Origin of the sequence: Enterococcus sp. FZMF, assembly GCF_030263915.1 — a bacterium.
Taxonomy (GTDB): Bacteria; Bacillota; Bacilli; order Lactobacillales; family Enterococcaceae; genus Enterococcus_D; species Enterococcus_D casseliflavus.
Genome location: NZ_CP127160.1, coordinates 2,659,770 through 2,775,112, shown reverse-complemented (window position 1 = coordinate 2,775,112; position 115,343 = coordinate 2,659,770). Strand labels below are relative to the sequence as shown.

Annotated in this window: 108 protein-coding genes and 1 pseudogene (2 of these 109 cut by a window edge); 83 read left to right on the top strand and 26 right to left on the bottom strand. The window is 42.8% G+C overall.

What is annotated here, in order from left to right; genetic code table 11:
* The 7 genes from QN079_RS13505 to QN079_RS13475 all read left to right on the top strand — a co-directional run.
* A protein-coding gene (locus QN079_RS13505; protein WP_074535429.1) for a response regulator crosses the window boundary here: on the top strand, positions 1–1,153 show its 3' portion. Its footprint begins 254 nt before the window's first position; 1,153 of the gene's 1,407 nt are visible here — the last part of the coding sequence; the start codon falls outside the window, past its left edge; its stop codon occupies positions 1,151–1,153.
* A gap of 362 nt (positions 1,154–1,515) precedes the next feature.
* On the top strand, positions 1,516–2,346 hold the full coding sequence (gene licT, locus QN079_RS13500) for a BglG family transcription antiterminator LicT (protein ID WP_010749938.1): 831 nt from the start codon (positions 1,516–1,518) through the stop codon (positions 2,344–2,346).
* Positions 2,347–2,457: 111 nt separating this feature from the next.
* The gene (locus QN079_RS13495) at positions 2,458–4,308 is read left to right on the top strand and encodes a beta-glucoside-specific PTS transporter subunit IIABC (protein WP_289229938.1); all 1,851 of its coding nucleotides are present in this window, start codon (positions 2,458–2,460) and stop codon (positions 4,306–4,308) included.
* A 10-nt stretch (positions 4,309–4,318) separates the two neighbouring features.
* Complete coding sequence (locus QN079_RS13490) at positions 4,319–5,746, top strand: 6-phospho-beta-glucosidase (protein ID WP_010749936.1); 1,428 nt, start codon at positions 4,319–4,321, stop codon at positions 5,744–5,746.
* 144 nt (positions 5,747–5,890) lie between these two features.
* On the top strand, positions 5,891–6,790 hold the full coding sequence (locus QN079_RS13485; RefSeq protein WP_005228453.1) for an ROK family protein: 900 nt from the start codon (positions 5,891–5,893) through the stop codon (positions 6,788–6,790).
* A complete protein-coding gene (yicI, locus tag QN079_RS13480; protein ID WP_289229937.1) occupies positions 6,787–9,057 on the top strand; it encodes an alpha-xylosidase in 2,271 nt (756 codons plus the stop codon). Before QN079_RS13485 ends, yicI begins: the two co-directional genes overlap by 4 nt.
* Entirely contained in the window at positions 9,058–10,521 is a 1,464-nt protein-coding gene (locus tag QN079_RS13475) for a glycoside hydrolase family 43 protein (protein ID WP_301994687.1), read from the top strand.
* Between the two features lie 58 nt (positions 10,522–10,579).
* Here QN079_RS13475 and QN079_RS13470 read toward each other — a convergent pair whose 3' ends face one another.
* Together QN079_RS13470 and QN079_RS13465 are read right to left on the bottom strand one after the other, a co-directional pair.
* Positions 10,580–12,376, bottom strand: coding sequence for a sensor histidine kinase (locus QN079_RS13470; protein WP_289229935.1), 1,797 nt, complete (start codon positions 12,374–12,376; stop codon positions 10,580–10,582).
* A complete protein-coding gene (locus tag QN079_RS13465) occupies positions 12,373–12,978 on the bottom strand; it encodes a YesL family protein (RefSeq protein WP_005234068.1) in 606 nt (201 codons plus the stop codon). Before QN079_RS13465 ends, QN079_RS13470 begins: the two co-directional genes overlap by 4 nt.
* Before the next feature lie 235 nt (positions 12,979–13,213).
* On the opposite strand from QN079_RS13465, the gene QN079_RS13460 reads away from it, so the two are divergent.
* The 6 genes from QN079_RS13460 (at position 13,214) to QN079_RS13435 (ending at position 19,955) form a co-directional block, all read left to right on the top strand.
* Positions 13,214–14,155 (top strand): ABC transporter permease, encoded by a 942-nt coding sequence (locus QN079_RS13460; protein ID WP_005228459.1) that lies wholly within the window; start codon positions 13,214–13,216, stop codon positions 14,153–14,155.
* Positions 14,156–14,170: 15 nt separating this feature from the next.
* On the top strand, positions 14,171–15,103 hold the full coding sequence (locus QN079_RS13455; protein WP_005228460.1) for a carbohydrate ABC transporter permease: 933 nt from the start codon (positions 14,171–14,173) through the stop codon (positions 15,101–15,103).
* Between the two features lie 21 nt (positions 15,104–15,124).
* Positions 15,125–16,873 (top strand): type 2 periplasmic-binding domain-containing protein, encoded by a 1,749-nt coding sequence (locus QN079_RS13450; protein ID WP_289229934.1) that lies wholly within the window; start codon positions 15,125–15,127, stop codon positions 16,871–16,873.
* A 142-nt stretch (positions 16,874–17,015) separates the two neighbouring features.
* Positions 17,016–17,672 carry an SGNH/GDSL hydrolase family protein gene (locus QN079_RS13445; protein ID WP_010749930.1) on the top strand — a complete coding sequence of 219 codons (657 nt, stop codon included), beginning with the start codon at positions 17,016–17,018 and terminating at the stop codon, positions 17,670–17,672.
* Entirely contained in the window at positions 17,669–19,135 is a 1,467-nt protein-coding gene (locus QN079_RS13440; RefSeq protein ID WP_005228463.1) for an alpha-L-fucosidase, read from the top strand. The genes QN079_RS13445 and QN079_RS13440 overlap by 4 nt, the downstream gene beginning before the upstream one ends.
* A gap of 10 nt (positions 19,136–19,145) precedes the next feature.
* Complete coding sequence (locus tag QN079_RS13435; protein ID WP_289229933.1) at positions 19,146–19,955, top strand: alpha/beta hydrolase; 810 nt, start codon at positions 19,146–19,148, stop codon at positions 19,953–19,955.
* Between the two features lie 82 nt (positions 19,956–20,037).
* On the opposite strand, the gene QN079_RS13430 is transcribed toward QN079_RS13435, so the two are convergent.
* Positions 20,038–21,255, bottom strand: coding sequence for an amidohydrolase family protein (locus QN079_RS13430; RefSeq protein ID WP_289229932.1), 1,218 nt, complete (start codon positions 21,253–21,255; stop codon positions 20,038–20,040).
* 175 nt (positions 21,256–21,430) lie between these two features.
* On the opposite strand from QN079_RS13430, the gene QN079_RS13425 reads away from it, so the two are divergent.
* The 8 genes from QN079_RS13425 to QN079_RS13390 all read left to right on the top strand — a co-directional run bounded on the left by QN079_RS13425 (position 21,431) and on the right by QN079_RS13390 (position 33,212).
* Entirely contained in the window at positions 21,431–23,542 is a 2,112-nt protein-coding gene (locus tag QN079_RS13425) for a glycoside hydrolase family 65 protein (RefSeq protein ID WP_289229931.1), read from the top strand.
* A 78-nt stretch (positions 23,543–23,620) separates the two neighbouring features.
* Entirely contained in the window at positions 23,621–24,961 is a 1,341-nt protein-coding gene (locus QN079_RS13420; protein ID WP_289229930.1) for a hypothetical protein, read from the top strand.
* 217 nt (positions 24,962–25,178) lie between these two features.
* A complete protein-coding gene (guaD, locus tag QN079_RS13415) occupies positions 25,179–26,534 on the top strand; it encodes a guanine deaminase (RefSeq protein ID WP_115232733.1) in 1,356 nt (451 codons plus the stop codon).
* A 49-nt stretch (positions 26,535–26,583) separates the two neighbouring features.
* The gene (locus tag QN079_RS13410; protein ID WP_060791579.1) at positions 26,584–27,867 is read left to right on the top strand and encodes a uracil-xanthine permease family protein; all 1,284 of its coding nucleotides are present in this window, start codon (positions 26,584–26,586) and stop codon (positions 27,865–27,867) included.
* 328 nt (positions 27,868–28,195) lie between these two features.
* On the top strand, positions 28,196–28,810 hold the full coding sequence (gene apf, locus QN079_RS13405; protein ID WP_005228480.1) for an aggregation-promoting factor: 615 nt from the start codon (positions 28,196–28,198) through the stop codon (positions 28,808–28,810).
* Positions 28,811–29,099: 289 nt separating this feature from the next.
* The gene (locus QN079_RS13400; RefSeq protein WP_010749917.1) at positions 29,100–29,501 is read left to right on the top strand and encodes an MmcQ/YjbR family DNA-binding protein; all 402 of its coding nucleotides are present in this window, start codon (positions 29,100–29,102) and stop codon (positions 29,499–29,501) included.
* Positions 29,502–29,730: 229 nt separating this feature from the next.
* Positions 29,731–31,440, top strand: a complete 1,710-nt coding sequence (locus QN079_RS13395) for an ABC transporter ATP-binding protein (protein ID WP_060791424.1) — start codon at positions 29,731–29,733, stop codon at positions 31,438–31,440.
* A gap of 2 nt (positions 31,441–31,442) precedes the next feature.
* Positions 31,443–33,212 (top strand): ABC transporter ATP-binding protein, encoded by a 1,770-nt coding sequence (locus QN079_RS13390; protein WP_289229929.1) that lies wholly within the window; start codon positions 31,443–31,445, stop codon positions 33,210–33,212.
* A 208-nt stretch (positions 33,213–33,420) separates the two neighbouring features.
* On the opposite strand, the gene QN079_RS13385 is transcribed toward QN079_RS13390, so the two are convergent.
* Positions 33,421–33,738 carry an RNHCP domain-containing protein gene (locus QN079_RS13385; protein WP_170927546.1) on the bottom strand — a complete coding sequence of 106 codons (318 nt, stop codon included), beginning with the start codon at positions 33,736–33,738 and terminating at the stop codon, positions 33,421–33,423.
* Positions 33,739–34,254: 516 nt separating this feature from the next.
* Between QN079_RS13385 and QN079_RS13380 the strand changes: the two genes are divergently transcribed.
* Positions 34,255–34,572, top strand: a complete 318-nt coding sequence (locus QN079_RS13380) for a hypothetical protein (protein ID WP_144771324.1) — start codon at positions 34,255–34,257, stop codon at positions 34,570–34,572.
* An 84-nt stretch (positions 34,573–34,656) separates the two neighbouring features.
* On the opposite strand, the gene QN079_RS13375 is transcribed toward QN079_RS13380, so the two are convergent.
* Positions 34,657–35,448 (bottom strand): L-threonylcarbamoyladenylate synthase, encoded by a 792-nt coding sequence (locus QN079_RS13375; protein WP_186366373.1) that lies wholly within the window; start codon positions 35,446–35,448, stop codon positions 34,657–34,659.
* Between the two features lie 322 nt (positions 35,449–35,770).
* On the opposite strand from QN079_RS13375, the gene QN079_RS13370 reads away from it, so the two are divergent.
* Together QN079_RS13370 and QN079_RS13365 are read left to right on the top strand one after the other, a co-directional pair.
* The gene (locus QN079_RS13370) at positions 35,771–36,691 is read left to right on the top strand and encodes a cation efflux transmembrane domain-containing protein (protein WP_015510258.1); all 921 of its coding nucleotides are present in this window, start codon (positions 35,771–35,773) and stop codon (positions 36,689–36,691) included.
* Between the two features lie 58 nt (positions 36,692–36,749).
* Positions 36,750–37,586: a YitT family protein gene (locus QN079_RS13365; RefSeq protein ID WP_005234105.1), complete on the top strand. Its 837-nt coding sequence runs from the start codon at positions 36,750–36,752 to the stop codon at positions 37,584–37,586.
* 96 nt (positions 37,587–37,682) lie between these two features.
* Here QN079_RS13365 and QN079_RS13360 read toward each other — a convergent pair whose 3' ends face one another.
* Positions 37,683–38,351 carry a GntR family transcriptional regulator gene (locus tag QN079_RS13360; RefSeq protein WP_151195146.1) on the bottom strand — a complete coding sequence of 223 codons (669 nt, stop codon included), beginning with the start codon at positions 38,349–38,351 and terminating at the stop codon, positions 37,683–37,685.
* 188 nt (positions 38,352–38,539) lie between these two features.
* Here QN079_RS13360 and QN079_RS13355 point away from each other — a divergent pair, with 188 nt between their 5' ends.
* The 5 genes from QN079_RS13355 (at position 38,540) to QN079_RS13335 (ending at position 43,790) form a co-directional block, all read left to right on the top strand.
* Entirely contained in the window at positions 38,540–40,135 is a 1,596-nt protein-coding gene (locus QN079_RS13355) for a mannitol dehydrogenase family protein (protein WP_289229928.1), read from the top strand.
* A gap of 3 nt (positions 40,136–40,138) precedes the next feature.
* Positions 40,139–41,215 carry a mannonate dehydratase gene (gene uxuA / locus QN079_RS13350; RefSeq protein ID WP_289229927.1) on the top strand — a complete coding sequence of 359 codons (1,077 nt, stop codon included), beginning with the start codon at positions 40,139–40,141 and terminating at the stop codon, positions 41,213–41,215.
* 16 nt (positions 41,216–41,231) lie between these two features.
* Positions 41,232–42,620, top strand: coding sequence for a glucuronate isomerase (gene uxaC, locus QN079_RS13345; RefSeq protein WP_289229926.1), 1,389 nt, complete (start codon positions 41,232–41,234; stop codon positions 42,618–42,620).
* Between the two features lie 139 nt (positions 42,621–42,759).
* Positions 42,760–43,086: an MGMT family protein gene (locus QN079_RS13340; RefSeq protein WP_005228493.1), complete on the top strand. Its 327-nt coding sequence runs from the start codon at positions 42,760–42,762 to the stop codon at positions 43,084–43,086.
* Positions 43,083–43,790 (top strand): GntR family transcriptional regulator, encoded by a 708-nt coding sequence (locus QN079_RS13335; RefSeq protein ID WP_289229925.1) that lies wholly within the window; start codon positions 43,083–43,085, stop codon positions 43,788–43,790. Before QN079_RS13340 ends, QN079_RS13335 begins: the two co-directional genes overlap by 4 nt.
* Positions 43,791–43,885: 95 nt before the next feature.
* Here QN079_RS13335 and QN079_RS13330 read toward each other — a convergent pair whose 3' ends face one another.
* Positions 43,886–45,085 carry an enolase C-terminal domain-like protein gene (locus QN079_RS13330; protein ID WP_010749903.1) on the bottom strand — a complete coding sequence of 400 codons (1,200 nt, stop codon included), beginning with the start codon at positions 45,083–45,085 and terminating at the stop codon, positions 43,886–43,888.
* Between the two features lie 290 nt (positions 45,086–45,375).
* Between QN079_RS13330 and QN079_RS13325 the strand changes: the two genes are divergently transcribed.
* Positions 45,376–47,205: a glucose PTS transporter subunit IIA gene (locus QN079_RS13325; protein WP_289229924.1), complete on the top strand. Its 1,830-nt coding sequence runs from the start codon at positions 45,376–45,378 to the stop codon at positions 47,203–47,205.
* A 53-nt stretch (positions 47,206–47,258) separates the two neighbouring features.
* Here QN079_RS13325 and QN079_RS13320 read toward each other — a convergent pair whose 3' ends face one another.
* From QN079_RS13320 to QN079_RS13310, 3 genes are all read right to left on the bottom strand, one after another.
* Entirely contained in the window at positions 47,259–48,029 is a 771-nt protein-coding gene (locus QN079_RS13320) for an ABC transporter permease (protein ID WP_005228499.1), read from the bottom strand.
* Positions 48,022–48,957: an ABC transporter ATP-binding protein gene (locus QN079_RS13315; RefSeq protein WP_005228500.1), complete on the bottom strand. Its 936-nt coding sequence runs from the start codon at positions 48,955–48,957 to the stop codon at positions 48,022–48,024. The genes QN079_RS13320 and QN079_RS13315 overlap by 8 nt, the downstream gene beginning before the upstream one ends.
* Positions 48,958–49,133: 176 nt before the next feature.
* Positions 49,134–49,382, bottom strand: coding sequence for a helix-turn-helix domain-containing protein (locus QN079_RS13310; protein ID WP_005234115.1), 249 nt, complete (start codon positions 49,380–49,382; stop codon positions 49,134–49,136).
* Positions 49,383–49,575: 193 nt separating this feature from the next.
* Between QN079_RS13310 and QN079_RS13305 the strand changes: the two genes are divergently transcribed.
* Together QN079_RS13305 and QN079_RS13300 are read left to right on the top strand one after the other, a co-directional pair.
* The gene (locus QN079_RS13305) at positions 49,576–49,839 is read left to right on the top strand and encodes a hypothetical protein (RefSeq protein ID WP_289229923.1); all 264 of its coding nucleotides are present in this window, start codon (positions 49,576–49,578) and stop codon (positions 49,837–49,839) included.
* A gap of 13 nt (positions 49,840–49,852) precedes the next feature.
* On the top strand, positions 49,853–50,770 hold the full coding sequence (locus QN079_RS13300) for a LacI family DNA-binding transcriptional regulator (RefSeq protein WP_289229922.1): 918 nt from the start codon (positions 49,853–49,855) through the stop codon (positions 50,768–50,770).
* Positions 50,771–50,831: 61 nt separating this feature from the next.
* Here QN079_RS13300 and QN079_RS13295 read toward each other — a convergent pair whose 3' ends face one another.
* Positions 50,832–51,605 (bottom strand): MerR family transcriptional regulator, encoded by a 774-nt coding sequence (locus tag QN079_RS13295; protein WP_289229921.1) that lies wholly within the window; start codon positions 51,603–51,605, stop codon positions 50,832–50,834.
* A 114-nt stretch (positions 51,606–51,719) separates the two neighbouring features.
* On the opposite strand from QN079_RS13295, the gene QN079_RS13290 reads away from it, so the two are divergent.
* From QN079_RS13290 to QN079_RS13270, 5 genes are all read left to right on the top strand, one after another.
* Positions 51,720–52,601 (top strand): HAD-IIB family hydrolase, encoded by an 882-nt coding sequence (locus QN079_RS13290; RefSeq protein ID WP_289229920.1) that lies wholly within the window; start codon positions 51,720–51,722, stop codon positions 52,599–52,601.
* Positions 52,588–52,941 (top strand): DUF1827 family protein, encoded by a 354-nt coding sequence (locus QN079_RS13285; protein WP_010749898.1) that lies wholly within the window; start codon positions 52,588–52,590, stop codon positions 52,939–52,941. The genes QN079_RS13290 and QN079_RS13285 overlap by 14 nt, the downstream gene beginning before the upstream one ends.
* Positions 52,942–53,189: 248 nt before the next feature.
* The gene (locus tag QN079_RS13280) at positions 53,190–54,656 is read left to right on the top strand and encodes a nicotinate phosphoribosyltransferase (protein WP_005228507.1); all 1,467 of its coding nucleotides are present in this window, start codon (positions 53,190–53,192) and stop codon (positions 54,654–54,656) included.
* A gap of 62 nt (positions 54,657–54,718) precedes the next feature.
* The gene (gene nadE / locus QN079_RS13275; RefSeq protein WP_010749896.1) at positions 54,719–55,543 is read left to right on the top strand and encodes an NAD(+) synthase; all 825 of its coding nucleotides are present in this window, start codon (positions 54,719–54,721) and stop codon (positions 55,541–55,543) included.
* Between the two features lie 192 nt (positions 55,544–55,735).
* Positions 55,736–57,556, top strand: coding sequence for an LTA synthase family protein (locus QN079_RS13270; RefSeq protein ID WP_289229919.1), 1,821 nt, complete (start codon positions 55,736–55,738; stop codon positions 57,554–57,556).
* A 67-nt stretch (positions 57,557–57,623) separates the two neighbouring features.
* On the opposite strand, the gene QN079_RS13265 is transcribed toward QN079_RS13270, so the two are convergent.
* Positions 57,624–59,273, bottom strand: a complete 1,650-nt coding sequence (locus tag QN079_RS13265; protein WP_034869126.1) for a MutS-related protein — start codon at positions 59,271–59,273, stop codon at positions 57,624–57,626.
* A gap of 41 nt (positions 59,274–59,314) precedes the next feature.
* Positions 59,315–59,764 (bottom strand): class Ib ribonucleoside-diphosphate reductase assembly flavoprotein NrdI, encoded by a 450-nt coding sequence (gene nrdI, locus QN079_RS13260; RefSeq protein ID WP_005228511.1) that lies wholly within the window; start codon positions 59,762–59,764, stop codon positions 59,315–59,317.
* 136 nt (positions 59,765–59,900) lie between these two features.
* Between nrdI and gloA2 the strand changes: the two genes are divergently transcribed.
* On the top strand, positions 59,901–60,278 hold the full coding sequence (gloA2, locus tag QN079_RS13255) for an SMU1112c/YaeR family gloxylase I-like metalloprotein (protein ID WP_005228512.1): 378 nt from the start codon (positions 59,901–59,903) through the stop codon (positions 60,276–60,278).
* 93 nt (positions 60,279–60,371) lie between these two features.
* Entirely contained in the window at positions 60,372–60,938 is a 567-nt protein-coding gene (locus QN079_RS13250; RefSeq protein ID WP_005228513.1) for a GNAT family N-acetyltransferase, read from the top strand.
* A 4-nt stretch (positions 60,939–60,942) separates the two neighbouring features.
* Here the strand turns inward: QN079_RS13250 and QN079_RS13245 are convergent, their stop codons facing one another.
* A complete protein-coding gene (locus QN079_RS13245) occupies positions 60,943–61,464 on the bottom strand; it encodes an LURP-one-related/scramblase family protein (protein ID WP_005228514.1) in 522 nt (173 codons plus the stop codon).
* Positions 61,465–61,503: 39 nt separating this feature from the next.
* The gene (locus tag QN079_RS13240) at positions 61,504–62,373 is read right to left on the bottom strand and encodes a Cof-type HAD-IIB family hydrolase (protein WP_015510246.1); all 870 of its coding nucleotides are present in this window, start codon (positions 62,371–62,373) and stop codon (positions 61,504–61,506) included.
* Between the two features lie 132 nt (positions 62,374–62,505).
* Here QN079_RS13240 and QN079_RS13235 point away from each other — a divergent pair, with 132 nt between their 5' ends.
* The 5 genes from QN079_RS13235 to QN079_RS13215 all read left to right on the top strand — a co-directional run bounded on the left by QN079_RS13235 (position 62,506) and on the right by QN079_RS13215 (position 66,056).
* Positions 62,506–63,195 carry a uracil-DNA glycosylase gene (locus tag QN079_RS13235; protein WP_289229918.1) on the top strand — a complete coding sequence of 230 codons (690 nt, stop codon included), beginning with the start codon at positions 62,506–62,508 and terminating at the stop codon, positions 63,193–63,195.
* Between the two features lie 141 nt (positions 63,196–63,336).
* Positions 63,337–64,320, top strand: coding sequence for a phosphate acetyltransferase (pta, locus tag QN079_RS13230; protein ID WP_005228517.1), 984 nt, complete (start codon positions 63,337–63,339; stop codon positions 64,318–64,320).
* A 214-nt stretch (positions 64,321–64,534) separates the two neighbouring features.
* Positions 64,535–65,008 (top strand): tRNA (adenosine(37)-N6)-threonylcarbamoyltransferase complex ATPase subunit type 1 TsaE, encoded by a 474-nt coding sequence (gene tsaE / locus QN079_RS13225; protein WP_060791406.1) that lies wholly within the window; start codon positions 64,535–64,537, stop codon positions 65,006–65,008.
* Positions 65,001–65,525 carry a GNAT family N-acetyltransferase gene (locus tag QN079_RS13220; RefSeq protein ID WP_010749888.1) on the top strand — a complete coding sequence of 175 codons (525 nt, stop codon included), beginning with the start codon at positions 65,001–65,003 and terminating at the stop codon, positions 65,523–65,525. Before tsaE ends, QN079_RS13220 begins: the two co-directional genes overlap by 8 nt.
* A gap of 15 nt (positions 65,526–65,540) precedes the next feature.
* Positions 65,541–66,056 carry a GNAT family N-acetyltransferase gene (locus tag QN079_RS13215; protein WP_289229917.1) on the top strand — a complete coding sequence of 172 codons (516 nt, stop codon included), beginning with the start codon at positions 65,541–65,543 and terminating at the stop codon, positions 66,054–66,056.
* Positions 66,057–66,131: 75 nt separating this feature from the next.
* Here QN079_RS13215 and QN079_RS13210 read toward each other — a convergent pair whose 3' ends face one another.
* Positions 66,132–66,665 carry a 3'-5' exonuclease gene (locus tag QN079_RS13210; RefSeq protein WP_289229916.1) on the bottom strand — a complete coding sequence of 178 codons (534 nt, stop codon included), beginning with the start codon at positions 66,663–66,665 and terminating at the stop codon, positions 66,132–66,134.
* 84 nt (positions 66,666–66,749) lie between these two features.
* Positions 66,750–67,502, bottom strand: a complete 753-nt coding sequence (locus tag QN079_RS13205) for an exodeoxyribonuclease III (RefSeq protein ID WP_005234144.1) — start codon at positions 67,500–67,502, stop codon at positions 66,750–66,752.
* A 213-nt stretch (positions 67,503–67,715) separates the two neighbouring features.
* Here QN079_RS13205 and QN079_RS13200 point away from each other — a divergent pair, with 213 nt between their 5' ends.
* From QN079_RS13200 to QN079_RS13185, 4 genes are all read left to right on the top strand, one after another.
* Complete coding sequence (locus QN079_RS13200) at positions 67,716–67,958, top strand: AbrB/MazE/SpoVT family DNA-binding domain-containing protein (RefSeq protein WP_271808789.1); 243 nt, start codon at positions 67,716–67,718, stop codon at positions 67,956–67,958.
* Between the two features lie 83 nt (positions 67,959–68,041).
* The gene (locus QN079_RS13195) at positions 68,042–68,143 is read left to right on the top strand and encodes a type II toxin-antitoxin system PemK/MazF family toxin (protein ID WP_230319099.1); all 102 of its coding nucleotides are present in this window, start codon (positions 68,042–68,044) and stop codon (positions 68,141–68,143) included.
* A 329-nt stretch (positions 68,144–68,472) separates the two neighbouring features.
* On the top strand, positions 68,473–69,357 hold the full coding sequence (murB, locus tag QN079_RS13190) for a UDP-N-acetylmuramate dehydrogenase (RefSeq protein WP_371875350.1): 885 nt from the start codon (positions 68,473–68,475) through the stop codon (positions 69,355–69,357).
* Positions 69,358–69,473: 116 nt separating this feature from the next.
* Positions 69,474–70,694, top strand: coding sequence for a hypothetical protein (locus QN079_RS13185; protein ID WP_034869132.1), 1,221 nt, complete (start codon positions 69,474–69,476; stop codon positions 70,692–70,694).
* A 66-nt stretch (positions 70,695–70,760) separates the two neighbouring features.
* Here QN079_RS13185 and QN079_RS13180 read toward each other — a convergent pair whose 3' ends face one another.
* The 4 genes from QN079_RS13180 to QN079_RS13165 are packed head-to-tail and all read right to left on the bottom strand — an operon-like array spanning position 70,761 to position 73,733.
* Positions 70,761–71,405: an ECF transporter S component gene (locus tag QN079_RS13180; protein ID WP_005228527.1), complete on the bottom strand. Its 645-nt coding sequence runs from the start codon at positions 71,403–71,405 to the stop codon at positions 70,761–70,763.
* Positions 71,406–71,407: 2 nt separating this feature from the next.
* Positions 71,408–71,965, bottom strand: a complete 558-nt coding sequence (coaC, locus tag QN079_RS13175; RefSeq protein ID WP_005228528.1) for a phosphopantothenoylcysteine decarboxylase — start codon at positions 71,963–71,965, stop codon at positions 71,408–71,410.
* A 32-nt stretch (positions 71,966–71,997) separates the two neighbouring features.
* Complete coding sequence (gene coaB, locus QN079_RS13170) at positions 71,998–72,747, bottom strand: phosphopantothenate--cysteine ligase (protein WP_289229915.1); 750 nt, start codon at positions 72,745–72,747, stop codon at positions 71,998–72,000.
* Entirely contained in the window at positions 72,744–73,733 is a 990-nt protein-coding gene (locus QN079_RS13165) for an acrylyl-CoA reductase family protein (RefSeq protein WP_159160769.1), read from the bottom strand. The genes coaB and QN079_RS13165 overlap by 4 nt, the downstream gene beginning before the upstream one ends.
* Positions 73,734–74,119: 386 nt before the next feature.
* Between QN079_RS13165 and QN079_RS13160 the strand changes: the two genes are divergently transcribed.
* The 23 genes and pseudogenes from QN079_RS13160 to QN079_RS13045 all read left to right on the top strand — a co-directional run bounded on the left by QN079_RS13160 (position 74,120) and on the right by QN079_RS13045 (position 99,896).
* A complete protein-coding gene (locus QN079_RS13160) occupies positions 74,120–74,662 on the top strand; it encodes a helix-turn-helix domain-containing protein (RefSeq protein WP_015510239.1) in 543 nt (180 codons plus the stop codon).
* 16 nt (positions 74,663–74,678) lie between these two features.
* Positions 74,679–75,767 carry an ABC transporter ATP-binding protein gene (locus QN079_RS13155; protein WP_005228533.1) on the top strand — a complete coding sequence of 363 codons (1,089 nt, stop codon included), beginning with the start codon at positions 74,679–74,681 and terminating at the stop codon, positions 75,765–75,767.
* Between the two features lie 12 nt (positions 75,768–75,779).
* A complete protein-coding gene (locus QN079_RS13150; protein ID WP_010749878.1) occupies positions 75,780–76,589 on the top strand; it encodes an ABC transporter permease in 810 nt (269 codons plus the stop codon).
* Complete coding sequence (locus QN079_RS13145) at positions 76,586–77,422, top strand: ABC transporter permease (protein WP_005228535.1); 837 nt, start codon at positions 76,586–76,588, stop codon at positions 77,420–77,422. Before QN079_RS13150 ends, QN079_RS13145 begins: the two co-directional genes overlap by 4 nt.
* On the top strand, positions 77,419–78,492 hold the full coding sequence (locus tag QN079_RS13140) for an ABC transporter substrate-binding protein (protein ID WP_010749877.1): 1,074 nt from the start codon (positions 77,419–77,421) through the stop codon (positions 78,490–78,492). Before QN079_RS13145 ends, QN079_RS13140 begins: the two co-directional genes overlap by 4 nt.
* A 475-nt stretch (positions 78,493–78,967) precedes the next feature.
* Positions 78,968–80,896 (top strand): BglG family transcription antiterminator, encoded by a 1,929-nt coding sequence (locus QN079_RS13135; protein WP_289229914.1) that lies wholly within the window; start codon positions 78,968–78,970, stop codon positions 80,894–80,896.
* Positions 80,862–81,371 (top strand): PTS sugar transporter subunit IIA, encoded by a 510-nt coding sequence (locus QN079_RS13130; protein ID WP_289229913.1) that lies wholly within the window; start codon positions 80,862–80,864, stop codon positions 81,369–81,371. The genes QN079_RS13135 and QN079_RS13130 overlap by 35 nt, the downstream gene beginning before the upstream one ends.
* 13 nt (positions 81,372–81,384) lie before the next feature.
* Entirely contained in the window at positions 81,385–81,699 is a 315-nt protein-coding gene (locus QN079_RS13125; RefSeq protein ID WP_142968583.1) for a PTS fructose transporter subunit IIB, read from the top strand.
* Between the two features lie 18 nt (positions 81,700–81,717).
* Positions 81,718–82,809, top strand: coding sequence for a PTS fructose transporter subunit IIC (locus tag QN079_RS13120; RefSeq protein ID WP_142968582.1), 1,092 nt, complete (start codon positions 81,718–81,720; stop codon positions 82,807–82,809).
* 594 nt (positions 82,810–83,403) lie between these two features.
* On the top strand, positions 83,404–84,681 hold the full coding sequence (locus QN079_RS13115) for a class II D-tagatose-bisphosphate aldolase non-catalytic subunit (RefSeq protein WP_289229912.1): 1,278 nt from the start codon (positions 83,404–83,406) through the stop codon (positions 84,679–84,681).
* Between the two features lie 21 nt (positions 84,682–84,702).
* Complete coding sequence (fsa, locus tag QN079_RS13110) at positions 84,703–85,347, top strand: fructose-6-phosphate aldolase (RefSeq protein ID WP_289229911.1); 645 nt, start codon at positions 84,703–84,705, stop codon at positions 85,345–85,347.
* A gap of 59 nt (positions 85,348–85,406) precedes the next feature.
* Positions 85,407–87,407: a transketolase gene (gene tkt, locus QN079_RS13105; protein WP_289229910.1), complete on the top strand. Its 2,001-nt coding sequence runs from the start codon at positions 85,407–85,409 to the stop codon at positions 87,405–87,407.
* Positions 87,408–87,479: 72 nt separating this feature from the next.
* Positions 87,480–88,199 (top strand): HAD family hydrolase, encoded by a 720-nt coding sequence (locus QN079_RS13100; RefSeq protein WP_002334615.1) that lies wholly within the window; start codon positions 87,480–87,482, stop codon positions 88,197–88,199.
* Between the two features lie 235 nt (positions 88,200–88,434).
* Positions 88,435–89,109, top strand: a complete 675-nt coding sequence (locus QN079_RS13095; protein WP_289229909.1) for a zeta toxin family protein — start codon at positions 88,435–88,437, stop codon at positions 89,107–89,109.
* Positions 89,102–89,269, top strand: coding sequence for a hypothetical protein (locus QN079_RS13090; protein WP_005234163.1), 168 nt, complete (start codon positions 89,102–89,104; stop codon positions 89,267–89,269). Before QN079_RS13095 ends, QN079_RS13090 begins: the two co-directional genes overlap by 8 nt.
* 408 nt (positions 89,270–89,677) lie before the next feature.
* Positions 89,678–91,435, top strand: coding sequence for a 1-deoxy-D-xylulose-5-phosphate synthase (locus QN079_RS13085; protein ID WP_289229908.1), 1,758 nt, complete (start codon positions 89,678–89,680; stop codon positions 91,433–91,435).
* 290 nt (positions 91,436–91,725) lie between these two features.
* Positions 91,726–92,904, top strand: a complete 1,179-nt coding sequence (locus QN079_RS13080; protein ID WP_289229907.1) for an MFS transporter — start codon at positions 91,726–91,728, stop codon at positions 92,902–92,904.
* A gap of 128 nt (positions 92,905–93,032) precedes the next feature.
* A complete protein-coding gene (locus QN079_RS13075) occupies positions 93,033–93,158 on the top strand; it encodes a hypothetical protein (RefSeq protein ID WP_289229906.1) in 126 nt (41 codons plus the stop codon).
* 435 nt (positions 93,159–93,593) lie between these two features.
* The gene (locus QN079_RS13070; RefSeq protein WP_289229905.1) at positions 93,594–95,243 is read left to right on the top strand and encodes a sensor histidine kinase; all 1,650 of its coding nucleotides are present in this window, start codon (positions 93,594–93,596) and stop codon (positions 95,241–95,243) included.
* Positions 95,236–95,994: pseudogene (locus tag QN079_RS13065) on the top strand (response regulator transcription factor). Before QN079_RS13070 ends, QN079_RS13065 begins: the two are co-directional and overlap by 8 nt.
* Positions 95,995–96,092: 98 nt before the next feature.
* Complete coding sequence (locus QN079_RS13055) at positions 96,093–97,136, top strand: ABC transporter substrate-binding protein (RefSeq protein WP_289229903.1); 1,044 nt, start codon at positions 96,093–96,095, stop codon at positions 97,134–97,136.
* Positions 97,137–97,151: 15 nt separating this feature from the next.
* A complete protein-coding gene (locus QN079_RS13050) occupies positions 97,152–98,231 on the top strand; it encodes an ABC transporter ATP-binding protein (protein WP_015510231.1) in 1,080 nt (359 codons plus the stop codon).
* Complete coding sequence (locus tag QN079_RS13045) at positions 98,232–99,896, top strand: ABC transporter permease (protein ID WP_289229902.1); 1,665 nt, start codon at positions 98,232–98,234, stop codon at positions 99,894–99,896.
* 194 nt (positions 99,897–100,090) lie between these two features.
* Here the strand turns inward: QN079_RS13045 and add are convergent, their stop codons facing one another.
* From add to QN079_RS13025, 4 genes are all read right to left on the bottom strand, one after another.
* Positions 100,091–101,113 (bottom strand): adenosine deaminase, encoded by a 1,023-nt coding sequence (gene add, locus QN079_RS13040; RefSeq protein ID WP_289229901.1) that lies wholly within the window; start codon positions 101,111–101,113, stop codon positions 100,091–100,093.
* Positions 101,114–101,264: 151 nt separating this feature from the next.
* Positions 101,265–102,371 (bottom strand): alanine dehydrogenase, encoded by a 1,107-nt coding sequence (gene ald, locus QN079_RS13035; RefSeq protein WP_081116086.1) that lies wholly within the window; start codon positions 102,369–102,371, stop codon positions 101,265–101,267.
* Positions 102,372–102,519: 148 nt separating this feature from the next.
* Complete coding sequence (locus tag QN079_RS13030; protein ID WP_289229900.1) at positions 102,520–103,242, bottom strand: C39 family peptidase; 723 nt, start codon at positions 103,240–103,242, stop codon at positions 102,520–102,522.
* A 100-nt stretch (positions 103,243–103,342) separates the two neighbouring features.
* Positions 103,343–105,274: an ABC-F family ATP-binding cassette domain-containing protein gene (locus tag QN079_RS13025; protein ID WP_270289821.1), complete on the bottom strand. Its 1,932-nt coding sequence runs from the start codon at positions 105,272–105,274 to the stop codon at positions 103,343–103,345.
* Between the two features lie 217 nt (positions 105,275–105,491).
* Between QN079_RS13025 and QN079_RS13020 the strand changes: the two genes are divergently transcribed.
* Positions 105,492–106,166 carry a redox-sensing transcriptional repressor Rex gene (locus QN079_RS13020; protein WP_005228549.1) on the top strand — a complete coding sequence of 225 codons (675 nt, stop codon included), beginning with the start codon at positions 105,492–105,494 and terminating at the stop codon, positions 106,164–106,166.
* A 93-nt stretch (positions 106,167–106,259) separates the two neighbouring features.
* On the opposite strand, the gene QN079_RS13015 is transcribed toward QN079_RS13020, so the two are convergent.
* Positions 106,260–106,622 (bottom strand): thioredoxin family protein, encoded by a 363-nt coding sequence (locus tag QN079_RS13015; RefSeq protein ID WP_015510225.1) that lies wholly within the window; start codon positions 106,620–106,622, stop codon positions 106,260–106,262.
* Positions 106,623–106,842: 220 nt separating this feature from the next.
* On the opposite strand from QN079_RS13015, the gene QN079_RS13010 reads away from it, so the two are divergent.
* The 11 genes from QN079_RS13010 to QN079_RS12960 all read left to right on the top strand — a co-directional run.
* A complete protein-coding gene (locus QN079_RS13010; RefSeq protein ID WP_086295667.1) occupies positions 106,843–107,790 on the top strand; it encodes a permease in 948 nt (315 codons plus the stop codon).
* 3 nt (positions 107,791–107,793) lie between these two features.
* Complete coding sequence (locus tag QN079_RS13005; protein WP_005228555.1) at positions 107,794–108,624, top strand: TIGR03943 family putative permease subunit; 831 nt, start codon at positions 107,794–107,796, stop codon at positions 108,622–108,624.
* A 145-nt stretch (positions 108,625–108,769) separates the two neighbouring features.
* Entirely contained in the window at positions 108,770–109,036 is a 267-nt protein-coding gene (locus QN079_RS13000) for an IreB family regulatory phosphoprotein (RefSeq protein ID WP_005228556.1), read from the top strand.
* Entirely contained in the window at positions 109,036–109,467 is a 432-nt protein-coding gene (gene ruvX, locus QN079_RS12995) for a Holliday junction resolvase RuvX (protein ID WP_005234242.1), read from the top strand. Before QN079_RS13000 ends, ruvX begins: the two co-directional genes overlap by 1 nt.
* A 22-nt stretch (positions 109,468–109,489) precedes the next feature.
* A complete protein-coding gene (locus QN079_RS12990) occupies positions 109,490–109,807 on the top strand; it encodes a DUF1292 domain-containing protein (RefSeq protein ID WP_005228559.1) in 318 nt (105 codons plus the stop codon).
* Between the two features lie 104 nt (positions 109,808–109,911).
* Positions 109,912–110,328, top strand: coding sequence for an NUDIX hydrolase (locus QN079_RS12985; protein ID WP_289229899.1), 417 nt, complete (start codon positions 109,912–109,914; stop codon positions 110,326–110,328).
* 151 nt (positions 110,329–110,479) lie between these two features.
* Entirely contained in the window at positions 110,480–111,583 is a 1,104-nt protein-coding gene (locus QN079_RS12980; RefSeq protein WP_010749842.1) for an alpha-hydroxy-acid oxidizing protein, read from the top strand.
* A gap of 177 nt (positions 111,584–111,760) precedes the next feature.
* On the top strand, positions 111,761–112,387 hold the full coding sequence (locus QN079_RS12975) for a glycosyltransferase family 32 protein (RefSeq protein ID WP_289229898.1): 627 nt from the start codon (positions 111,761–111,763) through the stop codon (positions 112,385–112,387).
* A 113-nt stretch (positions 112,388–112,500) separates the two neighbouring features.
* Positions 112,501–113,010: a GNAT family N-acetyltransferase gene (locus tag QN079_RS12970; RefSeq protein WP_015510214.1), complete on the top strand. Its 510-nt coding sequence runs from the start codon at positions 112,501–112,503 to the stop codon at positions 113,008–113,010.
* A gap of 122 nt (positions 113,011–113,132) precedes the next feature.
* Complete coding sequence (locus tag QN079_RS12965) at positions 113,133–113,975, top strand: DUF368 domain-containing protein (RefSeq protein ID WP_015510213.1); 843 nt, start codon at positions 113,133–113,135, stop codon at positions 113,973–113,975.
* Positions 113,976–114,233: 258 nt separating this feature from the next.
* On the top strand, positions 114,234–115,343 hold the 5' portion of the coding sequence (locus QN079_RS12960; RefSeq protein ID WP_289229897.1) for an amidase. 342 nt of this gene lie beyond the right edge of the window; the window shows 1,110 of its 1,452 coding nt (coding positions 1–1,110); it begins with the start codon at positions 114,234–114,236; its stop codon lies beyond the right edge, outside the window.

Below are 115,343 nucleotides of genomic sequence, written 5' to 3'. Positions count from 1 at the left end.
CTCAGATTTTGACTATGCCAAACAAGCGTTGCAACTGGGCGCTGTGACCTATTTGCTGAAACCAGTTGACGAAGAAGAGCTGATCGGTATTTTGACGAAAATCGATCAAAAAGCTAAGACTGATCAGCAGAAAAATCAGAAGAGTCAGTTGATGGAGAAATTGTTTGGCGGGGATCAAACGGGAATCAAAGACGCACAAGCCATCAAGCTATTGCGTCTTTCCGAGGAGGCAGATGCCCAAAAGCTGGTTGAGAAATTGCAGGAGCAAGTGGCGCAAGTCGTCACCTTGATCCATCGACATCATCGGTATTTGGTTTTATTAAACGAGGAGCGCTTTCCCGACGAGGCGATCGATGCGTGGTGCCGTAAAAAAATGGCTCACCAAGAAATCTTGATCTCCCGCTGGTTTGCGGCGCAAGATAACTTGAAGCCATTGATGATCGACATCCAGACATTAAGTAAATTGATTTTCTTATTTCCCAATCAAGTCATTTCTCACCATGTTTTGGATACGACGCAAGAAGCAGAAGAACGAAGTGATTTGCGTGAAGAATTAGTCAAGGCGATTTTGGCAAACGATCCGTTAGAACAGCCGTTATCCCGCTATTATCAAACCTTTTATCATTCATTGGCATTGGAAGAAGAGATCAAATGGCAAATCAATGGTGACATCGAATGGCTGCAGCATCAAATCAGTGAAAAAGTAGCCTTAGCAATCGAATGGTCGACAGACGAAGTGCATCAGCAGATTTTTCTCGCCCAGACGTTTCCAATGCTGCAAGAGGTGATCACCGCAAAACTAGCAGACTTGCAAGCAACAGTCGCCAGCAGTTTGAACCAAATCGATATCATTGCAGAATTGATCCAATACACGAAAAAGCATTATCAAGAAGATTTGACCTTGAAAAAAATCGGGGAACGTTTCAATTACAATAGTGCCTATCTAGGCAAGAAGTTTCGCAAAGAAACTGGGAAAAATTATTTGGCGTTCTTGGATGAAGTTCGAATGGAAAAAGCGGTGGAAATCTTGCGTCATTCCAATCTAATGGTCTACGAAGTTGCTGAATTGGTGGGCTACAGCAATGTTGATTATTTCTACAAAAAGTTCAAACAATACCATCAGGTTTCACCGAATGAGTTTCGGAAAACATAAGAAAATTCGCTGATACATGAGCAGCTATTTTTCAGGAAAACAGTCCATCGCATAGGCAATGAAAAGAGAAATTTGTGAAAAGAAAAAGCGGCATTACAGGTTCGCATGGCGGCAGCAAGAGACAACACGTCTTTTCTTGTCGCCATTTTTTTGAATAATCTCGTCAGAAGCTCACACAAGAAAATGCTTTAAAAAAGCTATTGACGTCGTTTTCATTTTGAAGTATAGTAAGTGCATCGGATCGTTACTGATAATGCAGGCGTGACCACAGGTATGAGATTTTCTCCATTCGTTTGTTTTGGAAAAAGATCATAGCTAGTTGGTGACGTTATTTTTTTGTTTTATTTTAGGAGGTGTTGACCATGGAAATCGTCAAAGTATTTAATAATAATGCTTCATTAGTCCTGAACGACAATCACCAAGAAGAAGTTGTGATGGGGAGTGGCATCGGCTTTGGTTTGAAGCCAGGCGACACTGTCGATCAAAAGAAAATAGAAAAGCGATTCATCATTAACGACCAAAAAAGCATTGCAGATTTGGAACAGCTGCTTAAACGGATTGAATATCGTGATCTGCAACTGGCCAGCGATATTTTAAAATTGTTTGAGGAAGCGTTTCAATGCGAAAGCAATCCTGCACTGCTAGTGGCACTTGCAGACCATATCGGTTTTGCTCTGACGAGGGCAAGAGAAGGGATGAAAATTCAAACACCCCTAGAATGGGAATTAAAGCAGGTGTACCCGAAAGAATATGAAATTGGTCTTCAAGCGGTTGAGCTGATGCAAAAGCGAACACATCTGAATATTCCGCAAGATGAGGCTGCTTTTATTACACTGCATTTCGTGAATTTTTTAGGCGATAACAACGGAATGGAAGAAACAATGCTGATTTCCAAAGTCATGAAAGATATTTTGACGATCATCAATTATCATTATGGCAAAGAATTCAGACAAGACTCTATTTATTTTTCCCGATTCATCACTCACATTCGCTACTTTGTTAAACGACAGATGAGCAATGAGCTACCAGCTCAACCAGCGTCTAGTTTATTAGATGTGATTCAACTGAAATATCCGTTGGATTATGAGTGTGCTATGAAAATCAAGCAATTTCTGGAAAATAGGTATCAGTGGGAAATCACTGAAGATGAAGTGTTGTATTTAACCTTACATTTAAATCGATTGGCATCTTAATGGATCGTTACTGGTAAAGCAGGCGTGACCTAGAGTGAGCACTCAAACGAGTCTTTTGTTTGAGGTGTCTTCTAGATCACGCTTTTTATTATACGCAAAAGGAGAGTAACTATGAAATTTGAAAACGAAAGTGCCGCGATCATTCGCTTGATCGGTGGTGAAAAAAATATCGACAGCTTGGTTCATTGTGCAACGAGATTGCGTTTTGGCTTGAAGGATGACACCAAGGCCAATAAAGGGGAACTTCAAAAACTGCCCTATGTGATGTCTGTTGTACAAAGCGGAGGACAATATCAAGTCGTAATCGGCAGCAATGTATCAGATTATTATGCGACAATCTCAGCTATGGCTGGGTTATCAGATCAAGAAACAGGTTCTTCGAAAAAAACAGGTTTTAATTTGAACGCCGTATTTGAAATTATCTCAGGTGCTTTTTCTCCTTTAATTCCTGCTCTAGCAGGTTCGGGGATGCTAAAAGCACTGCTGACGGTTTTGACCCAATTTAATTGGTTATCAGCAGAATCTTCTACTTATGTCATTTTGAGTGCCGCGAGTAATGCAATATTTTATTTTTTACCGATTTTCTTAGGGATCACGTTGTCGAAAAGATTAGGTGCCAACATGTACGTTGGTGGTGTGATTGGTGCAGCATTGTTGGAACCTCAGTTTACTGGGTTGATTGGCGTGGAAAATACAAATTTCTTAGGGATACCAGTTCAAGCCGTGGACTATGCCACAACCCTATTTCCGATTTTTGCGGCTATTTTTATTTATCAATTTGTAGATAAATTTTTGAAAAAGATTATTTATAAAGACATTCAATTGTTTGCCGTACCAATGCTTAGTTTGATGATCATGATTCCATTGACCGTTATCCTTTTTGGTCCATTCGGCACCTTTTTCGGGGATCTTTTATCAGGAAGTGTAATGTGGTTATTTGAAAAAAGCCGGATCCTTTCAGGCATCGTTTTAGGCGGCGGGATGACCTTCATGGTTATGTTTGGTTTGCACTGGGGCTTTACACCTGTAACGTTAGATAATCTGACAAGATTAGGTGGAGACCCTATTGAAGGAATGGCATTGGCCGCTGTTTTTGCTCAAATCGGGATTGCAGTTGGCTTCTTCTTACGAGCGAAAAAACATTCGAAAATGCGGGCTTTGGCAGGCCCCGTTGCATTGACTGGCTTCTTTGCCGGCGTGACAGAGCCCATCGTCTATGGGATTATTCTTCGTTACAAAAGACTTTTGCCGATCGTAGCTATTTCCGGTGGTTTAGGCGGAGCAGTGTTAGGCGCTTTTGGTGTGACGATGAATGCGTATGTTTTCCATAATATTTTTTCCTTGCCTGTTTACAGTCCTTTGGTGGGTTATCTGATCGGAATCACCGTTTCATTGTTGTCAGGAGCTTTACTGGCTTATTTCTTCGGCGTGAAGGAAAGTGAACTAACAGAATTTGAAGCAGAGCCTGAATCAGAGGTAGAAAGTATCTTAACCAATGCAGCAACTCCGATTTATTCACCGGTAAAAGGACAAGTGATGCCTTTAGCAGAAGTGGAAGACGATGTCTTCGCCAGCGGGATCGCTGGACAAGGAATTGCGGTCATCCCCGATGAAGGAATCATTCGGGCACCTTTTGCAGGTACTGTTGTTGCTGTTTTCCCTTCTAAGCATGCGATTGGTATTAAATCTGATCAAGGGGTTGAATTATTGATCCACGTCGGATTGAATACCGTGAATCTAAATGGTGAGTTTTTTGATGTTAACGTCGAAAATGGTGCGACAATTACACGAGGAGATCGTTTGTTGACCTTTGACCGGCAGGCGATTCTGGATAAAGGCTATCAATTATCGACACCCGTGATCGTTACAAATTGTGGACCAGATACAGTAATCGAGTACGAAACAACGGCCGGAACAATTGAAGTAGAAGGGATTCTGTTTACCGTAAACAACGAAGGATAGGAGTTTGAAAATGAAAGAAAACTTTTTATGGGGCGGTGCGATCTCCGCTCATCAAGTGGAAGGTGCTTGGCAAGAAGGCGGGAAAGGGATCAGTATTGCCGATGTGATGACAGCAGGCACGAAAGATCGGCCTCGGAAAATTACCAACACAATCTTGCCTGAGGAATATTACCCGAATCATGAAGGCATTGATTTTTACCATCGTTACCCGGAAGATATCAAACTTTTTGCGGAAATGGGTTTCAAAGCTTTGCGAATCAGTATCGCATGGACACGAATTTTTCCTTTAGGAGATGAACAACTACCGAACGAAGAAGGGCTGTATTTTTACGATCAGGTCTTTGACGAGATGCAAAAATATGGAATAGAACCTGTTGTGACGTTGTCTCATTTCGAGATGCCCTATCATTTAGTTGAAACCTATGGGGCTTGGCGCAACAGAAAGATGATCGGATTTTTTGAACGTTTTGCGCAAACTGTAATGGAACGCTACAAAGAAAAAGTGCGGTATTGGCTAACATTTAACGAGATCAACAATCAGCGGATCATCGATAATCCAATTTACAGTTTTACCAATTCTGGTGTGATCTTTGACGAGGATGAGGAGAAACTAGCAGGCATGTACCAAGCCGCTCACTATCAGTTTGTTGCTTCAGCTCGTGTCGTCACAGCTGCGAAAAAAATCAATCCTGAGTTTCAAATTGGCTGCTGTTTAGCTGCCACGCCTAATTACCCCCTGACTTCTGATCCTCGTGATCAATTGTTAGCACAACAAGAAGATAATAATCAACTCTATTTCACAGATGTACATGTCCGTGGACACTACCCAAAAAGAATTCTCAATGAATGGCAGAAAAAAGGGTACACGATCGATGTGACAGAAGCCGATCTTGATGATTTGGCAAACGGCACCGTTGATTATATCGGGATTACTTATTATTTAAGCAATACAGTATCTACCCGCTCAGATGCAAACTATCTACATGATCCTTTGTTGGGCAGCAGTGTGCTAACAACGAATCCTTATGCAACGATGACGGAATGGGGCTGGACGATTGACCACATGGGATTGCGCTATATGCTGAATCTCTTGCAGGACCGTTATGAACTGCCGATTTTCATTGTGGAAAATGGCTTTGGTTTTAATGACCAAATGACAGAAACCGGCATTCATGATCCCGAACGGATTGACTATCTAGCTGAACACATCAAACAAATGATGCTTGCCATCGAGGAAGACGGCATTGATGTGATTGGGTATACAGCATGGGGCTGTATTGATCTCATCTCATTTACTACAGGTGAAATGCGAAAAAGATATGGGTTCATCTATGTAGACCGTGACAATGAAGGGAATGGTTCGCTTGATCGAATCAAGAAAGATTCTTTTGATTGGTATAAGGAAGTCATTGCTTCAAATGGAGCAATGCTGAAATAAAAAAGAAGTATCCTATTGCCTATCGGAGACAGAAAAAAGCTAATTTTTATAGTAAGAAAGTCTATTCTAAGAAGTAGGCTTTCTTTTTTTTCTTTTATATAATTTAAATGAAACTGTAAGCGCTTTTCGAACGGAGGAGGAGAAATGACAGATGTACGCCTGTGCTTTGATGTAGGGGGGACCTATATCAAATTCGGGGTTTTTACCGAGAAGAATCAATGGCTGGACCGAGGCAAAATCAAAACCCCGAGTAATACGCGGGATGAATTTTTTGCTGCCTTAGCTGCCAAAATAAAAGAAGTCGAGCAAGTGCATGTCATCGAAGGGATCGGGCTGAGTTTTCCTGGTTTCATTGATTCAGTCAATGGCCGAGCGATCATGGCGGGGGCGTTGGCTCCTTTGCACGGCTGTGCTGTTGTACAAGAGCTGCAGCAGCGTTTAAACAAGTCCTATCCGATCTGGATCGAAAATGATGCGAAATGTGCTGCTTTAGCAGAACTTTCTACCGGCAATGCTGCTGACGTACAAGATTTTGTCATGATCACATTAGGCACCGGTATTGGTGGCGCGCTCGTTCATCAGCGCCAGTTGATTCACGGACATGGGTTTCGGGCAGGAGAATTCGGAATGATGATCACTGATTTTCAAGCATCTTCTTTTGCGACCCTCCATGATCTAGCTTCAACGAGAGGACTGATTGCTGCCTATCGGCGGGCAAAAGCGATTCCTGAATCAGAGGAGATTTTAGGCGAAACCATCATGCAACAGCGGTCGAGTGATCCTGAAACGCAGGAGATCCTGAAACAGTGGGCACGTTATGTCGCACTTGCGATTTACAACCTAGCTGTCACGATGAATCCCGAAAAAATACTGATCGGCGGCGGCATCAGCCAACACCCTGATCTATTAGCTATAATCAAACAAGCAATCAATGAGAACCCCCATTGGCCAGATTTCCAAGTGCCGATCGAGACTTGTCGTTACTATAATGATTCTGGTCTGTTAGGGGCGTTGACATTGATCCAACAAGGAGGAAAAAAATGAAATTTTCAGATGGCGGTTGGTTATTTCGTGAAGGATTTGATGTGAAATTTGCGGTGCATGTCTACGATGCCCGTAAAGAAGAAAACAAATTGGTTTTATATCTGCCTTATAGCTATGTTGGACATAAAGGGGCAACGCTGGATGGCGGATTGTTAACGATGGAAGTCACTACCCCTAGAAGCAATATCATTGGGATCACCCTCTATAACTATAAAGGGATCCAAGCCAAAGCCCCCGATTTTGAATTGATGACAGAAGCGATCACTCCTGATATTTCAGAAGACGAGCAATCATATGTTTTTCGCTCGGGAGACTTGCAAGTCGTAATCACCAAAGAGGAAAATGTGACAGCTTCGTTTTATTACAAAGAACAGCTGATTACCCAAAGCAAGCCTCGCAGCAAAGCCTTAGTGATCGATCCGCAAGCAAATACCCATATCAGCGAACAGTTGACCCTGGATGTGGGAGAAACGATCTATGGTTTAGGGGAACGCTTTACAAATTTCGTGAAGAACGGCCAGAGTGTTGATATCTGGAATGCCGACGGGGGCACTGGTACAGAGCAAGCTTATAAAAATATTCCTTTTTATGTAAGTAATAAAGGGTATGGCGTCTTTGTCAATTCACCAGATCGGGTGCAATTCGAAGTGGGGAGTGAAAAAGTTTCGCGTGTTCAATTCAGCAATCCAGGACAATCGCTACAATACTTTGTGATTGCCGGCGATGAGCTGAAACAAGTGATCCAGCGCTACACTGATTTGACGGGAAAACCGTCGCTGCCGCCTGCATGGTCCTTTGGGTTATGGCTAAGTACCTCGTTCTTGACGGATTATGATGAACAAACCGTGACGTCTTTTGTAGACGGTATGGCAGAACGTGATATCCCTCTTGAGGTCTTTCATTTTGACTGCTTATGGATGAAAGAATACGAGTGGTGCAACTTCACGTGGGACGAACGAACTTTCCCAGAACCTGAAAAAATGCTGCAGCGCTTGAAAGCCAAAGGATTGAAAATCTGTGTCTGGATCAATCCTTACATTGGGCAAAAATCACCCTTGTTTGATGAAGGGATGGCCAATGGCTATTTTTTGAAACGCGCCAATGGAGATGTCTGGCAATGGGACAAATGGCAAGCTGGTTTGGCGGTCGTCGACTTCACCAACCCTGAAGCGATCGCTTGGTACAACAGCAAGCTGCGTGCCTTATTAGACATGGGGGTGGATTGCTTCAAAACGGATTTTGGTGAACGGATTCCCACCGATGCGGTGTACTATGATGGCTCTGATCCAGAAAAAATGCACAATTATTACGCCTATCTATACAATAAGGTCGTCTTTGACTTGCTGAAAGAAGTCAAGGGAGCAGAAGAAGCCATCGTTTTTGCGCGGGCAGCTTCGGTTGGTTCACAACGCTTGCCTGTACACTGGGGCGGCGACAGTACCTCAGATTATCCATCGATGGCAGAGTCGCTGCGGGCAGGTCTGTCCTTTGGGTTAGGCGGCTTTGGGTATTGGAGCCACGATATCTCAGGGTTTGAAGCTGGCTCAACTCCAGACCTCTACAAGCGCTGGACACAATTTGGTCTGCTGTCTTCCCATAGCCGTTACCATGGCAGCTGGGAATACAAAGTGCCATGGGTCTATGACGACGAAGCCGTGGCGGTAGCTAAAGCCTTTACCAAGTTAAAACTGTCCTTGATGCCTTACTTGCAAGCCCAATCGGTGCTAACCGCTCAAACGGGGATTCCGATGATGCGAGCAATGGTCTTAGAGTTTCCTGAAGACGAGATGACCCATCATTTGGATCGCCAATACATGCTGGGAGAACACCTTTTAGTGGCGCCCATTTTTAATGATCAAGGAACAGTCTCCTTTTACTTACCGAAAACGAAGGGGCATTGGATCGACTATTTATCTGGCAAAGCATACGAGGGCGGACGCTGGTACCAAGAAACCTATGACTATTTCCACTTGCCACTGTTAGTCCGACCAAATCAAGTCATTATCGAAGGCCATGAACAAACCAAAGCAGTCTATGACTATGCCCAACATCCAACGATCCATCTTTTTGATCCGCAAGACAAGACCGCTGCCGCTATCTATGATCACCACGGTGAGTGGCTTGGCGAGGTGGCTGTCGAAAGAGTCGATCAAGAACTGATCGTCAAGCTGACTGGCATCCAGCAAGCATCCTTGCAGATACACACGACTGCTGGAAAAACGAGCCATGAGCTGACGGCTGACCAAACCACGATAAAGGAGTTTTAGATGCCCATGCGAACCATCACGAATCCAATTTTACCTGGATTTCATCCAGATCCCAGTATTTGCCGTGTCGGTGAAGACTTTTATCTGGTGACGAGTACCTTTGAATATTTTCCTGGATTACCAATCTATCACAGTAAAAACTTGGCAGACTGGCAGCTGATTGGCCATGGACTTTCGCGACCTGAGCAGTTGCAGCTACCGACGAAAAATCCCAATGCTTTTGGTCTGTATGCCCCAACCTTGCGTTTCATCAAGGACCGCTTTTACCTCGTTTGTACTAACGTTGGCGCAAACGAAGGAGGAGAAGGCAACTTTCTGATTTGGACGGATGACATCGCTGGTGAATGGTCTGACCCGATTTGGCTGGACACCCCTGGGATCGACCCAACAATTTTCGTAGATGACGATGGGCAGACCTATTACTTAGGCACCCATAAGGAGATCTATCTGCGGACGATCGATTTGGCTTCTGGAGAACTAGGCCCGCGGCAAAATATTTGGACGGGCAGCGGAGCGGCTGATCCAGAAGGCCCCCACTTGTATAAAAAAGACGGCTATTACTACCTGTTGATCTCCGAAGGCGGAACGTCCTATGGGCATATGCTGACCATGGCCCGCAGCCGTTCATTGACGGGACCCTATGAAGCATGCCCCAACAATCCAGTGATGACCAATCGCAGTACGAATCTGCCACTGCAAGCCGCAGGGCATGCGGATCTCGTGCAAGATACTAAAGGCAACTGGTGGGCAGTCTGTCTAGCAGTACGCCCCATCAGCTATCCTTTAAGGCATTTGTTAGGGCGGGAAACATGTCTACTGCCAGTAGACTGGTCAAACCCATGGCCGGTGTTTGGCGAGGAAGGTCATTTGCCAGAAACCATTCAGGTAGACACAGCGGCGGCACCAAAGGAAACACAAAAGAAGAGCAGCAAGCCTGATTACGTGACTTTATTCGAATGGGACCCGACGTTGATTGAAGAAGAGCCGCATGGCTTCTTGCTGCATCCTAATCAGACGGGTCTGTCTGATCAAGGCAAACTCGCGGCTGTGTTCCAACGGCAAACCGCCTTTGATCAACAATTTCAAGCAACCTTTGATTGTCGGCAACTAACGGATGGACAAGCGGGATTGACGGTTTTCTTAAATGCCACCCATCACTATGAGGGCTACTTGGAAAAAACGGCGTCCAGTCAGCAGCTAGTTTTCCGTCGACAAATCGGCTCCCTATGGAAAGTGGAAAAGAAACTGCCTTATGCAGCAGATACAGTCACCTTGCAGCTGAGCGCAGATAAAGAAACTTATCGTTTTTCTGTTGTTGATGAGCAAGGACAAGCACAGCCTTTAGGCAGTGGAGAAACAAAATATCTGACTACTGAAGTTGGTGGTGTCTTTACTGGGATTATGGTAGGCTGCTATGCCAACGCCTCTTCATCCCAACAAACCCTTCGTGTGCAGGATTTCTAATCAATCAAAAGCCCCCCTTCGATTTCTGAAACAGGAATCGAAGGGGGGCTTTGCTGTTTTAGTGAGGAGAAGATGAATCTTGGCTTAGATCGTGGATCCGCAAGGTGACTTGTGTGCCGCTGCCCAACACACTCTCGATCGTCAAGCCGTATTCAGGTCCATAAAACATTTTGACCCGATGATTGACGTTGGCTAGCCCAATGTTCTTTTTGGCATGGGTGGAGGGCGTCTTGATTTTTTGCTGCAAGCGTTCGAGTTTTTCTGGCGGTATCCCGCTGCCGTTGTCTTGTACCACGATCACCAGATCATGGCCGTCTTTGGTAATCGTCAAACGGACAAACCCTGGATAGGTGATGCCTTCCAAGCCATGGGAGATGGCGTTTTCCACCAATGGTTGAATCAGGAGGGGCAATATTTGGACTTCTTTTTGGTCGATCTCATTGGAGACTGAATAGGAAAAGTTGACTCGATCGCCAAAGCGCATCCGCTGGATCTTGACATACACGTGAACCGCGTCTAAGGACTCTTCTAAGCTCGTTCGCTTGGTTCCGTGGGCTTCTAGCGTATAGCGCATCGATTTTGCCAGTAACTTGATGGCATAAACGACGTCAGAATTGCCAGAAGTCAGCGCCATCATACGAATCGTTTCTAATGTATTGAACAAGAAGTGGGGGTTGATCTGCCCCGCTAAGATATTAAATTCCATTTGCTGCTGCTGAGTCAACAGCTCTTGCTGTGCCAAACGTGAACGGTAGATCTCTTCTTCTTTTTTCTTGATTCGTTGAATGATCTTGTGGAAATCAAGAGAGATCTGTGAAATCTCGTCTTCGCCGCTGATATTTTGAAAGAAATCATAATCCTCGATCGAGGCAAAGTAGACCGCCTGCTGCAGTTGAGAGATTCGTTTGGTAAAGAATCGAGCAAAGAGAAAGACGATGATGAAAGTAGTGATCAAAATCACCAAAACGATCGTGCTCCACCGGATCAGATTGGTGCGTAGATTGCGATAGGCATTTGTATCCGCACTATAAATCGTGATGATATCTTCTTTGTTACTCATGGGTAAGGTGCTTTTGGTGAGCATCACCTTGGTACCATCATTTTTTAAAAAGGCAGCACTCGTTTGCGGCTCAGAAAGAGCTGTCAGCTGTCCCGGTTCCCCAACTTGATTGATTTTGTCGCTATAAAAGATGACATCATCATTTAACTGTAATTCCAATTCATAGGATGAATTACGAAGTCGGTTACTGAGATAATTGTAATCGACTTGGATCTCCAAAACGGCTGTTTCTTTTGATAAAGGCAAAGGCAACGTTTTATAAAGACTCAAACGATTTGCTTTGTAATCCTCTGGCATCGTCATCAAAAAAGCATCGGGTTGCTTGAGCGCTCGTTGGTACCAGGCGGTCGCTTGAATCGTGTCATCTGCCTGTTGAAAATATTTATAGTTCGGAATGGTTTGATTCGTTGTATAGATGGTTAATTTCGCAATCGAGGTTTGAAGATTTCTGATCTCATCTAGCTGATCATAGCTATTGATGTCCACAATCGCTTCTTGGTCGTCAAGGTAATTGGCAGTTAAAAGCTGACGTAGATGGGTATCGTTTGATAAGGAACTCGCCGTGTTTGTCAGCGTGTTTGTTGTATCAAAAAGAACAGATTTGACACGCTGAGCATTCAACTCTGCCAAGTGCTGGTAATTGCCTGTCAGCTGTTTGGTTGAATCGTAGACCAATAAGAGACCTATAGTTACTGTGGATAAAAAAACAACAGGTAGATAAAGAATGAACAATTGTCGCCGAATGGAAAACTGACTCAGACGACGAAAAAGTGAGAGATGACTAATTCTTTTCATGCTTGTTGATTACGAAAGATAGAAAGCAACAGGAACGAACTACAATAAATAACAAAAGAAAAACCAAAAATCAACAAGAGAAATTTAAACAACGGAAATAAAACAACAAAACAAAACGCAGCGATAGGAATAAGTGCGAGGGCTAACGAACGGATAGGGTCCGCGATCGGTAACAGAAACGCATTTTTTAGTGTTTGCCTAAAGCTGTTTTCATAACGTCCAATTAAGGCAAGGCAATAGACTAACACAATAAACAGATAAATAGCTGTAACAATTAGAACGAAAGCAAAAATACTGGCAAGAATGGTTTTTGAGGAAAACCAAAACAAGCTACTATACAGTAGTGCTACCATGGGGAGCCCAAGAAGGAGAAAACTACCGGTGGCTTTCATAAAGTTTGCTCGTAGCGCTCGCACATAGCCTACAATCAATTCACCACGCTCCTCATCCGCATAACGAATCGTCACTTCATAAAGGGCAGCTGTCGCAGCACCAATTGTAATAATTGGCAAACAGCTAATGATATATAGTAAATTTAACAATGTGAATTGTGAAAAAACGGTGGTTATTTTGTACAGTTGACCATCAGGATTGTACTTCATTTTTATCCCTCCAAAATTGATATATTCCTATAGTACTCGCAAAAAACAAATTTTGAAAGCCTTGCCATTTGAGCGGTTTCTAGCGAAAACATTGATAGATCAACGTTCTTTATAAATAAAAGAAAAATGAAGTCTAAAATGTACGGATTGACCTCTATTTTTCACAGGTGGCAAATAAGCATTCAGGTGCTAGTATTAAAAATGTAAAAGCGGTTACAAAAAAAGGGGGAGGAAAATGGAAAGTAAACTAAGCAGTGTCCCAAGAAAAAATAAGCGGGTGACACGAGAAGGGAAGATTTTGTTTTTATGCATCGTTCCCTTTCTGATTCTCGTGTTTTTGTTCTCTTATTTTCCTTTGCACGGATGGATTTATTCACTTTATGATTACAAACCAGCATTAGGTTTAGCGCGCAGCGAGTTCGTAGGCTTCAAATGGTTTCGACTTCTTGTCTCTAGTCCAACACAAGTGGATCAGATCGTACAAGTAATGAAAAACACCTTTGCCATGAGTTTTTTAGGGATCGCCACTTCGATCCTACCAGTAGGCTTCGCCATTTTACTGAACGAAATCAAGTGCAAATGGTTTAAAAATTTGGTCCAAACGCTGACCACGCTGCCGAATTTTATCAGTTGGGTTTTGGTGTATACGATTGCCTTTAGCTTGTTTTCTTCAACAGGGCTGGTAAACACGTTGCTGCAAGAATGGGGCTTCGTTACCGATCCAGTCAAATTTTTGGATAGCGGCAATCATACGTGGCTGATGATGTGTCTTTGGAATATTTGGAAAGGCTTGGGCTGGGGTGCCATCATGTATCTTGCAGGCATTTCAGGAATTGACCCCGAATTGTATGAATCGGCACGAATCGATGGGGCGAATCGTTTCCACCTGATGCGTCATATCACACTACCTGCCTTGATGCCGACGTTCCTTGTGATGTTGATGCTGTCTATCGCCAACTTGCTGAACAACGGAATGGATCAGTACTTTGTCTTCCAAAATGCATTCAATCGAAACACGATCCAAGTCCTCGATTTGTATGTCTACAATTTAGGGATGGGCGGAAATAGTCTATCGCTAGCGACCGCGATCAGTATGCTAAAAAGTGTCATTTCTGTTGCCTTGTTAGCCATCGTCAATATTGCTTCGAAAAAAATTCGGGGGACATCCATTATTTAGAAGAGGAGGATATCAATGGAACTATCGATTAGTGAAAAGAAAAAGGCGAAAAAAGTACGCAAACGTGAAAACCTGACGTTTAGTATCCTCAACTATACCTTTTTCTTTTTGATTACGTTGATTTGCGCGTATCCCTTTTATTACTTGATCATTAATTCAATCAGTAATAATGAGTTGAGTGCGTTAGGCCAAATTCGCTTTTTTCCACAAGAGATCCATTTTGAAAACTATAGTCAAGTGTTACAGCTAAAAGGATTGCCTCTAGCCGCAACGGTTTCGGTGGCTAGAACGGTGATTGGTACCGCCGCGACTGTCTTAGCTTCAGCCTTCTTAGGCTTCATGTTTACCCAAGAAAAAATGTGGAAACGAAAATTTTGGTATCGCTTTGTCGTGATTACAATGTATTTCAATGCAGGGTTGATTCCATTATTCATCACGATGAAGACATTAGGTTTAACGAATAACTTTTGGGTCTATATTTTGCCGGCTGTCGTTCAGCCCTTTAATATCATCTTGGTGAAAACCTATATTGAGTCGATCCCCAAATCATTGCAAGAAGCAGCTGAAATGGATGGAGCTGGCATCATTCAAGTATTCTTTCGGGTAATTTTACCCAACTGTACGCCGATTTTAGCAACAGTAGCGATTTTCTCGGCAGTGGGTCAATGGAATTCCTTCCAGGATACACTGATTTACATTACGGATCAAAGTCTCTACTCCTTGCAATACCTTCTTTACACGTATATCAATCAAGCCAATTCGTTGGCACAAATGGTCAAAAATACCTCGGGATCACTTTCTAGCATCGCTTCAGCAGCAACAACGCAGACGCCGACGTCGATCCGCATGACCGTTTCAGTCATTGTTGTTTTACCAATCATGTTCATTTATCCGCTATTCCAGAAGTATTTTGTTAAAGGAATTATGTTGGGTGCGGTGAAAGGCTAATAAAAAGAAAGAGGGAAGAAAATGAAAAAAATGTCCAAATATGTAGCAACAGGTTTGTTAGGCATGACATTGCTAGGTAGTTTAGCCGGCTGTGGAGGAGCAGCTGAATCTGAGACAGATGCTGCTTCCAGTGAAAGTGGCTACGATGAAACGATCACGATCGATGTCTATAATGGGCTAGCCAACTATATGGGGATGCAAGAAGGGTGGTTTGCCAAAATCGTGCGGGATAAATTCAATATGGAATTGAACATCATCGCACCAAACGTTGCTGGAAACGGTGATACCCTTTATCAAACGAGAACGGCAGCAGGCGATTTGGGTGATTTGATCATTGTTGATAATGGCCAACAATACAACGAATTGGTTGAAGCAGGTTTGTTGACCGATGCGAGCGAGTATTATGAAACTATGGAAAACGTTCAGCGCTTCGATGCGGCTGTTCAAAATCTAAACAAAGATGCCGATGGGCTGTATGGCTTTCCAACTTCTGTTTCTACCTTAAAGGCCACCGATCCTTCAGAAGGATTAGACCCTACATTTGGTGCTTACGTGCGTTGGGATCTTTATGGGGAGCAAGGATACCCAGAAATCGGGACATTGGAAGACCTGCTTCCTGTGATTCAAAAAATGCAAGAAGACAATCCAACAACAGATTCTGGCAAAAAAGTGTATGGTTTTTCTCTATTCAGCGATTGGGACGGCAACATGATGAATGCAGGCAAACAGCTTGTCACCTACTATGGGTACGATGAATCAGGATTTGTCTTGGCAAAAGCCGATGGATCTGATTATCAAAGCATTCTCGATAGTGACTCTGAATATATTCGTGCACTTAAGTTTTACTTCGAAGCCAATCAAATGGGCTTAGTTGACCCAGAATCAACAACACAAAATTACGATACACTTTTTGCAAAATTCCAAGAAGGACAAGTGTTATTCTCATGGTGGCCTTGGTTAGGTCAAGCGGCATTTAATACGACCACGAACTTGACTGAAGGAAAAGGCTTTATGTTGGCACCGATCCAAGATCAAAAAATCTTCTCTTATGGTGCGGAAGTATACGGTGGCAAACAATTTATCGGGATCGGTTCTAATGCCGAAGACCCAGAGCGAATCGCAGCCTTCATTGACTGGCTCTACTCATCAGAAGGTGTGTTAGCAAATTCTTCTCAAACAAGCGGCAGTAGTGGTCCAGAAGGGTTGACTTGGGAAATGAAAGACGGCGAGCCTGTCTTAACTGAGTTCGGAAAACAAGCATTGCTAGATGGTGATGGGGATGTGCCAGAAGAATACGGTGGCGGAAGTTACAAAGATGGCGTATCTGCACTCAACGTCAATACGGTATTACCGATCGATATCAATCCTGATACAGGCTTCCCTTATGCTTATACGATGTGGGAAAGCTACCAAAATGAAACAACCGATCCTGTAAAAGAAGATTGGTCAAAAAATATGGGTGGTGTAGAATCCACCATTGGCTATTTAGAGGAGAACGACCAATTGTTAGTTGCCCCTGGTGCCAGCTATGTAGCGCCAGAAGATAGTTCAGAGATCTCTACGTTGCGTAACCAAGCCAAAGCGACGATCATCGAGTACTCTTGGCGAATGGTTTTTGCCAAAGATGAAGCAGAATTTGATCAATTGCTAAAAGAAATGCAAGAAACAGCAGATGGTCTTGGCTATCAAACCGTTTTGGAATTTGACATGAACAATGCAAAAGATCAAAACGAAAAACGGATAGAAGTAGCGAAAGAATTTGGGGACTAATCAAAAACAAACAAAGAATCGCTCGAGTGATTTGCCAACGGTTCCTTGGCAAAAGTGAGTATACAGCCTTTGGATAAGCAATCACTTAAGAAGATTGATCCAGCACCAGCGGATCAGTCTTCTTTCTTTAAGGAGGAAAACAATGATAGTGGATAAAAAAGATCGCTTGCTTTTTATGGGGGATTCGATCACAGATAGCAATCGAAATTATCAAGCGATACCCGCAGGTTGGTCTTCATGGGGGGACGGCTATGTTCATCTGATCAACGCCTATACCACAGCATTACTCCCGCAAATGGAATTAATGATCGTCAACCGGGGTGTCAGTGGGGATACGGTTGTCGATTTGAAGAAGCGCTGGAAGGATGATGTGTTGGCATTTCATCCAGATTGGGTAACGATCATGATCGGTGTGAATGATGTGTGGCGGCATTTTGATGGAACCTTTGCTCAAACGGAACTAGTGGGGATCGAGAGATTTGAATCAGAGCTGCGTGATTTGATCGAGCAGACCTTGCCAAATGTCAAAGGGATGATTCTTTTGAGCCCGTTTATGGTTGAAGCCAACAAAGAAGATCCATTAAGAAAAATGCTTGCCAATTACCAACAAGTGCTTGCCAAAGTAGCGCAAGAGTATGGTATCCTTTTAGGGGATACGCAGGAAAAGTTTGATGATTTTTTGCTTTATCAATCATCCTATGTCTTAAGCAGTGATCGCGTGCACCCCTCGACTGCAGGACATGTGTTGATTGCAAAAACATGGCTGGAAACAGTCGGTATTTTGGAGGAAAAACAATGATCACAGTAGAAACGATCCAGCAAGTCGCACATCAAGGCCCCTTTTTTCCAAATTGGCAGTCATTGGGCGCTTTTGTTCTACCGGAATGGTTCCGCAAAGCAAAATTTGGGGTCTTCATTCATTGGGGACTGTACAGTGTTCCAGCCTTTCACAATGAATGGTATTCAAGAAATATGTACATCAAAGGCCATCCAGAATATGATCACCATATTGAAACCTATGGTCCACAAAAAAACTTTGGCTACAAAGACTTTATTCCGATGTTTACCGCAGATAAATTTGATGCAAATGAATGGATTCGCTTGATCAAACAAGCCGGTGCCAATTATCTTTTTCCCGTTGCAGAACATCACGACGGGTTTCAGATGTATAAAAGCGAACTGTCTGAATGGAATGCGTCAGTTATGGGGCCGAAAAAAGATATTCTTGGGGAACTAAAAGAAGCAGCAGAGGAGCAAGGCCTGCATTTTTGTACCTCCTCTCATCGTGCCGAACATTGGTTTTTTATGGGACACGGTAAGGATTTTGACAGTGATATCAAGGAGCCGTTGGCAAAAGGCGACTTTTACTGGCCAGCGATGCCAGAGCCAGACCATGAAAGTCTCTTTAGCGAGCCATACCCGTCAAAAGAATTTTTAGATGATTGGCTGCTTAGAACCTGTGAACTCGTCGACAACTATCAACCAGAGCTGCTGTATTTTGATTGGTGGATCCAACATGAAGCCTTCAAGGAGCATTTGCAACTTTTCGCTGCTTACTATTACAATCGTGGGGCTGAATGGGGCAAACAAGTTGGTATTTGCTACAAGCACGATGCCATGATGTTTGGTAGCGGTATCGTGGAGATTGAACGGGGGAAATTTGCCGAACCACAACCTTTTTACTGGCAAACAGACACAGCAATCGCTCGTAATTCATGGTGCTATACCACGACATTGGATTATAAAACAACACGTGAGATTTTACAGGATTTGATCGAAGTCGTCAGTAAAAACGGCAATCTCCTTTTGAATATCGGGCCGAAAGGGGATGGTTCGATCCCAGAAAAAGATCAAGCGATCTTAAAAGAAATCGGTGCGTGGCTGGATGTAAATGGTGAAGCCATTTATGAAGCGAAACCATGGCGCAAAGCAGGGGAAGGGCCCACGACCGTAGTTTCGGGCCAATTTCAAGAAGCACAGGCGACGACATACACGAGCCAGGATTTCCGCTTTACGGTTCAGGGGGATTCGTTGTATGCGATTGGCATGGCAAGTCCTGAGAATGGACACGCAAGGATCCAAGCACTGGCACAATCCAAAGACCAAAATTTGCCAGAATTTCACGGCATCATCAAAACCGTCACGATTCTAGGATACGAAGAACAGCCTGTTGATTGGCAAGTGACCGATGAAGGCTTGCAACTAACTTTTGAACCAATTGAAACCGACCAACCAATTGTCTATAAAATTACAATGAAATGAGGCGCAACCCGTGATACATGAAAAAAGATCTGCACTTTTACCAGAAAGCCAAGCAAGTTTAACTACCTATGTCATCGAAAATTCTCCTGAAATGGAACCAGATCGTGTCCGACCAGCGGTCATCATCTGTCCTGGCGGCGGCTATGAAATGTTGTCGGATCGTGAAGCGGAACCTATCGCCATCAAAATGATGAGCTTTGGGTTCCAAGCCTTTGTGTTGCATTATAGTATCAAACCGGCTGTCTATCCGTTAGCCTTAAAGGAATTGGCTGCTGTCGTTCGTCTTGTCCGCACCAATCATGACACCTGGCATGTCGATCCTGAAAAAATCATCGTTGCTGGTTTTTCAGCTGGTGGCCATTTAGCTGCTAACTTGGGTGTGTCTTGGCAGCAACCTTTTCTAGCAGAGGCTTTACAAGGAGCCAATGAAGAATGGCGGCCTAACGGGTTACTATTGAGCTACCCAGTATTATCTAGTGGAGAACTTGGGCACCAAGATTCCTTCCGTTCATTATTAGCAGATCGTTACGAAACAGAAAAAGCCGCCTTGTCTTTAGAGACTTTAGTCAATGAACAGACACCACCAACGTTTCTTTGGCATACGTTAGAAGATGGATTAGTCTTGGCGGAAAACAGCCTCCTTTTTGCCGAACAGCTGCGCAAATTTGATATACCTTATGAGCTACACATTTTCCCTCGGGGCGGTCACGGGTTAAGTTTAGGAACGCCAGAAACCGCCAACAGCGATCAACATGGGATCGAAGCGTCGGTTGTCCGTTGGCCAGAATTATTTGCTGATTGGGTAAAATGGAATTTTTGAGAAACGTTTAATGATCGAAAGAAATAAGCCATTGTCTGCTGAGTTCAGACAATGGCTTTTCTTTTCGTTGTTATCAGATAGTTTATTCAGCTGAAAAGACAACCGTTCCTTGATAAAAACTTTTGCTGACGAAGCCTTTGCGGGCAACGAATTCTGCCGTACAAGCAGCTGGTGTCAGCAAGAAATCAGCCGAATCACCAACCTTAGGCCATTGCTGCGCACCGTTTTTATCTAAGGGCACTTTGCCATCAGTAACCAGACCTAGGGCTTGCGTCAAGTCTTCCTGACTTTTGACGGCAAAAATCTCTAAATAGCGCGCCAGCTTTTCTTGTAAAGAACCGTCGCCAAGAGAAGACCAAGAATCATAGACATTGTCGCAACCGATATGAACAGCCACGCCATAGCTTTGCAATTCCTTCAGTGGCGGGATCGTTCCTGGGCTGATGGGAATACTTGAAATGATATGGATCTCTAAGTCTGCTAAGGCTTGAAAGACTTCTTTGCGTTCTTCTCCCTCAAAGTCATTTAGACCAAAGGCGTGACTGATCGCTACTTTTCCTTGCATATTGAATTCCTTCGTCAAACGAATCATTTCTTTGACGGTCGCTCTGCCAGCTTCTTGCCGATCATGAAGATGGAGGTCAATACCGACATGCCCTTTTTGAGCAAGTTCAAAAGTTGTCCGTAAGGAAGTTTTATAATCTTGATCGAGTGTATAAGGATCAACACCGCCAATATAAGAAGCTTTGCCCGTTGCTAAGGCTTCTTCAATCAAAGAAGCTGCATTTGAGCGCAATAAGCCATGTTGTGGGAATAAGACCAACTCCGAGCCAAAAGGTTGTTCGGCGACTAATTCAGTGATCGCATCAAAATAACGCAGCTGAGTCATTGGTTCAATATCGATATGTGAGCGGAACATCACCGCACCGTGAGGTAGTTCTAAATCAATCAGCGCTTGTCCGCATTCTTTGATTGATAACGGTAAGGCATCTAATTGGGGAATCTCAGTTTCAAATCGTTCCACCAAGCTAGCTGCGGGCGTTACTGGACGCCAAGGAGTACCTAATTTACTTTTGTCCAAATGACAATGTTTTTCGATCAATCCTGGCAACAATAACTGATTTTCCCCATCAATGATCGTCGCTCCGCTTGCTGCCTGCCATTCGGACATCGGCACGATCTCCGCTATTTTTCCATCATTGATCCCGATTGCTGTATTTTCTGTTTTGGTTCCATAAGACCAGTCGCCTTCTTTTAAATAACTCGTCTCAAGTTGTACATTTGTAAGCCATAAATCCAAGAAATCGCCTTCTTTCGTGTTTGCTTCATGGTATCATACATTCGCTGCTCGGCTCTAAAGAGATGCTTGTGGCAAAAGGACTAAGAGCTGAGCCTTGCAATCATTGGCTAGAAGTGTAGGATAGAAACTAAGTGAAGATAACGAGGAATAAACCAAAAGACTTGGAGGATAAAGGATGAAGAAAAACGACTTTCTATTGACAGCTGATGAGCTGTCCCATCAGAAAATGGAGTATCTAGAAACATTGTTCGCTTTAGGAAATGGGCAAATCGGCGTCCGTGCAGGGCATCCTTTGAAGGTCAATCAACTGTATCCAGGAAATCCTGGGGCGTTTGTCAACGGCTTTTTTGACAGCGAGCCGATTCAGTATGGCGAATGGGCTTATGGGTATGCAAAAGAACATCAAACGATTTGCAAATTGCCAAACTTGCGTGGAGTTATTTTGAAAATCGGCGAGGAGGATTCTTCGGTTGAGGAATGGCAAGTCGAACGAACGCAAATGAGTCTTGCATTAGCTGACGGGATTCTGACGGAAAGTTATCGGATCAATACTCCGACCGGAAAGTCTTTTGAGTTGGGGTTAACTTCGTTTGCGTCAATGACGCGTAGTGAACTCTATGTTTGCCGCTATGAAGTGATAACAGCCGATTTTTCAGAACCGATCGAACTATCCCACAAATTAAATCAGCAATTCTCTGTCAATAAAACAGATGATCCTCGAGTTGCCAGTAAGAATCATCAATTGGAAAAAGAACAAATGGGCGCATACCAAGTATGGACAGCACCAAATAGTCAAAAGCAAATCGCTATTCGGCTGTATCAAGAAAAGCAGTATTTGACAGTTGGAGAACCGTCAACTTCGATTTTTCAGGTCAAATTGCTGCAAAGGTTTGGTGAGACACCATTTGAGCAGAAAGTCGACGAGTTTTCTGTCTTATTAAAAGAACAAGCGGATTACTATCGATCTTTCTGGCAAGCCAGCGATATTCAAATCGTGGGGGATGACTATTTGCAAAAAGGGATCCGTTTCAATTTGTTTCATTTGAACCAAGGTGCAGGGCGTGATGGGAAAACGAATTTCGCCGCAAAAGGGCTGACGGGTGAAGGATATGAAGGACATTATTTTTGGGATACAGAAATGTATCTACTGCCTTTCTTCATTTATACGAACCCCGAGATAGCCAAAAGCTTGCTTTCCTATCGTGCAAGTATTTTGCCGCAAGCAAAAAAACGAGCAAAAGAATTGAATCAAGCTGGGGCATTGTTTGCTTGGCGTACGATTGACGGTAATGAAACGAGTGCCTATTATCCAGCAGGTACAGCACAACTGCATATCAATGCCGATATCGTTTATGGTTTTCAATTATATGAACGTATCACGGGTGATCAACCCTTTATTGAAGAAACTGGTAAAGAAGTCGTTTTTGAAACAGCGAAATTCTGGTTTCATTATGGCACGTTTGTTGTAAAAGAAGGACAAGAGCGGTTTTGTATTCATGGAGTGACAGGACCAGACGAATACAGCGCTTTGGTAAACAACAATTTTTATACAAACAAAATGGTACAAAATAACTTACGCTATGCGGTCGAATTGGCCAAACGATACCATGTCTATCAAGAATTGATTGCCGATTGGGAAAAAGCAGCTGACTTGATGTACTTCGGTTACGATGAAGAGCGGCAGCTAACGAAACAAGATGATTCCTTCTTAGATCAAGCGCTGTGGCCATTTGAGGAAACACCTGCTGAGAATTATCCGCTTCTGCTTCACTATCATCCAATGATCATTTATAAGTATCAAGTATGCAAGCAAGCAGATACTGTTTTAGCAGAGATGCTGTTTACCCATGAATTTTCAGCAGATCAATTAACAAGAGACTATGACTATTACGAGCAGGTGACGACCCATGACTCCTCGTTGTCTCGTTCCATCTTTAGTGTGATGGCTAGCCGAATCGGCGACACTGAAAAAGCGTATCGTTACTTTATGGATACCGCACTGATGGATCTCAATGATTTGCAAAAGAATGTTGTAGACGGTGTTCATGCTGCCAATATGGGCGGCAGCTGGTTGAGTTTGATTTATGGTTTTGCTGGTCTGACCTATGATCGCGGACTTCACTTGGCGAATCATTTGCCACAGAAAATCGAATCACTGACATTTACGATCACTTATCACCAAGAAGCAATCAGATTGAAGCTTCAAGGGGGAGAAATCGAATGCCAGTTACAGCCGAATAGTAAATTAAAGGTGGTGGAGGATAAGAATGGCCTTTGGATTAAATAGAGGACTTGCTTATAATGACTACCTACTATCAAGAATAGAAAAAATAATAAGACTACAATCAATAGTAGAGGAATTTAGATGATATACAAAAAATCCCATACCGCACTTTTGATCATCAGCAATACGATCACGATCATCCCTTATCTTTATTTTTTATCTTTGAGCAAAGAGCAGTCGCTAAGTGCAGCATTAGCCTTTGCGCTCTTTTATACCTTTCGCATGACAGGGGTCTTTTTCTTACAGACGCTAACAGCGCTTTTTGCACCATCGCTGTTAGCAGCAAGTGTCTTGATCGGCGGCGCCGGCGCATTGGTGGGTATCTTGAGCACTTGGTGGAGCGTGGCACTCTTGCCAGCTGCTGGTTTGTTGGGGATCAGTGCTTCTTGGCTGCCGCCAGCTGATCTGATGGTACGCCAAAAAGCCAAGCTCACTGAACAGCCGCTGAAAAATGATTGGAAGGAGGCGCTGTTCTATCTTTTGGTTTTACTCTTTGCCTTACGGTTGCCTGATGACCTTCAAGGCATTGGTCTATTTGGCAGTTATTTTGCACTCTTTGTGCTGGCGGCTAAGAGTAGTCAAACCTTCAACAACCTCCCAAAAAGACCGTTGATGCAGCGCAACCAGTTATTCAACAAGCAGTTTTTGTTGTATTTCTTTTTCTTTCTCTTACTGTTTGGCTTGCGAGCAGCAAGGCTGATCAAGTCGAATGCCCTGTTTGAGTGGGCGATCACTGGCTTCTTGTTTCTCTTTGCTTTGCTGCTGATCACTTTAACGAAACGCAGCCGCTCGTGGAAACAGCCACTTCATCTAAATGTGCTCACCTTCATTCGTGGGGTGATCGGAAACTTTCTTTTTCTTTTCGGCTCGGTGTATGTTACCGGTCGACTTGGAGCACAAGCGTTAAGCACGCACGTTTACTTACCATATGCACTGGGCCTTTTTGGTGCCATGTTTTTCGGAGGAAAACTCGCTCATCGTTTAGAAAAACAGCTGGTACCAACATATTTACTTGGGCTGATGGCAGGTGTTCTTCTGTTCAGCAGCGACACACTGATTCCAATAAGTTTATTCGTCATTAGCTTCTTTAATGCGGGATTGAATCAATGGCTCACGAAACAGTATTTGGCGGCAAAACCCGAAGCAATCGAGCAGCAGAGTTTAGCCAAGTATGCCACACAAAGCAAAGGGAGTCTGGTACATCAATTTCTTTTGATGACACTCCTGTTTGTCATTCTTCGTTTTGAACATCAGCCGCTGGCTTTCTTGTTTCAGCTATCAGGAACGACGGCAACGAATCAGACCTCAAGGATCCAAAGCTTTTTAGAGCCAGCAAAATGGGGCTCGATTGCAGGAGTACTCTGTTTGCTAGTAGGTGGATTGGTGGTATTTTATCGGCAACTAAAGAAAACAAAAGTATAAGCGTCGTTAACTGACACTGTCTTATTTCTAGACAGTGTCTTTTTTTGAAATCGCATAAAAACCGAACGTTCAGCGTTTTATCTTCCTTTATGATAGTGAATTTTATTGCACTATTTTCGAATAGCGTTAAAATAAGAACATCGTGTTAGTGAAAAAGGAACATTAAATGAACGACTTTTTCCTGACAATGTCTTAGAGAACGGGGGAAATCAAACAAATGGCAACCATTCGCTATTTTAAAGGAGATGTTTTCCATACGCCAACTGATGGAAAACTAGAATATATAGAAGATGCATTGATTCAAGTCGATGATGCAGGGATCATCACGAAAGTCACTGCCAAAACAGATCAAGGGTATGAGGCAGAGCTGGCAAAAGCATCAGAGAATCTTCAGGCTTTATCTGAAGGCCAGTGCTTTTTACCAGGGTTTGTCGATCTGCATGTCCACGCCCCACAATGGCCGCAAGCAGGGATCGCGTTAGATGAACCGTTAAATGTCTGGTTAGATGAATGCACGTTTCCGCTGGAGGCAAAATATGCCAATCCAGCATTTGCCAAAGCTGTCTATCAAGATTTGGTAGCACAGCTATTGGCAAGAGGAACGACAACGGTTCTTTATTTTGCAACGATCCATCTAGAAGCGAGCCTTCAATTGGCGAAGACTTGTGCCACTCTTGGTCAACGGGGATTAGTCGGAAAAGTCGTCATGGACGATCCCCAAGCCAATCCTGCTTTTTATCGAGACGCGTCAACAGAAGAGGCATTAGCGGATACAGAACGTTTTATTCAAGAAGTACAAGCAATCGCAAAGACCGCACCACAAGGCGTTTATCCTGTGGTCACTCCGCGATTTGTCCCCAGCTGTACCGATGAAGGCTTGGCAGGGTTAGGCGCATTGGCTGAAAAATATGATGTTCATGTTCAGACCCACTGCAGTGAAGGGCAATGGGAACATGACTTTGTTCAAGAACGATTTGGTAAAACGGATACCGAAGTGCTGCAAGATTTTGGCTTGTTGCGTGAAAAAGCAGTGATGGCTCATGGCAATTTCATCAGCCCAGCTGACGGTGTTCGTTTTGTTGAAACCGGCGCCGCAGTTGCGCACTGTCCCATCTCAAATGCCTACTTTGCCAATGGCGTGATCCCAATCAAGCGCTTGAAAGAACAAGGGGTCACGATTGGTTTAGGAACGGATATCTCCGGCGGTTTTTCACCGAGTTTGTATGACAACATCAAACAAGCTGTGATGTCTTCGAGAATGTTAGAAGATGGCGTGGATGTCACGCTTCCTCAAAACACACGAGGAGTAGCTGATTCTCGTATATCCGTGATCGATGCGTTCTCATTGGCGACAAAAGGCGGCGGTGAGGCACTGAGATTACCAGTAGGTGTCATCAAAGAAGGGTATGCGTTTGATGTGCAAGTGATCGATACGCGACAAAAAGAAAATCCTTTGCCTGACTTCGGTGTGTTTACTTCACCCGAAGCAAGATTACAAAAAATCCTGTACTTAGCAACGATGCAAAATATTCGCCAAGTCTGGGTCCAAGGAAAAAAAGTACACGAAAAATGAGGAGAATGAGACAGTGGAATCAACGAAAAACAAACATTTAACGATCGGAATGAACGAAGACATTCCCTTTGGTCAAGCAGTACTTTTAGGATTACAGCATGTGTTGGCAATGGACGTGTATGTGCCGCCATTTATTATCGCAACCGCGGTGGCGATGTCCTCTTCAGACGCATCAGGTTTGATCCAATCGACCTTTTTAGGAGCGGGGATCGCTTCTTTGATCCAAGTCCTCTTTTTCTTGAAATTACCCGTATGTCAAGGACCATCCTTTGTACCCGTTGGAGCGATCATCGGTATTTATTTTGGTGCCAACGGCATGGACACGGTGTTAGGTGCCAGCATTGTTGGTGCCGCAGCAGTCATTTTACTAGGTTTTACTGGCATCTATAAGTATATCGTTCGTCATTTTATTCCTACGATCGTCAGTGGAACGATCATCATGATCGTTGGTTTGACGCTGCTGCCAACAGCATTTACTAGCAATATCTATCCTGCCACTGAAACTCTAAGTGCCAATCAAAACATGTTGTTAGCTGCGATTACTGCGGCGATTTTGATCTTGTTTTCCATGTTAGGCGATTATTTTCCAGGAATGGGAAAATACTTCCGAATCAGTTCGGTCATTATTGCTTTGGTTATCGGTACCGTGATTGCTTCCTTTATGGGAGGCGTTGATTTTCAGTCGGTGGCGGATGCTTCTTTCTTTAGTCTGCCAAAACTGGTATTTCTAAACTATGGCCTGCATTTTGATGTTTCAGCGATCTTAACGATGCTAGTGATCTATATGGTTCTCCTAGCAGAAACAACAGGAACTTGGTATGCGGTCAGTTCTGTGACAGAAGAACCTGTTACGGATGAACAGATCAATAAAGGCGTGATCGGTGAAGGGTTAGGCTGCTTGGTTGCCGCCTTAGTTGGAACGACACCTGTAACTGGTTATTCTACCAATGCAGGGATCATTTCGATCACAGGGGTTGCTAGTAAAAAAGTCTTTGTGATGGCGTCCGTCTGGTTTATCCTATTGTCCTTCATGGGAAAACTTTCAGCCTTGATTCACGCAGTACCTTCTGCTGTCATCGGCGGCGTGTTCGCGGTCGTCTGCGTCATTATTTTGTTGAGCGGCTTTCGGGTCATTAAGAATGAAGAGTTTTCCGAGCGGGAGTTGTATATTATCGGGGTACCGTTGATTATTGCCATCGGCTTGTTGTTTATGCCAGCAGAAATCAAAGAATCTGCGCCTCAATTCTTACAATATTTATTAGATTCACCGATTGCTTTAAGCGCTATTGCGGCGATCATCATGAATAAATTGATCCCAGTGAAGAAAAAATAGAAAGTAAATGAGGAATGAGACCTTGTCTCGTTCCTTCTTTTGTTACAATCCTGTGTAAAAAGAGGGTTTTTTGTAATATAGGAAAGGTTTTCTAAGGTTAACTGGTTTACCTGAAAACAAAATAACTGTAATGTTAAAAATTACAACAGAGTAAAGCTTGATATGATAGGATTCTCAAATTCTTACGAAACGTAAGGCAACTGTCGTTTTCGTAATCATCTGTAATGAATTCTTTACCTATGAAATATTCTTCGATGTTAGACTTGTTTATGCGCTTGAGTCATCTCAAATGACGCAAAATGAGTTTCAAAGAAGGAGATTTAATTATATGAAGTCTTTAAAAACTGTTTTACTTAGTACAGCTGTCCTTGCCGGTTTCGGCCTTTTCTTAGGTGGGAAAGACGCCTTTGCAGACGAACAATACACTGTTCAATCTGGTGATACATTATCAACAATCGCTACTAACTTTTATGGTTATAGCTCTGATGATACGATCAATGCGATCGTTGAAGCAAACGAGATTGCTGATAAAAACTTGATTTTTGTTGGGGAAGCATTGATCATCCCTACAGATGGCACTGCAACTTATACAGAATCTGCAAGCACGACTGCTGCAGCAAGTGTACAACAACCAAGTGAACCAGCAGCTTCACAATCAAGCAACACACAATCTGCTGCAAGCACACAAAGCAGCTCAAGCTACAGCTCTTCAGCTAGCGGCTCAGAAGCTTCAGCAAAAGAATGGATCGCAAACAAAGAATCTGGTGGTTCTTACACAGCGACAAACGGACAATACTATGGCCGTTACCAATTAACCAACTCTTACTTAAATGGTGACTATTCAGCTGCTAACCAAGAAAAGGTTGCTGATGAATATGTAGCATCACGTTATGGTTCTTGGTCTGCTGCCAAAGCATTCTGGGAAGCAAATGGTTGGTACTAAGATTCTCAAATGAATCTTGTCCATGACATCTAGTAATCAATTGCCCTTATTGGCGAGTACAATTTACTCGCTGATGAGGGCTTTTTTGTGTCTTCTGAGAAAGGTGAATGAATGTAACGCCGCTTATAGCTGCATGTAACGTCATTATCAGTCGACATGCCACTGATAAAAAATCCCTTTTTCCACGACAACCATGTATAATAGTAGGAAATAGAGCAGCAAGCGATTCAATCTGTCAAAATTGAGACAGAAAATGGCGATTTTGATAGCAGAAAGTGGGGGACACACAATGAGTACATCGATTGAAGAAAAAATTGCACAAAAAATGCAGCGATTTCAAGCATTTGGGGAAGGCTTGCCGGGAGCCAAAGTCTATTATCGCGAAGATTGGGATGCAATCTACTTTGATTTAGTTGGAAAGCAGTTTGGGATCATGAGTCCACAACCAGAAGAAACAGCGTTTTTGACTTTGAAAAATCTGCCCGAGGTCAACGAAACGCTGCGAGAGCAATTTCCTGACGTGATCATTCCAGGGTACTATGCCAATAAGACTCATTGGAATACCATCAAGTTGGCATCTGATGCCTTGATGGAAGAGAACATCGAACAAATGATTTTGGTTTCCTACGATTTAGTCAAACAAAAGCTGACAAAAAAACAAAAAAGTGAGCTGGAAAACAGCGAATCGTAAGTCAAAGATTTAGCGACAAAAAATAATGAAACCAGTATCGAGGATCATCATAATCCCTTTACTATTCGTTATTTTCGACAACATTTATGCAATATTTTCAAAGAGCTTTCATGAAAGCTCTTTTTGTTTTATTTGTTCGCTTGTTTCCCGTCGTGATCCATGGTAAATTGTTGTGCAACGGAAATTTTTTGGCAGTCTTTTCTGCTAAACACAAAGGAGTGGTACGTATATGGATCTGGTCTTACGCCATGTCAAAAAGTACAAAGCGGCAACCGGCATTGCCTTATTATCGGTCATTTTAATGGTCGTTGCTGCATTATGGCAGCCGAAGCTCTTGCAGCAAGTGCTAGAATCAATTATTACCGAAAACAATGATGAAATGAAAAAAATTGGTGTGCAGCTGATTGGGCTAGCATTGCTAGGCCTTGTTGCAGGGATCATCAACACGATTTTTTCTGCGAAAGTGGCGCAAGGCGTTAGTGCCGATATTCGGGAAGAGATGTTTCGGAAAATCCAGACATTCTCATTTGGTAATATCGAAACCTTCTCGGCAGGAAACCTAGTGGTGCGCTTGACCAATGACATCACGCAAATTCAAAACTTAGTGATGATCTCGCTGCAATCGTTGTTTCGCATCCCGTTCTTATTTATCGGTGCCTTCATTTTGGCGATGACAACCATGCCGCAACTTTGGTGGATCATCGTCTTACTGATTATCGCTGTCCTAGTGATTACGGCACTCTCCTTTACACGGATGGGCAAACACTTTATGATCATCCAGAACTTGATCGACAAAATCAATGGGATTGCCAAAGAAAATTTGATGGGGATCCGTGTGGTGAAATCTTTTGTTCAAGAAGAAAACCAGCTACAAGGCTTTTCCAAAGTCAGTGAAACGTTAACGAAGCATAATATTATCGTAGGAACCTTGTTCTCTGTCATGATCCCCTCCTTTATGCTGGCAGCCAACTTAGCCGTCGTCGGCGCGATTTTCTTTGTCAGTGATCTAGCGAAAGATGACCCAACCTTGATTGGGGGAATTGCCTCATTCATGAATTATTTGATGCAAATTATGATGGCGATCATTATCGGCGGCATGATGATGATGATGACATCGCGGGCTGCAGTTTCGCTAAAACGGATCAAAGAAATTCTAGATACCGAACCGGATCTGCAATACCAAGATGTCCCAGAACAAGAGTTGTCTGGAAGTGTCGCTTTTGAAAACGTCAGTTTCCGTTACCCTGGGGATGAAAAAAATGCCCTAACGGCTATCAGTTTTACCATCAAACCTGGCGAAATGATTGGGATCGTAGGGGCGACTGGTGCCGGCAAATCAACACTGGCGCAGCTGATTCCCCGTTTGTTTGACCCAACGGAAGGTGTCGTGCGAGTTGGCGGCGTTGACTTGAAAGAAGTCAATGAACAAAGCTTGCGTAAAACGGTCGCTTTTGTCTTGCAAAAAGCGATCCTCTTTTCAGGAACGATTGCCCAAAACTTGCGGCAAGGGAAAAAAGACGCCTCAGAATCTGAGATGTCTCGCGCAACGGAAATCGCCCAAGCCAGTGAATTTATTCAAAAATTGACCGCTGGGTTTGAAGCGCCGGTCTCCGAGCGCAGCAGCAATTTTTCTGGAGGGCAAAAGCAACGCTTATCGATTTCTCGAGGAGTGATCGGTGAACCGAAAATTTTGATTTTGGATGATAGTACGAGTGCATTAGATGCTCGTTCGGAAAAATTGGTTCGCGAAGCGTTTGAAAAACAATTAAAAGACACGACAACGATCATCATCGCGCAAAAGATTGCCTCTGTTGTGAAAGCCGACCGCATCTTCGTTTTAGATAATGGACGTCTGGTTGGTGAAGGAAGCCATGAATTTTTAGCCAATAACAATGCCATCTATCAAGAAATCTTCGCAACACAGAAAGGAGAGGAGTAACCATGACAGATTTGTTCAAAGCGAGTAAATTTTTCTACCATTACTTAAAACAATACAAGTGGTCGTTTCTATTCATTTTTGTGACGGTGATTCTGGCAACGTATCTGCAAGTGCAAGCGCCAGTCTTTGTCGGAGAAGCGTTCCAAGAGTTGGCGAATTATGTTGGTGGTTTGATGCAAGGGGTCGATGATAAATCAGCTTTTCTATCGATCATTTGGAAATTGTTGATTTTTTATGTCTTAGCCAGTGCAGCCAATTTTGTTTATAGTATCTTGTTCACGCAAGTGGTGGGGAAATCAACCAACAGAATGCGGATCGGTTTATTTAATAAACTGGAAAAATTGACGATCAAATTCTTTGATTCTCATCAAGACGGTGATATTTTGAGCCGTTTTACCAGTGACTTGGATAACATCCAAAACAGTCTGAACCAAGCATTGTTGCAAGTGCTGACCAATGTAGTCTTAATGGTGGGGATCTTGATCATGATGTTCCGTCAAAACGTTGAATTGGCATGGGCAACGATTGCTTCTACCCCGAGTGCGGTCTTGATCGCGGTGATCGTGATCCAAAAAGCCCGCAAATATGTCGATCTGCAGCAAGATGAAGTCGGAAAATTAAACGGCTATATTGATGAAAAAATCAGTGGTCAACGAATCATCATCACCAATGGACTGCAAGAAGAAACCATCGACGGTTTCTTGGTCCACAACCAACAAGTCCGCGAAGCTACCTACAAAGGGCAAGTCTACTCTGGGCTGCTTTTCCCCTTGATGCAAGGGATGTCCTTGTTGAACACGGCAATCGTGATTTTCTTTGGTGGCTGGTTAGCATTGAACGGTGACTTAGAACGTTCTGTTGCTTTAGGATTAGTTGTGACCTTTGCCCAGTATTCGCAGCAGTATTACCAACCATTGATGCAGATCTCTTCTGGTTACAGCATGATTCAATTGGCGATCACCGGTGCGCGCAGAATCAATGAAATGTTTGATGAACCTGATGAAGTCAAACCAAAAGACGGGATCAAAGTGAAGGGCATCAAAGAGGCGGTTGCTTTGAATCATGTGGACTTTGGGTATGACAGTCAAAAATTGGTCCTAAAAGATGTCTCGATCACAGTCAACAAAGGCGAAATGGTCGCATTAGTCGGACCGACGGGTTCAGGAAAAACGACCATCATGAACCTGTTGAATCGCTTCTATGATGTGAATGGTGGTTCTGTGACCTTTGACGGCATCGACATCCGGGAGCTAGACTTGGATCTGCTGCGTTCTCAAGTGGGAATCGTTTTGCAAGAATCCGTGTTGTTCTCAGGGACGATTCGCGAAAACATTGCTTTTGGGAAACCAGAAGCGACTGAAGCCGAAGTCATTGCAGCAGCGAAACAAGCCAATATCCATGAGTTTGTTATGACGTTGGAAAAAGGCTATGACACGGAGATCACCGAAGAGAACAATCTTTTCAGTACTGGTCAAAAACAATTGATGAGTATTGCCCGAACGATTTTGACCAATCCAGAATTGTTGATTTTGGATGAAGCCACCAGTAACGTTGATACCGTGACCGAAGCGAAAATTCAACGAGCAATGGATGAAGCAATCAAAGGACGAACCAGTTTTGTGATCGCCCATCGCTTGAAGACGATTTTGAATGCCGACCGCATCGTTGTCTTGAAGGACGGCGAAGTCATTGAAGAAGGCAATCACCATCAATTGGTGGCGGCTGACGGCTTTTATGCAGAACTGTATCACAATCAATTCGTTTTTGAATAAGCGCAAACCAACGTAAAATCATCAAGAAGACACTAGCAGGACAGCCCGCAATTTCGTCAACCAATCGACGAAACAGCGGGCTGTTTTTTTTTAGGTTAAAGCAAGCGCTTCTTATGACGACAATGTCTATGAGCAGTTAGTGGTATAAGAGATCCGTTGATCTGATAAACAAAAAAGACCAGCCTTAAGCATGGTCTTCTTTGGTTTTTTAGTGATACGCAGCGGTTTGAGTCAACCACTCAATAAAATGGTCTGGCTGTTGCGTATCCTGTGCCACGATATTCCACTGCTGGTTTTTGCAGCGGGTGCATTCATGCAGCAGCTGATAGCCTTTTTTGGAATGTTGGCGATAGTCAATCGGTCGCATCAAGCCATGACAAGTATTTTGACGATCACCCGGGCGAATATCCACGTGTAACGAGTAGAGACACTGGGGACAATGGTTGCGGTAAGAACCATTGGTCAAGGGTGCCACAGGCGTACTGCAGTTTTTACAAACAAAGGTCGTATTTTCATCTTTTCTCATTTTGCTTTCCTCCAAAAGAATGATTTCTTTTGAGAGAAAAGGGTTCCGTTCGTTCTTCATCAGGCTTCTTTGGCTAGGGACACATTCACCGTCCGTAACGATTACTTCTGCTTCCAGCTTCATGCGATTTCGCAATCAGTACCACGCTTAGTTTTTTCGTATTGTGCTAAGCACTGTGTTGCGGCAGCCCACAACCCAGCAGTAAGTGTAGTCCAAAGTCACTGTCATTGGCGTCGTCCCCTAGAAAGCAATTGAGGAATGCTTTTTCATCGAGTACCTCCTATGTGTTTATGAGGGTATTATAGCAGAAATAAAGTTGGAATTCTAAGACAGATAAAACCAGATCGTAATTCATCCCTCTTTTTTTATCGTTAAAAACAATGAAATGTAGATTGTAATGCTGTTTTATGACAAAATATTCGCATGTAGGTTTCGCTCGATTTCATTTTGGTCACTGAAGAAGAGACACGGAATCACAAAATGGAGAAAGGATGACCTAACGAAAGGAGAACAAAAATGTTTGGTACGAACAAGAAATCCGAAAATTCGAATGGCACACAAGGCAAGAAACGAAAAAAGCGTTTGACTGTAGAAAATCTGATCAACCAATATCTTGAAGAAAAAGAGATCCATGAATTGAGTGATGGTCTGTCTGTCCAGATCTTTAATGACTTAGCTGCACACCGCGGACTGTTCATGGAGATCCCCAAACTAAGTTACAAAGATCTCGGTGCAGCTATCCAAATTGATCAAAACTGGATTAAAATCAAGCAACAAGATACGATCATCAAACAGCAGGCAGAGATCATTCAGCTTTTGAAAGAAACACGATAGAAAAACCGAAGAACGAGCTGAGCGGTTCTCCTTGAAAAGGAGGGCAGCTAGCTGGTTCTTCGGTTCTTTGTTGATGATGAAAGATCAATAGTACTCCCCGTGGTGATAGTCCCATGAGTTGAAGTGATCAGAAAGGTACATTTGGATTTTTTCAACATCGAGTCCTTTACGGATCAAGACAGGTGCGGGAGTGATGGAGCGTTGGTCTCCTTGCTCAGGGATCAAGTTGCCGTCTTTATCAACGAAAGAAACCATGACTCCTTGCTCATAGCGGGTTTCCAGTGTTTTGTCTGGTTGGATCGATGCAACATAGTCGTTGCCTTCAATGATTAGATCGGCTTCTTGCGCGATTTGTTCGCCGATCCCTTCAACAAGTCCGCGGTTTCCTTTGCCTGAAGGGTTCGCTGAGCTGGCGAAAAGCAATTTCTTTTTCTGATCCCAAAGTTCTTTTGAAATCTGCTCACCAGGGACACCGAATTTGATCACAAAACAGCTGGTTCCCCGAACGTCCGTCATCAATTCTTCTGAACCATCGTTTGGGATATAGGCTTTTCCTGATTCTTTCCAAGGCAAAATCGCACCGAATAACACGTCATTGTTCCAGCAAGTTTCGTAAACGGCGGCGGTTTCCGCATTTAATTCGGCTAATTCATGTAGCTGTTCCAATGAGCTGCAAAGAACGACGCCTGGTTTGTTACGCTTGCGATTCTTTGCTGAAAACTTGCGTTCCAGCCCTTTTTTATCAGAGACGGCAATGATATAGCCGACTTTGGTTGGGCAAACGATCACTTTGCCTTCTTCATTCAAATAGTTGATCGCACGTTGATTTGGTTCTCCTGTCCATGGGACTTGTTTTGTTTCTTTCACTCTCTTCATCCTCCCTGTCTTCCAATGAATCGCCGTCATGAAAAATATAACGGAATATTCTGAAAATTCTGATTGAATATGGTTACCCTTGATGATAAGGGAATCAATCTGTGTAGTCAAGGGGATTTACACCAGAATGTAAAAAGAGAGGAAGAGGAAAACCGTATATACGTCATTAGAGAATAGAGTGAATGATTGACAGCAACACTATTTTTTTCCGCTTTGTATGAAAAAATTGACTGTTTTTCATGTTATTTATATGGGAAGATAGGCTTATAGATAGAAGAACGCAATCAAAAGAATAGTTTTTTTGTGAAAGATGAGGAATATCATGAGTGAAAAGAAAAAAATACGCAAGCTTTTGTTGGCATCGATTGTCGCTGGGAGTATCTATGGTGGCGGTGCCTTGCTTTTTGGGTTGCTGGTCAGTTATAACGTCCTCTTGTTAGATGGGGTCTATACATTGATTGGTGCAGTGATGTCACTGATTGCTTTGTACGTGGCAAAATATATCCAAGCCCAAGATTTTGAACGTTTCCCATTCGGTAAAGAGGCATTGATGCCATTAGTGGTATTTATTCAATATAGTATCATCCTGCTGATCTCAATTTATGGGATCATTGAGTCTGCTTTTAGTTTATTACACGTCAGTGATGGCATGATTGATCCAATCGGTTTGTATTTCTCGCTGGTTGGTACGATCTACTGTTTCTCTTTTTACTTGTACTTAAAAAAGAAACCACTGACCCATCCCTTTTATTGGGTGGAACTAGAACAATGGCGTTTCGGCTTTTTCTTTAGTCTGGGTGTCGTCGGTTCATTTCTTGTGTCCTGGCTGATCCAAGCCAGTCCCTATGGGAATTTTGCGATGTATGTCGACCCAATCATCTCCATCGGGATCACCTTGTTCTTTATCCAGCTTTCGATAAAAGAGTTGAAAGCAGCGATTTTAGAATTGACTTCTTCTACTCCAAAAGAAGAACTGCGGGAGACCATCATGACGATCGTTGAAAAAGAATTGCGCGCAGAAGAAGTGGTGGACTTTGTGTTACGTACCGCCAAAGTCGGTAATCAAGTCATTGTGGAATTAGATGTAGTGATTTTACCTGCAACTCCTCTCGATACAGTAGGTCAGCAAGATCCCTTGCGAGAACGATTGAATCAGGCAATCAGCCAACAGATTTCCGGTTATTCCCTCTGGCTAAACATAAATTTTGTCGGTGACATCAAATGGGCGTATAGTGAGGAGTAAGAATGGCTGCAAAGCAGCTTGAATAAACCGTGTAAATGACAGAGAAAAGAGGAAACAAATGACAATTCTGAAAACCTATGGAAAAATCACCGCAGCACTTTTCTTGTTAGCGGCAAGCATCAATTTATTTTTGGGACCACATCATGTGGCAGCTGGCGGTGTCAGCGGAATCGGTATTTTATTAGAATCAGCACTCGGTTGGGATCGAGCGGCTGTAATCATGGTCTTGAATATTCTCATGCTTATTCTTGCCTATGCCTTTTTAGGGAAGGGGCCTTTTTTGAAAGTCCTTTATGGTAGTTTTGCTTTTCCAGTAGCAATTGCTTTAGTCCCAGAATATATGGTTGCCGAAGATCGGCTGCTTTCCGTGATTTTTGGCAGTGCGATTTTTGCTTTAGGAGTAGCGATTTTGTACAAGAATCAGTCTTCCAGCGGCGGCACAACGATTCCACCGCTGATTTTCAAGAAATACTTTAATTTGAATCCAGCGATCGGCTTGCTGGCGACCGATGCGATCGTTGTTTCCATGAACTTGTTCGTTTTCGGGTTTGAAGAGTTCTTGTTTGCGATCTTATCGATCGTGATCACCTCTGGTGTGATGACCTACATTGAAACCGGCTTTAACCGAAAGAAATCTATCATGATCTTAAGTGAGAACCACGTGAATGAGATTCGAGAAGCGGTCTTTGATAAAACAGCTCGGGGTGCGACCCTGTTAGCTGCCCAAGGTGGTTACCAGCAAGCCGACAAGCAAGTGCTGCTGATCGTTGCCAGCGACCAAGAGTTTATGCAGATCAGACAAATCATTGAGACTATTGACCCAAAAGCATTTGTGATCGTCAATAATGTCTCAGAAGTACTGGGGCAAGGTTTTAGTTATCACCCGATCGAATGAGCGTATTCTCGCTTGTTCAGCATATGAAACCACCCTCGTCTAGTAGGCTATCTACTCGATGAGGGTGGTTTTTAAGGTCCATGATTTTCAAATAGCTTACTCCGTAAAGTAATCGGGAAAGGCTTTTTCCACAAAAATCAGATCGTTATCAATGACATCAATGTGTTGTCCGACCAAGGGAGCAATTTTGGCTTGGTCTTTTTCTTTTAAAGTGGCTAAGATTTCTTCGTGATCCCGCAAAATAATTTCCCAAGACAATTCCTCCACCTCTAAACGTAAGAAGCGGAAGCGATTTAAAGGCAGATTGATCGTTTGTAGCCAATTCCAGACATTCTCTTTGTCGGCGATTTTATAAATCAACTGATGGAAGGCCTCGTCAAGTTGGAAAAATTCGATTTCATCCTTCAATTGGGCATAGGTCCGCTGCAAAATAACGAGTTTTTCTAGTTCTTTCAGCTGTTCTTCTGTAACGGCTTGGCAGGCAGCTACGAATACTTCTTTTTCAAGCGTCTCTCTGACAAAACGAGCTTCTTCAATTTGTTTGATGCTGATTTTAGAAATATAGGTGCCGCTTTGGGGAACGACATGGATCAGTGCTTCACGGCGCAGACGAATAATTGCTTCACGGATCGGCGTCCTACCGATGGTTAGCCGTTGCTCCAATTCCTTTTCAGATATTTTTTGACCGGGAATCAGCTTGGCGGTTAAGATCAACTCTTTGATTGATTCATAAGCTTGTGATTGAAAATTTGTAGGGTTCAACATAAACGCTTCTTTCTTTATCAGGCATTCAATTCCCTTCGAAAGAAAAACTCTGAAGGAAGGTGCCTAGGGATAGTTTTGAGTAATAAAACTAGTATATAAGTTGAATAACCTTTTGTAAAGGCTTGCAATTCAGTATGGAATGAACTAGAATACTAATATATCAGTTTTAAGAAAAAGGAGGAAGTAGGATGTTTGATTTTGCTGCCTTGAAGCAGGCAGGAGTTACGATGCCGGTCGTTCCCAAAGAAGTGAGGGATCAATCAGATACTCAGTTTCAATGGCTACACTTTGGTGGGGGAAATTTGTATCGGGCATTTCACGCAGAAGTAGCCCAAACGTTGATCGATCAACAAGCGTTGTCAAAAGGAATCGTAGTGTGTGAAACCTTTGATGAACAAGTGATCGATCAAGTGTACGCGCCTTACGAGAATGACATTTTAGAAGTGATCATGCACGAAGGGGGACGGTTGGAGAAAAAATTGCTCCAGTCAACGGCGGCTAGTTATTATTGCCATCCTTCCCGCACTGCGAGTTATGAGCATATACGCAAAGTATTTCGTGAGCCGTCACTACAATTGGTCACCGTAACAATCACAGAAAAAGGCTATGGCTTAAAAGACAGTCAGGGGAATTTTTTGCCTGTCGTCCAAGCGGATCTCGCTGCGGGTCCTCATCAGGTTAACCATACAATGAGCATTTTGGCTAGCTTTTTATGGGATCGTTTTCAATCAGGGGCTCTTCCGATCGCTATGGTCTCTACCGACAATTTTTCGCAAAATGGGCTCCGTTTCCAAGCGGCGATTGTCACCATCGCAAAAGAGTGGCAAAAGCTGGGGCATGTTTCAGAAGCGTTTGTTCGATACTTAGAAAACAACGCGCAAGTGACGTTTCCGTGGTCAATGATCGATCGGATTACGCCAAATCCTTCAACAGCAGTTGCAGAAGAATTAGCAGCAGCTGGCATTCAGCAGTTGCCAGTCATCCGGACCGATAAAGGAACGACGATCGCTCCGTTTGCTAACACAGAGGCGACTCATTACTTGGTGATTGAAGATGATTTCCCGAACGGTCGCCCGAATTTAGACAAAGCAGGGGTGATCTTGACGAGTCGAGAGATCGTAGACAAAACCGATAGTATGAAAGTCACAACTTGTTTGAATCCACTGCATACGGCAATGAGTTTGTTCGGCTGTTTACTCGGCTATACATCCATTGCTGCGGAAATGACCGATCCAGATATTGTCGCTTTGATCAAAGGAATCGGCTATCGTGAAGGCTTACCGGTAGTGGAAGATCCTGAGATCATTCAGCCAAAGAAATTTATCGATGAGGTGGTCGGTCTTCGTTTACCGAATCCGCTGATTCCTGACACCCCACAGCGGATCGCCGCAGACACCTCACAGAAAATCGCCATCCGTTTTGGCGAAACCATCAAAAAGTATGTGGAGAAAGAAGGCTCGGCTTCTGAGCTGACTTTCATTCCCTTAGCGATTGCTGGCTGGTTGCGTTATCTCTTAGCGATCGATGATGAAGGCCATCCATTTGTCCCAAGTCCTGATCCCCTCTTAGCAGAATTGCAAGAGATTTTACGGGAGTGTCAGTTAGGGACAGCCGCCGATGTTCAAGGGATCATTCGCCCAATCTTAGCAAATCCGCAGATTTTCGGGTTGGATCTCTATCAAGCAGGAATCGCTGAAAACGTTGGTCACTTGTTCGCTAAGATGCTAACAGGAACCGGCGCAGTCCGTAAAACATTACATGAAACAGTAGAAGGGATCGAATAAAAAATGGAAATGACATTTCGTTGGTATGGAAAAGAATACGATAAAATCAAATTAGCAGATATCCGTCAAATTCCTGGGATGAAAGGCATCGTCGGTACACTCTTTGATTTGCCTGCTGGGGCAGTTTGGCCCAAAGAACGGATCAAGGCGCTCGTGGAAGAAGTCGAAGCAGCTGGACTTTCTCTGAAGGTGATCGAAAGTGTCAATATTCATGATGACATCAAGATTGGCTTGCCTTCGAGAGACCTGTATATCGAAAACTACAAAGAAACGATTCGTAATTTGGCAGCATACGGGATCGAAGTGATTTGCTATAATTTTATGCCGATTTTTGATTGGATCAAAACGGATCTCGATTATCGCTTAGCCGATGGTTCTTCTACGATGGCATTTGAAAAAGCAGGGATCGACAAAGACCCAGAAGAGATCGTCAAAGAAGTTGAGGAGTCAAGCTCTGGCTATACCTTGCCAGGCTGGGAACCAGAACGTTTGGCTCATGTCAAAGAATTGTTTGCTGCGTATAAGGATGTCGATGATGACAAATTAAGAGAAAACTTTGCTTATTTCCTAAAAGTCATCATTCCCACCTGCGAAGAGGTCGGCATCAAGATGGCTGTTCATCCAGATGATCCTCCCTATTCGATTTTTGGTCTGCCGCGTATCGTTAAAAACCGTGATGATCTGGATTGGGTCTGTAACGTGGTCGACAGTCCGTCAAATGGTATCACACTTTGTACTGGCAGTATCGCCGAAGACCCAGCCAATAATGTCTATGAGATTTTGGCTGAGTTTTGTCGCCGGGATCGAATTCCTTTTGCCCATGTTCGTAACATTCGATACTTGGGCAATGACAAAGACTTTTATGAAGCACCGCATCTCTCCTCTGAAGGCTCGTTAGACATGTATCAGATCCTAGAAGCGATGTACAAAAATGGCTTTGACGGCTATATTCGACCAGATCATGGGCGAATGATCTGGGGAGAAACGGGACGTCCAGGCTATGGCTTATATGATCGGGCGATCGGCGCTTCCTACTTATTAGGGTTGTGGGAAGCCATCGACAAGAGCGTGGGGCGTTAAGAAAAGGAGCGAAGAAATGTTTTTAACTGACGATTTTATTTTGAAAAACAGCTTTGCCAAAGAGTTATACCATGGGTATGCAAAAAAGCAGCCGATCATTGATTACCATTGCCATTTAGATCCGAAAGAGATTTTCGAAGACCAAAACTTCACCAATCTGACCCAAGCGTGGCTGGCGGGGGACCATTACAAATGGCGCTTGATGCGAGCCAATGGTGTTGCAGAATCTTTGATCACTGGCGATGCTGATGACTACGAAAAATTCTGTGCTTGGGCGCAGACCTTGGAGGCTTGCATTGGCAATCCATTATGTGTCTGGACCAATTTGGAATTGAAGCGAATCTTTGGTATTGATGAGCGGTTGACACTAGCCAATGCAGCAAGCATTTGGGAAAAAGCTAATCAACAGTTGCAGACGAAGGAATTTTCACCACGAGGGCTGATCAAAAAGATGGCCGTTGAGGTGATCTGTACGACGGATGATCCCATTGATTCGTTGACGTATCATCAAAAGCTGGCAGAAGAATCCTTTGCTGTGTATCCTACCTTTCGTCCTGACAAAGCAATTAATCTGCAGAATTCAGAATTTCCAGCATACCTTAAGCAATTGGCTGCAGCTGCGAGCAAAGAAATCACTAGCTATCAAACGCTGGTTGAAGCATTGACCGTGCGTATTTTTTACTTCCAGCAACGGGGCTGTCGTTTAGCAGATCACAGTCTGTCACGTCTTGGAGAGGAAGCCTACGATACCGCTGCACTTGAAGCGATTTTTCAGAAGCGTTTGACCACTGGGACACTGACTAATGAAGAAATCAGACAGTTTCAAACCGGCTTGCTGATTGACTTGATGCGCCAATACGCGAAGCAAGGCTGGACCGCGCAATTGCATCTGATGGCGACTCGCAACAACAATCAAAAACTTTTCCAACAACTAGGACCTGATAGCGGCGGTGATGCGATGGGGGACGACCGTCTAGCGAGCGGCTTAAGTCGGACATTGGCGCAGCTTCAGGCGGAAAGCTTACTGCCAAAGACGATTTTGTATTCACTGAACCCCAAAGATTATCCAGTGTTGACTGCGCTGATGGGGGCGTTCCAAGAAGAGAGCAAAGGCAAGCTGCAATTAGGCTCTGCTTGGTGGTTCAATGATACGTATTCTGGTATGCGGCATCAGTTGACGACCCTAGCAGAAGGCGGGATTCTTGGAAACTTCGTCGGCATGCTGACGGATTCTCGCAGCTTTTTGTCTTATCCACGCCACGAGTATTTCCGGCGGATTTTGTGTCAGGTGATCAGTGAATGGGTAGAAGACGGACAACTACCAGCAGATGAAATATATTTAGGGCAGATCGTCGCAGATATCTCTTATCACAATGCGAAAACCTACTTTGATTTTCCAAACTAATGACTACTCGATTCGTTCTTGGCTTGCTAGAGAAGGAATCGAGTGTTTGTATGGCTATTGCTAAAGTTGCGTCTGTTCATTTACTATTGGCAGGGAATCCAGTACTATGATAGAAAGAATCAAAGAAGGAGCGAACAGTATGAATCCATTCTATGAAGAAGTCTATGCGCTGGCGCGGCAGATCCCTTTTGGTAAAGTCGTCTCCTATAGTCAGATTGCGTGGAAATTGGGACAAATCAACGGCGCGCGAGCAGTCGGTCGAGCGATGCGCTTGAGCCCTCAGGATGTCCCTGCCCATCGTGTCGTGCGGGCAGATGGCGTCTTAGTTGGTCCCTCCGCCAATGTGCGAAAAGCAGCACTCGTCGATGAAGGGGTGGTCTTCAAAGCCAGTGGTCGTATCGATATGAAGGCTTGCAGTTGGTCCATGAGCGAGATCGCTCCCGCTCAAATGAAGGAGCCGTTATGAAAAAACGTGAATTTATCGTACAAGATCTGTTGAGTAAAATCTATCAGGAAGAATTTTCTGCCGGCAAACTACCCAACCAAAGAACTCTTGCGCAAACCTATGGTGTTTCTCGGTTTACGATCCAGCAAGCAATCAAAAACCTTGAAGAGATCGGGATCGTCAAAGTGGTTCAAGGTTCAGGGATTTTTATCCATGAAAAATGGGTCAAAAATCCAATGATCTTTAATTCCTTGACCCGCACCCCTTATGACCGCATCCATTCCAAAATGATTTCCTTGAATAAGGCGGCAGCAACGTTGGATGAACAGCAGATTTTCCAAACAGGCCCAGACGAGGAAGTCTGGACCTTTGAACGAGTGCGGATCGTCAATTACAAAATCGAACAGCTGGAAACGTCTAAATTGCCCGTCAGCCTATTTCCCGAATTGACACAAGAAATCGTGGAGCACTCGATCCAACGCTATGTCGAAAGCTGCGGATACCGCATTTCCCACTACATCACAAGCTATACCCCCATCACCACATCGACCGCGCAATCGGGTATTTTATTGTGCAAGCGGGGAACACCGGCAATGCAGATCAGCAATCGGGCGATTTTAGAAGACGGCCGCGTGTATGAGTTCAGCAATATCGTTGCCATTGATTATGCCGTGACCTACATCCGTCCCTTTGACCGTGAGATCCATCGCTCACGCATCGATTGATTTTTAGGAAAGCAAATGTGCCAGTTGCGTCGTCTTTACCCAGAGAGAACAAAGACATCCCCTGTCGATTGGACAGGGGATGTCTTTTGTTGTGTTTAAGGAGTGATCAAAGTGCCGTCTGGTGTACGGCTCTGGGTCCATTCATGAGGACGGTAAACCACGGGAAATTCCGAAGCTGCTGCTTCATCGAACGTGATTCCGATCCCACTTTTCTCGATGGGATAAAAATAGCCGTTTTCAGGTTGTGGACTACCACCAAAGACCGACTGGGTATTTGCTGGGATCGCAATCGTTTCTTGGATCGCGGCATTGTGGAGATGGATATTTAGATGGGTGTTGACGGCTAAGCCGACAGGGCTGATATCAGACGGCGTGTGCCAAGCGATCCGAATGCCCATCGCATCGCAGAAGTGAGCCAATTTCAATGCTGGCGTGATCCCACCGATTTGTGAGACATGGGCACGCATAAAGTCAATCTGTTGATTTTTGACTAGCTCTTGCCATTCCATCGGATTATTGAACAATTCGCCGGTCGCGATCGGGGTCGCCGACTGGCTGCGGAGTTGTTGCAACCACTTGTTTTGATCCGGCGGCAAAATATCTTCTAGGAAAAAGAGATTGAAAGGCTCAGCGGCTTTTGCAAATTGAATCGCTTGGTTTGGATGCAGCCGTTCATGCACGTCATGCAGCATTTGAAATTGATTGCCGTATCGTTCTTGGATCGCAGCAAACATTTTCAGTGTTGTGTCCATGTAGTCTGTTTGATCAAAATAGGAACCAGCGATGGGCTGATCGGGTGTTTGCAGTTGGCTAGGATTTCCACCATAAAAGCCTAATTGGCAACGGATATAGCGATACCCCTCAGCCAAGAAGCGATCGATTTCTTGATAAAGGTCTTCGAGATTATCTGCCACGGCATGGGTATAGGCGGGAATCGCCGTACGCGCTTTTCCACCTAACAGTTGATACAATGGCATATCGGCTAATTGTCCCTTGATGTCCCATAAAGCCATGTCGACTCCTGAGATGGCATTGTTGGTGATCGGACCATTCCGCCAGTAAGAATTGACATTCATCACTTGCCAAAGATCTTCGATTTGATTGGCATCGCGGCCAAGTAAGAGGGGGCGTAAATACTCGTCAACGACGGTTTTTACGGCTAGTGGGCGAAACTGGAAGGTTGCGCAACCTAACCCAGATACGCCTTTGTTCGTTTCTACTTTAACGACAACAAGGTTATGACGATCAGGTTTGATCGCAAAGGCTTTGACGTCGGTGATGATCGTTGGTGTCATTTCATTCACTCCAATTTTTGTCTCTAGTTGCTATAGCCATTGAAACATGCTTGGCAGCCGCTGTCAATTTGGTCTAATAAAAACTGGATATACACCATAAAACCAGTCCAATTTTTGCCTATTTTATAATAAAACGTTGATATATAGCGTTTTTATTCTGGTTTTATCAAAAAAGGACTGGTTTTACAAGTCTGTGTGAGCATGCTACTATGTGTGTGAAAACGGAAACACCTGAAAGGGCGCCCGTCAAAAGGATCAGGACCGTTAGCAAACAACAGGGGGAAAAAAAGATGACCAAAGAAGACATCGTAAAACAGATCATTAAAGATGTTGGCGGATCAGACAATATCAACAATGCATGGCACTGTATGACTCGCTTGCGTTTTGATTTAAAGGATGAGAAAAAAGTCGACTATGCGGCGTTAGAAAAAACACCCAAAGTCGTAGGAACAAAATATCAAAGCAATCAGCTGCAAGTAGTGATAGGAACGGATGTTGCTGATTATTATGCACCTTTAGCCAAAGAATTAGGACTTGATGGAGCGAACCAAGGGGAAACATCAGAGAAAAAAGGAGCCGTTTCCTTATTTATGGATACCGTTTCTGGCGTTTTTGGTCCGATCGTTCCAGCTATCGCTGGCGCAGGAATGATCAAAGGATTGATGGCTGGATTGGTAGCATTGAATGTCATCTCTAATCAAACAGATACCTATTTAGTGATCGACATGATCGCGAGCGGCGTATTCACATTCTTGCCATTTTTTGTTGCTGCTTCTGCCGCTCGGATTTTTAAAACCAATCAATATTTAGCGATCGCAATCGCGGCAACGCTGCAATTTCCAACGATGACCAATGCGGTAGCCGAAGGGAGCATTTCCGCCTTTCGTTTGTTCGGCGTCTTGCCAGTACCCGTCTTTAACTATGCAGGGACAGTGATTCCCATTATCTTTGCCGTGCTGGCGCTCAGTTATATTTACCGTTGGGTCGATAAACTCTTACCCCAAGTGCTGCGTACCGTGTTTACACCGACGATTTCGTTGTTTGTCGCTGGTATCTTGACATTAACGGTCATTGGCCCAATCAGTATCCATCTAGGAAACTTATTGGCTGCTGGCGTGGCTGGATTATTCACTATCTCGCCTGTCTTAGCAGGAATCGTGGTAGGGGCGATTCGACCAATCGCAATCTTCACGGGACTGCATCATGCCATGACCCCGATCGCTTTGCAAAACTTTGCCAATCAAGGATATGATATGCTGATGCCAATGATGTTTATGGCAAATATGGCAATCACCGGCGCAACAGCAGCTATTTATTTCAAAGTCAAAACCAAAGAAGAAAAATCGATCATTCTATCTTCGGCGGTTTCAGGCTTGTTAGGGATCACGGAACCTGCGTTATTCGGGATTTTGTCGAAGTATAAAAAAGCCTTTATCGCTGCAACGGTTGGTAGTTCTGTGGCTTCTGCCTTCATCAGTTTCTTCGGTGTTCGTATTTATGGGTACATTCTTTCAAGTATCTTTAGTTTGCCAGCCTATATCGGGGAATACTTTATCTACGCCGTTCTAGGGATCATCTTGGCGATCGGCTTATCTTTTGCCATGAGCTGGTTCTTGGTACCAAATCAAGCAGCAGAAGGCGATCGTTACACCAACGAAGTGGATCTGCATGCCGTGACCCATGGTGAATACGTCCCATTAGAAGATGTACCAGATGAAGTTTTTTCAACGAAAATGATGGGAGAAGGCTATGCCATCGAGTCACAAGATGGCCAAATCTTTGCACCAGTCAGTGGCGAAGTCACCACTGTGTTCCCTTCAAAACATGCCGTTGGGATCAAAACTCAAAACGGCGTGGAAGTTCTTGTGCATATGGGGATCGATACAGTTTCCCTTGGCGGTCAAGGCTTTGAAGTCTTTGTCAAAGCTGGGGAGCAAGTCACTCCGCAAACCAAACTGGCACAAATGGATCTGCCGTTTATCAAGCAGCAAGGCAAAGAAACCATGGTGATCGTTTTGATCACCAACATGGATCGCGTGCAACAATTTTCTGGAAGTACTGATTTAGAAGGCAGACACCAAGCCGGTGCATTGCTGGAAAAAGTCGTCTTGAATGCCTAATAAAAGAAAAAAGATGAGCTTCGTTAACGAAGTTCATCTTTTTTTCTTTGTAATTAACTACGCAGCCCGCGGCCTTTTTGGATCAAGTACCAGCATACGCTGTATAAGACGACAATGAACAAGACCAAAATACCGATGGAGAGGAAAATCGGGACATCGATGGTGCCCAAAAAGCCGTAACGGAAACCAGAGATCATATACACGATCGGGTTGACTTTGGAGATCGTTTGCCAAATTGGCGGCAGCATGCTGATGGAGTAAAAGACGCCTCCAAGATAGGTCAATGGTTGTAAAACAAAGGTTGGCACGATGGAAACATCGTCAAAGGATTGGGCGAAGATCCCATTTAGCAACCCTGCTAATGAAAATAAGATGGCGGTCATGACAAGGGTTAAGACAACGATGACCCAAGAATAAACATGTAATGGGACGAAGAAAAGGGAAATGATGGTCACCAATGTGCCCACCAAGATACTACGGCCAAGTCCGCCAAAGACAAAGCCCCAAATGATGACGTGGGTAGGGACCGGCGCCACTAAGAGTTCCTCAATGTTTTTTTGAAACTTCTGTGAAAAGAAGGAAGATGACACGTTAGAGTAAGAACTAGTGATCGTCGACATCATGATCAGCCCAGGAACGATAAATTCCATATAAGAAAAGCCGCCCATTTCGCCGATGCGGCTGCCGATCATTTTCCCAAAGATAATAAAGTATAAGGAAGTAGTGATGACGGGTGGGACGAGGGTCTGCACCCAAATCCGTAAATAGCGGTTGGTCTCTTTGACCGCTAAACTTTTTAAGGCTGTAAAATAAAGACTAAACATGGTTTTCCTCCGCTTCGTGTGATTCTTCGGTGATTTTCAAAAATAGTTCTTCCAAGCGATTGGATTTGTTGCGCATGGAGAGGACATTGATCCCTTGCTGACTGAATTGGGCAAAAAGATCGTTGACGCCTTGATCTCGAGCGACTTCAACAGCGATGGTCTGTTCATCTTCCATTTGGATCGGATACCCAGTGATCGTTGGTGCTTGCTTGATCGGTGCGATATCAAAAAGAAAGGTTTCAAATTGCAGTTTTGCCAATAAGGACTTCATGCTGGTGTTTTCGATCAGTTCACCAGATTGGATGATCCCGATGTTGCGGCAAAGCATTTCCGCCTCTTCTAAATAATGGGTCGTCAAAATGATCGTTGTGCCCTTTTGGTTCAATTCCCGCAAAAAGCTCCACATTTCCCGCCGTAATTCGATATCGACACCTGCCGTCGGTTCATCCAAAATCAATAGCCGTGGTTCATGCATCAGGGCACGAGCAATCATCAAACGGCGTTTCATCCCGCCTGACAGCATCCGCGCACGAACATTGCGTTTTTCCCACAAATTCGACTGCTTCAAGTATTTTTCGCTGCGCTTGATGGCTTCGTTGCGGGGGACACCATAATACCCAGCTTGATTGACGACGATCTGCTGGACCGTTTCAAAGGGATTGAAATTGAATTCTTGGGGAACCAGACCAATCTGTTGTTTGACTTGGACCAATTCTTTGTCTAAATCGTAGCCGAAGACTTTGACGCTTCCCGAAGATTTATTGACAAGAGAGGTGATAATGCCGATGGTGGTGGACTTTCCAGCGCCGTTTGGGCCTAACAAGGCATAAAAGTCGCCTTCTTCCACCGTCAAATTTATGCCCCGCAACGCTTCAACGCCGGTAGCATAGACTTTGCGTAAATCGGTTAGTTCTAGTGCATAGGTCATGTTTGTTTGAACTCCTTCTATGTATGATGGTTTATTCTATCATTTTTTTTCAAGAAGAACCGCATGATTTGATTTTTTTCATTTGATTAGATAACAATTGTTGCTAATCGATGAAAAGTGGGAAAGAGGCAAAAGAAAAAACGACCATTTGATCGTTTTTTCGATAAAGTCGATTGTTAGCATAAATACCGTTCTGGTCGTTCTGTCTGTCCTAATAAGTAATCGACAGAAACATTATAGAGGGAAGCTGCGTGTAGCAGCGTCAATACATCGGGTAAGCGATCGCCTGCTTCGTATAAGGTGTAATCGGGGTAAGACACATCGAGATGCTGGCATACTTCTTTTGGGCTCAATCCGCGTTCTTCTCTTAAAAATTTGAAGCGGCAACGCAAGGTGTCTAATAAAAAAGCTTCTTCTAATGTCACTTTGCGGTCCTCCTTAAAAAATAGCGCTTTTTTTCGCACTGTTCTCTTTTTATTGTACCAACAAAAGCAAAATATGCGAAGTGATTCACATGAAGGGCGATCGGTTTTTGTCAAAAAGTGAAACAAATGACTTGCTCTGAGACGCGTTTCATACAGTATGCTTGATTTATAAAAAGGAAGGCGGGATGGAAACATGAATACATACATGAAGAAAAATGGTGCGGAATGTTGTTATGTGAAGTTGGCATTTGATGGGCAACAACTGGTATTGACGAAGCCAAAAGGGTTCTTTCAAGAACGGTTAGTAGAAATTCCTGTGGATGAGATCAGTCACTTGACGTGTGATGAACACTTCGGGTCTCAGCGCATCGGATTTATCCATCACAACGATTACTATGAATTTTATACATGTGGGTTAAGTGTGATAGACTATATGAAAGAACAATTATTCGTTTAAGGAGCAGTGAGTCATGGCAAACATTCGGGATATTGCACGCTTGACCGGCTATTCGGTCTCAACGGTTTCACGAGTCATTAATAACAATCCTTATGTCAGTGAAGAAAAGCGTCGTAAGATCCTGGCTGTCATGGAAGAGGTCAACTATATTCCAAATTACACGGCGCGGGCATTAAGTGTCGGCAAAACCAAAAACATCGGCGTGATCCTGCCGTTTGTCAATCATCCCTATTTTGATCGATTATTGAGCGGCATCACGACAGCAGCGTTTGCTCGTGGCTATAAGGTGACTCTTTTAGCCACGAACTATGATCCGCAAGTAGAGGAAGCATATTTGCAAGAATTTGCGGCGAAAAGCTTTGATGCTTTGATCATTACCTCGCGGGCGAATCCGATCGAAACCTTATTGCCTTATCGTTCATACGGGCGCATCGTCTTTTGTGAAAATATCTCGTATTTGACTGACGGCTGCACTTATATCGATCGAGAGGAATCGATCAAGGAGGTCTTCACGTATTTTAAGGAACAAGGCATCCAGAAAATCGGCGTGACATTGGGACGTAGCCGCAAGCTCAGCAGCAATTCAAAAATCACGGTCCGTTTGGCTCATGACTATTTTTCGACCTTTTCCGAAGACTTGATTTTTTGGGATTGTTTGAAGGAAGAAGATGGCAAAGAAGCGGCTGCTTATTTTGCAGATAAAGGAGTCGAAGCGATTTTCACCAATGGGGATCATGTTGCTGCTGGGATCCAGTCGCAGGCGCCGGGAGAATGGCTCGTGATTGGACGGGACAATCTATACATCAGCGAGCTGCTGCAGCTTTCAACGATCGATCATCACTTGCAAGCTTGCGGGGAGACCGCCGTCCAATTGGCGGTAATGGAAAAAAGCGGCAACTATCGCATGCCCTATGAGTTCATCAAACGATAGCTACAGACGAAACGATGCGCAAACAGTGCCCCTGAGCGGGCAGTGCTTGCGCATCGTTTTTTTAATGGGATTTGGTGTAATGGTCAATGATCTGTTTCAACAGCTGCGCGCTGCCGACGCCTGCTTTTTGATCGTAATAGGCGGTAAAACGCTCGTCTTGAACGTACATTTCCCCTAAAGATCGGTGATATTCTGCTGAGTAAAAGGGCGCTGCTTGTTTAAGCCATGCTTGATGCGCAGCAAAAGCCTTTTCGGCTTTGTCAGAAGGGATTCGTTTCCTTTCCTTTTCATTCAATAGCTCTTTTATCAGCTGCAACAAGCGGTTTTCGTTGTCGGTCAGTGCTTGATAATCGACTTGGGTCATCTGCTGCCACTTTTGGTTGCTTTGTTCGATGATTTCCTCACCGTAGGCTTCTCGTAATTCGGCACCGTAGTTCGCTTCGTTTTCACGAATTTTTTGTTCCTTAAAATAACTGAATTTCTCTTGATCGGTCATCGTCTTTTCTCCTTCATAATAATCAATTGTTTGCGCCAAGGTGGTCAAAAGACTGTCCAGGGCTGCTCGCTCTTGTAAAAGCTGTTGGTAATGCTGCAACAAGACCGTTTGGATCGATTCTTGTGGCTCATCCAAGATTCCGCGGATCGTTTCTAATGACAGCCCAAAAGACTTAAAATATAAAATCTGCTGTAGGCGATCGACTTCCTGTCTCCCGTAGATACGGTAACCAGCTGAGTTGGTGCGTTGCGGTTGTAACAACTTGATCTGATCATAATACCGCAGGGTACGGCTGCTGACTCCTGACAGTTTAGCTAAGGCACTGATCGTATATTCCATCGGCTTTTCCCTCCTTACACCTGTATCCTAAAGGTTGACGTAACGACAAAGTCAAGAAAATTTTTTTGCGTTTTTTAAAATGTGCTATAATTATAACAAAGAAAGGAAGATAAGATGCAAATAGTTTTTTCTGATATTGATGGGACGTTCCAAGAAATGGGGCACCCGATTCATGAGATCAATAAAGAAGCCATCCGTTGTTTGCAATCCCAAGGGGATCACTTTGTGTTTGTCACAGGGCGAGGATTTGAGCTTGTTCAAGATATGATGGCGGAAGAAGGCCTTTCTTGCGATGTGATTTTTGGAAACGGCGCTGGTCTGATGGTAAAAGGAGAAGCGCCTGTTTTGACGCATACCTTGCCCTATAAGACATTGGCGCAAGTGATTGGTATCTTAGAAACAGAAGAGGTTTTTTATTTCTTACATACTGACCATGGCATCATTTCCCCACAAGCGCATTTGTATGAAGCGCAGTTTCAAGAAAGCCGCAAGCAGTTACTCGCGGAGTTAGGGGAGCGAGGACAAATCATCGCTGACTACAAATATGAGTTCTTTTACAACGAATGTCTTCATAAAGACGACGTGCTGCAGTTTATGAAGGAACATCCAGAGATAAAGGTCATCAAAATCGAACTGATGGAAGCGTCAGACGAAAAAAGAGAACGGCTGCGGGAGATGATCCAATCAGAAACGGCTGCGATTTTTCAATCCTTTGTCCAAACACTGGAGATCGTTGATCCATTGGCGACCAAAGGTGCCGCGATCCGTTCCTTTTTAGAAGCTTTTCCCGTTGCCAAAAGCTACGGGATCGGTGATGGTGAAAATGACCTTGCGATGTTTGAAGCGGTGGATGTTTCTTTGGCTGTAGCAAATGCCAGCCCAGCGATCAAAGCAGTTTGTGATCGAACCATTGAGCGCGCGGAAGACGGCGGTGTTGGCCGCTTTATTTTAACAGAATTAGTTTCGAGAGAGGATGTTGTGCATGAAGTTGATTGAAACCCCAGTAAACCAAAATCTAAATATGGAAACTTTTTACCCGAACATCTCCAAGTATCTATTCGACAAAATAGCGATCAAATACTATAAATTGTACTCGCTTGATCGGACGCAGATTCTCTATGTGGATAGTTTTGATACGATTTCTTTAGTATTGATCAACAATAAAAAGAAAATCAGTCGGGAAGAAGTCGACACAGCGATTCATCGTTTGCTGAAGGTCGATCGCAAAGACGTGACCGTCAATGTTAATATTCGTAAAGAAATGGAAGCAAGAGGCATCACCTTTTCTAAACCGAGGAAAGATGTCATTCTTGTTCAATTGCCTGTGAAAGAATAGTAGTTGAAAGAAGTTGGGACATGCACGTTTCAAGAGCAATCAAACGTTGAACAAAGGGGCGAGCTTATACGCGCGCAGGAATGATGCGCCAATAAGTAGGAGGCTGACCCATGCTTTTGAGCAATTTGTTCTCAGATGGATTGCCTTGTACTAGCAAAAACCCAACTTTTTTTTGAAAAAACAAGATTTTCTGTCTTTTGTGTTTTTTTTGCTATAATGAGAAGAAGTAAGCTAGAGGGAGTAAGAACATGCAGAAATTATTTAAAGATGACAGCTTGACGCTGCACACCGATCTCTACCAAATCAACATGATGCAAACCTATTGGGAGTTAGGCAGAGCCGATCGTAATGCGGTGTTTGAATGCTATTTCCGTGACATGCCTTTTGAAAACGGCTATGCGATCTTTGCCGGTCTGGAACGATTGATCGACTATTTGAACGATTTATCCTTTTCAGAAACGGATATTGCCTACTTGCGAGAAATCGGCGGCTATCCAGAAGCCTTTTTAGAGTATCTAAAGGAGTTCAAGTTTGCTTGTACCGTTCGTTCAGCGTTAGAAGGCGATTTAGTCTTCAACAATGAACCGATCATTCAAGTAGAAGGGCCGTTGGCACAAGCACAGTTGATCGAAACGGCGTTACTGAATATGGTCAATTTCCAAACACTGATCGCCACGAAAGCGGCCCGCATCAAATCCGTGATCGGCACGGATCCCTTGTTGGAATTTGGTTCACGACGGGCACAAGAATTGGATGCAGCCATTTGGGGGACCCGAGCGGCTTATATTGGCGGAGCAGATGCGACGAGTAATGTGCGGGCAGGGAAGATTTTTGGCATCCCAGCCAGCGGAACCCACGCCCATTCCCTCGTGCAATCCTACGGCAATGACTATGATGCATTTATGGCGTATGCCCAAACCCACAAAGATTGCGTATTCTTAGTCGATACCTATGATACATTGCGCTTAGGTGTGCCAAATGCGATTCGTGTGGCCAAAGAGATGGGGGATAAGATCAATTTCTTAGGTGTGCGGATCGACAGCGGCGATATGGCGTATATCTCGAAAAAAGTCCGTGAACAGCTGGATGAAGCGGGATTCACGGAAGCCAAAGTCTATGCTTCCAATGATCTAGACGAAAATACGATTCTAAGCTTGAAAATGCAAAAGGCGAAAATCGATGTGTGGGGTGTCGGCACCAAGCTGATCACCGCTTACGATCAACCGGCATTAGGCGCGGTTTATAAACTGGTGGCCATCGAAAATGAGCAGGGAGAAATGATCGACACCATCAAATTATCCAGCAATGCTGAAAAGGTTTCGACTCCTGGGAAAAAACAAGTTTGGCGGATCACCCGTAAATCTGACGGCAAGTCAGAAGGCGATTATGTCACGCTATGGGAAGAAAATCCACAAGCAGAAGACGAACTGTTCATGTTCCATCCTGTTCATACCTTTATCAACAAAACAGTGACGAACTTTGATGCGCGACCATTATTGCAAGACATCTTTGTGGATGGCCAGCAAGTGTATCAAGTGCCTGACTTAGAACACATCAAAGCCTATGCGACGAATTGCTTGGATTCCCTTTGGGACGAGTACAAACGTGACTTGAATCCACAGAAATACCCAGTCGATCTTTCGCAAGAATGCTGGGATCATAAAATGCGCACGATTGAAAAAGTACGCAAACAAACCAATGGCGCGATTTTGTAATCCGCAACTGCGCTGGTCCTAGGATCAGTCAGCTGCTTCAAAAAATAAGAGGAGGCGTTTCTATGACCATGCAACAAGAAATTATCAAAGAATTAGGAGTCTTACCGACCATCGACCCGAAAGAAGAAGTTCGTAAGAGTATTGATTTTTTAAAGGCGTATCTGCAAAAGAATCCGTTCTTGCATACGTTTGTCTTGGGGATCAGTGGTGGACAAGATTCGACGTTAGCTGGACGGCTTGCGCAATTGACGATGGAGGAAATGCGCAGCGAAACTGGGAATCCTAACTATCAGTTCATAGGGGTACGCTTACCTTATGGGGAACAAGCAGACGAAGAAGATGCCAAAAAAGCGCTAGCGTTTATCCAACCAGACATTGAGCTGCGGGTAAACATCAAAGCCGCCGTCGATGCGCAAGTACAAGCGGTGGAAGAAGCAGGGTTAGCGGTTTCCGACTTTAACAAAGGCAATATCAAAGCCCGTCAACGGATGATCACGCAATATGCTATTGCGGGTGAAAAAGCAGGGGCTGTTCTGGGAACAGATCATGCTGCGGAAAACATCACCGGCTTCTTTACGAAGTACGGGGATGGCGGAGCCGATATTTTACCACTGTTTCGTTTGAATAAACGCCAAGGCCGTCAACTCTTGCAATACTTAGGCGCGCCAGAAGCGTTGTATACAAAAGTCCCAACTGCGGACTTGGAAGATGGCAAACCTTTAGTGGCAGATGAAGCAGCTTTAGGAGTGACCTACAACGACATCGATGACTATTTAGAAGGCAAGGAAATTTCGGCTGAAGCCCAACAAACCATTGAAAACTGGTGGAACAAAACGCAACACAAACGCCACTTGCCAGTCACGATTTTTGATGATTTTTGGAAATAAACGAAACCAATGATTGAGTTCCATTCGGATAGAAAGAAGAGTCTAGGGGGCAAGAAACCTTAGACTCTTTTTTTATGAGGCTTGCTTTCTTTAAAAATAACAAAAGCTTCTTACCTCGGCTTTACTTTCTTGCCTCGAAAGCATAAAATACGAGGGTACCTAGAATGTGTAGAAAAGGAGGAATGTTCCTTCGTGAAAATAAATAGCCGTCCTTATCTGAAGATCGCATTAAAAGGCATCGCCATCGTCCTGTTGATCATTTTCAGTAATTTATATTTGCAATGGTGTCAAAACAATCTTTCCGTTGAATTAGCTCTGAAATTTGCCTTTTCGTGGCATACAGCAAAGTTTTTCTTGGCTTGTGGGGTGCTACTGCTGGTGTATGGGGTGTTTGCCAGCTTGGCAGGTTCGGTACTGATCGGAGGCGTCTTTTATAGTGTCGTCATCGGAATCTTAGGGTATGCCAACCACACAAAGATGGTCTATCGCCAAGAACCAATCTATCCCGATGATTTAAAGATGGTCACTCAATTCGACCTTCTACGAACCATGATCGGCAATGGCGCCTTTTTCGTAGCCATCCTCTTCGCTCTGGCGGCGATCGGGGCGATCGGCTGGAGTATCTATCGCAGCCGCAAATTAAACCTGCGTTTGCAAGTGATGCGAGGAGCGGTGCTGGTCGTATGCTCGCTGGGCTTAGTCTATGTTTCTCACTTCAATGACAGCAACAACCTTTTACGCAAAGCCTACAATCAGACGGCGCTCTGGATTCCGTATTCACAAAAAATGAACTACTACAATACGGGATTTATCGGTGGGTTTTTGTACAACCTGCGCGTAGATGCCATGACGAAGCCTGAGGGGTATTCAAAAGAAGCGATCCAAGCGATTGCGGACACCTACAATGCACAGGCTGCGGAGAAAAATCAAGACCGTGAAAGTGAAGCACCAAATATCGTCTATGTGATGAGCGAGAGCTTTTCCGACCCGAGCCATTTAAATGGCTTGTCGATCACCGGCGATCCGTTGAAAGACTATTACCACGTCGCCGATCAAACCATCAGTGGAAAAATGCTTTCGCAAAATTATGGAGGCGGTACGGCAAACATCGAGTTTGAAGCGTTGACTGGTTTTGCCATGGGCCTATTGAATCCGCAAATGACAACGCCTTACACGATGCTGGTGCCGAAATTGACGCAACTGCCATCCTTGGTTTCTTTCTTGGAACAGTCCGGGTATACGGCAACGGCGATCCATCCTTACGATACATCGATGTACAAACGCAAGGATGTCTATGGCGTGATGGGGTTTGAACAGTTTATCGATCAAGAGACGATGACCTATACCGACAAAATCGAAAATAATCCTTATATTTCTGATGAGGCGGCCTACAAAGAAGTGCTGGCATTGTTGGAAAACGATCAGCAACCGCAATTTGTCCATTTAGTGACGATGCAGACCCATATGCCGTATGCTGGTAAATACGATACCTTGAATTACCAAGCAAGCGGTCCGGGCAATATGGCTTCTTTGGAAAACTACCTGCAGGATATCTCCTACAGCAGTACAGCATTGAAAAACTTTGTAGCTGAATTAGAGCAGCTGGATCGGCGAACGCTGGTCGTCTTTTGGGGGGATCATTTACCAGGCATTTATGCCGATGAGATCAAGGAGCAAAATGAAACGGCTGCCCTGCATGAAACGGAGTTTTTGATGGTCGATTCGCAAGGAAATTTTGCCCCAGAAGATGTACCTGTAACAAGTCCCTTTTACTTTGCGCCGAACCTATTAGAAGCCAGTGACCAACCAACGAGCGGGTTTTACCAGTTGTTATTGGCCTTGCAAGATGAGCTGCCAGCTTTTGAAATGGGTCAATACTATCAAGGCGGGCAATGGCAGACGACCCTTGCATTGGATCAAGAAGCCCAAGAAATCTATGATGCCTACAATTTGATCCAATACGATGTGTTACAAGGAGAGCAATACAGTTTAACGACTGGTTTGTTTGACTAACTGAAACGTAAAAAAGCGCCTTATCCCAGTGTTAGTCACAGGATAAGGCGCTTTTGTTTGTATGAAGTTATAAATCCTGCCATTTACGGTTTTGATCAAAATCATTGGCGGCGGTATAGGCGTCTTGAACGATCGTTTCAGGGTAGCCCATGACTTTTAAGAGGGCGATTGCATTGCGGCTCAAGGCAGGACCGGATTTGACCTTGTAATCAAAGGAGATGCCGTCATCTTCCGTGACTTGTTCAGAAAAATGAATGTTGCAGCAGTCATTTTTCAATATTTCAGTCAGCTCAATATCATGAGTGGCGACAAATGCCAATGATGGGTAGGCTCGCAGCCAATGGATGATGCTGGCAGAAGCAGCGATCCGTTCCACCGTATTGGTTCCTTTTAAAATCTCATCAACAAAACAATAGCAGCGCTGGTTTGTGGCAACGGTGTCTAGCAGGCGTTTGATGGATTTGATCTCTGCTACGAAATAGCTGTCGCCTTCAAATAAATCATCTTCGACAGCCATCGAGGTAATGACGTGACCGGGAACCATCGTAAAGGTTTCGGCAACTGCTGTCTGGATCGTTTGTGCCAAGATGCAATTGATGGCGATGCTTTTGACATACGTCGATTTGCCCGAGGCATTGGAGCCAGTCACGAGGGTATTGTGGGTCCAAGCAACATCATTCATGACTGCTTCACTTAGAAGCGGGTGATACGTACCCGTTGCTTGTACACCTCCGCTTGTTTGGAAGGTCGGTAGGCAAGTGATGGGCATATACGTGCGAAAATTTAAAATGGCGGCTGCGACTTCCAATTTTCCCAGCAAATTCCACAGATCGATGGCTGCTTGTTGGTGCTTTGCCAGGGTAGTAGTGACCGTTTGATAGGAAATAAACGGCAGCATAAAAATGATATTGATGTATTCAAACAACATGTCTCCTTCGCTGCCGTTTTTGGCACGAAACGAAAAGGCGAAACGAGTGATCTTTTTTAATGGTGCCAAGGATTGTTTGATCTCATCTTGGAGGGGCGTGTTGATTTTAGCGATCTGACTGCCACAGGCAATCGTTTGAACCAAATAGCGCATGCTGTTCAGTTCTGTTTCCAGCTTGGCTTTTTTGATGGAGTAATAGATCGTATTGAAAACGACACTAACCAACGTCAACAGGATGCCTTGGACAAACCCCAGCAGGAGCAGCAAGATGCCGACTAACGGCAGCACACCTAAAAAGACAAAGAACGGCAGAGAGCCGATCGATTGCGCAGCTTCATTGGCCAAGTAGGCTTTCGAAAAATTATCATCTTGTTTTCCTAAACGAGCAAACGTATATTGGGATTGTTCGCGTGCGGCACTGTCAGCAGCAAAAAAGTCGATCAATTTGGTCAGCTGTTTGTCCGTCTTGAAGCGAAAATTGCGTAATTGCTGGTACAATGCTTCTGAACCAACACTGGAAAACGTCAGATTAATGGACTCAAACAACGAAAAGCCATCCAAGTCATACCAAGTGATGTCATCGACCTCGCTATCAAAATCGTGAAACTTCTTCTCAGTCAGCCAAGCCTTTTTCAAACTCGCTTCTTTATCAAAGCGGGGCTGACGGGGAAGCTTTCCCCAAGCAAGCCGAACGTAACGGCGTACTTTGTATCGATTCCAGATATCTAGTGCGGTCAAGATGAGAATGCTGGCGAGTATGATCAAAATGACCATCGTTTGTGGTTCCATATGCAAAAGTCCTCCTAATGGCTAATGAATGCTGGCTAAAATTAAGTGTTGCTGTGGGCAGGATCGATTTCTTTCAAACAAGCATAGATCCGTTCAATATCTTGGGTCGTGCCTCGCAGCTCGAAATCCGCTAAGAACGGGATCGAAAATTGCTCCGCATATTGCTTTGCGGTCAAGCAATATTGATAATTGAAGTTTTTGTTGCCACTGCCGATCACGCCTAAGCAAAGAGCTGCGTTGTTTTCATAGTCAATGTATTCCCGCATGGTTTCTGTGAGGATCTCCTGATCGCCGTTATCGACGCCATTTCCACCTTCTAAATAGGTAGGGACAAAAACCACATAAGGTTCGTCTTCTTGTTCAAACACACTGTTGTCATGAATTTCTTTGGCTTCCCAAGTACTCGGAGTGTCTTGCTGATCCGCATAGGCCAACAAGCGGTTGACGAATGCACGAGTATTTCCAGAGATTGAAATATAAAGTAGTTTCATTTTTTTCATCACCTTCCGCTTTCTAGTATAACAGAAACCATTTATGAAAAGAGGAGAACTTCGGCAGTCTTTTCTAGTAAAATGCAGCCAAAGGCTTTAAACTGAGAGAGGAGTCCAATACAAAGGAGTGACAATAATGTTTTCAAAAATGCATCATGTGGCGATCATCGCCAGTGATTACCAGCAGACCAAAGAATTTTATGTAGAGAAATTAGGCTTTGAAGTGATTCGTGAACATGCGCGCCCAGAAAAGAAAGATGTAAAAATCGACCTGCGCTTTGGGGAATCAGAAATAGAACTGTTTGTGGTGGAAAACCCACCAGCAAGACCAAGTTTCCCTGAAGCAGCTGGCTTGCGGCATTTGGCATTTGCGGTGGAAAATATTGAAGCAGTCGTGGCAAAGTTAGCCGCCAAAGGAATTGCGTGTGAACCGATTCGTTTCGATACCTTTACGAATAAGAAAATGACCTTTTTCCAAGATCCAGACGGCTTGCCGTTGGAATTGCATGAATAAATAAGGAAAACTTTGTGTGGATCCTTTGTCGATTCAACTTGGTTTTTCTTGAGAGAATTGTTATTCTATGTATAGAAGTAAGGAGGAGAAAACGTGATAAGATTTGCAAAAAAAGAAGATCGCTTTGTCATGGCTGAACTCGTTTTAGTCATTTTAAAGGATATGGAATTGCCCTTTGTCAAAGAGATCGGTGAAGCAAAGACCTTAGAGATCTTGGCAGATGCCATGCTAGAACCCGACTATCGTTACGGCTTTCGCCGTGCGTTGGTCAATGAGATCGACGGGGAGGTTGCTGGGGTCGCCTTTGGATATCCAGACAAAGAAGAGGCGACGATCGATCAGCCTCTAGATAAAGTGCTGGAACAGTACGGTTTGAGTAAAGACATGAAGCTGTTTATCGATGAAGAAACCTTACCAAATGAATGGTACTTAGATACCATCTGTGTGGCTGAGAAATTTCGCGGTAAAGGTGTCGGCTCAGCCTTATTAGAAGCGTTGCCGAAAATTGCTTCTAGAGATGGCTATGAGGTGATCGGCTTGAGTGTTGACCGAGCAAATCCCCATGCGAAGCGGCTCTATGAAAAGCATGGCTTTGAAGTCGTGGCCCAAAGAGAGATCAGTGGCCACCTATACGACCATATGCAAAAAAGAACCAGCTGATTTTTCAGCTGGTTCCATTTGTTAGTCGAAGCTCAAGAGGATGGTCTTTCTTGCGGTGCCGATTGTACAGCCAGTAATCCATGACGGCAGCGATACAGATGCAGACCGGTGCATCCCGATCATCGACGACATCCAGTACATAATAATCCCCCGTCAATAAGGTCGCCTTATCCATTTCCATGATCTTTTTATTGAAATGATGGATCCCATAGCGATGATTGTAGATATCGCCGTGGACCGCCCAGTGAAGCTGCTGGATATAGTAGAAATCACCCGGCCAGTTAAAGATTTTCTGCAGTGTACCGACTTTCTCAAAGTCTTTGTAGATCTCAAAGCGCGTACCAAAAGTAAAACTGATTTGTTTGATACTAGCGACCATTTGCCCATTCAAGCGGTAAAGGGAAAGAGCATCGCCCTTAGTTCCCCAACGGCCCACCATTAAAAACAGTGATTTGCCTGTTTCATCTTTGACAATGGTGCGTGTGACTCTACTAAGTTGTCTGTCTTGGATGAAAAATTCTGACATACTTACGCCTCCTCATGTATCCCCAAAAAGCTGCGTGATTTAAAGATTTTCATCAATTGCCCGAACGATCGCTTTGCCGACACCAGACTCAATATTGGTGTCCGTCAAATACTTCGCGGCTTCTTTTACCTCTAGCTCGCCATTTCCCATTGCAAAACTAACACCTGCCAGTTGCAGCATACTTACGTCATTTAAGTTGTCACCGATCGTCATCACTTCCTCCAGTGAGATCATCCGATCCTCAGCGACATGCGCCACTGCGATTCCTTTTTGCGCGTTTCGGTGGTTGATCTCAATATTGTTTTGTCCAGAAGAAGTCACCACTAGATCGCCGTACCCATCGATGATTTTCGTGATAGGACCCAATACCCGCGCACCATCTTGATGGAAGCAGATCACTTTCAAAAATTCTAATTCTTCGATCGAAAACAACTCACTGAAATCATCGACATAATTGATCGGTAAAAATTCTAAACGGGCAGCTGTCATAGCGATCGCCATCTTATGGGTTAAATGGGGCATAGCTTCTGCCGTATGGATCGCAAAATTTTCGATCCGACGTGTTTGGCTTTCCGAATAGATCCCGTTGCTCGTGGAGATCTCAAAATAGATGTCGTTTTCTTTTAGTAGGTCGATCAACGAACGAGTTTGTTCATGGCTGATTGGCACAGTGAATAATGAATTACCCGCTTCGTCGTAGACTTGGGCCCCATTCAAGGTGATCATTGCACAGTCGATCCCGGCTTCTTGCAGCGGCGGCAATGCCTCTTTGCGGTTACGGCCAGTTGCGACCATAAATTCGATTCCTTTGGATTGGGCATATTTGATTGCTTGGATATTTTCTTCTGAAATCTGCATACTAGCATTTAAAAGCGTACCATCCATATCAGAAGCAATTAATTTGATCATTGTCAGCGTCCTTTCTTAATCGTTTCTACAAATAGTGTACCATAAATCGCGCATTTTTTTTCTTTCGAAGAGTAAATCTTGTTTCTAAGGGGAGGGATTTGTTATCCTAGAAGAAAACAAAGGAGATTCGCCATGAAACGACTATTGAACAATGATTGGCAAGAACAATTGCAGGAATCATTTGAGCAGCCGTACTACCAACAACTGCGGGCTTTCTTAAAACAAGAATATGCCCAGCAAACGATCCATCCAGCAATGGATCATATTTATGAAGCCTTAAAACTGACACCATACCATGACGTAAAAGTTGTCATCTTAGGTCAAGATCCTTATCATGGCCCTCACCAAGCCCACGGACTGTCGTTTTCCGTACAGCCGGGGGTCAAAATACCGCCTTCGTTGCGGAATATTTACAAAGAATTAGCTGATGACTTAGGGATTCCACCTGTGTCCCACGGTTATCTCGTACCTTGGGCGCAACAAGGGGTCTTATTGTTGAATACCGTGTTGACAGTACGTGAAGGGCAAGCCTATTCACATCACGGGCATGGCTGGGAGCAGCTGACTGATACGATCATCGAAAAATTGAATCAACGAGAAGAACCAGTCATTTTTGTTCTTTGGGGCAAACCCGCCCAAAAGAAAGCCGCTTTGCTAGATACCAGCAAGCATATTATTATAACAGCGCCTCATCCAAGTCCGTTATCAGCGCATCGAGGATTCTTTGGTTCGAAGCCTTTTTCTAAGATCAATCAAGCATTGCTGGCGTTAGGGGAAGAACCGATTTCCTGGGCGTTGCCAGAAAAAATAACACAGTTGTAAAACTGTGTTATTTAGAATGAGCGAATTTGTGAAAAAGGTAACGATATTTAAAATAATCGACTAATACAGGATTTTTATCTGTTCTTTTTTTCGCAATTATTGTACAATGGAAGGGTATAAAAAAACTGGAGGTCTTTACCCGTGGAATTATTCGAAAGTTTAAAATTTAAAATCGTGCGTCGTCATATCAAAATCGTTTTTCCTGAAGCAACAGATCCTCGTATCCTAGGTGCTGCTAGCCGTTTACGTTCAGAAGAATTGATTGAACCTGTTTTGATCGGTAACCCGGTTGAAATCGAAAAAGCAGCGGAAGCTCGCGGAATCAACGTATCAAACTTTGAAATTTTAGATCCTGAAAATTATGATCGTTGGGATGAAATGGTTGAAGCTTTTGTGGAACGCCGCAACGGCAAAGCAACGAAAGAACAAGCAGAAGAAATCTTAAAAGATGTCAACTATTTCGGTACAATGTTGACTTACATGGGCATTACTGAAGGAATGGTTTCAGGAGCGATCCATTCTACGGGTGATACAGTAAGACCCGCTTTACAAATCATCAAAACAAAACCAGGTGTGAGCCGTACAAGTGGTGCTTTCTTAATGGTTCGTGGTCGTGACCAAGAAAAATACTTGTTCTCAGACTGTGCCATCAATGTAAACCCAACTGCACAAGAATTGGCAGAAATCGCTGTTGACTCAGCGAAAACCGCTGAATTATTTGAAATCGATCCAAAAGTTGCTATGTTAAGCTTCTCAACGAAAGGGTCTGCGAAAGCACCAGAAGTAGATAAAGTCGTTGAAGCAACAAAAATCGCCAAAGAATTGGCACCAGAATACCAAATCGATGGAGAATTGCAATTCGATGCTGCGTATATCTCAGCAGTTGCGCAATTGAAAGCTCCTGAATCTGAAGTAGCAGGTAAAGCAACCGTCTTTGTTTTCCCAGATTTACAATCAGGAAACATTGGCTACAAGATCGCCCAACGTTTCGGTAACTTTGAAGCGATTGGACCAATCTTACAAGGATTGAACAAACCAATCTCTGATTTGTCTCGTGGTTCAAATGAAGAAGATGTCTACAAATTATCAATCATTACTGCGGCACAAACACTAATGGAAAAATAAGCAGCTAATCGCTGCACTGATGAAAAACTGATCCCTTGAGGGTCAGTTTTTTGTTTTGCTCTTGGAAAGTTGAGGGCAGCAAAGGAGGAAGTGTGCGCAAAAGCAACGATCCAGTGATCGTCGGGAAATTTTCCCTAAGCTCCTTCTTTACAATTCCTTGAAAAACAAGCTATACTAGCAACTAGTAAATTAGATTGATCAAAGGATGGGGACTATGTTTACCATTAACGACTTAGAAGCAACCGCAGCATTTGCAAAAATCATTGGAGAGGCAGCCGAGCCAGGGGATAATCTGGTATTGACGGGCGATTTAGGTGCTGGCAAAACAACCTTGACGAAAGGCATCGCCTTGGGGCTAGGGATCGAGCAACTGATCAAAAGTCCGACCTATACGATCATTCGTGAATATACCAATGGGCGGCTACCTCTGTACCATATGGATGTCTATCGGGTGGAATACGGTGCAGATGATTTAGGACTGGATGATTATTTCGAAGGGGATGGCTTGTGTGTGATCGAGTGGGGCAATCTCTTAGAAACCTCCCTGCCAGAGGATTATTTAGAACTGATTTTGGAAAAAGATGATACAGATGAACAAAAACGTCTTGTGAAATGTCATGCATATGGCACCAAAGCAACCGCCTTTTTGCAACGGATCACAACAAAATGGCAGGCAGTCCATGAGTGAGATCCAATTACAGATCAAAGAAGCCACGGGTGCTGATGCCAAAGCTGTGTTAGCAGTCAGTCAACAGCTAGGAGAAGAAACGGATTTTCTCTTGATGGACGAAAGCGGCTTGGCGTTGCCAGAAGCCTTATTGGCAGAACAGCTGGACGCTATCTATGAACGGGACGACTATTTGCTGTTGTTGGCATTTGATCAAGAACAATTGATCGCCATGGCATCAGTCAAAGGCCATGAAGAGTGGCAATTAGCCCATGTCGGGGAGATTGGTATCTCGATTTTAAAAGACTATTGGGGCTTAGGCTTAGGTTCGCTCCTGATTGAAGAATTACTGGACTGGGTAGTAGAAGTTGGCGAATTGACCCGCATCGAGTTGACCGTCCAAGCGAGAAATCTACGGGCGATCCATCTGTATCAAAAATTTGGTTTTTTAACAGAAGGCTGTATGAAAGAAGCGGTGCAAACCCGCGAGGGGCAAAAAGTTGACGTCTTGATGATGGCACGTCTTTTTGAATCATAAAAAGGAGTGAAGGAAATGGAGTTTCGGGAACCGACGATCGCAGACTGCGATCAAATCGAAGCGTATCGGCAAGCGTTCGAGAAGAATCAAGAAGTCATTCACGGTGGGGCAGGACTTGTAGAAAGTCCCACAGCCAAAGACTGGCTAGAGGGATTGGCGGATTTTAAAACAGCAGAAACGGTACCAGAAGGATTCGTTCCCGCCCGTACCTATCTGGCTATCCAAGATCAAAAAGTGATCGGTCTCTTGAATCTGCGTCTGACACTTAATGCGTATTTGCGCCAAATTGGCGGACACATCGGGTATTCGGTGCACCCAGACCATCGAAAGCAAGGCGTTGGCTCGGCAATGCTGGCACAGTCATTGGTAAAGGCCAAACAATTTGGCTTGAACAACGTGTTAGTAACCTGTGAAGAAGCCAATCGCGCCTCCGCCAAAGTCATTGAAAACAACGGTGGTAAATTGACAGAAAAAGTCATTGATCCTGAAGATGGCGCTATAATCTGTCATTATTGGATCGATCTGACTTAAAATGAATCCTTCCTTAAATGAAAACGTGCGTCCTAAAGGCTAGCGCAATGCTGACTTTAGGACGCACGTTCTTATTTATTTGACTAAAACCAATTTTTTTAATGGATCGATACCAAATTCTTCTTCTTGACGCAATAAGATTTGGGCACATGCCCGACTATCTTCTAGTGCATCATGGTGGTTTAGTAAAGGAATCTGTAATTGCTCACAAACCGTGTTTAATTTGTGGTTCGTAAATTCTGGATACAGCTTGCGGCTCGTTCGCACCGTGCATAAGGAAAGATAATTTGGTTGTGACAACCCATAATAATCAAGACATCCCGCCAAAACTCCAGTATCAAAACCAGCGTTATGCGCAACGATCAAACTGTTCAGATGATAATATTGTTGGATTTGTTTCCATACGTCAGGAAACTTAGGCGCTTCTTGTACATCTTCTGGACGGATGCCATGAATTTGAATGTTTTTCCAAAAAAATTCCGTTTCCGGTTGGATCAATGTGTAATATTCGCCCACGATTTTGCTATCTTGTACCATGACTAGTGCAAGGGAACAGGCACTATGTTTTTGATAATTTGCTGTTTCAAAGTCCATTGCGATAAAATTCATCAGACTCACCTCATTGCCATTCTAGCACAAAATCAAAGAATGAAAAGCGAACAAACGTTAAGAAAAACTGAAGTTTTCCTACGGTTAGTTGAGATCCAGTTCCACCGGACAATGGTCACTGCCAATGATATCTGTATGGATCTTGGCGTCTAGCAAGCGCTCATTTAAGTCATCCGAAACGACAAAGTAATCGATGCGCCAGCCAGCATTGTTTTTGCGAGCGTTGAAACGGTAGCTCCACCAAGAATAAATACCTTCTGCATCTGGATAGAAATAGCGGAACGTATCGGTAAAGCCAGCAGCCAAAAGAGTCGAAAACTTTTCCCGTTCTTCAGGTGTAAACCCAGCACTTTTTTGATTGGTTTTCCAGTTTTTGATGTCGATATTTTTATGGGCAACATTCAAATCACCACAGAGAATCACTGGCTTTTGTTGTTTCAATTCAGTCAAGTAAGCCAAAAAGGCATCTTCCCAAGTCATGCGATAATCCAAGCGGCGCAATTCATTTTGGGAATTTGGTGTGTAGCAAGTAATCAAGAAAAATTCAGGATACTCCAGCGTGATGACGCGACCTTCCGTATCATGTTCTTCGATTCCTAATCCATAACGGACCGATAGTGCAGGTTCTTTTGCGAAAATTGCTGTGCCAGAATAGCCTTTCTTCTCCGCATAATTCCAGTATTGATGATAGCCTGGTAAATCCAATTCGATCTGACCTTCTTGCAGCTTTGTTTCTTGTAAACAAAAGAAATCAGCATCGAGGGCTTCAAACACTTCAGAAAAATTTTTTTTAACGATGGCCCGTAAACCATTCACATTCCAAGAAATAAATTTCATTGAGACTCCTCCTTGTTTTCCACTACGCCTCCCATTTTACCTAAAAAAGCCAGAAGCGCAAAGCAAGTGAGCGGAATGAGGAAAACAAGGAGGAAGAATGAGGATTAAATTTGGATGCTAGAGAAAATTCGTTTGTAGTACGGAAAAGGAACGATGGCTCCTTACGTTTACTTCCATTTTATGATACAGTCATTTTGAAAAGGGGGCAGTTTCATGACGATCAAAGCGCAAGTTTCAGCGAAAATGACTTCGAAAAATCAAATAACTATTCCAAAAAGTGTGCGGCAAATACTAGGCTTAAAAGAGAATCACTGGGTAATTTTTGAATTTACCCCAGAAGGTGAGATCAAGGTAAGAGGCGAAAAAGCAGCACCTTCTTTTGAAGCTTTTTGGAAACAAGAATTAGCGATCATAGAAGAAATGGGAAAATTTGACACAGGTGAGATGTTTTTTTGAAAAAGATTTAGGTGAGGAGAACATTGAATGGTAAGGCAAGGAGATATTCTTTTATTGACTTAAATCCCACCAAAGGAAATGAAATGGCAAAAAAAAGACCGAGTGTAGTGGTTAGTAATGATTATTATAACAAGAGTTTCAATACCATCTTAGTGATGCCACTCAGTAGCTCAAAAAATATGTAGAAGAAAAATTTGCTCGATCGAATGCGTTTCAAACAGTTACCGAAACACAATAAAGTAAAGTTCAAGGGTCGATTCTTTGTCAGCATATTTGCAGTGTGGACTTCTTGCATCGCAGCAACTTAGAAGTAGTCGATAAAGTCACTACCGTGATGAAAGAACGATTATCTGAAATAACAAAACACTTTTTTTGAAGCTTACTCTTTATTAATCAGGTCATTCGATTATTAAGCTTTTCTTTGATTCACCAGAGGTAGAAACTTTTCCTTGAACATGCTAAAATAAGTGAGATGTTTATTGTGAAAGGAAACCTTCTCGTGAATAAAGACTTGATGATTGCGCAATTCCCTGAAATTGCCTTATTAAAAGATGAACCCTTATTGAACTATACGTATACAAAAACTGGTGGACCGGCAGACATTTTGGCTTTTCCCAAAACAGCAGATGAAGCCAAACAGCTGCTTGATTATTGCCGAGAACAAGCGATTCCTTGGATCGTCTTAGGAAATGCCAGCAACTTGATCGTCCGTGATGGTGGTATTCGTGGCGTGGTGATCATGCTATCAGAAATGAACCAAATCGTGGTGGACGGCACTTCTTTGATCGTCGATGCTGGAGCAAAGTTGATCGATACCACCTATGTCGCTTTGCATGAATCGTTGACTGGTTTTGAATTTGCCTGCGGGATTCCTGGCAGTGTCGGCGGTGCCGTCTTTATGAATGCTGGCGCCTATGATGGCGAAATCCAAGATGTCTTTGCGTCCTGCGACGTTTTGCTGGCTAATGGTCAAATCGTGACTTATACCAAGGAAGAAATGGAATTTGCTTATCGTCATAGCAAATTGCAAGAGCAAAAGATGATCATTTTGAGCAGTCGCTTTGATTTAGCAAAAGGCGATCAAGAGCAAATCAAAAAGCGGATGGATGAACTGACAGAATTGCGGCAATTGAAGCAACCGCTAGAATACCCCTCTTGTGGGAGTGTCTTTAAACGTCCAGTCGGTCATTTTACCGGCAAGCTGATCCAAGATGCAGGCTTACAAGGATTGAAATGGGGCGGAGCCCAAATTTCGGAAAAACATGCGGGCTTTATCGTGAATGTCGATCAAGCCACTGCAACGGATTACGTTGAACTGATCGCTCATATCCAACAAGTCATCAAAGAAACCTTTGATGTCACCTTAGAAACAGAAGTCCGAATCATCGGCGAAGAATAGAATAGCAAAAAGATTGTCCTGAGGGGCAGTCTTTTTTTATGAGAGCTGATAAAAAAGAGCTTAGGTTTGTAAGCTTTCTCAGTCTTCGGTACAATAAACGAAAAGGAGTGAGCAGGATGAAAAAGTGGGGACGCGTCATTTTGTTTGTTGGGTTCGCCTTTCTTTTCGGCGGTTGTACGAAATTACCGCAAGAACAGTTTGCCGAACAGTTGACGAATCAGCAAGCAGCGAATGCTGGTGAATTCCAAGCGACGATCGATACCTTTGAGATGGGCAGCAGCAGCGAATACGGTCAAGAAGCCGATAGGTATGCCTCTATGTTGATGTCACAGTTAGTCGGCTCGTCATTTAAAGGGGACTTCGTCCAGGACAAAGAAACCAAAGCGATTTTACTCAATCTGGCAGTCGCTTTTGGGGGGCAGGAGCTGCCGATCAAGCTGATCGTCGATCCAGAAAAACAAGAAGCGTATGTGTCAGCTGAAATCTATGAAACACTGCAAGGGTATATCAGCGCATTTGGTAGTGACAGTTATGGGACAAAACCAGACGCTGCGGAATATGAAGGCAAATACCTGCGCATCGATCAAGAAACCTTAGATTCTTACTTTGGCGAAGGAACTTTTGCAGAGGACGGCGAGGGGACAACCGAAGCAGAAAAAGAGCCTGAAAACCTCTTTACCATGAACAGTCTTTTTCATAATGAGACATTTGCAGACTATTTGAAAACCTTTGAACCGGATGCTTTCAAAAGAGATGGAGATACGATCAGCCACACGTTTACCAAAGAAGAATTGGCAGATTATGCAGATTATGCCCAAGAACACGGCGCCGATCAAAAGCAAGTCGCCGAATTAGAAACGATGTTGGAAGAAGTCGAGCAGTTTGACTTAACCATGACCGTCAATACGAAAACAAATCAGCAGAAAATGGCTTTTCACTTCGTGCAAGCGGATGAGCTGCAAACCACTATCGGAGCCACGGTGACTTTTACAGGGAAGAAAAGTGATACTGCTGTTGCAATCCCTACAGCGGAAGAATTGATTGACCCAGAAGAATTGTTTTCTCCCTATGATTATGGTTGGGATGACAGCTATGACGATGGGTATGAAAATGATTATGATGATGAGTACTGGGATAGCTATGATGAAACCGATGATTGGTCTTCTTATATGCTGACGGATGAGGAGTTTGAAGAACTGCTGCTGCAAATCAAGCAAGAGCTGCCTTATTTGACCCAAGCAGATATCGATGATTATCTGACCTTTTATGAAGAGTATTTGACCCAAGAGCAGTATCAAGAGCTTGTCGAAGCACTCCAAGTGACACAAAGTTTATAAGACACTCAAAAGGGAAGCGACCGCCTAAGTTAGCCAAAAAGCTAACTTTGGGCGGTCGCTATTTTTTTAGATACGATTTTTTTTGCGGTTCATGACTAAGCGTAAAAGGACGGTTCCAACTGCCATCGTGGCGATTCCTGCTACAATGGCTTCAGGTACACCTTGGGCGAAGATTACACCCAAAATCGCTGCATAGACAGCATTGCCGGCTTTTCCTACAACCTCCGCATATTCTTGCTGGAACAAGAAGTAGATCAAGTTCATAACCAGGATCGTATTCGTCAAGCCTCCCGCAACACCAGCAATCAGTAGCGAAAGACTTTGCTGTTTGTTTTTCCAGATTTTTTGACAGCCTTTGTACACAAAGTAAGGAACGACACCAATCAAAATACGAGGAATCAACGCTACGAGGATCGCTTTCCAGCTTCCTTGATCACTCCCATAAATCGGTACGAAAGGGGAGAAGACAAAAGAAAGCGGGGTGATGATCCAGGTCGAACGCACCATACTGATGATCCCAAAGGCGCCGCCTAAAAAGCCGCCGATCCGAGGGCCCAATACAATAGAAGCGATGATCACAGGAATATGCATCGTTGTCGCATTGATTGGTCCTAAGGGAATAAACCCAAGAAAGGGAACCGATGCTAAAAGAATCAAGATTCCTAAAAAGAAAGCTGTTAAGACAAGTTCAAAAGTTGATATTTTTTTCATTGTTAGACACTCCGTACTTCCAAAGCAGTCAATGCTTTTTCAAGAATCGTTTCTGTTGCTGCTAATGCGCCTCTGCCGAAATCACCGCAAGCCAGTAACGCTTCACGGGGTTCAATCTCTTGGAAGCCGACTTCTTTCAAAATCCCCAAATTTCTTTGAACAATCGGGTTTTCGTACATGACGGTATTCATGGCTGGCGCAATCAAGCGAGGCACGGATAACGGCAACGCTAAGGCAACTGTTGAGATCAAATCATCGGCTATCCCATGCGCCAGCTTGCCAATGCTGTTGGCACTGGCTGGGGCGAGCAAGAAAAGATCGGCTTGTTTGGCTAGTTCAATATGATTGATGCGATCTGGTTGACGTTCTTGCATAACATCTACATGGATCGGGCGTTTGGATAATGACTGTAGAGTCAAAGGCGTAATAAATTGTGTGCTATTTTGAGTCATTAAGACATCCACTGCATAGCCCTTTTTGGTTAATTCATTGGTTAGGTCGGCTGCTTTGTATGCAGAGATACTGCCGCTGACGCCAAGCAGAACGTGTTTTTGTTTCATGTTTCTTTCTCCTTTTCTAAAAAAACATCTAGCTAAGCACGCAGGTCATTGCGTAATGTGTCAACGATCAAGGTTGCGATCTCAGCTTTTGTGCGGCCAGTCCCGATTTGTCCTTCTTGTGTCAAAAGGTGTCCGACATGCTGGTTTCCAGAAATTTGCGTCAAGTCGTTGGCCAACACATAATCCGCTTGGCTAGCCAGCAGACTTTTTCGTGCGACCGCAAACAACTCGGCTTCCGCTACGTCTACTAATAATTTGAATCCGACTAATAAGGTTGTCGGCTGTAATGCTTTGATGGTTTGGATCACTTTCGGGGTTTTCTTCAACACTAAAAACAAATGATCAGTATTGGAAGAAACTTTGCCTGCCGTTGTTTCAGATTGTGTGAGCACGTGTGCCATCAATGCCGGAGTGACCTGGTTGTCATAAGCTGGTAGGGCATCGTTGATTGCTTCATAAAACGCTGCTTCTGAAAAATGAGCAGCAGGGGTGAAATCACTGACTGCCATACTGTGGATCACGGCAGCATACGAATGGGTCGTCAATAAATCGGTCAACTGCGCCAACAAGTCCGTGGTCCCTTCAATGAAATAACAGGTAACTCGTGGATCGGTCGGCGGTTGTTTGGCAGTTTTCGTCGTAACGTAATCGATGGTCATCTCAGGGTATAGCAGCCATTCCTTGGCAATGGCTTGACCAAGTGAGCCCGTGGAATGATTCGTGATTGCACGGACATCATCGATTTTTTCGGAAGTACCGCCAGCCGTAATCAAAATTCTCATTGCGCTTGTGACACCTCAACGATCGTCCGTCCTTGGTGCGTGCCTGCTAATAAAGCTGCCAATGTTTCTGGCAAGTCTTCCAAAGTGATGGCTTTCGTGTAAAGCTGATCGATCACATTCCACTCACCCGCTAATTTCTCCCATAATGCCGTGCGGATCTCATGGGAAACATTGACCGAATCGATCCCAATTACGCGAATCCCACGCAAAATAAAGGGTAAGACAGTCGTTTCGATTTTGATCCCACCAGCATTGCCGCATAAGAAGGCACCGCCCCCATAAGCGATTTGCGGAAGCACTGCCGCAAGCAATGGACCGCCAACTGTATCGATGACCGCTGCAAACGTTTGTTTTGCTAATGGTTTGACCTTTTCTGGTACCACGTCATCAGGACTGACGATTTTCGCTGCGCCTAGGTCCAACAACCATTGCGCATCGGTTTTCCGAGATAGCGCCACTATATTTGTATAGCCCAGTTTTTTCAATAAAGCAATGCTGACACTGCCGACGCCACCGCTAGCACCTGTCACCAAAATAGCAGCGTCTTTTGCTAAGTGCAGCTGTTCTAATTCTTGCACTGCTAAAGCTGCTGTGAACCCAGCAGTGCCATAGGTCATACTGTCTTTTGCTGAAAAACCAGCAGAACGTTTCACGAGCCACTCGGCTGGGACCCGTTGAAATTGACTGTAACCGCCTGGGTGAGAAACCCCTAAGCCATAACCTGTCACTAAGACTTGGTCGCCTGGGGCAAAATCAGCAGACTGACTGTCCACGACTTCCCCTGCTAAATCGATTCCCGGCGTCATCGGATACGTGCGGATCACGCCGCCATTTTCTTTTGCTGCCAAGGCATCTTTGTAATTGACATCTGAGTAATCAACACGGACAAGCACATCGCCTGCTGGCAGCTCGTCAAGGGTTGCAGTTGTGAGTGAAGCAGTAAAATTTGGTTCATTCATGACACGAAAGGTAGAGAAATTCGTCATTTCAGACACTCCTTTGATGGTTTGTACTCATAATACCATAAGTTTTATTTTTTTAACCAGTGAAGCAAGAAAAGGCAGGTCTTCTTATCAAAAAATCAGTAAAAACAGATCATTATTAAATCTACCTTTTCTTCGTTAAAATAGAAGTTGTTCTTTTAAACCTTTAAAAAGCGAAAATGCCGGGACCACCACTCCTTTCCTTTATAACACAAGCGTTTAGCGTCACTCCTTTTTTTGATCAGGGAGAAAAGAATTCAAAAAAATGAAGAAAAAAGGCTTGTGTTTTTTGCAATTATTTGTATACTAGAAAAAGTGAAATTAAACATGAAGTTTACTTATAGCAAACTTTTTTATTTGAAGTTGTGTCAATCAAAGGGGGAATGAACATGGAGATTGGCGAGAAGCTGCGCAATTTGCGCGTTCAAAAGAATTTGACCCAAGAAGAATTAGGCGAGCGGACCGATTTGACGAAAGGCTATATCTCACAGTTGGAGCGTGATTTGAGTTCGCCTTCTATGGAAACTTTTTTTACGATCTTAGAAGTTTTAGGCGTGACACCAGAGGAATTTTTCCGAGAAGAAAATGCGCAGCATCAAGTGGTTTATCGCGAAGAAGACAGCACGCTTTATTATGATGAAGAAAATGGCTATGAATTGAAGTGGCTGATTCCCGATTCCAATGAAAAAGAAATGGAGCCAGTCTTGCTGACTTTTGATAAAGCGGGCGAATACAAGACCTTTGAACCATCGTTAGCAGAAACATTTATCTATGTCTTAGAGGGCAGTGTGGCCTTGACACTAGGAGAAACGCAGTACAAGGCTCGTAAAGGCCAATCGATTTATTATCAGGCGACTGAGCCGCATCAATTAAAAAATATTGCGGGCAAAAAAAGCCGTGTGCTTGTAGTCGTGACAGATTCTTATTTATAGTACAGGAGGAAAGAGTGTGGGAAAAACAATAATTTCATTCAACAATGTGGTGAAGCGATTTGATGATGATGAAACAGTTTTGAAAAAAGTGAGTTTTGATATTGAAGAAGGTCGCTTTTATACATTGTTAGGTCCTTCAGGTTGTGGAAAAACAACCATCTTACGCATCATTGCGGGTTTTTCGGACGCAACAGAAGGCGACGTTTATTTTGATGGACAAAGAATCAATGACGTTCCTGCCAATCAACGGCAAGTGAATACTGTCTTTCAAGATTACGCCTTATTCCCACATATGAACGTTTTTGAAAATGTGGCATTTGGTCTGCGAATCAAAAAATTACCAAAAGATGAAGTGAATAAAAAAGTCTTAGAAGCGTTGCGGCTAGTGCAGCTTCCTGGTTATGAGAATCGTGAAATCAGCGAAATGTCTGGAGGACAACGCCAACGGGTCGCAATCGCACGAGCGATCGTCAATGAGCCCAAAGTATTGCTTCTTGATGAACCCTTGTCCGCATTGGATTTGAAATTGCGAACCGACATGCAATACGAGCTGCGGGAATTGCAGCAGCGACTAGGCATCACCTTTATTTTTGTCACCCATGACCAAGAAGAAGCGTTGGCGATGAGTGATGAGATTTTCGTTATGAACAAAGGGAAGATCGTCCAAAGCGGCACACCAGTGGATATCTACGATGAACCAATCAACCATTTCGTGGCGGATTTTGTCGGTGAAAGCAACATCGTCACAGGTACGATGATCGAAGACAACTTAGTGGAGTTTGTCGGCAAGCAATTTGAATGTGTCGATGGCGGGATGCGGCCGAATGAAGCCGTTGAGATCGTAATCCGTCCAGAAGATTTGAATTTGACGACGGCGGAAAAAGGCAAGCTGGTCGTTGAAGTAGACACGCAATTGTTCCGAGGCGTGCATTACGAAATCATTTGTTACGATGAACAAGGCAACGAATGGATGGTTCACTCTACAAGAAAAGCCACTGAAGGAAGCAAGATCGGGCTTTCCTTTGAACCAGAAGATATCCACGTCATGCGTTTCAATGAGTCCGAAGAAGATTTTGATGCTCGTTTAGAGAGCTACGAAGATTAGGAGGGAAAGCTAATGACGAAAATGCGTCGTTTTTATGCGATACCCTATGTCTTTTGGTTATTGCTATTTGTTATTGCACCAGTCTTATTGATCATCTACCAATCCTTTTTTGATATGAACGGCAACTTTTCGCTGGTCAATTATCAAAGCTACTTAGGTTCTGGCAAATATTTGATCATGACCTTAAACTCGGTTTGGTATGCCTTTTTGATCACCGTGATTACCTTAGTGATCAGCTATCCGACAGCCTATTTCTTAACTAAGCTGCGTCACAAAGATTTGTGGCTGCTGTTGATCATCTTACCAACGTGGGTCAACTTATTATTAAAAGCCTATGCGTTTATTGGGATTTTCGGCATTCATGGCAGTGTCAACAACTTCCTAGAAATCATGGGTGTTGGACCAAAGCAGATTTTGTTTACCGACTTTAGCTTTTTGACGGTTGCCGTCTATATCGAACTGCCCTTTATGATCATGCCGATTTTTAATGCCTTAGAAGAAATGAATCCCTCTTTGATCAGTGCCAGTCGCGATTTAGGGGCAAACAGCTATGATACGTTTCGACGAGTGATTTTCCCTCTGTCGTTAAACGGTGTGAAAAGCGGCGTCCAAGCCGTCTTCATTCCGTCGCTCTCCCTCTTCATGTTGACCCGTTTGATTGGGGGCAATCGCGTAATCACGCTTGGTACGGCGATCGAGCAGCACTTTCTCGTTACCCAAAACTGGGGCATGGGTTCGACCATCGGCGTCATTTTGATCATCGCTATGTTCCTCGTGATGCTGTTTACGGGAGAAAAGAAAAAAGGAGGGCAACGTAAATGAAAAAATTTCGCTGGTCGAATCTTTATCTGATCGTCGTCTTTATTCTTTTGTACGTGCCGATCTTTTATTTGATTTTCTATTCCTTCAATGAAGGAGGCACCATGAATGCTTTTACGGGTTTCACTTTTGAACATTACCAATCCGTCTTTCAAGATACCCGCTTGATGATCATCGTGTTGAACACCTTTATGCTGGCATTTTTATCAGCATTACTGGCAACGATCATCGGCACATTTGGTGCGATGGGCATCTACTATACCCGCAAACGCCGAACGAGAACGGCATTGTTGAGTTTGAATAATATTTTGTTGGTTTCACCAGATGTCATCATTGGTGCCAGCTTCTTGATTTTCTTTACGATGATCGGCAACTTGTTCCGTGGGTTTAGCTTAGGCTTTTTCAGCGTATTGCTTTCGCATATCGCCTTTAGTATCCCGATCGTGGTGTTGATGGTCTTGCCGAAACTGCAAGAGATGAACGATTCAATGATCGATGCTGCCCGTGATTTAGGCGCGAATAATTTTCAAGTCATTAAAAATATCATTTTGCCTTTCTTGACACCGGGCATCATCGCCGGCTATTTCATGGCATTTACTTATTCACTCGATGATTTTGCCGTGACATTCTTTGTGACAGGCAATGGCTTTAGTACCTTATCGGTAGAGATCTATTCTAGAGCACGTCAAGGAATCAGTTTAGAAATCAATGCATTAAGTACACTTGTCTTCTTATTCTCCATGATCCTGGTGGTAGGCTATTACTTTATCAGTAAAGAAAACGGCGCGAAGAAATTGCGTAAAAACCGCCGTGTGGAGGTGGCAAATCTGCGATGAAACGACTACAATCTCTGATTATCGGTATTGTTGCGATCGTCCTGATCTTGCTCTTTGGTGTCCGTGAATTGGAACGCTCCTCTGGTATGGCAGGCGCTGAGGTCGTCAACATCTACAACTGGGGCGACTACATCGACCCTGATTTGATCAGTAAGTTTGAAGAAGAGACAGGCTACAAAGTCAATTATGAAACCTTTGACTCAAATGAAGCGATGTTCACGAAGATCCAACAAGGCGGTACGTCCTATGACATCGCCATACCGAGTGAATACATGATTGAGAAAATGATGGAACAAAATCTTTTAAAACCATTGGATCACAGTAAAATCAAAGGGCTAGACAATATCGACCCTCGCTTTTTGGACCTGAGTTTTGATCCAGGCAATCAATATTCCATCCCTTATTTCTGGGGAACACTAGGGATCGTCTATAACGATAAGTTCTTTGATGAAGGTGAGATCACCCAATGGGACGATCTTTGGAAACCCGAATTAGCAAATAGTATCATGCTGATCGATGGCGCGCGTGAAGTGATGGGATTAGGTTTGGACAGCTTAGGCTATTCTCTTAACAGCAAAGACGACGATCAGCTGCAAGAGGCATTCAATAAGCTGCGGACTATGACTCCAAACATCAAAGCCATCGTCGCTGATGAAATCAAGATGTACATGGCCAATGAAGAAGCATCGGTTGCGGTCACATTTTCTGGGGAAGCAGCCGACATGATGTACGAAAACGAGCACATTCATTACGTGATCCCTTCGGAAGGCTCCAACCTGTGGTTCGATAATATGGTCATTCCTAAGACCTCACAAAACGAAGCCGGTGCTTACGCCTTCTTGAACTTTATGCTGGAACCCGAGAACGCTGCACAAAACGCAGAATACATCGGCTATTCCACACCTAACCAAGAAGCCATGGCATTACTGCCTGACGAGATCACCGAAGACGAACAATTCTATCCATCCGATGAATTAATGGAACACCTCGAAGTCTATGAAAACTTAGGTGCTGAGTATCTGGGCATCTATAATGATTTGTTCTTGGAATTGAAGATGTATCGGAAATAAGCAAACTGCCATTAAGCAGGGAATGTATCCTGTTTAATGGCAGTTTTTTTATTATTTATTACCTGATGTACGAAGGGAGTCTATGGATAATAGTTCTTTATCAAGTAGGAATGATGAGTTTTGATAAGCAAATAAGGCAAGGTAATTTATATATGAATGTTTTCCTTTTTTTAAGTAATAATAGATGAGACATCAAAATAAATCGATCTTTTTGAGGTTATGATATGATTATAAGTTCTATAGGAAATCAAGTTGTTTTATAAACGTGATTTCAATGTGATTGATATTATTTTCGAGAATTTAAAGGAATACTTATATTTATTTAAGTGCCTTTTCTGCAACAAGTAAGTGAGATGTTGTATCGACTTGTTGCAATGAATTGTAATATGCTTTTTTCTAAAGCACATCTATAATAAGGTTACGATCCTGATAACGCTATCAAAAGATTAAGGCCTTTATTTTGGATAGTAAGGAAGTGGTTATCATCATGCTTACAAAAAGACAAAAAAAATTATTAGAGTTATTAGTGCGACAAAGTGACTTTAAAACAGTCGATTATTTTGCAAGCAAATTGGGTGTTTCAAAAAGAACGACGCACAGCGAATTAGGGATCATTGAAGAATATCTCCAGAGCTCGGGAGAATATCTTGAGAAAAAGCGCGGAGTTGGTATTGCGCTAAAACGTTTCAAGGAAGTTGAGGGAATCGAGAATAAGAAAGAGGAAAGTGATCTTTACAATACATTCAACCGAAGAATTGAGATCATGAGTACCTTGTTATTCGATGAAAAGGTGGTTAGCTTCAACCATCTATCGGAAAGATTTATGGTGAGTAAAACTTCAATTATTAAAGATTTTGAATTCATTATGAAAATATTGAATGTTGGATCAAGTATCAAGCTGTGCAGCGATGTTCATGGCACGTCATTATTGGGGACAGAGGAAGACGTTCAAAAAGCATTGCTGCAGTTTAATCGCTATTTACTTAATAATTCAGAACTATACGATGAGGATTTTGCCGAAAAAATTAAATTATTAAGTCCATACTATGGCGAAAATTTGATCAGTGCTTGCTCGAATATTTTGTATACCTATATTCGAGAAAATGTAAACGCTATTTCTGACTATTATGTGCAAAACATCTTGAACATTTTTATTATTCTAGTTTTTCGGGTTTTCAAAGGTCATCACATCGAGGAAATAAAAAAATCTGAGGCCAATGTGGCAACAGTTTTCTTTGAGGAAAGTGCTGTTCGTTTGTTGCATAAATCAGCTTTACGTTTGGGGTTTTCTTATACGAACGAAGATGTTCAATACTTATCATTGCAACTGATCTCTAATCGTTTTGAACCTTTGCCAGAGGAAGAAATAGATAGTGTGATTGTTGAACAATTACTTTCGAGAGTTTCAACTGCACTGAATATCAACTTTGCCAGTGATCAAAAGTTGGAGGAACAGTTAAAAAATCATATTCCCCCAATGATTTATCGTTTAAGGACGAACAACAAAACGGAGAACCCATTTACCCTACAAATAAAAAACGAATTCTCTTTAACCTTCAATGTTATTTGGGTGGTACTAAGTGAATATGAACGGGAATTAGGGCTTAGTTTTAATGAGGATGAAATTGCCTTTTTGACAATGTATTTCCAAGCTGCAATCGAACGCGCACGATTAAATCGAAAAATCTTGATTGTTTGTCAAATGGGGATTGCAACTTCGGAACTGCTGATAAATCGAATCAAAAATGTTTTACCATCATTGGACTCATTTGAAGTAGCCTCTGTGCCGGAATTGGAACAGATGACTCTTGAAGACTATGACATGATTATCTCAACCATTAAGATAGATATTCCTAAAAAGGAAGTTATTTTGGTTTCACCATTTTTAACGAAAGAAGATATAGAACGAATTAAGTATTCAAACTCGCTTCCAGAGTCTGAGAATAAGGTTCTAGAATTTGTGCGAGCGCATCATCTGATGAAATTTGTTACGAAAGATCTTATTTATGTGAATACCAACTTTTCTTCTAAAGAAGAGCTGATCGATCAAGTCGGTGAAAGACTGATACAGAGGAATTACGTAAGCTCATCATTTAGACAAACAGTCCTAGAGCGTGAAGAGTTGGGCGGTACTGATTTACCTTCTGGCACCGCTGTCCCTCACGGGAATTCGACATACGTCAATAAAACGATCATTGTTGTAGTCAAAAACAAAAAGAAATTTAAATGGAATAAATATTATGTCGATTTGATTTTTTTAATTTGTATTGCGAAACAGGATACCTTTCAGACACGGAATATTTTGTCAGATATCTATAACATCATTGATAACAATGAGCACTTAAAGCAATTGCGAGATTCAACGACAAATGAAATGTTATATAGAAGAATTGGGAGTGATTAAAGTGGAGAATGTTCAGAAAAGTGATAAAGGAGTTATTACTCCGGATTTGATTTTATTAAATAGTGATTTAGCTGATCAAGATGAAGTGATCCGACATATCGTCGAGGCAGCTGAATTTGTTGGCTATGTCGAAGATGCAGATGAACTGTATCAAGCAGTAAGAAAACGTGAGTCTGAAGTTCCGACTGCGATCGGGTATGACATCGCGATTCCCCATGGGAAAACCGAAGCGGTATTGCATCCATTCATCGCCTTTTTACGAGTAAATAAAGCTTTTCAATGGACAAAAGAAAATGAAGAAATGGTTCGCCTCGTCTTTTTGATTGGTGTTCCACAAAACAGCGAAGGCAAGATGCATCTAAAATTTATCTCGCAATTAAGCAAGAAATTACTAAATGATGATTTTAGAGATAAGTTATTGAGTGAAACAGATAAAAATAAAATATATGAACAGCTGAGTTCAATTGAAATTTAAGGAGGAATTTAGAATGAAAATAGTAGCAGTTACAGCATGTCCAACAGGGATCGCTCATACGTATATGGCACAAGAAGCGATCGAAAAAGAATGCCGAAAACGCGGACATGAAGTCCAAGTCGAAACTCAAGGTAGCATGGGAATTGAAAATCAGCTAGAACAAGAAGACATTGATCAAGCAGACGTCTTAATTTTAGCAGTTGCTATCGATGTAGAGGATAGCGAACGTTTTGAAGAAAAAATAGAGATGGGGAAAACCTTAAACGTAGAGCCTGGTGATATGATCAAATACCCTGCCAAATATATTGATGAAGCAGAAAAATTATAAAGAAGGAGACTCAAAAAAATGAAAAAAGAGAATAAAATTTTTAAAGACTTACAAAAAGCCTTTAATACAGGGGTTTCTTTTATGTTGCCATCAGTTGTTGTCGGGGGGATCTTTCTGGCAGTCGCTTTAGCTACCGGGAAAGCAACTGATACCGGAATGGAGATCACTAATCCTTTTATGCAAAACTTAAATGATTTAGGTGCTGCAGGTTTTGCGATGATGATTCCTTTACTTTCTGGGTATATTGCAAATTCATTAGCAGGGAAACCTGGTCTAGTTCCGGGAATGATTTTAGGGTTTGTAGCAAATAATCCAATCGGTGAAGGTCAAGTCAAGACCGGTTTTCTTGGAGCCATGATTATGGGTGTTGCTGCAGGTTATTTTGTTCGCTGGTGCAAAACTTGGAAAGTTCCGTCTACCATCAAAACGATCATGCCTATCTTGATCGTACCAGTAGTTACGACTTTTGTACTTGGAATGTTCTATATTTATGTAATTTCTGTACCAATTGGTTTAGCAATGGATTGGTTGGTTAAAGTTCTTGGTCAAATGCAGGGTGGTAGTGCTCTTATTTTAGGATTGATTCTAGGTGCAATGACAGCAGTTGATATGGGGGGACCAATTAACAAGACAGCGACTGCCTTTACATTAGCATTGATGGCTGAAGGTGTGTATGGACCAAATGGCGCCCACCGAATTGCCTGTGCAATCCCACCATTGGCTATGGCAATTTCGACATTTATTGACCGGAAAAAATATACTGCTGAAGATAAAGATTTAGGAATTTCAGCATTCTTTATGTCATTAATTGGTATTACAGAAGGCGCAATTCCGTTTGCGGCAAAAGATATCAAACGAGTTCTGCCAGCAATTATTATCGGAAGTGCTGTAGGTGGTGCAATGGGGATGGCAACAGGAGTAGAAGCATTAGTGCCTCACGGAGGATTTATTATCTTACCGGTTGTGAATGGTAAATTGTGGTACGCTCTTTCCATCATTGTCGGAGCAGCTATTTCAGCGGGTATCCTTCATTTTACAAAACCAAGCTTAGTTGATGAAAAAAGAAAGAAAAAAGAAGAGAACACAGAACAAGTAGAAGTAGCAAAATAGAAATAACAAAATAAAAATAGCTAGCGAGAGCGTGGGACAAAAGCAAAAAACACTTTTGTCCCACGCTCTAAACACGTCTAAACGGCGGGAAAAGCAACCCCGAGAAATAAGTCGAAATACCCAAAATTTGAAAAGTAATTTCCTTGTATTCCTCCTTATTTCTCGAAGGTTAACACTTCTGTCCCCGTCTCTTTTTTTGAGAAATGGGTCTAAACATTTAAACACTGACTTTTTAATACAGCTCAATAGCTCCTTTTCATAAAAATGCAGAAGACCTCACAAAGGCAGACAAGCGCCACTATATAGTGTGAATGAACTCTCCGCTGATTTTTCGTTCCCTTATTTAAAGATTCGATGCTCAAGCGTTCTTTTTGTCACTCATAATTTAAAGATCTTTCAGTATCCATAATAATCATAAATAATGCGTGCTGGGAATTCAACAACACCTCTTTTGGATAAACTGCAACAAGTCGGAGGATTCATGCATTCACTTGTTGCAGAAAAATGTAATATTCAGAAAGAATAATAGATTCTATACTTTACTTGTAAAAGGTAGATAAACAAATTAACAGTAGAAATGGAGATGTAACTGAAATGGAAAAGTTACCAATCAAAACAGTCGTAGAAGGGTTATTAGATTTGCAAGCAACTGGTGAGAGCGCTACATTGCTTGGGATTGGACCAATGTCAAAAAATTGTGTCCAAGCCACCCTTGAGTTATCTAAAGAAGACGATTATCCTGTCATGTTTATTGCTAGTCGTAATCAAGTAGATGCTGATGAGCTAGGGGGCGGATATGTAAATGGCTGGAATCAATTTACTTTTGCGAAAGCTGTTGAAGAAGTAGCCGAAGACATCGGATATGACAATCTTTATTACTTATGTCGAGATCATGGCGGACCTTGGCAACGTGACAAAGAGCGTAATGATCATCTACCAACTGAAAAAGCGATGGAACTAGGTAAGAAATCTTATGTAGCAGATATAGAAGCTGGTTTTGATCTGCTAATGATTGATCCTACAAAAGATCCCTTTGAAGTCGGTAAAGTAATCCCATTAGACACGGTACTCGAACGTACAGTTGATTTGATTGACTTCTGTGAAAAGGAACGTAAAGCCCATAAGTTACCAGAAATTGGTTATGAAGTAGGGACAGAGGAAACAAATGGTGGGTTAACATCCACTGAAACCTATGAAACATTTATTTTAAAATTGAAAGAAGAGTTAGAAAAACGGGACTTACCAATGCCAACTTTTATTGTTGGACAAACGGGAACATTGACGCGTAAGACAGAACAAGTAGGTACTTTCCATTTCAAAAATGCTTATGATTTAGCTCAAATGGCTAAAAAATACGGGGTAGGTTTGAAAGAACATAATGGAGATTATTTAGATGATGTCACTTTATTAGAACACATTCCTTCATCCATCACTGCGACTAATGTGGCGCCACAGTACGGCACCGAAGAAACACGTGCTTATTTAAATCTTGCTGCTGTCGAAGCAAAGTTAGTGGAATATGGGTTGGTTAAAGATGCTTCTAATACGCGTGATGTATTGCTTGAACATGCCATTAAGAGTGAGCGTTGGAGAAAATGGATGGTTGGCGAACAAAAAGAATTGACGGTTAGTCAAATCATGGATCAAAATGATGCACAACTCCAAGCAGAAATTTTAGATATTGCTGGTCACTATACTTTCAACGATGACGAAGTAAAAGCTGAAATCGAAAAAATGTATGCAAACCTTAAAATGCACAATATTGATGGTCAGCGTTATGTAGTCGATCATATCAAACGCCCAATTCGGGATTATGCAGAATGTTACAATTTGAAGGGTGTTACAACACGTATCAAAAATAATGCCAAATAGGTAGGCAACTAGGAGAGCAAGATGAAATTTTTTCTAGATACTGCAAATGTAGATGAGATTAAAAAAATTAATTCATTAGGTTTAGTTGATGGTGTTACCACGAACCCGACAATTATTTCTAAAGAAGGTCGAGACTTTGAAGAGGTAATTAAAGAGATATGTTCGATTGTCACTGGTCCTGTCAGCGCTGAAGTAATCGGTTTAACAGCTGAAGAAATGATCACTGAAGCAAGAGAACTTGCAAAGTGGGCGGATAATGTCGTTGTGAAGATTCCTATGACAGAAGAAGGCTTAAAAGCAGTCAATGTCTTGTCAAAAGAAGGTATTAAGACAAATGTGACACTGATTTTTACTTTTTCTCAAGGACTATTAGCGATGAAGTCTGGTGCAACCTTCATCAGTCCATTTATTGGCAGACTTGAAGATATTGGCACAGATGCATACGAGCTGATTGCAAAGCTAAGACAAGCAATCGATTTTTATGGCTTCGATACTGAGATTATTTCGGCCAGTATTAGAAATTTGCATCATGTGGAATCGGTAGCTCATTTAGGATCCCACATTGCAACTATCCCGAGTAGTCTTTTTCTTAGTCTTTGGTCACATCCTCTTACGGATAAAGGCATTGCCACCTTCTTAAAAGATTGGGAAGCATTTAAAAAATAATGAATGAACAAGAATGGCTAATCATATGATTAGCTATTCTTGTCTAAGGAAGAGGAAAAATGTTTAATAATCATGATGTAGAAGCAATCAACACGATAAGAACTTTAAGCATTGATGCTATTGAAGCAGCAAATTCAGGACATCCAGGATTACCTATGGGTGCCGCCCCAATGGCCTATGTTTTATGGAGCAGATTTTTGAAAATCAATCCAGCAACAGCAAAAAAATGGACAAATCGAGATCGATTCGTGCTTTCTGCTGGCCATGGATCAGCAATGCTATATAGCTTATTGCATTTAGCAGGATACAATGTTTCTATGGATGACTTGAAACAGTTTCGTCAGTGGGACTCCAAAACTCCTGGACACCCTGAAGTGAACCATACAGATGGGGTGGAAGCTACCACAGGACCTCTGGGGCAAGGAATTGCGATGGCTGTCGGAATGGCAATGGCTGAAAAACATTTAGCCGCTACCTACAATAAAGAAGGTTTCCCCATTGTCGATCATTATACGTATGCTTTGTGTGGCGATGGCGATTTGATGGAAGGCGTATCACAAGAAGCATGTTCTATGGCTGGTCACATGAAATTAGGGAAATTAATTGTATTGTACGATTCAAATGATATCTCACTAGATGGTCCAACAGATCACTCATTTACAGAAAATGTAGGAAAAAGATTTCAAGCCTATGGTTGGCAGCATATTTTGGTTGAAGACGGGAATGACCTTGAGATGATTTATCATGCCATTGAAAAAGGCAAATCTGAAGTAGAGCGACCAACATTAATTGAAGTTAAAACGATAATCGGGTATGGTTCAGCGAATCAAGGGACATCAAAAGTTCATGGATCTCCTCTTGGAGAAGAAGATGCTAAAAATGTTAAAAAATTCTATGGCGTCGATGAAAGAAACAGTTTTGTTGTATCAAAAGAAACGAGAGCACAATTTGATCACCATATCTTATCCAGGGGGAAAAAGGCGGAAAAAGAGTGGGATACTCTCTTTTCAGAGTACAGAAAAAGTTATCCTGATTTAGCGAAACACTATCAGTTTGCTCATGAAAGTAGATTACCTGAAAGCTGGGACGATACGCTTCCTAAATATGAGTTAGGAACAAGTGCGGCGAGTCGGGTTACAAGTAAGGAAACGATTCAGGAATTAGCAAAAGGGATCCCGTATTTATGGGGAGGCTCAGCAGATCTATCAGAATCCAACAATACTATGATTGCCAGTGCTGATGAGTTTACACCTGAAAATCCTAGTGGAAGAAATATTTGGTTTGGTGTGAGGGAATTCGCTATGGCAGCAGCAATGAATGGGATTCAATTACATGGCGGGACAAGAGTATATGGTGGCACATTTTTCGTGTTTGTTGATTATTTGAGAGCAGCGATAAGACTGAGTGCATTACAAAATGTTCCAGTAATCTATGTGTTAACCCATGATTCTATAGCAGTTGGAGAAGATGGACCAACCCATGAACCTGTTGAACAATTAGCTAGCCTCAGATGTATGCCTAACGTTCATGTTATTAGACCAGCTGATGGCAATGAAACTGTAGCTGCTTGGAAAGTTGCTATGAGGTCACAGGAAACACCAACGGTATTAGTTTTAAGTAGACAAAATTTACCGGTTCTTGAAGGAACATTAAAAATGGCCGAAGAAGGGGTAGCCAGAGGCGGTTATGTTCTTTCAAAGCATGCTTCTAAAGGAGCGCCAGATGGTGTATTGATTGCTACAGGATCTGAAGTAAGCCTAGCAATTAAAGCTCAAAAAGAATTACTGAAACAAGGAAGAGATGTTTCAGTTGTTTCCCTTCCAAGTTTTGATTTATTTGAAAAGCAATCTAAAGAGTATCGGGAATCAGTATTACCAAGCTCTTTGACAAAACGAGTTTCAATAGAAATGGGTTCGAGCTTTGGTTGGGAACGCTATGTTGGTCTACATGGGAAATCAATTTCAGTTGATCGGTTTGGTGCGAGTGCACCGGGAGACACAGTAATAACCAATTACGGGTTTACTGTTGAGAATATCATTGATACCTACAATTCACTATAATTTGTTAACTAACCGGGAAAACACAATCTATGAGTGTTTTCTTCCGGTTTTTTAGTTAAGGAGGAATTTAAAATGGCGACAGTCATTTTTGATGTTGATGACACACTGTATGATCAGTTAGTTCCATTTAAACAAGCGTATGAGAAAAATTTTTCGTTTAGGAATATTCTGATTGAAGAGCTCTTTTCTTTGAGTCGGAGGTACAGTGATCAAGTTTTTGATAAGACAACCAAAGGCTTGCTATCCCTTAGCGACATGCAAATTTATCGCATTCGCAATGCCTTCAAACATTTTGGGGTAGCGATTACGGATGAGCAGGGAAGAAATTTTCAAATCGATTATCAAATGAATCAAGAAAGAATTCGATTATTACCTGAAATGAAAGATGCACTTAATAGCTGTTCAAAGAATGGTATTCAGTTAGGGATTATTACTAATGGACCTGCCGATCATCAAATGAAAAAGATAAAAGCGTTAGGACTAAACAAATGGATACCAGACACAAACATCTTTGTATCTGGAAAGCTCGGCTTTTCAAAACCGGATTTGAAAATATTTCAATATGCTGAAAAGGCCATGAGGCTAAATAGAGAGACTACTTATTATGTAGGAGACTCCTTTGTGAATGACATTATTGGTGCCAAAAAAGCTGGTTGGAAAGCTGTATGGGTCAATCGTAGAAATTCTACTAAAACTGATTGTGATATAATCCCAGATTATATCGTTAATAATCATGAAACTATGAACCGTTTTATTGATTCTCTTATATGCATAGAAAAACAATCTTTCTGAAAACACTGGGAAAAACACTAAAAAAAGAAAAAGTTGGAAAACAGACTGCATGACAAATGTAGTCTGTTTTTTTTGCGTATAGTTCATTAACAGAAATTTTTGACATCTTACTTCTCGCAATAAATGATTCTTGTTTCACCACAATAAAAGAAGCCACTTTATCAAGCATTGGTAGAGAAGTTGTTTTTTTGGTAAGACGTTAGTTAATAAATGTTAGTGAGGGAGTGTACTTAGAGTGGTGAATGATATTTCTTTAATCTATGCAAAACAAAATAAAAAAAGATTGATTACATCAGTTATCGATGGAAAACAGGTAGAAACTGATAAAACAGCTATTTTTATGGCTGGTAGTCCAGGATCAGGGAAAACGGAGACTGCACAAACGCTGACTATGTTAAATAGCAATCTATGTGTGATCGATGCGGATCAATTTAGAAAGGAATTTCCAGGATATCTAGGAAATAATTCGTACCGATTTCAAAGAGGGTACGCACTGCTTGTTGATGCTGCTTTGGATTTAGTCTTAAAAAAAGGGTATAGTTTTATTCTTGATGGGACATTTGCCACTAAAAAAGCTGATCAAAATATTGCGCGATGCTTAAAAAAGAATTATGACGTGCTTATCTATTATATCTATCAAGATCCTTTTATTGCTTGGAATTATACGAAGCAACGTGAAAAAATAGAAGGACGCTTTGTTCCTAAAGAACATTTTATAAATGCTTTTTTTCAATCAAGATATAACTTGATTAAAATGAAGGAATTGTATAAAGAAAATGTGACCGTTAATATTTTTATAAAAGATTTTCAAAATCGCCATTCTCATACGTTGATGGTAGTTGACAATGGATCGTTCGCTTTGCCATTAACATACACAAAGGAAGAATTGGAGGAGAAGCTCAATGACTGAGAAAGAAAAAGTAGAAACAATCATGATAAAATATCATCGAAACTTCTCGATCTTACAGAAAAAGGCAACGCCTAGCGAATTGAAAACAGTTTTAAACTTTGTTGCAGAAGAATCGAACCGTAAACAGCGAGTGCTTGTTGGCTTAGAGAAAGAAGAATAAGCGGACAATGAAAAAAATTTTGGTTTCTTAAGAATGACCATTGAACAAGTAAACCCGAGATAAGAAGCAGGCGCTTCTTATCTTTTTTTGTATCATTATGGTGGGCGTGCCGTAACGTTAGGCTCAAAACAGAATAAATTCACAAAAAGTGCTTGACCTAAAGTCAACTCTAGGTGGTATCTTTTTAGATAGAAGAAATGAGCAGCGATTGTTGAAACTCAGAAAAATTACGATTTCCCTTTAGGATAACTTGCTATTTCACGGTTTGACAGGAATTTAAAAAAGAGCGTCCAGCTCCGATTGCCGCTTTTTTCATTCCAGAGAACGATCTACTCATTTCGACTTCGTGTCTTTTTCCTTGTGAGTAAACACACGAACCATTCAAACATTTCTACAGGAGGTACGTACATGTTATTAGAAAAAATCAAAAGCCCCAAAGAGTTAAAAGAATTGACCAGCGGGCAACTTCAAGAACTGGTAGTAGAAGCACGAACTGCTTTATTGGAAAAAATCAGTCACCATGGAGGGCACAATGGCCCTAATCTGGGGATGGTTGAGATGACGATCGCGTTGCATAAGGTCTTTGATTCCCCCACCGATAAACTGATTTTTGATGTGTCTCATCAGACCTATATCCACAAAATGTTGACGGGACGCGCCCATGCCTTTCTTGATGCTGCGCAGTATGATGCGGTTTCTGGTTACACGAATCCGAAAGAAAGCGAGCACGATCTCTTTACGGTCGGTCATACCTCCACGTCAGTTTCGTTGGCAAATGGTGTGGCGAAAGCCCGTGACCTGAAAAATGAAACGTATAACGTCGTTGCCGTGATTGGCGATGGTTCTCTATCAGGCGGCTTAGCGTTTGAAGGCTTGAACAATATCGTGGAATTAGGCACCAATACCATCGTGATCCTCAACGACAATGACCAATCGATTGCAGAAAACCATGGGGGGATGTACCAGAATTTGCGGGCATTGCGGGAAACTAAGGGGCAAGCAGCAGACAATCTGTTCAAAGCGATTGGTTTTGAGTACCACTATTTGGATGAAGGAAATGATCTCGCTGCCTTGATCGCTTTATTTGAAAAAGTGAAAGACATTGATCATCCTGTTTTATTACACATTCATACGATCAAAGGCAAAGGCTTCAAGTTTGCGGAAGAAAATCGTGAAAAGTTTCATGCAGGTGGTCCCTTTCATTTAGAAACAGGCGAATATATTTCTGCTGGGGGCAATCAAGTAACGTACAACAGCTTAACGACGGATTATTTATTAGAAAAAATGGCGACAGATCCTAAAGTCGTGGCAGTAAACGCTGGTACACCGATGCTGCTTTTTTCTCCAGAACAACGAGAAAAAGCAGGTAAACAATTTGTAGATGTGGGTATTGCAGAAGAACATGCGGTATCGATGGTTGCTGGGTTAGCAAAAAATGGAGCGAAACCTGTCTGGGCCGTTTTTTCTACCTTTATGCAACGTAGTTTTGATCAAATTTCCCATGATTTGGCCCTAAATCATCTGCCTGGAACGATTCTGGTATACGGTGCATCGATTCATGGAATGAATGACGAGAGCCATTTGGGAATTTTTGATATTCCATTTTTGGCACATATTCCCAACCTTGTTTATCTTGCGCCAACCTCTAAAGAAGAATATCTAGCAATGTTGGATTGGTCGCTGGAACAAACCAACGCTCCAGTTGCGATCCGAGTACCGGTTGGACCTGTCAACGAAACGGCAGTGGCAGCCTCTACTGACTACAGCGATCAAAAAAATGAGGTGACTCAAGCTGGCACACAGGTAGCCATCGTCGGTGTCGGAAACTTTTATGCGCTAGCAGAAGAGATCGCTGAACAATTGGAAATGCAACATGGAATTACCCCAACGGTGATCAATCCTAAGTTTATTTCAGGAGTCGACAAAGAATTGCTGGATGCTGTGGCACGAGCGCATAAACTCGTTGTCACGTTGGAAGACGGCATACGAGAGGGCGGCTATGGACAAATGATTGCCAGCTATCTTGGTGATCGTGAGATTGCCGTCAAAAACTATGGCTTAGAAAAGAAATTTTATGATAATTACCGAGCAGCGGACGTTTTATCCGAACTTGGTATCACTGCTGAGGCAATTACGAAAGATATCATAGAACAGCTGCAGAAATAAGTTCTCTTAGGGTGTCTTGTGTAGCTGATAGGATTGATAAAAAATGAATGATCGAAGGAAACCTTGCAGAAAAACAGACTGCAAGGTTTTTTCGCAGACTATCGGTGACGATCTGCAGCAAATGCAGAAGACCAATGCTTTTCAAGCATAAATTCTCAGCGTAGGAAGCATTGGTCAAATGCTGGCGATCCAGCAAATAATAAAGAGGTAGGAAAAGATTGCTTTGGTGTCTTATCTGGTTGAACTCAGAGAAACAAAAAATGTATTTTGTAAAAAGAAAAGGGGTAACTATGAAATTTTTTTCAATGAAGTTGCTGGCACTGTTGTCGGTGGCAATGGTCGTCTATTCGGTACCGGCGATTTCTGCCAATGTTCCAGCGATTGCGGCAAGCTTTCCAGAAGTAGATGCGGTCTACGTCGGGTTACTGACCACGATTCCGTCATTGTTTCTTTTGCTGGGGATTTTTACTACTAGCATGATCGAAAAAAGGATCGGCAAAAAATACACGATGGTCACCGGCTTGGTCATTGTGGCGATTTTTGGCACGCTGCCGGCATGGTATCAGGGGAGCTTTCCCGTCTTGTTTCTTTCGCGCGCGATTCTTGGCTTTGGGATCGGCTTATTCAATCGTTTGGCGATTCAAATGATTAGTTTGTTGTTTCAAAATGAGCCGCAAAAGAAAGCCAAGGCCCTTGGGTTAGAAAGTGCCGTCGGTGGTTTAGGTGGTATCTTTATGACTTTGCTGGTAGGGCAGCTAGTGAAGATCAGTTGGGAGATCTCTTTCTTCGTTTATGGCTTTGCCTTGATCAGTCTCTTTTTTGTTCAGGTGTTTATTCCCAATGAAACAAAAGCGACCACCGATGCGGCTCTGATAGCGAACGTCACGGTTTCAAAAGAACGGAAACAAAAGTCATTTGTTTTGGGGGTGCTCTTGTTTCTGATCGTTGTCTTGTTTATCAACTACAATCTGCAGATCACCCCGTTGTTGTTGGAAAAAGGAATTGGTGATGCGACCGATGGCAGTAACATGATCGCCGCCATTGCGACGGGGGCATTTATCGCAGGCAATGCCTTTGGCTTGATATATAGCCGCCTACATCGCTGGTTGCTGCCCATTGCGGCATTGCTTGCAGGAAGCAGCATCTATTTGACTTATCCTTTGCAGACGGTGGGGCTGCTCTTGGGTTGTTCTTTAGTATTAGGCTTTGCCTTTCGCAGCATCATGCCTTTTTTCACCCACTTACTGACGACTGGTGGTGAAGCGGAAGCTAAGTTTGGCACGATCGTCTCGATCGTTGCTTACAATTTAGGGGTCACGTTAGCACCTTATGCATCACGCTTGCTGATACTAGTCAGCGGCAATGAAACAGCAGGGATGCAGATGATTCTATCTGGAGGCTTGTTGTGCTTGATTGGTGTCCTAGCTTTTTTGGGAAATAAATACTTTCTGTATTTTGAACGAGGATAGGCGAAAGCTAGCTTGATCCTCGTTTTTCCATCTTCATTTCATCCTTCTCATCGCTTATAATAAAAAGAAACAATGATGAGTTGAGCGTACTAGACAAACTGCAGGCGTCAATCAGAGGGGAGAACCAGATGTATCTTTTTCAAAAAATTGAAGAAGCAGCGTTTAAACAAAATGATGCGAGACGAACGATCGGTGACTTTTTATTAAGCAATCGAGAAAAAGTTAGTGAGTATAGCATGGAAGAAATCGCATAACTGACCCATACTCTCAACGCATGTTGATCCGTTTTTGCTAAATACTTCGGCTTAGTAGATTGTCAAGAAGCTTTATCTATGAGCGGGCGCTTATTCATGAGTGGCAGCGGCAATTGGTGTAAATATCTATTTTCGATAAAGCCGCAGTCATATTCGAATACATTAAAAATTTGGCGATCTTAGGCATGCAGATGATTAAAGCACCAGCAGCACTTATGACAGTGAAAGACCTGATCCAATCCGAAGGGATCATCAATGAAGCTTAAAACCTCGTCATTTACGACTGCAGACTAAATCAGTATTTGAACAAGATCAATTAAAAAGCCCACATCTCTATTTTCCTATGAAGAAGAAGGAAAAGTAAAACCAGTGTAGAAAGCGCTATCATATATGTGATATGATACAATTATTGACTACGATTATGGAGAAAAGTCTATGAAGCATTCTTTTCAGGAAGAGTTAAATCAAGAGATAAAAAAACGTTTTTCACTATTAGCGATCCTAGTGTCAGCATTCTTGTTTTTATTACTGATTTTGTTTGTATTTGCTATCCAATATTATCAATTGACGCTGGAAACAAACAATATAAGAAAAAATTTTCATGAAGACCAAGCAGGATATAAGAGAATTTTAAATACTATGAATCAAAACTCAATTCCGCTGTTTCTAAAAAAAGAAAAAACAGATCGTGAAATATATAGTGAATACTATGAATTGAGTGCAGAAAATCTGTCTAGAGGGATTTTAGTGATTATGGATAAGGCAGGCTCTATTAAATTCACTACACAACAAACCGGACAAAACCCAGTTATTTCTCCTAACTATTTAAAAACGATTCTTTCAGGCAATAACTATCATCACAGCATGAGACGCATTACAAAAGGAGAGGATAGCAATCATTATTTATTAATGATAAATACTGTGAGGGAGGAAGGAACTGAACTAGGTTACAGCGCCATATTGCTCAATGGCAATAACTTTTTGCCCGATGGTCTTTACTATGGTACCAACTATGTTATTGCTGATCAGTTTGATAATGTGTACGCAAACAATGCAAATCATTTCATCATAGGAACATTGAAAAAAATAAACGCAAATATATTTAATCAGTTCCTATTTTCTCATGATAGACAACTCTATTTATCAAAGAAGAGCCTGATTGGTCAAAATATCTACCTCTATACTTATTCGATGATTTTTCCAATCAGCGTGTTGGCATTGTTCGGGATCACTTCAGCATTGATTATTTTTCTCGTTTTATTCTACTATTCGAAACGTTTGGCAGCCAAAATAGCCATAAGAAACACCGTAAGCATTGAGATGCTTGTCGACGAAACGAAGAAAATCAGAATTGGCGAAAAGCAAAAAATTGAGATACACACAGAAGATGAGTTTGAATTTTTGGCTGATAACATCAATGAAATGATGGAAGAATTGAATCGATTGATCCAAATGAAAATTTTTCTGGAAAAAAAGAAAAATTTATATGAAATCAAGATGCTGGAAGCGCAATTTCATCCTCATTTTCTATACAACACTCTTGAAAACATCAGAATTACCAGTAAAATTGATACAGATTTGAGTGAAAGGCTGATTTTATCATTAAATCGAGTGTTGCGTTACAGTATTGATCATGCCAATGAAAAAAGCAATCTGATAGATGATCTTGCGATTTTACAGGATTTTTTAGAAGTTACAAAAATACGTTTTGAAAAATTTATTTACACGATCGATGTGGAAAAAGATCTGCACATGATTCAGATACCGCGACTGTTTTTATTACCGATTGTTGAAAATGCAATCAAATATGGAATGAAAGAACGAAATGATCTTAAAGTTGCGGTCGCTGTATTTTCAAAAGGGGAAGAAATTATTTTTGAAGTGCGTGATAATGGGCCTGGATTTGAAGAAGAATTGATTGAAAAAATCTATCTGCAATATGAAGAAGAAGAGACGCATCACGGCTTGATCAACAGTTATCGCAGATTAAAAATAGAATATCCTTTTCTTGATTTGCGTATTTTTAATCATGAGAAAGGCGCATGTGTTCAATTTGTAGTTTGGAGGGCTATCGATGATGTATAAACTATTAATAATAGAGGACGAGCATTTGATTCGACGCTGGTTAGCCTATGCGATCGATTATTCTGATATAGGATTGAAAGTAGTTGGTGCTGCAGAAAATGGACAAGAGGGAGCTGATATGATTCGCAATTATCTGCCAGATATTGTGATTTCTGACATCAATATGCCGATTATGGATGCCTTCGAAATGTTTGAACTGACGAAAGATCTCTTCTTCAAAAAAATCATTCTCTCTGGGTACAATGATTTTTTTAATGCAAAAAAGGCGATTCATTATGGTGTTAGGGAATTTCTTGCTAAACCATTACAAACAGAGGAACTAAGGCTAAGCTTGCTTCAGCTAACAAATGAATTGGAAAATGAAAAGCGTTTGACTATTCAGAAAGAGTATGAGGCATTGGAGGTAGTTAGAAAAACGCACCATGATCAAGATATGATCGTTCATCAGGTACTGAGTTGGATTCATGAGTATTATGCACAAAAATTTACTATTGCGGATATGGCAGCTAGTTTAGGCTACAGTGAAAGTTACTTGTATAAAAAAATTAAAGACCATCTTGACATTACCATCAACGATTATGTAAATCGTTAGCGAATCAAAAAGGCGATCGATCAATTAATAGAAAATCCAAATGTACTAATATATGAAGTAGCAGATAGGGTTGGATTTTCTGACTATAAATATTTCAACAAAGTATTTAGAAGATACATTGGTGTTTCGGTGACTGATTTTAAGGAGGAGATTCTCTAAAGTGTAGAGAATTTTCTCCTTTTTGTATAGATGTGTGCTATTTTGAAAGCGTTTTAAAAAGTGTATGATAAAGGTATATTTAGGAGAGGGGAATGAAAATGAGAAACAAATTTGTTTATTCAGTTATATGTGCATCGGCATTAGTTGGCTTAGCAGCTTGCGGCAATGGAGGAACATCCAACTCGTCAGACACTGCTTCTTCTGGCAGTGATACATTAGTGATTTATTCACCAAACTCAGAAGGACTAATCAACGCAACAATACCTGCTTTTGAAGAACGTTATGGGATTAAAGTGGACCTGATTCAAGCAGGAACTGGCGAATTATTCAAAAAACTTGAAAGTGAGAAAAATGCACCTGTTGCAGATGTCGTCTTTGGCGGTTCCTATACACAATACTCTGAAAATCAACATCTTTTTGAAGAATATGTATCAGATGAAAATGACAATATTGAAGAAGATTATCAAAATCAAACCGGTTTCTATACACCTTATACGATCGACGGCAGTGTTTTGATCGTAAACCCAGACCTAACAGAGGGAATGACTATTGAAGGGTATAGTGATTTGCTGAATGATGATTTAGCCGGAAAAATAGCTACGGCTGATCCAGCTAATTCTTCCAGTGCCTTTGCTCAGTTAACAAATATGCTGCAAGCTCAAGGCGGCTATGAATCTCAAGAAGCTTGGAATTATGTAGAGGATTTATTTACGTTGATCGATGGAAAGATAAGTTCAAGTTCTTCCAACGTCTATAAAGCAGTTGCTGATGGGGAGATGGCTGTTGGTTTGTCTTATGAAGATCCGACTGTCAAACTGCTAAATGATGGGGCGAATGTAGAAATCGTGTACCCGAAAGAAGGTACCGTTTTCTTGCCAGCTAGTGCTGCAATCATCAAAAATGCAAAAAACATAGAAAATGCCCAAAAATTTATTGATTTTATTATTTCAGAAGATGTTCAAAATACGTTGGGGACAACGACAACAAATCGCCCTGTACGTAAAAATGCACAAACAAGCGATAATATGAAACCACTCAAAGAGATCAATACGATTGTAGAAGATTACGACTATGTAATTGAAAATAAAGATGAGATCGTCAATAAATATAATGAAATTTATGTTGGTATCCAATCCAAATAAGAAGGTGTGGAAAATATGAGTCAAATAACCATAAATAAAGCAAAAAAAGTCTATGACTTACAGCCAGTGATCGAAAATCTTGATTTGACAATTCCTGAGGCGTCTCTATTTACTTTATTGGGACCCTCAGGATGCGGAAAGACAACTTTGCTTAGAATGATTGCAGGTTTTAACTCGATCGAGGGAGGCGATTTTTACTTTGGGAGTGAGCGAATCAACAATATGGAGCCAAGTAAACGTAATATTGGCATGGTCTTTCAAAATTATGCAATTTTTCCTCATTTAACAGTGAGAGAAAATGTAGCTTTTGGACTTCGTCAAAAGAAAACTTCAAAGGAGGAACTGACAAAACGGACAAATAAGTATTTAAAGTTAATGCAAATCGACAAGTTTAGTGAAAGAAAACCGGATCAGTTGAGTGGCGGTCAACAGCAACGAGTTGCTTTAGCTAGAGCTTTAGCTATTAATCCGAAGGTATTGCTTATGGATGAGCCTCTCAGCAATCTAGATGCGAAACTCCGTGTAGATATGCGTCAGGCGATACGTGAGATTCAGCATGAAGTAGGAATAACGACAGTCTATGTCACTCATGATCAAGAAGAAGCGATGGCTATCTCTGACCAGATTGCAGTAATGAATCTAGGGAAGATCCAACAAGTAGGAAGACCTAAGGAATTATATCATAGACCGAGCAACGAGTTTGTTGCTACCTTCATTGGACGAACAAATATGATTTCTGCTAAATTGATTCACGATGATGAAGGTGCTAAGATCCAATTATCTAATGGTTACCAGATGGCATTTCCAGAACTAGATAGTGAAATGGAACAAGATGTACGTTTAAGTATTCGACCGGAAGAATTTATCCGCAGCGATCAAGGTGATATTTCTGCCGTCATTATTGATAGTCTTTATCTTGGACAAAACACAGAATACTATATGAAGACAGAATTTGGCGAAAAAATTCAGGTCAGTGAGGAATCTACTTTTACAGAAGATTTGGGTGCAGGTGATAAAGTCAAGTTGCTGATCAAACGAAACAAGATCAATATATTTACCTCAGATGGTTCAATCAATCTTTTGGGGGTGAGATAAATGAACTCGGAAAGAAAAAAAATCAATATTTGGACAGTTTCTTCGTTGTTTATTTTTTCAGCATATTTGATTTTCTTGGTCTATCCCATTGTTACTATCTTAGGACAAGCAATGTTTGTAGATGGAAGAATGTCTTTTAATAATTTTTCCCAATTCTTCTCTCAAAGTTATTATTTTGATACTCTGTTTAATAGTTTTAAAGTTTCGTTGACAGCGACTCTCTTCGCACTGATATTAGGAACTCTATTAGCATATTTTTTCTCGATGTATGCTTTTAAAGGTAAGAAAACCTTGCAAATTCTCATTATCATTGCCTCCATGTCGGCCCCTTTTGTCGGTGCTTATTCATGGATCCTATTACTTGGACGAAATGGGCTGATTACTCGTTTTATGATGAACGTTTTTGGATTCCCACAAATTGACATTTACGGGTTCTCTGGAATTGTTCTCGTATTTACATTGCAACTATTTCCACTGGTATTTCTTTATGCTTCGGGCGCATTTTCTAGTATTGATAATTCCATCTTAGAAGCGGCTGAAAGTATGGGCGCGCGAGGAATCAATCGGTTTTTTAAAGTTATTCTTCCACTACTTGTTCCTACGTTATTAGCAGCTGGTTTACTCGTTTTCATGAGAGCATTCTCTGATTTTGGTACACCTATGTTGATTGGAGAAGGGTATCGTACGTTTCCAGTTTTGATTTATACGCAATTCATAAGTGAAGTAGGAGGGAATGCAGCCTTCGCTTCAGCATTGGCCATTTTAGCGATTATCATCGCACTCTCTATTTTTCTTATTCAAAAGTATATTGCTGATCGTCATAGTTTTAGTATGAACTCATTGCACCCGATTGAGCCGAAAAAAGTCAGCAAAGGGAAAACTGCGATAATCTCATTTTTTGTCTATAGTGTGGTATTTATTGCCATTTTACCGCAACTCTATTTAATTTATACTTCCTTTTTAAAGACATCAGGAATGATTTTCGTACCCGGATACTCGTTAGATAGTTATAGAAATGCTTTTGGTAGAATGGGCTTAGCCATTTTTAACACGATACGTTTGCCTTTGATCGCACTAGCAATCGTGATCGTTTTTGCTACGATGATTTCCTATTTAGCAGTTCGAAAAAGAAATATTTTTACTTCAATGATTGATAGTTTGAGTATGATTCCTTATATTGTACCAGGCACAGTTTTAGGTATTGCCTTTATCACTTCGTTCAATACAGGGATTGGCGGCACAGGGATTCTAGCCATAACAGGTACAGCATTCATTATGATCGCCTCACTTACTGTCAGAAGATTGCCTTATACTATTCGCTCATCTGTTGCAAGCCTTCAACAGATTTCGCCAAGTATTGAAGAAGCGGCAGAAAGTTTGGGAAGCACACGAATGAATACGTTTGTTAAAATAACTATTCCCATGATGATGTCCGGAATCGTTTCAGGAGCGATATTATCTTGGATAACGATGATATCAGAGCTTTCTACATCAATCTTGCTGTACAATGTACGAACTCGCACAATGACAGTTGCGATCTATACTGAAGTAATAAGAGGAAATTATGGTATTGCGGCGGCCTTGTCAACGATATTAACTGGTTTGACGGTTCTTTCATTAATGCTTTTTATGAAAGTATCGAAAAGCAAAACAATCACTATGTAGCGGAATTCAAAAATAGTTGCAAGTCACATGATTTCGGGGCATCGGCTTTTCGAACCGCTCTATTTAAGGAAATGAATGCCAACAGAATCTCCTGCTGGAAATGATGCAGCATACACATGAATCCAAATAAAAAAGTAGAAGATCTAAATTATCTTTAAGTAAAAAAGCACTCGCTTCTAAACGAGTGCTTTTTACTATTGAATAATTTGCCATTCTTGAATTTTTTTCAAGAGTACCGCTTTGTCGGAAGCTTCCGCAAAGGAATGCTGAGCGGCAGTTTCGTTTAAGAAGCGCATCTCTGATTCGGACATGTCGCAATGATGAGCCATTTGCAGGTATTCATTGGTCAATGTCGTGTTTGAGACCGTTCGGTTATCGGTGTTCAAACAAAAAGGGACCTTGGCCTCCAGCCATTCTCTTAATGGGTATGCCGAGTATGTGGGAATCGCACGCGTATGAACATTGCTGGTAGGACAGCCTTCGATACAGCGATTTTGTTCTCGAACAAACGCTTGGGCAGTGTGATCTCCTTTTAAGGCGATGCCGTGGCCAATCCGTTGCGCACCGCTTTCGATGGCTTGATAAATGTTTTGCACACAGCCGCATTCGCCTGCATGTAAGGTCAGCTGGACACTTTGGTTCTTGAGGAACACTTGATAGCTGGCAGCTAAATCAGGGACGTACCCGTCTTCTTCTGGACCTGCCAGATCAATGCCGACGACTTTTTCATCGGTAAGAGCGATCGCTTCATCAAAAACCGCCGTAATAGCTGGTAGGTCTTCTTGACGCATCCCAATGACCAAAACATTGCCTTTGATTGGGTAGCGTTCTTCTGCTCGTGCGATGCCTTCGATCACGGCTTGGATGGTCTGGCTGCAAGTGAGTCCTTTGTCCATCGATAAGCTGGGAGCAAAGCGGATCTCAATATAAGCGATCCCATCTTGAGCGGCTTGTTCCATCACGTCATAGGCGGCAGCTGCTAACGCTTCTTGTGTTTGCAAATACGGCCGAACGAAATCAAAGCAGCGAAGATAATCCCTCAGGTCATGACAATCTTTGGGGGCTTGCATCTGTGCTTTCACAGCTTCTATGTCTTGCTCGATCGGTAGTTCTTGCTGATTGGCGATGGCGATCAATGTTTCTGGACGAATGGAACCGTCGAGGTGGCAGTGAAGTTCTACTTTGGGAAATGCTTGGATTTGTTGTTGAGTAAGCACAGTGTTCCTCCTGTCTAGGTCGAATTTTTTTAAGTATGAATATAGCATACTTCCAAAGCCCATGCTACCCAAAAAAGGAAATTCTCATAGAAAGCAAACCAGCAGCCGCGAATTACTTGTGCGGCTGCTGGTTTTATTGTGGGAGAGTGGTTCAAATCAATTCCGATAGATCGGTAAAAGGCAATGACAGATCGTGAGCGGCTTCTTTTGAAGTAAATGCGCCCTCATAGGCGATGACCCCTTTGGCAAGTGCCTGATTTTCTCGCAACGCTGCTAAAGGATCGTTGGCTAGCTGCTGGGCATACGGTAAGGTGGCAATGCTCAATGCGATGGTTGCCGTTTGCGGCACAGCACCTGGCATATTCGCGACTGCATAGTGAATAACTTCTTCCCGGATATAGGTTGGCTCGTCGTGGGTAGTGACTTTGTCTTCGGTCTCAAAAATTCCGCCTTGGTCAATGGCAATATCGACGATCACGGATTTTTCAGGCATCTGTTTCACCATGTCGCGGGTCACTAAGCACGGAGCTTTTTGTCCTGGCAATAAGACGGCTCCTACCACCAAGTCTGCGGATTGGATCGTTCGTTCGATATTCAAGCGATTGGAATACAAGGTTTGGACTTGACCAGAAAATTGTCGATCCAACTCTTGTAAGCGTGGGATCGAAACGTCTAAAATCGTCACTTGTGCGCCTAGACCTACGGCGACTCTCGCGGCATTCTCACCGGCAACGCCACCACCAATGATCGTTACCCGACCTTGACGGACGCCGGGAACACCTGAAAGCAGGATCCCTTTTCCGCCATATATTTTTTCGAGAAATTGTGCGCCGATTTGAACAGACATTCTTCCAGCGATCTCACTCATAGGCGATAGCAGAGGCAGGGTGCCGTTCGCCAGCTGGACGTTTTCATAAGCAACAGCGATCACTTTGCTGTCGATCAATGCTTGAGCAAGCTGTTGATTGGCGGCTACGTGGAAATAGGTGAATAAAACCAGTCCCTCATGCAAAAAGGGGTATTCTTCTGGTAAAGGTTCTTTGACTTTCATAACCAATTCAGAGGCCCAAACCTCTTCAACGGTAGTAATCGTAGCGCCGACTTCCTGATACGCTTGATCAGAAAAGGTTGATCCTGCACCAGCGCCTTGTTCAACGAAGACTTCGTGTCCGTCTTGGACTAACTCATAGACTCCCGAGGGCGGCAATGCCACACGATTTTCATTGTTCTTGATTTCTTTTGGGATACCGATTTTCATAGACTTCACACCTTTCTTTCTTCTATTATAATAGAAAGCGGATTCCTAAGGGGAGAAAGAATGGTTTTTTTATTAAAAAAGTAAGATCCAGTTGCTGCCTACGCCACGACAAAGAAAAAAGCCCCGAACGGGGACTTTTTTTGATCAATCAGCTGAAGGTCCAAAAGCGTAAGCTTTGATTAGCGATTTCATCTAGTGTGTAATAGATAGCGTAATGGGATTTTTCTGGATCATCATTGGGATCTAAGACAAACACTTGATCGTCCATCATTCCACCTAAGACCATAATATGGCCGCCATCTGTAAATTCCCCTGGAGTCACAGAAACGATGACGGGATGATTTTGTTGCAAGTAAGCTTCAACACTGGCTAGATCTGTGCCAAGATCATAGTAGTTGTAGCCGTTTGCATCGGCAAAGTCAGAAAAAATCCGCCAGTCCGTTCCTTGGCCGTCAACGTAATAATGATCTCCTGCCCAATCAAGGACTTCTAGTGGCGAAATGGGATAGCCTTCAAGATAGGATTGAACCATCGCAAGAGAAGCAATCGCACAGCCGTTTTCTGCTAAGGTTTGGCTGCCGTCATTGCCATAGGATCTATCGGCCCAATCTTCGTTCGTCTGCAAGAAAATCGGTGTTGTGATGTCCATTTCCCATAAATAAGCATTGATGTCATCACTAAAGATAGCCTGAGAATAAACATATTCGTCGTCATAACTCTCATCATAGGCAACGACGGTATGCACGTGTTCGGACACCTCTCCGTACAACACGTGATGAGAGATTCGATTGAACCCTATCCAAATCAACACCAATCCTGCCAAAACAACCATTGGCCGACGCATTCGATAAACATCTGTCTGTTTTTGCATTTTTCCCTCCTTGTTTTACGAATCGTACGTATTCATCCTGTTCTTTTAAGTAAAACAAAGGAGGGGGCGCTTGTCATCGGCCTACAGACCGATTCCTCGATCAGCTGTCAAATGCTTCTAGTTCTAAGCTAGTATTTTCCCATGCTTCTAGTAGAGCTTCTTGTTCAGTGCGGGCTTGTTCTAACGCTTGATTCAACGCGGTCAATTTGACATGATCATTCAACGCATCTGGTGCGGTCATGTCTTGTTCCAGTTGTTGGATCGTTTCTTCTATTGCGGCAAGTTCTTCTTCGATTTGGGTGACTTTTCGCTGTAAGGTTCTAACGGCTTTTTGCTGTTCCTTGCTTTGGACAAAGTTTTGCTTGCCCGCTGAGAGGGTGGTTTCGGTTGTTTTTGCTTCCAACATCGCTGCGATCTCAGCTTCTTCTTGTTTCTTTTCTAAATAATAATCGTAATCGCCGAGATAGAGCTTGCTGCCGTTTTCAGACAGTTCCACGACCTTGGTGGCGATTCGATTGATAAAGTAGCGGTCATGAGATACGAAGAACAAAGTGCCTTCATAATCGATCAGGGCATTTTCTAAGACTTCTTTGCTGTCGATGTCTAAATGGTTGGTTGGCTCATCCAAAATCAAGAAATTGTCATGGTCCATGGCTAATTTTGCCAAAGCGACACGGGCTTTTTCGCCACCGCTTAACAGCGTGATCGGCTTTTCAACATCTTCTCCCGAAAATAAGAAGCTGCCTAATATATTGCGAATCTCGACTTCAGGTGTGGTACTGTGGTCATCCCAAAGCTCATGGAGGATCGTTTTGGTTGAGTGCAGATCGGATTGGGTTTGGTCATAGTACCCGATTGAGACATTGGCGCCAAAATGGACCTTTCCTTGAATAAAGGGGATTTTATGAATCAGCGATTTCAGTAAGGTTGATTTGCCGATCCCATTCGGTCCTACTAAAGCGATCGCATCTTTGCGCCGAACATCTAAGTCAATGGGCGCCGATAAGACTTCTTCTTCAGAATAACCGATAGCGGCATTTTCTACTTGCATCACAACATTTCCTGAAGGCTTTTCAATGGAAAAAAGGAAGTGGGCGGATTTTTCATCTCCTTGCGGGCGATCCAGCCGATCCATTTTCTCTAATTGCTTACGGCGGCTTTGCGCGCGTTTGGTGGTAGACGCACGGACAAGGTTGCGGGCAACAAAGTCTTCCAGTTTATTGATTTCTTCTTGCTGCTTCTCAAAGGCTTTCCATTCACTTTGCAGTTGCTCCGCTTTCAGGGTCAAATAGCGGCTGTAATTGCCTTTGTAGTGGCGCATTTTTTGGCGACTCAGTTCGTAGACTTCGTTGACGACTTTGTCTAAGAAGTAACGGTCATGGGAAACGATCAGCAATGCACCGGCATATCCTTGCAGATAGTTTTCCAACCAAGATAACGTTTCGATATCTAAATGGTTGGTCGGTTCATCCAGAATCAAGATATCAGGTTTTTGCAGCAGCATTTTTGCTAATGCCAAGCGGGTTTTTTGACCACCAGAAAGGGTATTGATGGCTTGCGTGTAAAAAGAAGGATCAAACTGAAAACCGTGCAAGACGGAGCGAATCTCATTTTCATAGCCATAGCCGTTTTTTTCTGCAAATTCATGCTGCAATTGGTCGTATTCTTTCAGGAGATTGCCAGAGTCAGCAGCAGGATCTGCTTCGGAGATGGCGATCTCTAAGCTACGCATGCGCTGCTCCATCTGTCGAACCGTTGCAAAAGCTCCTAGCATTTCTTCCCAAACGGTGGCTTGACTATCAAGTCCGGTATCTTGAGCTAAGTAGCCCATCGTAGCGGTCTTGTTTTTAGCGATCGTTCCTTTATCAGGACTTTCGAGTCCAGCAATAATTTTCAGTAGCGTTGATTTACCAGCACCATTGCGCCCAACAAGCGCGATTCGGGAATTGCTGGCAATCTCTAATTGGATATTTTCAAATAAAACCTCGGCTCCGAAAAGACGGGCGATTTGGTTGGCTTGTAATAAAATCATGTGTATGTCATTCCTATCTTTAAGAAACTTGTCTGTATCAAGGTTACAATACTACAAGTCTATCATATTTTAAGGGAAACGGCGATTGGGAAAAAGTTTGATTTTACCATTATAAAATTTATATTTCAAATTATGAGCATTCAAATTGATTTTTGAACAATGTATTTGTTATGATAGCTTCATCACAAGTGAATTTTTCACAATGGGGGAGTATTCTTTGAAAGATCATCAAATTCCAAAGGCAACAGCGAAGCGATTGCCTTTATATTATCGTTACTTGCGTATTTTGCACCAAGCTGGCAAATTAAAAGTTTCTTCGACCGAACTAAGTGAAGCTGTTCAAGTTGATAGTGCGACGATCCGCCGCGACTTTTCCTACTTTGGTGAATTAGGAAAACGCGGCTATGGCTATGACGTTGAAAGCTTGATGCAGTTCTTTGCGAAGACATTGAACGAAGACCACATGACGAATGTAGCTTTAGTCGGTGTCGGAAACTTGGGGAGCGCCTTGTTGAAATACAAATTTCACCAAAGCAACAGCATTCGGATCAGTGCTGCATTTGATGTCAACGAAGATCTAGTTGGTCGAATCGTAGATGGTGTGCCGGTCTATCCAATGGATGACATGAAGGAACAAGTGAAGATCCAGCAGATCGATGTGGCTATTTTGACGGTTCCCGCACAACATTCACAAGATTTAGTGAACGAGCTTGTGAAAGCTGGCATTAAAGGAATCTTGAACTTTACACCTGCACGGATCACTGCACCAAAAGGCGTGCTGATTCAAAACGTTGACTTAACCAATGAATTGCAAACATTGATTTATTTCTTGCATTCAGGCAACGTCTTGTCCCATGAAGAACCAGTAGAAGAACCATCACTAAGCGAATAATCGCATCACATAAATAGGAACCAACAAAACAGCTGCCAGATCGTAGTATATACAACGATCTGACAGCTGTTTTTTGCTTTTTCACCACTGATCTTACTCGTCTAACTGGTCAAAAAGTGATTCGTAGGAATCTTGCTCTTCAACGCTTGTGAGCGCTTCTTGATACCGCAAGATTTGTTGAGTCAAACGGGTGAAATCGATGATGCGGGCTTCACGATGCACTTCTTTCCCATTTGCGAACAAGAGGACGACGGGCACCGTCAAGACCGAAAATAAACTGGCTGCTTCTGGCTCTGCCAGCGTGTTGATGGTAAATAGAGGGAGTTGCTGGGTTTGTGCCAGTTTTTGGATGCGTGGTTTGTCCGCAACACAAATACTGCAATTCGGTTGAGAGAGATAGAGTAGTGCCAACGGTTGTTGGGCGAGCTGCTCTTGGATCGGTTGATTTTTTTGCATAAGTCATTCCTCCATGGAAAATGTACGCTGTTCTTGAGGAAAAGTCAAAATATCTGCTAGCAGCTGATCGCTTAGGTGAGTAAGAAGGATTCAAAGATAAGGGAAATCTAAAGCAACGATTAAAAAAATAGGCTGCTTTAAAAAAAACGTTGTATAAAAAAAGGAAAAAACGTATAGTAATTCCAGCGTTTCGAATTTATTGATAAAGAAGGTTAAAGTTATGTTTCAGGCATTACCGAATTCTGTCCTGCAAATGAGTGTTATTTTTTTATCTATCGTCATTGAAGCCTTGCCGTTTGTCCTATTGGGCTGCTTGATCTCAGGTGCCTTACAAGTCTTCTTGACGCCAGAAAGAGTCACGAGACTCTTACCAAAAAACAAATTGGCATCGATCACAGTTGGTTGTGGTCTGGGGGTCTTTTTTCCTTCCTGCGAATGTGGGATCGTACCGATCGTTAATCAGTTCGTAAAAAAAGAGGTGCCAGTGTATACGGCGTTTGCCTTTATGCTGACTGCACCGATCATCAATCCTATCGTGATTTTTTCTACATTCATTGCCTTTGGAAATTCCGCGAAGTTCGCCTTTTTGCGTGTACTGGGCAGCTTATTGGTCGCAATGGTCGTGGGGATCTGGCTGGCGTATTTTAACAAACAAGAGGTCTTAAAAACACGGCTTGCCAATCAATTAAGTGGCGGGAATGAGCAGGCAGCTCACCCACACCATCAGGGGCATGATCACGCCCACCATCAAACGGAAAAGAGCAGTCATCCGCTCCTTCGGCAGATTCGTCATTTGCTGCAGCATAGTTTGGATGAGTTTTTCGATACTGGGCGTTATTTGATCATTGGTGCGTTGATCGCCTCAGCGATGCAGACCTATCTGCCAACTGGCTTGATGCTGACATTAGGCTCCACGAAGCTGTTAGCGGTCTTCGTCATGCTGCTGTTAGCATTAACGTTATCCTTATGTTCCGAAGCAGATGCCTTTATCGGCTCTTCGTTGTTGAGTTTATTCGGCACTGGACCAGTCGTCGGTTTCCTGGTTTTTGGTCCAATGGTAGATATTAAAAACCTGTTGATGATGAAGCGGTACTTTTCGGGGCGTTTTATCGCTTCTTTAGTTGGTTTAGTCGCAATCGTCGTTTCAATTTATGCATGGGTGGTGTAAAGAATGGTTCGTTTTTTGATCTTATCAGGCTATTTTGAATTGATGATGTATTTGCAAGTGACGGGTAAACTCAATCAGTTTATCAACATTCATTATCGCTATCTCGCTATTTTATCCATGATCATTTCTTTATTATTGGCTTTGGTCCAGCTGTATTTTTGGGTCAAACAAGAACCTGAGCATCATCATGACGATGAGCATCAGCATGGATTGGAGAAAAAACACCAACGAGTGATTGCGTATTTTCTATTAGCCTTACCGATCATCGTGGGTCTCTTTTTCCCCACCGTTAGCTTGGATACGACGATCGTTGAAGCAAAAGGGTTTAATTTCCCCCTAAGTGAAGAATCTGTGGGGGATCCAGAAATGACGACCCAATATCTGAAACCCGATACAAGTCTTTATTTTAACAAAGAAGATTATGACACTCAGATGGATGCAGCATTGGCACGTTACGCCAAAGATGAGACGATTGCGGTAACGGAAGAAAATTACTTGGAAGTCATGGAGTTGATCTATACGTACCCGAGCGAATTTATTGGCAAGAAAATCACCTATGATGGATTTGTGTACCATGCAGATCAAGATGATGCCAATGAAATCTTTTTGTTTCGTTTTGGCATTATCCATTGTGTGGCTGATTCAGGCGTTTTTGGCTTGCGAGTGGAATTACCGCAACAAACAACGGCAGAAAATAACCAGTGGCTCCACGTGGAAGGGACGATCCAATCGAAGTACTATCAACCCTTCAAACGGGACTTGCCGATGGTGGTAGCAGACCAAGAGAAGACGATTGAAGCACCAGAAAACCAGTATGTCTATCGCGCTTTCTAGCTTTTTTTAAGAAAGTTCATAAAAACATCATAAACCTTTGTTATAATGGAGAAAATCTAAGCATATGTTTGTAGTTTTATCAAACGTTTAGTACAATATAGTAGGAACATATGCTAAAATCTATACAAAAGAGAGGTGTCGTGAAATGGGTTTTACAGATGAAACAGTTCGCTTTGATTTTGATGATAGCCGTAAAAAAGAAGTCAGCGAAACATTAGCTATCGTCTACCGAGCATTAGAGGAAAAAGGATACAATCCGATCAATCAAATCGTCGGTTATCTCCTTTCTGGCGACCCGGCTTACATTCCTCGTTATCGGGATGCCCGGAATTTGATTCGTCGTCACGAACGGGATGAGATCATGGAAGTTCTGATCCGTTATTATTTAGGCAATCACGGGATCAACCTATAATGAGAATCATGGGATTGGATGTTGGTTCGCGGACAGTCGGCGTGGCGGTCAGTGACCCAATGGGCTGGACAGCACAAGGGATCGAGATCATTCGCATCAATGAAGATGAAGGCAATTTCGGTTATGATCGACTTGCTGAATTGGTGAAAGAATATGAAGTCTCACGTTTTGTGGTAGGACTACCTAAAAATATGAATAATACGATCGGACCTAGAGCGGAAGCTTCTATGGCTTACGGCGCAGCGATCGAACAGCAATTCGGTTTGCCGGTCGTTTACCAAGACGAACGTCTGACGACCGTTCAAGCAGAACGAATGCTGGTAGAACAGGCGAATACATCGCGTGCCAAACGAAAAAAAGTGATTGATAAATTAGCAGCAGTCATGATTTTGCAGAATTATTTAGATGGTGCTGGGAAACAGCTGTTTTAATTTACAGAAAAGAGGAAAATAAATGTCAGAACATACACACGATCATAACCACGATCACGATCATGAAGGACATGAACACATTACTTTAATCGATGATCAAGGAAATGAAACCTTATACGAAATTCTATTAACGGTTGACGGTACGGAAGAATTCGGCCGCAACTACGTCTTGCTTTATCCAGCGGGCGTACCAGAAGAAGAAGACGTTGAATTACAAGCGTACGCTTATATTGAAAACGAAGACGGTTCTGAAGGTGAATTAGAACAGATCGAAACAGAAGCAGAATGGGATATGATTGAAGAAGTCTTCAACACATTCATGGCGGAAGAAGAAGAGTAATAAGTTGCAAGTGCTGACCCTTTCCATAAGGGATCAGCACTTTTTTTGATTTAACGACTGTTTATTTTAGAAGTATGTCTGCTTTTTTGAAAGGAATGAGAAAAATGAGTAACGTAACGATATTCGAGCTTGAAAAGATCGCAGAAGAGCAGCTACTTTTTGCCGTGATCATCAGCAAGTACCAAGAAAAGTTCGTCTATGTCAAACACAAAGAACGAGACACATTGGAGATCCCTGGAGGCAAGCGAGAACTAGGAGAAAGCATCACAGAGTGTGCTGCCCGTGAATTAAAAGAAGAAACAGGCGCCAAGCACTTTACCCTAGAACCGTTATTTATCTATGGTGTAGAAAAAAACGGGGAGACCGATTACGGCTTGGTGTTCGAAGCCCAGATCACGGACTTGCAGGATGAATTGACCTCAGAGATCGAAGCAATCTATGTAATGGCAGAGCCGCCTGCCAACTGGACATATCCAACGATTCAGCCGTTGTTGTTGGCAGAATATTTCTCACGAACATAAAAATAATTCAGCCAGCTCAAATGGATGGCTGTCTTAAGTTGAAAAGTAAAAGCAGCGTGTTGAGTAGGAGTGAGCGAATGAGTTGCGTGATCCTGCAATCAGGCGTAGGATAAAAATGTAAACGTTATCTTATTGGAGAGTAGGGAAAGGCATGGAAAAAATCTATCAAGCAAGTACCGCAGAAGGAGCAATCGATTTTATCAATATGCGCGATTTGGAGATCGCGGCAGAGGAAGTGATTCCTAAAGGTGGGTATGGCTATATCAGCAGTGGTGCGGGGGATATTTTTACCTATCAAGAAAATGAACGCGCCTTCAATCACAAATTGATCATTCCTCATGTCTTAAAGGACATTGAATTACCGGACACAACGTTGTCCTTTGGCGGTGATACGTTGTCAGCGCCAATCATTATGGCGCCTGTTGCCGCCCACGGCTTAGCAAATGTTGCGGCAGAACAAGCGTCAGCCAAAGGTGTTTCACGTTTTGGCACGATCTATACGGCGAGTTCGTATGCCTCTTGTACGTTGGAAGAAATCCGAGCAGCTGGTGGTCAAGAAGCGCCGCAGTGGTTCCAATTTTATATGAGTAAAGACGATGGCATCAATAAAGACATCTTGGCGATGGCAAAACGCAATGGCGCCAAAGCGATCGTTTTGACCGCAGATGCAACTGTTGGGGGCAATCGAGAAACGGATCGCCGCAATGGCTTCACCTTTCCGTTGGCAATGCCGATCGTTCAGGCCTATCAATCAGGGATCGGACAAACGATGGATGCCGTTTACGGCTCCTCAAAACAAAAATTAAGTCCCCAGGATGTCGCTTTTATCGCCAAAGAATCTGACTTGCCAGTTTATGTCAAAGGGGTGCAATCAGAAGAAGATGTGGAACGAGCTTTAGGGGCAGGTGCACAAGGGATTTGGGTCTCAAATCACGGGGGACGCCAATTGGATGGTGGTCCAGCTTCCTTTGATTCCTTACAGATCGTGGCTGAAGCAGTGGCAGGTCGGGCGCCGATCGTCTTTGATAGCGGGGTACGGCGAGGACAGCATGTCTTTAAAGCGATTGCTTGCGGAGCAGATCTAGTGGCGATCGGCCGCCCAGTGATCTATGGGTTGGCCCTAGGTGGTGCCACTGGTGTTCAACAAGTCTTTGATTTCTTCAAAAAAGAATTGGAGATGGTCATGCAGCTTGCGGGGACGCAAACGGTGGCAGATATTAAAAAAGCCGTTTTACGGGACAATCGCTATTTATAGGCAATCCCTCAAAAAGGCGCTAGGATCGCTGATTCTGGTGCTTTTTTTTATGGATTTTTCTGATCATGCCCAGGAGCAGGAACAACTGCTTTCACCGAAAAAAGTGTATATGATTTTGAAACAATTGCAAAATCAGCTACACTTAAAAGAGACCAATAAACTAAAGGAGAGAGATTGATGATTCCAAAAATTATTCATTATTGCTGGTTTGGCGGCAATCCATTAGGTGAACAAGAAAAGAAATACATGGATACCTGGAAAAAATATTGTCCGGATTATGAGATCAAACGTTGGGATGAATCAACGATCGACCTTTCAAAATTCGGTCCTTATCTAAAAGAGGCCTATGACCAAGAAGAATGGGCCTTTGTGTCAGATGTGGTTCGTTTGTATGCGTTAGTGACAGAAGGCGGTATTTATATGGATACCGATATCGAAGTGGTCAAACCTTTAGATGAGCTCTTGACACTGGAGGCATTTATGGGCTTTGAGATCGAAACCAAGATTTCTACTGGGATCATTGGAGCGGTGCCGCATCATCCCTTTATGGAAGAATGGTACCACGATTACGATGACCGAAAATTTGCCCGGGCAGAAAAAACGGAAGATGTCGTCACCAATGTGATCCGAATGACGGAACTGTTGCAAAACCACGGATTAGAATTGAATAATCAACGACAAACCGTTAAGGGCGTAGAAATCTTCCCGCAAATGACGTTTTCACCAAAAAGCTATATCACTGGTGAGGTCGAGGAAGATCCGAGTACGATGGTGATCCATCAGTTTTCTGGCTCTTGGTTATAAAAAAGTAAGTCTATGAAAGGACGGACAGTGGGGAAAGCTGTCTGTCCTTTTTGCTTTTGCAAGGGATGATGGAGATGTGATAGAATAGCTTGAAAAAATGAGGAGGCGTTTTGATGGCTATCAAACGATGTACTTTGGCAGATTTAGAAGAATTGGGAGAAATCAGCGTATCCACCTATTACGATACATTTGCTCCTTTCAATACGGAGGAAAATACTCGTATCTATCTAGAAGAAGCCTACAATCTGCCGAAACTGACCCGAGAGTTAGAAAATCCGCAGTCGGCGTTTTATTTTTTACAAGAAAATGATCAAACCGTAGGATATATCAAACTTAACTGGGGTGAGGCGCAAACGGAAGCGATTGCCCCAGAGGGGTTGGAAATTGAACGAATCTATATCAAAAAAGAACATAAGCGCAGAGGCTATGGCAAAACACTGCTGCTGTTTGCCCAAGAGACCGCTAAAGAGCTGCAGAAAAAGTCGATCTGGTTAGGCGTTTGGGAATTTAACGACAATGCGTTAGCTTTTTATCATACGATGGGCTTTGAAAGAGTTGGCAGTCACTCCTTTTTTATGGGGGATGATGAGCAGACGGATTTCTTGATGCTGAAAGAACTTTGAATTCTGCCTTTGTATGAGGAATTAGAAATTACTTTCCATTTTTTTGGCAATCAAGTATAGTTAAAGGGATTGATGAAAAAAGAACGATTGGTGAAAACCATCGCTAAGGAGAGCAATTGTAAATGGAAAAACAGAGAAACGAAAGTATTTTGTCACGTTTTCTTAAAGGCGTGGTGATTGCCTTGGGCTTTATCTTGCCTGGCGTTTCAGGTGGCGTATTGGCAGCCATCTTAGGCATTTATGAGCGGATGCTGCGCTTTATGGCACATCTGACGAAGAATTTTAAAGAGAATCTCCTCTTTTTCCTGCCAGTAGGGATCGGGGGAATCGTAGGGATCGGGCTTTTATCAAAGCCATTAGAGTGGCTGCTGCAAAACTATCAAATCATCGTTTTGTGGGGCTTTGCGGGGGCAATTATTGGGACGTTACCAGCACTTGCTAAAGAATCGACCTTGAAAAGCAAACGGACAACCGGCGACCTGCTTTGGTTCTTCGGCAGTATGGTCATCGGCTTCTTGTTCCTCTATTTTATGGGCGATATCTTAGGAACGATCCCTGCCAATTTCATAGGTTTTGTGATCGCCGGCGGTCTGATCGCGTTAGGTGTTTTGGTTCCTGGCTTGAGTCCTTCAAACCTTTTGCTCGTTTTGGGACTTTATGATCCGATGTTGAAAGGCTTTAAGAGCTTTGACATCATGGGGGTCTTTCTACCGATCGCCATTGGCGGCTTGGCAGTGATGCTGCTGTTTTCGAAATTGATGGAGTGGCTATTGACCCATTATCATTCAAAAGTCTATCACTTCATTTTAGGGATCGTTATTGCCTCAACGATATTGATCGTGATTCCTCCGGTGGCAAACTATAGCGGCTTTACTTGGGTAACGGCTGTCATCGGAATTATCTTGTTTGTCTTGGGGGCTTGGTTAGGTCTTTGGATGAGCAAGCTGGAAGAAAAATACAAGTAAATCAAAACGGCACATCGTTTGGCGATGTGCCGTTTTTGTTAGGTAATGATTCGGGCAGCTAAGAAGAAGCGTTGGTCGACAGCTGGTAGTAAAAAGATGGGAACGTTTGATAACGATATGATACAGGTTTAAAAACTGTTCTATTTTTGTTGAAAGATCTCTTAGTGTTTGGTATATTGTAGTCTATATAAAGAAGAATTTCCCATGTGTTACAGTTTAGATAATTGTTTGGGGTTTTGAGAAAAAGGAGGGGTAAGCATGCAAGATGCGACCTATTGGGCGGAACAATTACGGCAAGGACAAATCAGTTTTGCAGAGCGGGTGGCGATGATCGAAGAAAAAGTCAATCAACAAAATCCGCTTTTGAATGCGCTTGTAACATTTGATCCGCAAGCAGCGATCCAGCATTACGAGCAGCATCTTCAAAAAACGGTTTTTGGGGGACAACCCATGCCGTTAAAAATACTCGGCCAAACCAAAGCAGGGTGGCCAGCAACGTCAGGAGCCAAACTGTTTGCAAATGCACGAGCCAGCCGCACGGCTCATTTTGTCTCTCGTTTAGAAGAGGCAGGCTTTGTGCCGTTAGGGCAAACCAATGCACCAGAATTTGGATTCAAAAATATTACTGATCCAACATTATATGGGCCTACACGTAATCCGTGGAATCCTGCCTATTCAGCTGGTGGTTCCAGTGGTGGTGCGGCAGCGGCAGTGGCTTCGGGGATGTTTCCGATTGCGGGTGCCAGTGATGGCGGCGGATCGATCCGCATTCCAGCATCCTTTAGCGGATTGATTGGTTTGAAGCCAACCCGTGGTACGATGCCAGTGGGTCCTAGTGAATGGCGCAGCTGGCAAGGCGCTTCCATCAACTTTGCGTTGACGCTTTCCATGCGTGATACGGAACAGTTGTTTTATGCGTTGCGGACGTCACAGCCGACTGCCCCTTATCAGGCACCGCAAGTAGAATGGCATCATCGGCAAGCGAGTCAAAAACCGCGGTTGAAGGTTGCTTTTACTACCGCATCGCCGACCGGTGGCCAAGTGTCTGAAACTGCCATCCAAGCAGTCCGAAGTGCAGCCGCATTTTTAGAAAAGCAGGGGCATGAAGTCGTTGAAGTAGGCTATCCAGTGGATGGTCAGCAAATGATGACCACCTATTACGCCATGAATGGCGGCGAAACAGCCGCGATGTTTGCTGAGATCAATGCTGCTCGTCAAGTACCGGTCAGACGGGAAGAGATGGAATTGATGACCTGGGCACTTTACCAATATGGCAAAAAACTGCCTGCCGCCGATTACGTTCTTGCCCTGCAGTGGTGGGATCAATTGGCAGAAAAAATGGAAGAAGTCTTTTCAACCTATGATCTT

Bases quoted from the DNA above. Each gene is read 5' to 3' on its own strand.
- licT (WP_010749938.1), top strand. From the start codon at position 1,516: ATGGAAATCGTCAAAGTATTTAATAATAATGCTTCATTAGTCCTGAAC.
- QN079_RS13495 (WP_289229938.1), top strand. From the start codon at position 2,458: ATGAAATTTGAAAACGAAAGTGCCGCGATCATTCGCTTGATCGGTGGT.
- QN079_RS13490 (WP_010749936.1), top strand. From the start codon at position 4,319: ATGAAAGAAAACTTTTTATGGGGCGGTGCGATCTCCGCTCATCAAGTG.
- QN079_RS13485 (WP_005228453.1), top strand. From the start codon at position 5,891: ATGACAGATGTACGCCTGTGCTTTGATGTAGGGGGGACCTATATCAAA.
- yicI (WP_289229937.1), top strand. From the start codon at position 6,787: ATGAAATTTTCAGATGGCGGTTGGTTATTTCGTGAAGGATTTGATGTG.
- QN079_RS13475 (WP_301994687.1), top strand. From the start codon at position 9,058: ATGCCCATGCGAACCATCACGAATCCAATTTTACCTGGATTTCATCCA.
- QN079_RS13470 (WP_289229935.1), bottom strand. From the start codon at position 12,376: ATGAAAAGAATTAGTCATCTCTCACTTTTTCGTCGTCTGAGTCAGTTT.
- QN079_RS13465 (WP_005234068.1), bottom strand. From the start codon at position 12,978: ATGAAGTACAATCCTGATGGTCAACTGTACAAAATAACCACCGTTTTT.
- QN079_RS13460 (WP_005228459.1), top strand. From the start codon at position 13,214: ATGGAAAGTAAACTAAGCAGTGTCCCAAGAAAAAATAAGCGGGTGACA.
- QN079_RS13455 (WP_005228460.1), top strand. From the start codon at position 14,171: ATGGAACTATCGATTAGTGAAAAGAAAAAGGCGAAAAAAGTACGCAAA.
- QN079_RS13450 (WP_289229934.1), top strand. From the start codon at position 15,125: ATGAAAAAAATGTCCAAATATGTAGCAACAGGTTTGTTAGGCATGACA.
- QN079_RS13445 (WP_010749930.1), top strand. From the start codon at position 17,016: ATGATAGTGGATAAAAAAGATCGCTTGCTTTTTATGGGGGATTCGATC.
- QN079_RS13440 (WP_005228463.1), top strand. From the start codon at position 17,669: ATGATCACAGTAGAAACGATCCAGCAAGTCGCACATCAAGGCCCCTTT.
- QN079_RS13425 (WP_289229931.1), top strand. From the start codon at position 21,431: ATGAAGAAAAACGACTTTCTATTGACAGCTGATGAGCTGTCCCATCAG.
- QN079_RS13420 (WP_289229930.1), top strand. From the start codon at position 23,621: ATGATATACAAAAAATCCCATACCGCACTTTTGATCATCAGCAATACG.
- guaD (WP_115232733.1), top strand. From the start codon at position 25,179: ATGGCAACCATTCGCTATTTTAAAGGAGATGTTTTCCATACGCCAACT.
- QN079_RS13410 (WP_060791579.1), top strand. From the start codon at position 26,584: ATGAACGAAGACATTCCCTTTGGTCAAGCAGTACTTTTAGGATTACAG.
- apf (WP_005228480.1), top strand. From the start codon at position 28,196: ATGAAGTCTTTAAAAACTGTTTTACTTAGTACAGCTGTCCTTGCCGGT.
- QN079_RS13400 (WP_010749917.1), top strand. From the start codon at position 29,100: ATGAGTACATCGATTGAAGAAAAAATTGCACAAAAAATGCAGCGATTT.
- QN079_RS13395 (WP_060791424.1), top strand. From the start codon at position 29,731: ATGGATCTGGTCTTACGCCATGTCAAAAAGTACAAAGCGGCAACCGGC.
- QN079_RS13390 (WP_289229929.1), top strand. From the start codon at position 31,443: ATGACAGATTTGTTCAAAGCGAGTAAATTTTTCTACCATTACTTAAAA.
- QN079_RS13385 (WP_170927546.1), bottom strand. From the start codon at position 33,738: ATGAGAAAAGATGAAAATACGACCTTTGTTTGTAAAAACTGCAGTACG.
- QN079_RS13380 (WP_144771324.1), top strand. From the start codon at position 34,255: ATGTTTGGTACGAACAAGAAATCCGAAAATTCGAATGGCACACAAGGC.
- QN079_RS13375 (WP_186366373.1), bottom strand. From the start codon at position 35,448: ATGAAGAGAGTGAAAGAAACAAAACAAGTCCCATGGACAGGAGAACCA.
- QN079_RS13370 (WP_015510258.1), top strand. From the start codon at position 35,771: ATGAGTGAAAAGAAAAAAATACGCAAGCTTTTGTTGGCATCGATTGTC.
- QN079_RS13365 (WP_005234105.1), top strand. From the start codon at position 36,750: ATGACAATTCTGAAAACCTATGGAAAAATCACCGCAGCACTTTTCTTG.
- QN079_RS13360 (WP_151195146.1), bottom strand. From the start codon at position 38,351: ATGTTGAACCCTACAAATTTTCAATCACAAGCTTATGAATCAATCAAA.
- QN079_RS13355 (WP_289229928.1), top strand. From the start codon at position 38,540: ATGTTTGATTTTGCTGCCTTGAAGCAGGCAGGAGTTACGATGCCGGTC.
- uxuA (WP_289229927.1), top strand. From the start codon at position 40,139: ATGGAAATGACATTTCGTTGGTATGGAAAAGAATACGATAAAATCAAA.
- uxaC (WP_289229926.1), top strand. From the start codon at position 41,232: ATGTTTTTAACTGACGATTTTATTTTGAAAAACAGCTTTGCCAAAGAG.
- QN079_RS13340 (WP_005228493.1), top strand. From the start codon at position 42,760: ATGAATCCATTCTATGAAGAAGTCTATGCGCTGGCGCGGCAGATCCCT.
- QN079_RS13335 (WP_289229925.1), top strand. From the start codon at position 43,083: ATGAAAAAACGTGAATTTATCGTACAAGATCTGTTGAGTAAAATCTAT.
- QN079_RS13330 (WP_010749903.1), bottom strand. From the start codon at position 45,085: ATGACACCAACGATCATCACCGACGTCAAAGCCTTTGCGATCAAACCT.
- QN079_RS13325 (WP_289229924.1), top strand. From the start codon at position 45,376: ATGACCAAAGAAGACATCGTAAAACAGATCATTAAAGATGTTGGCGGA.
- QN079_RS13320 (WP_005228499.1), bottom strand. From the start codon at position 48,029: ATGTTTAGTCTTTATTTTACAGCCTTAAAAAGTTTAGCGGTCAAAGAG.
- QN079_RS13315 (WP_005228500.1), bottom strand. From the start codon at position 48,957: ATGACCTATGCACTAGAACTAACCGATTTACGCAAAGTCTATGCTACC.
- QN079_RS13305 (WP_289229923.1), top strand. From the start codon at position 49,576: ATGAATACATACATGAAGAAAAATGGTGCGGAATGTTGTTATGTGAAG.
- QN079_RS13300 (WP_289229922.1), top strand. From the start codon at position 49,853: ATGGCAAACATTCGGGATATTGCACGCTTGACCGGCTATTCGGTCTCA.
- QN079_RS13295 (WP_289229921.1), bottom strand. From the start codon at position 51,605: ATGGAATATACGATCAGTGCCTTAGCTAAACTGTCAGGAGTCAGCAGC.
- QN079_RS13290 (WP_289229920.1), top strand. From the start codon at position 51,720: ATGCAAATAGTTTTTTCTGATATTGATGGGACGTTCCAAGAAATGGGG.
- QN079_RS13285 (WP_010749898.1), top strand. From the start codon at position 52,588: ATGAAGTTGATTGAAACCCCAGTAAACCAAAATCTAAATATGGAAACT.
- QN079_RS13280 (WP_005228507.1), top strand. From the start codon at position 53,190: ATGCAGAAATTATTTAAAGATGACAGCTTGACGCTGCACACCGATCTC.
- nadE (WP_010749896.1), top strand. From the start codon at position 54,719: ATGACCATGCAACAAGAAATTATCAAAGAATTAGGAGTCTTACCGACC.
- QN079_RS13265 (WP_034869126.1), bottom strand. From the start codon at position 59,273: ATGGAACCACAAACGATGGTCATTTTGATCATACTCGCCAGCATTCTC.
- nrdI (WP_005228511.1), bottom strand. From the start codon at position 59,764: ATGAAACTACTTTATATTTCAATCTCTGGAAATACTCGTGCATTCGTC.
- gloA2 (WP_005228512.1), top strand. From the start codon at position 59,901: ATGTTTTCAAAAATGCATCATGTGGCGATCATCGCCAGTGATTACCAG.
- QN079_RS13245 (WP_005228514.1), bottom strand. From the start codon at position 61,464: ATGTCAGAATTTTTCATCCAAGACAGACAACTTAGTAGAGTCACACGC.
- QN079_RS13240 (WP_015510246.1), bottom strand. From the start codon at position 62,373: ATGATCAAATTAATTGCTTCTGATATGGATGGTACGCTTTTAAATGCT.
- QN079_RS13235 (WP_289229918.1), top strand. From the start codon at position 62,506: ATGAAACGACTATTGAACAATGATTGGCAAGAACAATTGCAGGAATCA.
- tsaE (WP_060791406.1), top strand. From the start codon at position 64,535: ATGTTTACCATTAACGACTTAGAAGCAACCGCAGCATTTGCAAAAATC.
- QN079_RS13220 (WP_010749888.1), top strand. From the start codon at position 65,001: ATGAGTGAGATCCAATTACAGATCAAAGAAGCCACGGGTGCTGATGCC.
- QN079_RS13215 (WP_289229917.1), top strand. From the start codon at position 65,541: ATGGAGTTTCGGGAACCGACGATCGCAGACTGCGATCAAATCGAAGCG.
- QN079_RS13210 (WP_289229916.1), bottom strand. From the start codon at position 66,665: ATGAATTTTATCGCAATGGACTTTGAAACAGCAAATTATCAAAAACAT.
- QN079_RS13205 (WP_005234144.1), bottom strand. From the start codon at position 67,502: ATGAAATTTATTTCTTGGAATGTGAATGGTTTACGGGCCATCGTTAAA.
- QN079_RS13200 (WP_271808789.1), top strand. From the start codon at position 67,716: ATGACGATCAAAGCGCAAGTTTCAGCGAAAATGACTTCGAAAAATCAA.
- QN079_RS13195 (WP_230319099.1), top strand. From the start codon at position 68,042: ATGGCAAAAAAAAGACCGAGTGTAGTGGTTAGTAATGATTATTATAAC.
- murB (WP_371875350.1), top strand. From the start codon at position 68,473: ATGATTGCGCAATTCCCTGAAATTGCCTTATTAAAAGATGAACCCTTA.
- QN079_RS13185 (WP_034869132.1), top strand. From the start codon at position 69,474: ATGAAAAAGTGGGGACGCGTCATTTTGTTTGTTGGGTTCGCCTTTCTT.
- QN079_RS13180 (WP_005228527.1), bottom strand. From the start codon at position 71,405: ATGAAAAAAATATCAACTTTTGAACTTGTCTTAACAGCTTTCTTTTTA.
- coaC (WP_005228528.1), bottom strand. From the start codon at position 71,965: ATGAAACAAAAACACGTTCTGCTTGGCGTCAGCGGCAGTATCTCTGCA.
- coaB (WP_289229915.1), bottom strand. From the start codon at position 72,747: ATGAGAATTTTGATTACGGCTGGCGGTACTTCCGAAAAAATCGATGAT.
- QN079_RS13165 (WP_159160769.1), bottom strand. From the start codon at position 73,733: ATGACGAATTTCTCTACCTTTCGTGTCATGAATGAACCAAATTTTACT.
- QN079_RS13160 (WP_015510239.1), top strand. From the start codon at position 74,120: ATGGAGATTGGCGAGAAGCTGCGCAATTTGCGCGTTCAAAAGAATTTG.
- QN079_RS13150 (WP_010749878.1), top strand. From the start codon at position 75,780: ATGACGAAAATGCGTCGTTTTTATGCGATACCCTATGTCTTTTGGTTA.
- QN079_RS13145 (WP_005228535.1), top strand. From the start codon at position 76,586: ATGAAAAAATTTCGCTGGTCGAATCTTTATCTGATCGTCGTCTTTATT.
- QN079_RS13140 (WP_010749877.1), top strand. From the start codon at position 77,419: ATGAAACGACTACAATCTCTGATTATCGGTATTGTTGCGATCGTCCTG.
- QN079_RS13130 (WP_289229913.1), top strand. From the start codon at position 80,862: ATGAAATGTTATATAGAAGAATTGGGAGTGATTAAAGTGGAGAATGTT.
- QN079_RS13125 (WP_142968583.1), top strand. From the start codon at position 81,385: ATGAAAATAGTAGCAGTTACAGCATGTCCAACAGGGATCGCTCATACG.
- QN079_RS13120 (WP_142968582.1), top strand. From the start codon at position 81,718: ATGAAAAAAGAGAATAAAATTTTTAAAGACTTACAAAAAGCCTTTAAT.
- QN079_RS13115 (WP_289229912.1), top strand. From the start codon at position 83,404: ATGGAAAAGTTACCAATCAAAACAGTCGTAGAAGGGTTATTAGATTTG.
- fsa (WP_289229911.1), top strand. From the start codon at position 84,703: ATGAAATTTTTTCTAGATACTGCAAATGTAGATGAGATTAAAAAAATT.
- tkt (WP_289229910.1), top strand. From the start codon at position 85,407: ATGTTTAATAATCATGATGTAGAAGCAATCAACACGATAAGAACTTTA.
- QN079_RS13100 (WP_002334615.1), top strand. From the start codon at position 87,480: ATGGCGACAGTCATTTTTGATGTTGATGACACACTGTATGATCAGTTA.
- QN079_RS13090 (WP_005234163.1), top strand. From the start codon at position 89,102: ATGACTGAGAAAGAAAAAGTAGAAACAATCATGATAAAATATCATCGA.
- QN079_RS13085 (WP_289229908.1), top strand. From the start codon at position 89,678: ATGTTATTAGAAAAAATCAAAAGCCCCAAAGAGTTAAAAGAATTGACC.
- QN079_RS13080 (WP_289229907.1), top strand. From the start codon at position 91,726: ATGAAATTTTTTTCAATGAAGTTGCTGGCACTGTTGTCGGTGGCAATG.
- QN079_RS13075 (WP_289229906.1), top strand. From the start codon at position 93,033: ATGTATCTTTTTCAAAAAATTGAAGAAGCAGCGTTTAAACAAAATGAT.
- QN079_RS13070 (WP_289229905.1), top strand. From the start codon at position 93,594: ATGAAGCATTCTTTTCAGGAAGAGTTAAATCAAGAGATAAAAAAACGT.
- QN079_RS13055 (WP_289229903.1), top strand. From the start codon at position 96,093: ATGAGAAACAAATTTGTTTATTCAGTTATATGTGCATCGGCATTAGTT.
- QN079_RS13050 (WP_015510231.1), top strand. From the start codon at position 97,152: ATGAGTCAAATAACCATAAATAAAGCAAAAAAAGTCTATGACTTACAG.
- QN079_RS13045 (WP_289229902.1), top strand. From the start codon at position 98,232: ATGAACTCGGAAAGAAAAAAAATCAATATTTGGACAGTTTCTTCGTTG.
- ald (WP_081116086.1), bottom strand. From the start codon at position 102,371: ATGAAAATCGGTATCCCAAAAGAAATCAAGAACAATGAAAATCGTGTG.
- QN079_RS13030 (WP_289229900.1), bottom strand. From the start codon at position 103,242: ATGCAAAAACAGACAGATGTTTATCGAATGCGTCGGCCAATGGTTGTT.
- QN079_RS13025 (WP_270289821.1), bottom strand. From the start codon at position 105,274: ATGATTTTATTACAAGCCAACCAAATCGCCCGTCTTTTCGGAGCCGAG.
- QN079_RS13015 (WP_015510225.1), bottom strand. From the start codon at position 106,622: ATGCAAAAAAATCAACCGATCCAAGAGCAGCTCGCCCAACAACCGTTG.
- QN079_RS13010 (WP_086295667.1), top strand. From the start codon at position 106,843: ATGTTTCAGGCATTACCGAATTCTGTCCTGCAAATGAGTGTTATTTTT.
- QN079_RS13005 (WP_005228555.1), top strand. From the start codon at position 107,794: ATGGTTCGTTTTTTGATCTTATCAGGCTATTTTGAATTGATGATGTAT.
- QN079_RS13000 (WP_005228556.1), top strand. From the start codon at position 108,770: ATGGGTTTTACAGATGAAACAGTTCGCTTTGATTTTGATGATAGCCGT.
- ruvX (WP_005234242.1), top strand. From the start codon at position 109,036: ATGAGAATCATGGGATTGGATGTTGGTTCGCGGACAGTCGGCGTGGCG.
- QN079_RS12990 (WP_005228559.1), top strand. From the start codon at position 109,490: ATGTCAGAACATACACACGATCATAACCACGATCACGATCATGAAGGA.
- QN079_RS12985 (WP_289229899.1), top strand. From the start codon at position 109,912: ATGAGTAACGTAACGATATTCGAGCTTGAAAAGATCGCAGAAGAGCAG.
- QN079_RS12980 (WP_010749842.1), top strand. From the start codon at position 110,480: ATGGAAAAAATCTATCAAGCAAGTACCGCAGAAGGAGCAATCGATTTT.
- QN079_RS12975 (WP_289229898.1), top strand. From the start codon at position 111,761: ATGATTCCAAAAATTATTCATTATTGCTGGTTTGGCGGCAATCCATTA.
- QN079_RS12970 (WP_015510214.1), top strand. From the start codon at position 112,501: ATGGCTATCAAACGATGTACTTTGGCAGATTTAGAAGAATTGGGAGAA.
- QN079_RS12965 (WP_015510213.1), top strand. From the start codon at position 113,133: ATGGAAAAACAGAGAAACGAAAGTATTTTGTCACGTTTTCTTAAAGGC.